The organism is Vibrio sp. Hal054 (genome assembly GCF_037162405.1).
GTDB classification, from domain to species: domain Bacteria; phylum Pseudomonadota; class Gammaproteobacteria; order Enterobacterales; family Vibrionaceae; genus Vibrio; species Vibrio diazotrophicus.
Map to the genome: position 1 here is coordinate 115,343 of NZ_JARLUT010000002.1, position 115,343 is coordinate 230,685.

Sequence of the window (115,343 nt, forward strand, 5' to 3'; positions counted from 1 at the left end):
ACTTATTAAAAAACATAGTAACCTTAGCTTTGTTTAAGCGCCGATCTCTAGTGGGGGAGTTACCTAAATCTTGTCTAGGTAAATAATAGTTATATTTATCATTCAATATTATTATTTTGTCTAAAGCTTGAGTCTGTCAAAGTTAATTTTGGATTTAGTGGTCTTATGTGTTCTTCATTCATAAGCTTTAAATGTCAGGATTATGCTCAAGTTTTAGCTCAAGAAAGGTATGCCGAATTTTGGTACGGATGCAGTTTAACCGAACTAGGAGATAAAGTGATTATTCGCTTGATGCAGGAAGGTGATTTGTCTGAAGCCGCGTTGGTTCACCAATCAGCCTTTACCAGACAACGTCGTTCGTTTGAATGGCTACAGTGTAACTTAAAGGCTTTCCCTCGATATATGATCTATGTTGCCGAGCTCGATGAGCAACCAGAGTCCAAAGTGGTGGGTTATATTATTTGGGTTCAGAAAAGCGGCTTTAGACCGGAAGCTGTATTGGAGTTAGAGCAACTGGCTGTGCTGCCTGAATGCCAGGGACAAGGAGTTGCAAAAGCGTTAATTTTGGAATCTTTGCCGTTGGTTAAGCAGCAATTGGCTGAGCAGGATTCAGTGCTCAAGCATGTGCTCGTTACCACAAGAGCAGATAATTTTGCCCAGCAGTTATACAAAAAGACATTAGGCGCTGAAGTAGAAAGCACCATTTCCAATCTGTATTCAGCAGATGAGGTGTTGATGATAGCCAGAAACGTTGGCGACACTATTCAATAATTGCGCTTCAGATACCTGATATGAAAAGAGACAAAACCGAACTCGCTTTTGTCTCTTGGTTTATCACTGTTTGATAGCTCGGTGACGTTTATCTCAAGCTGTTCTGATGCTCACTGATCAGCAGTGACATTTGTTCTTCTGCCCTTTCTTGCGCGCTCGCAAAGCTCTCGTTTTTAGCGAAACTGCCAACCACCTCGTAGTAGCATTTGAGTTTCGGTTCTGTGCCGGAAGGGCGAACAATAACGCGTGAGCCGCCTTCTAAGTGGTAGATCAGCACATCACTGCTAGGCAGGTTGATTGTCTGCGTTTTTCCATTGCTGTCTGTGCGCACAGAGTGTTTTAAATCCTCGGTAACTAAAATTTTCTTACCAGCAATTTTTTTCGGAGGATCTGCTCGAAGCAGTTCACCCACTGGCGGGTAATCAGGGTCAAGCGCAATACTACGTTGAGCATTAATGTACATACCATGCTCGCGGTAGATCTCTTCAAGTTGATCCCAAATCGTTTTGCCTTGGCTGTAGAGTTCTGCTGCTAGTTGTGCAAAAGCGACCAAAGCGGATAAACCATCTTTGTCCCAAACGGTATTACCGACCGTGTAACCAAGTGCTTCTTCGTAAGCAAACAGGAATTTGTGTTCATCACTTTGCTCTTGCATTGCAATGTTAGTCAGCCATTTAAAGCCAGTCAGTGTTTGGTAGTACTTCGCACCATGCGTTTTTGCCACTTTGCTTAACAGGCTGGAAGAGACAATGGTATTACCCACTAACTGGGATTTTGCATCGGTTTTACTAAGCAAGTAATGACCGAAAAGAGTACCCACCTGGTCACCTGTGAGCATTTGGTAACTTCCATCGGGTTTGCGTACCGCAACAGCAAAACGGTCAGCATCTGGGTCGTTAGCGCAAGCAAGTTCCGCTGAGATCGAATCAGCCAGTTCAATCACCATATCCATCGCGCCCGCTTCTTCTGGGTTAGGGAAGTTAACGGTTGGGAAAGTACCGTCTGGTTCGCGTTGCTCTTTTACACTCATCACTTTCTTAAAGCCTGCATCATGGAGAAGATCTTCCGCCATGTTTGCGCCGACACCATGCATTGCCGTGTAAGCAATAGAAATGCTGCTTGGGTCGGTATGATGAGAAAGCAGAGGATTACTGTTTATCGCTGTACGGTAAGTTTGGTAGTAATCCTCACGTAACCAAACCAGCAGACCTTGGCGCTCAGCTTCGGAATGCGGCATCAAAGGAATCACGCGGGTTGCTGCAATATCAATCTCTTGTGCAATACCAGAATCGTGCGGGGGAATTATTTGAGCGCCGTTTTCCCAGTAGACTTTAAATCCGTTGTACTCAGGCGGATTGTGGCTCGCTGTTACCACAACTGCTGCCGCTGCGTTGAAATGCTTCACACCAAAGGCCGCAATTGGAGTAGCCGCCACTTTATGGGTTAAGTAAACCTTTATGCCTAAAGCACTTAAAACTGCGGCTGTGTCATGCGCAAAGGATTTGGAATCTGTGCGGCCGTCATAGCCGATCACCACGCCACGCTGTTTGGCATTCTCGACGTGTTTCACTAGGTATTCACCAAGACCTAAAGCGGTTTGTTGAATCACTAAACGGTTCATTCGGTTTGGACCACAACCTACTTTTCCTCGCAGACCTGCTGTACCGAATTCGAGTCGGCATTTAAAGCGGTCTTCTAACTCTTCATATTCTTTATGGTCAATCAGATATTGCAGTTCTTCCCGAGTCTTAGGATCAGGATCTGCTGATAACCATTGTGTGACTTTTTCCATCATGATTGCCACCTTGTGTATTAATTTGAGCACGCAGCATAATTGATATTTATTCTCATTTATGAGTGCGCAATCGCTAAAACCTGTATTAAACCTTAGGTCAACAGACGCCAGTCGTTAGATTTAAATATCTTCATGAGTTTTAAAACTATTCTAGGACAGTTTTTGACAACCCACTTTTATCAAACTGTTTTGATATTTTCTTGAACAAATCTAAAACCCTAACTAGCCTTTACTTAATATTTTGAAATAACAAAAAATTAACAAATGTAACAATTGAGTCAAATTTGCTGTTTGTGTCGATTCACGTTCTTTGAGTTGAAGAACAGAGAGGTGTTGAAGTACAGCGAGGCAGAGGAGAGAGCTCTTGAGAAGATTTGTAACCGATCTGTGGCTGCCAATGGTTGGGCTGTTACTCAGCTTTTCCCCACAGGTTTTTTCTGCAGAACGAGCATTAAACATGACACCGGGTGTTACCGAAATTAGTGGTAAGGTGTATGAGCTACACATGCTTATTTTTTATATATGTGTCGCGATAGCTCTCGTGGTCTTTGGTGCCATGTTCTACGCCATTTTTAAGCACCGCAAATCGAAGGGAGCGGTGGCGGCTCATTTTCACGAAAGTACCAAAGTCGAAATTATTTGGACGATTATTCCAATCATTATCTTGGTCGCCATGGCGATTCCCGCAACGAAAACTTTAGTTGCGATGGAAGATACTTCTCAATCTGACCTCACAATCAAGATCACCGGTTCACAATGGAAATGGCATTACAGCTATTTTGAGCAAGACGTGGAATTTTTCAGTCTTTTGGCGACATCGCAAAAACAAATTCAGGGCGAAGAAACCAAAGGAGCACACTACCTTCTAGAAGTGGATCAGCCTTTGGTTTTGCCGACTGAACGTAAGGTGCGCTTCTTACTGACATCTGATGATGTGATCCACTCTTGGTGGGTTCCGGCTTTTGCCGTCAAGAAAGACACCATTCCGGGATATATCAACGAAGCTTGGACGCGCATTGATGAACCGGGCGTATATCGCGGTCAATGTGCTGAGTTGTGTGGTCGAGCTCATGGCTTTATGCCAATTGTGGTTCAGGCAATGGAGCCAGAAAAATACGACCAATGGCTCGCGGATAAAAAAGCCGAAATTGCTGCTGCCAGACAAGAAGCCGAAAAAGCACTGCAAAGTTCAATGTCTTTGGATGAGCTGATGGCTATGGGCGAGAAAGTTTACATGGACCGCTGCTCTGTTTGTCATCAGCCGACAGGTTTAGGTATACCGGGTGCTTTTCCTGCCATCAAAGGCAGTCCTGTGGCAACGGGGGATCTAAGTGCTCATCTTGATGTGGTCGTTAATGGTCGTTCGGGAACAGCAATGCAGGCTTTTGGCAACCAGTTGAGTGATAAAGAACTGGCTGCTGTGATCAGTTATCAACGTAACGCTTGGGGTAACAACACTGGCGATGCGGTTCAAGCATCCGATATTAATGCGTTTAAGTCACAAGGCGCTGGAGCTTCTGGTCAATCGGGTAATGGAGGACAAGGACAATGATTCACAAGGAAAAATCGGCTCCAATGGCGGATGCTGATATCTCGAATCCAGATACCGGTTCCGTTGATCATGGCGAAAGTGAACATGAACATCACGTACCTAAAGGTCTAGGGAGATGGATCTATTCAACCAACCATAAAGATATAGGCACTTTGTATCTCTGGTTCAGCTTCACCATGTTTTTGATTGGTGGCGCAATGGCAATGGTGATTCGTGCTGAGTTGTTCCAGCCGGGTTTACAGTTGGTTGAACCTGACTTTTTCAATCAGATGACCACTGTTCACGGTTTGATTATGGTGTTTGGTGCGGTAATGCCAGCATTTACAGGGCTTGCAAACTGGATGGTGCCTCTAATGATTGGCGCACCGGACATGGCTTTGCCAAGGATGAATAACCTCAGTTTTTGGATTCTGCCATTTGCCTTTTTAATTCTTCTTGCATCACTGTTTACGGAAGGTGGCGGCCCTAACTTTGGTTGGACATTCTATGCGCCGCTATCGACAACCTATGGCCCAGACAGTACCGCATTGTTTGTTTTCTCGGTGCATATTATGGGTATCAGCTCGATTATGGGGGCGATTAACGTCATCGTGACCATAGTCAACATGCGAGCGCCGGGTATGACATGGTTTAAATTGCCGTTGTTCGTTTGGACTTGGTTAATCACAGCGTTTCTCTTAATTGCGGTGATGCCAGTGTTAGCTGGGGCGGTCACTATGGTTTTGACCGATAAGTATTTTGGTACGAGCTTCTTTGATGCGGCTGGTGGTGGCGACCCTGTGATGTTCCAGCATATTTTCTGGTTCTTCGGTCACCCTGAAGTGTACATCATGATTCTGCCATCCTTCGGCATTATCTCTGCCATCGTTCCTGCTTTTAGTGGCAAAAAATTGTTTGGCTATCATTCGATGGTTTACGCAACCAGCAGTATCGCGCTGCTTTCATTTTTGGTTTGGGCTCACCATATGTTTACCACTGGTATGCCGGTGTTTGCCGAGCTGTTCTTTATGTATTGCACCATGCTGATCGCCGTCCCAACCGGAGTAAAAGTATTTAACTGGGTTGCGACCATGTGGCGAGGCTCGCTAACGTTCGAAACGCCAATGCTGTTCGCGATTGCCTTTATTGTGCTGTTTACCATAGGTGGATTCTCTGGGCTGATGCTGGCAATTGTGCCTGCGGATTTCCAGTATCACGATACCTACTTTGTGGTGGCGCACTTCCATTATGTTCTGGTTTCTGGTGCTGTGTTCTCGATTATGGCGGCGGCTTATTACTGGCTGCCGAAATGGACAGGGCATATGTACGATGAGCGCCTCAGTCTGTGGCATTTCTGGTGTTCTGTTATCTCGGTCAATGTGCTGTTTTTCCCAATGCACTTCTTAGGGTTGGCGGGAATGCCAAGACGTATTCCTGATTACGCGATTCAGTTCGCCGACGTAAACCAGATTGTTTCGATTGGTGGCTTTGCCTTTGGTTTATCACAACTGATTTTCTTGTGGGTTGTGATTAAGTGTGTGCGGGGAGGAAAACCTGCACCGGCTAAACCTTGGGAAAGAGCTGAAGGATTGGAATGGACGGTTCCAAGCCCTGCGCCGCACCATACATTCTCTACACCACCCAAAGTGGAATAGTTGGGTGGATTAGGAGCGTGAAAAATGGACAACGAATCACTTAAAAGCAAGAACCGACAACTGATAATAAAACTGACCATTGGTACTGTGCTGATGTTCGGCTTTGGTTTTGCCCTGGTGCCTTTGTACGACGTGATGTGTAAAGCACTAGGCATCAATGGGAAAACCAACGAAGTGGCGGCAGTTCAACCGACAACCATGGTGGTAGACGAATCGCGCACGATTCGCGTTCAGTTTATGGCACATGTCAGTAATGGCATGCCTTGGAATTTTGAACCTAAAGTTTCGCACATGGACGTGCATCCTGGGCAGGTGATACAAACGGCTTTTTTAGCTAACAACTTTTCCAATGACGAACTTGTCGGTCAAGCGGTTCCTTCGGTATCTCCGGGGCAAGGTGCCAGTTACTTCAATAAAATTGAGTGTTTCTGTTTTAATCAGCAGCCACTGTCGGCCAAGGCAGATGCTGAGATGCAGCTGATATTTTATATCGAGCCGGATATTCCCGATTCCATTCATACCCTCACGCTCTCCTATACCTTGTACAACATAACGGAAAAAGCAGAGCCTCAACTGGTCAAAACAAGCCAAAGTGCTCACGTGAACGGCGCACCAACGCAAGGAGCAAATCTATGAGTACTAAACACGATTCTTACTATGTTCCGGCTCAAAGTCGTTGGCCGATTATCGGCGCTGTAGCTCTGTTTTTGGTGGCGGTGGGTGCCGGTTTAACAGTGCAACATGTTGGCACTGATGGTGTGGGAAGTGTCTTTGGCAAAGCCATTTTGATTATCGGTTTTATTGTACTGCTCAGCATGTTGGCGGGCTGGTTTAGTAACGTAATTGGTGAATCACTAGCGGGATTGTATTCCAAACAAATAGCCCGTTCATTTCGTCAGGGAATGAGCTGGTTTATCTTTTCGGAAGTGATGTTCTTTGGTGCATTTTTTGGTGCTCTGTTCTATGCGCGAATGGTGGCTGTCCCTTGGTTAGGCGGTGCCAGCAACAATGCCATGACCAACGAATTGTTATGGCCGGGTTTTGAAGCGATATGGCCACTGATTACAACGCCAGCAGGGGAGACGGTACAAGCCATGCCTTGGCAGGGGATCCCACTCAAAAACACCATTATTCTGCTGATGTCTTCGATTACTTTGCACATGGCACACATCAGTTTAGAGAAAAATCACCGCATGGCACTGATTGTATGGCTGGAAATTACCATCGTTCTTGCTGGATTTTTCTTGTATTTCCAAGGGGTTGAATATGCTCACGCTTATCAGGAAATGGGACTGACTCTGCAATCTGGAGTGTATGGTAACACCTTCTTTATGCTCACGGGTTTTCACGGCTTACACGTTTGCCTCGGCACACTGTTTTTAATTGTGCTGCTTGCGCGTATCGCGAAAGACCACTTCACGCCCAAAGATCATTTCGCGTTCCAAGCGGGCAGTTGGTATTGGCACTTTGTCGATGTGGTGTGGTTGTGTCTGTTTGCCTTTGTCTATGTCTTATAAGCACAGCGTTAACGCTTTAGTGAGGTGTGTGGTTGGGGTGAAGCCAGCCGCTGAGGAGAGCAAAAATAAGCAAGATAACGACGAAAGCTGAAAATATAAGGCGTCGCCCAAGGTAATAGCTCATCGGGCGCTCATCGTCATCATTGGGTTCTCTAACCATCTGAATTAAGGCGCGAGCAAGGTTGAATATGATGAACAGCAGAAACAGAACCAAAATGATTTTTACAACAAGTGGCAGCATGTCTGATCCTCTAAAGAGTCGAGTGTTGTCTATGAAAGTAATCTTAGGTGCTGTTTTAACTGTGGTTGTGTTTCTGTTATTGGTCAAATTGGGTTTCTGGCAATTGTCGCGTGGCGAAGAAAAACAGGCGCTTGAGCAGGAGTTGTTGCTTCGTCAGCAGATGGAACCGATCTCTTTAGGCATGGCTTTAGAAAGGTATCCAGTCTCAGATTTGACGGGCTTGCAGGTGCGGGTTTCTTTCTCGCCAGTCAGCAACATGACATTTCTGCTCGACAACCAAACCTATCAAGGGAAAGTCGGCTATCTGGCTTACCAACTGGCAAAAGAGCGAAACGGGCATTGGATGTTGATCGAAAGGGGCTTTGTTGCAGCAACTAACGATAGACGCGTCTTGCCGGAGGTTAATTGGCTTGTTGAGCCTCAAGAGTTAGTTGGGCGTCTGTACCAAAAATCCAATAATCCACTGAGTTCGGATTTGAATATTGAAAGTCAGACACCGCACCGTATTCAGAACCTAAACATTGAGCAGCTTTCTCAGTGGTTGGGAGAACCCATTTTGCCAGCTCTGTTTCAACCACAGGAAAAGAACTGGCCGTATGCACAGCCATGGGTTCCTTTTCCTCTCAGTGCAGAAAAACATTTTGGCTACGCCGTGCAGTGGTTCACCATGGCAGCCGTATTGCTAATCATTGTTTTGCTTATCTGTGTCAGAGTTTTTAAAGCAAGGAGGCCATGATGAATTCAAAGACCAAAGGGCGTTTGATGTTGCTAGCGATTGTGTTTTTCTTTGCGCTTCCTGCCGTAGTGGCAAAGACGGTCTTAACTAACCATTGGTATCAGTCAGGAGTCACCAACAAGGGGGTGTTGATTGAACCAAGAATCACCTTGAGTTCATTAGGGTTAGGAACTTCGGCACAGGACAAGCTTTGGCGCGTAGGGTATGTGGTTCCCAAGCAGTGTGATGAGCAGTGCCAACAGCACATCTATATGCTGATGCAAAGCCATACTGCATTGGGCAAAGAACAGGGCAGAGTGGAACCTGTATTACTGATTGAACCTGAAAGTGACATCCAAAGTGTTGAGCACATCTCCGTTGAGAAATTGGCGGTCAATCAAGCTTTTATAGCGGCTATTGAGAACTCTGAAATAGTCATCGTCGATCCGCTTGGTCAACTGGTTATGCATTACCCCAAAACAGACCCCTCGCAACTGGTGATGCAAAGCAAAAGTGTGCTGGCGGATTTACGTAAGTTACTCAAACTTTCTCGCGTTGGGTGAGGTGGACGATGACCAATTCCAATACAGGGTTAATTCGATTAGTTAAGTTTGCGCTGTTGTTAACGCTGACCGTAATTGCATTGGGTGCTTATACTCGTTTATCCGATGCTGGATTGGGCTGTCCTGACTGGCCGGGTTGTTACGGTCACTTCACGGTTCCGCAATCTTCCCAAGCGCTGGAAAAAGCAGAGCTGTTATATCCTCATCTCGATGTGGAGCCGCATAAAGCTTGGCCGGAAATGATTCATCGTTATTTTGCCGGCACTCTTGGGTTGGTGGTGTTTTTAATCACTTTTCTCTGTATTAAAACCCGCCCTGTGGCGATAACCCTGCCTCTGATGATTGCAGCAGTTGTGATTTTTCAGGCCTTACTCGGTATGTGGACGGTAACCATGATGCTGCTGCCGATAGTAGTGATGGGGCACTTACTGGGGGGATTCACCTTGCTCGCCAGTTTGTGGTTATTGTTGTGGCAGTTACAACGGACGTCAGCCTCTGAAAACAGCGAATTTAAAAGTACATCAACATTATCTTCCTCTTTGAATCTTAAGCTCGGGGCGGTACTTACTATGGCGGTGGTGGTCGGGCAGATCATGCTTGGTGGCTGGACATCGTCTAACTATGCGGCGTTGATGTGCAGCAGTTTGCCAATATGTGAAGGTAACTGGCTCTCTTATCTGGATTTCAAAACAGCCTTTACTTTGATCCATCACGGACATGACAGCTATGAGTTCGGCGTACTGGAGTACGGTCCAAGACTGACTATCCATGTATCACATCGGTTTGGCGCTATCTTGACCATCTTAGTCGTTTCAGCGTTAGCGTTTCGTTTATGGAAAGTCGGCCTGCTTTCTCTATCGAAAATGTTGTTAGGCGCGCTTTTGGTTCAGGTTGTTCTCGGCGTCAGCAATGTGGTTTTCAATCTGCCTTTAACGATTGCAGTTATGCACAATTTGGGCGCAGTTCTGCTCATGATCGCAGTACTCAAATGCAACTATCAATTGTGGTCTTCTCTGCCTGTGAGCCAAGCAATCATTGACGCTAAAGCCAATTCTAAAGTTACAACAAGGAGTGTTTCCCATGAATAAGTCGGTCACTGTCGCATCTGGTATCGCCGTATCTCCTTCTCGATGGAGAATCTATTGGACTCTGACCAAACCTAAAGTGGTCGCATTAATGCTGCTTACCGCTCTGGTCGGAATGTGTTTAGCCCAGCCAGACGCGCTTCCTTTGCAAGCGGTGGTATTGGGGTTGAGTGGCATTGCCTTGATGGCAGGCTCTGCGGCAGCGTTCAATCATCTGATTGACCGAAGAATCGATGCGATTATGGCGAGAACGTATCGTCGTCCGCTACCTTCTGGAGAGATTCAGGCTTATAAAGTTTTTGCATTTGCTATGGCGATTGGAATCGCGGGATTTGTCGTGCTCTATGCTGGGGTAAATGCATTGACCGCTTGGCTGACATTTGCCAGTTTGTTGGGGTATGCGTTGGTTTATACCGTTTACCTTAAACGAGCAACACCGCAGAATATTGTGATTGCTGGTTTGGCTGGCGCAATGCCGCCACTATTAGGCTGGACAGCAATAACCAATGAACTGCACGGCCATGCTTGGTTATTGGTGATGATCATCTTTATCTGGACGCCACCTCACTTCTGGGCTTTGGCGATTCATCGCAAAGAAGATTATGCCAAAGCGGATATCCCTATGCTGCCGGTGACGCACGGAGTGGAATACACTAAAACGTCGATTCTGCTCTATACAGTATTACTGGCAATCGTCTGTTTGTTGCCAGTCTCGGTGGGAATGAGCGGGGTGCTTTATTTTGTTGCATCCACTATTTTGAGCATAGGGTTCATTTATTCAGCATGGGTACTGAAATATCGCTCAGATGAGCAGTCAGCCATCACCACATTCAAATACTCTATCTATCATTTGATGATGTTGTTTATTGCGCTGCTGCTCGATCACTACTTCGTGTAAGTAGTGAAATGAGACGTTTATGAGGCAGAGTTAAAGCAGTTTTGTACTGATGGCTCTGCTTCCATTTCCACTTCAAGTTGTTCCCACCATCTCACCGATTGAAATGATTCGTTTAACGACATACGTTGACCAATAACAGGCGTGACCAGAGTAACGCCTAAAGATCTTGCGAGATTCGATGCTTTCTCAAGTGGTTCATACCAACGGTGCATCGACAAATCAAAAGTACTGTTGTGAATCGGCATCATCATTTTGCCTTTCAGATCGATATGCGCCTGTAAGCTTTGGCGAGGAAACATATGCACTTCAGACCAAAGTTTGTTGTAAGCGCCAGTCTCAATCATGGTTAAATCGAAAGGGCCGTATTTATTGCCAATCTCTTTAAATCCGCTGAAATAGCCGGAATCTCCACTAAAGAAAATCGACTTTTTGCTGCTGCGAATCACCCAGCTTCCCCATAGGGTCTGATTGCGATCCGTCAAGCCTCGGCCTGAGAAGTGTTGAGTAGGTGTGAAAGCAAATTCAACAGAACCTCGGTTCGCACTTTCCCACCAACTAAATTCCTGAATCTTGCTGGCAGGTACGCCCCATTTCTGCAATAAAGCGCCCACTTTTGAGGGAACGAGAAAGTGGTCAACTTTCTTCGCCAAGCTTTTTACTGCGGCTTTGTCTAAGTGATCGTAATGGTCATGGCTGATTAACACCACATCAATGGTTGGCAGATCCTGAATGGAGATGGGTGGCTGGTGGAAACGTTTTGGTCCTGCCCATTGCACTGGCGAAGCGCGGTCACTGAAGACAGGGTCGGTAAGGATCCACTGACCATCGAGTTTCATCAAAATAGAAGAGTGACCAAGTCGATAGACCACATCATCGTTTTCAACTTCTAGCTGTTCGTTAGTGATACTTTGCACTGGGATCGGCTTTTTTGGCACTGTATCCTCGTGTTTCTCAGTCAGATAAGCCCAAGAGATAGCTAAGAAATCGCGAATGCTGTTTTTGTTATCCACTTCGTGGTTAGCAAATTTGCCATCAAGTGCTGCTGTATCTGAGACTTGATTGTTTTCAACTGTATTCATTGTCTTTCTCCTGTAGCCAAGTGAAAAGTTTCCTTACTTCTGAGCTCTATGATCGAATAGAGATATGAAACGTTTGTGACGTTTCTTAGAACTTTTAAAGTAAACTATACGGTGTAGTTTACGTATTTTTAATGAAAAGTAAACTGAGTAGTGTAATATTGCTGTCAGAATTATTTTTCAAGACATATGCAGAACACAGTGATGAAGAAAACTCGAAGTGAACTAAAACGTGAAGCGATATTGTTGGCAGCAAAGGAAGCTTTCCGAGAGTTCGGGGCACAAAGCACCAGTATGGATAAGATTGCGGCGTTAGCTCAGGTTTCCAAGCGCACAGTGTATAACCACTTTTCGTCAAAAGAAGTGCTGATCATGACCTTGCTGGCAGACTTGTGGAGTGCAACGGCTAACCTTGTCGATTCTGATCAGCTAATGTCACTGCCAATGGAAGAGCAGCTAGAACAACTGCTTTACAGCGAAATAGAAATTCTGTCGTCAAATGAGTATGTCGACCTAGCGCGAGTGGTGCTCGGCTACTATCTTTATCGCCCCGATGAGTTGATTGAACAATCTGAACTGATGGCAAAAAAAGAAGGTCAGATCCTCAGTTGGCTTAAACATCAGATTTCGTTAAAAAACCTTGATATTCAGGATGTTGATCTCGCTAATGGTCAGTTGCACAGCCTAGTTAAAGGTGGCTGCTTCTGGCCGCAAGTTATGGGGATTAAATCCAGTTTGTCAGACCAAGAAAAGCGCTATTTGGCACAACAAACCACGTTATTCTTCATCAGTCATTACGGGTGTAAAAAATAAGTTACACCATTTCTATTTTGTAAATATTTTCTGCATATTGCATTTTATTTAAAATAATGGTTGCACTCATCTGCCTAGGTGGATTAAGTTACGGACTGAGGAAACGAGACTGCCAAGGGATTTGCTATTCACCGTTCAATAGCACCAGCAGCAAAGCAAAATAGGAAGAAGTAAGCGATGTATCAAACCGACGATGTAAATATTAAACGAATTAAAGAATTATTACCCCCAGTTGCCGTATTAGAAAAATTTCCAGCGACTGATGTTGCTTCTTCAACAACGTTTCAAGCGCGCCAAGCAATCCACAATATTTTGAATGACGAAGATGACAGACTACTCGTTATTGTTGGCCCATGTTCTATCCACGATACAGAAGCGGCGATCGAGTACGGTAAGCGTTTGAAGAAACTGCGTGATGAGTTAAGTGGTCAACTTGAAGTTGTGATGCGTGTTTATTTTGAAAAACCGCGTACAACAGTGGGTTGGAAAGGTCTGATCAACGACCCATACCTTAACGATACTTACAAGATTAATGACGGTTTACGCATGGGTCGCAAGCTATTACTTGATCTGACTGACATGGGCATGCCGACTGCGAGTGAATTCTTAGATATGATCACTCCGCAATACGTGGCTGATTTAATTAGCTGGGGCGCTATCGGTGCTCGTACGACTGAATCACAAGTACACCGTGAACTGGCTTCTGGTATTTCATGTCCGGTTGGTTTTAAAAACGGTACTGATGGCAACATCAAAATTGCTTCTGATGCGATTCGCTCAGCTGAGTCATCACACCACTTCCTATCAGTCACTAAATTTGGTCATTCAGCGATTGTTGAAACAGCAGGTAACCCTGATTGCCACATCATTCTTCGCGGTGGTAAAGAGCCGAACTACAGCGCTGAACATGTTAGTGACATCAAGAACCAACTGGAAGCGTCTGGTCTGCGTCAAAAAGTGATGATTGACTTCAGCCACGCTAACAGCTCTAAACAATACCAACGTCAAATGGTTGTAAGCGAAGATGTGAGTGCACAAATCGCTGGTGGCGAACACGCAATTTTCGGCGTGATGATTGAGTCACATCTTGTTGAAGGTCGCCAAGACTTAGTGGATGGTCAAGCGCCGACTTACGGTCAGTCGATTACAGATGCATGTATTGGTTGGAATGATACTGAGACTGTATTGCGTCAACTGGCTGATGCGGTAGAAAAACGTCGTAAAGGCTAATGCATAAATGCTTAGACGAAGAAAAGGCTCTCAATTGAGAGCCTTTTTTGATCAGGAGGTTTGAAGCGTATAGTTCTGTTCTATTTGCTTCAGAGTTCTTTGATATACCCACCAAGCGGTGCTGCCAGCCAATAAGTTACCGATAAAGGCACCGATAAACAGACCTTGTAATCCGCCGAACTCAGAACCTATCCACAAGCAAGGCAGGAAGAAGATAAATAGCCTTAATGCTGAAATCGTTAAAGCGATGTAAGACTTACCCAGAGCGTTAGACACTGACACCATCAGCATACAAATCCCTAACGAACCTAAGCTTAACGGCACAATCATTAAGTGCCAGTTCAAGATAGTTTCGACACTCGCTTCGCTGGTCATCAGCGATGCCAGAGGAGTGGATAGCACGATAGTAATCAGCGCAATAGCAAGTTGGGAAATCAAAATAAAGCGAATGGCGATATTCACCAGCTTTCTGATATCCGCGAGCTTTCCTGCGCCTAACATTCTACCGATCATAGGTGGCATTGACATAGTCAACGCCAACACCGCAACGATAGCAAAAAATTCAAAACGTGAACCCAGCGCCCACGCAGCAACCGCTGTCGCGCCAAAGCTTGCTAACAGTTTAGTTGCAAGCATAGAGGAAAGTGGTGGTAACAGTTGGCTCAGCATTGCTGGCCCCATGATATGCCCAATAGATTTCACGCTGGCGACAATATCCAGATCATGCCATTCGTAGCTCATCCAGTGCTTGTTATAAACTTTTGGTAAAACAACGGCCACACCGATGCCAAACGCCAGAATGGTTGCGATTGCCGCGCCATTAATGCCGAGATCGAACACAAAGATAAACAGTGGGTCCAACACAAGGTTTAATACGCTGGTCACCATCATCATGGTGCCCGGCAGCATAGTATTTCCGTTGGCACGACAGACACTGTAAAGAAAATACAGAACTGCGCCTGTCCACGCGCTGATAGCCCACCAAATCCAATAGACATCAATAATCGAATAGATGGTTTCAGGAGCATCAAGCAATGAAAGGATAGGGTATCGAAGTAAGTAAATGATTAAGCCGAAGATAGCGACGCAGCCGCTACCCATTGCCAACACTAAACCGCCTAGCTGTTTGGCGTATCGTGTCTTTTCAGCCCCTAAAGCCTTGGAGATTACAGCTGTTGTAGCAATGCCTAGGCCGACTTGAACGCCGATAATCACCATTTGCAAAGGCATAGTGAAACCTTGCGTAGCAAGCGGCAAAACACCAAGTTGACCGATAAATGCACTATCGACTAACTGAAAGCTCATTAGTGACAGGACGCCAAAAAGCATCGGCCAAGTCATTTGAAATAGCTGATTAGATAATGATGGAGGATTCATTAGTGAATTATGATCTTCGTTGTTTTAAGAATGTTAATGACGTTCATTATGAGCCAATGTAGCCGCTATTGGTACCTTGGAAAGCCAACTAATAGGTCAGATAAAGAAAAAGCGCCTCAAATGAGACGCTTTGAAAAGAGTTCATGTCTTATAAACGGCGGAACTGTTTAACAAGTACACCTTGTGATGCAAGGTTAGAAACCAGTGCTTTACACTGCTCATGGGTGTCATTTGCTAACAATAAAGTAGCGGCTGAACCGTCGCTGATAGACTGCACACTTACGTTCATGCTTTCTGTTACGCGTGCCATTTCATCTACTGCTGTCGCTATATGTTCGTTTCTTTGAGCAATATCGGCCATCTGCGCCAGCAGAGCTTTAAGTTTGTCACCAGATTCATTTGCACTGTTCACACAACTTTGTGAAAGCGAGTTACCTTGACTGATCGCTTCCACTGCTTCGCGTGTGCTGCTCTGGATCGTTTGAACGATATTTTGTATTTCACTGCTGGATTCTGAACTGCGTTGCGCCAGTTTGCGGACTTCATCAGCAACTACGGCAAAGCCGCGACCTTGCTCTCCTGCTCGTGCTGCTTCAATTGCAGCGTTTAGCGCAAGAAGATTGGTCTGATCCGAAACACTCTGAATGACTTCTATAACCTGTCCGATGGTTGCACTTTGGGCAGAGAGTTTTTCGATAACAGTGGTAGCAGAATCTAGCTGTTTGGCTAACTGAATAATCGAACCCACAGTATCTTCGACAGAATCCATGCCTTCACTCGCAGCTGTCTGGGCGCTGTTTGCGGCTGCTGATGCGGCTTGCGCGTTATTTGCAATTTCGTTGGCTGTCGAGTTCATTTCGGTAATAGCGGTAGCCACTTGTTCAGTTTCGCGCGCTTGACCATCTAGGTTGTCAGCAGTGTGGTTGCAGTTTACGGATGATGCTTTTGCCGCTTCAACCAATTGCAAATTCGAGTCCTGAATTCGACCTACTACCGCGTTTAATTCAGATTGACGCATTTTCAGCGCAAGCTGAATTTCTGAAATGTCATCCACTCGCTTGTTGTAAACAAGTTCCATTAATGGGTTATCAAACACTTTACGCGCCGTTTCCGTTACTCTTTCTAAACGACGAGTTAAGCTGTAGCTGGTCACGATACTCAGTAGCAGCATCATTGGGACACCAGCACCAGTCAAGAAATGATCTACTGCGGCTGCAATGACTGCGGCGCCAAGAAATCCTACTGTCATACGCTGCCATAAGCGCGTTCTAGGTAACTTGAGCTGCCAGGGCGTTTTGTTAGCACGGATTTGCGAGTACACCTTTTCCGCATTCTCAACATGCTCGCGATTAGGTGACAGGCGGACGGATTGGTATTCAACAGTCTTACCATTTTCAATAATTGGAGAAGCAAAAGCATCAACCCAGTAGTGATCACCAGATTTAGTTCGGTTTTTAACCAATCCCATCCAAGATTGGCCGTTTTTTAAATGTGACCACATGTCCTGAAATGCCGCTTCTGGCATATCCGGATGGCGAACCAAGTTATGAGGTTGACCAACCATCTCTTCTAGGCTGTATCCGGCAACTTCACAAAACTCTTCGCTAGCATAAGTGATATGACTATTGGGTTGAGTAATAGAGAGTAGGTTGTAATGAGGAGGGTAAAGAACTTCTTTTTGTGTAACAGGTTGATTAATACGCATTGTGTTGAGCACCCTAAAAATAATTCAAAAATGTACACCTAGCGTTTGACGAGATTTGTAGTTAAAAGACGTCGCGTACTTATTATTGTTGTAGGGCTTATGATTATTATTTGCTCAATTTATACTCATGTCACATTAGGAATGCAATCACCAAATAGGATGTCGTGTTAAAACGGGATGTGCCTCACTAAATTTGTGCTACTGGTCTGACATCGAATGACATCAGACCGTCTGAAATACATTTTTAGTCAAGGTAGGTCCAGCTGTCAGCGCCATCAAAATGTCGAATTTTGATACTGTTTAGCAGAGCTGGCTTAAACATGCGGTAGTTAACAGCGAGCCGATCATTGTCAGATTTGCTCGCTGATGAATAATGAGTAATGCAACCACAGTTTTTGCAATGGTAGAAGAGAATCTCTTTATCTCCCCAACTGTAGCTTTCCACGCCGCTCTCTTTTACCGTGAGAGTGACTTGCGACTGTTTGAAATATCCCCAAATGGAAGCGTAACGTGAGCAAATGGAACAGTTACATTCTGTGGCTGTTTTTGAAGGGTAGGGAATGGTTAATGTGACATTCCCGCAGTGGCAACGGCCAGTAAGCATTTCTTCACTGTCAGAGTGCGTCATGGTTTACCTTTATTCACGCATATCCAGTTCGTTGTGAATAAGCGTAATACATTGGGAAGCAAATAGCATTTTTGGACCTAAGCTGAGTTTCTCAACGCCTAACCGTTTCAGTGAATTACCGGTTTTCTTTGGCATTGGAATATGATCAGTCAGAAGGAAGCAAGGGTTTGGACCAATGTCGATGGTACGAATGGATTCGCCTTTCTTATCCATCATATACATAGAGTGAGTATCAGCCAGCTTAGTGACCAAGGCTTCGAAACTGATTGTCTGCACCGTTAGACCAGGTTGCACTTCGCGAATTTGTTCTTTGGTCATTCCGAGAGATTTATCCAATGCTTTGACCAACAGAGCGATCAATGCCGCTTCGTGGAAACCGCCAACATCGCTGATGGTGTTCGCATCAATAGTGATGGTGCGCGAGTAGTCTTGGGTACTTTCCAGCACGAGGTGAATAACAGCATCTTCACGGTGCGACTGAGCGGTGAAAATCGCGTTCATAATACCGTGTGCAAGAATTTCCGCGTGGGCTTTGCCACCCACTTCAGCTTGCAGTTTTTGGCTATCGGTTGGGGCTGAACGTGCTCTAAGAACAAAAGTACGCATTGGGTTCCTCTAATGTGTAGCGAAATTAGGAGACAACAAAAACACAAAAGGCCGCATATAGCGACCTTTTCACGTCAATCCGAAGATTGTAAGCAAGCTTAGATAACAGTTACGTTAGCAGCTTGTGGGCCTTTTTGGCCGTTTTCAACAGTGAAAGAAACCTTTTGGCCTTCTTTCAGAGTTTTGAAACCTTCTGCAGTGATTGCACGGAAGTGTACGAATACGTCTGCGCCGCCGTTATCTTGAGCGATGAAACCAAAACCTTTAGTTTCGTTAAACCATTTAACGGTACCAGTAGTGTTAGACATGATGTCTCCAAATCTTAAAAAATTAATCTATTTAGCCAAAAGAAGGCGCTTATTACTTAGGTGACGTTTGAACAAAATGCTTCTACATATAACTGGCTAAACGCTAGTACCGGAAGGTTTCCTTCGCACAACCTATCGAGCGTGAATCGATTGGACGCGCGCATAATAACGCAAGTACCCGTAATAAACTAGCGAATATTTCAAATTAAGTGAAAGCACGCACACTCAAACGAAAACAAAGTAAGTTTAGACCATAATTATGTAACTTTTGTGGCTCTGTAAAGTTATTGGGTCACGTTTTAGCCGATTGATTGAAGCTGATGCCAAAAATTTTTGCAGTAAACAATGATTACCGAAAACTTCGATGCACATAAATAGCATATGCTACTTATCATTTACATTGTAAAAGGTTAGGAACGTATTGATATGAAGCATTTCCATAAATCACATGTCATGTGCGCGGTGTGTGGTAAAGAAGAAAACAACTACTACTCATTGGGTGCGGAATTCAAGGTGGAAGAGGACCATACCGTTCAGAGTGATTTTGCGGTGTTACCTCGGCATCAGGGTTACTTTGGTTTATTGCATGGAGGAATAGCGAGTTCGTTGCTTGATGCAGCAATGACGCACTGTTTGCTTAGCCAGCAAATCACCGCGTTAACTGCTCAGTTAGATGTGCGCTATCACAGCCCGATAAAAGTCGGTGATCAAGTCAAGGTTATTGGCGAGCTGTTGACGGTGAAGCGAGGTATCTATTTCTTAAAAGGGTATTTGAAAGTGGGGCAAGATACCCGTGTGTCTGCAAATGGAAAATTTATTGCTTCAAAGCTCGCGGAGCATCATTGAAAGAGAAGCTAACCAAATAAATGGTTAGCTTCTAAATAATTAGCCTCTAATAAAGAGTTAGCTTCGTTTCTATTCGTTAGGTTCTACACATTCGTTTCTATAAAATGGGCCTAGAGACCTCATCAACAAGATATAGAATCGACTGATAGGTGATTCCGCTGTGATGTGATAAGCCAATTTCACAGGTTCGGCTATTGCTGAATCCTCTTGTGCAATCTTCAGGAACTTGCTCTTTGAGTGGATGAACCGCTGCTGCATTGAGTTCGGGGGTGGTAAAACCTTTGTCTCCCGCCCAACCACAGCATTCAATATGTTCCGGTATTACAACGTTGCTTACACAGGCTTTGGCGAGATTCGCCATCTCATTAGTAAGCCCCATTCGTCGCGAACTACAAGTCACATGCAGCATCACGGTTTCTTGCTTAGGCGTGATGCTGAGGTGTTCCAGCAAGTATTGGCTTACAAACCCAGAAGGCTCGTAAATTTTTAGCGGTTTTGTGAATCTCTCAATACTGCGTTTAGCACATGGGCTAGTATCCATTAACACTGGGTAGCAACCAAACTGACTGGCTTTCCATAGTACTTCTTCCAGTTGATGAGCTTTATCATTGGCAATATCGCTCATACCTTTACTGTCGTAAGGCATCCCGCAGCACTGTTGATTAATATCTTCAGGGAGAATTACCTCGTATCCGGCTTTATTGAGAATGGAAAGAGTAACTTCCGTTAATGGGCGCTGATCTTTAGCATCGGTTTGTTGCCCCATGCTACGGCTGGCACATGATGGAAGATAAACCACTTTCTTGTCACGTTGCGGAAGGTCACTGGCCGCTTTCTCAAGCGGATATCGGTTTTCTTGCGGCATTTCTGCAAGCCAAACAGGCGTTTTCCCATGAGTCAGTTTTCGGGTACCTTCGACAATACGCTTGACCGATGTTTCACCAAGGATTCCAGAAGCGAGCTTATTCATTTTTAAAGCAGAGCGTGTTATCGCTGTTGTGGCGGAAAAATGATCTGCTGTCCAACGTGCTATTGGTGTGAACTTTTCGTATTTTGCACTGCGCAGTTTCTTCACAAGATCGCCAGTATTGATTCCAACGGGACATCGGTCGGCGCACAGTCCGGTCGCCGCACAAGTATCTAGACCTTGGTATTCGAACACTTTATTTAATTCTTCAGCTGATGCCTGTTCTCCGTTTTTGCGTCGACGTTGAAGCTCACGATAGAGAACGATACGTTGACGTGGTGACAACGTCAGCGTTCGAGATGGGCAAACAGGTTCGCAGAATCCACATTCAATACAGCGATCTACAAGTTCATCTGCCGCAGGCATCAGTTTCAAATTATCTAAGTGTGCTTTGGGGTTGCTGTTGATGATTACCCCAGGATTCAACAAGCCGTTTGGATCAAATAAGGCTTTGATTTTTTGCATCAATGCATAGCCTTCTTTACCCCACTCTAGTTCAACATACGGAGCCATGTTTCGCCCCGTACCGTGTTCCGCTTTTAACGAACCTTGATATTTCACCGCAACCAAATCTGCGACGTCATCCATAAAGGCTCCGTATCGCTCGATTTCCTGTTGCTGTTCAAATCCCTGAGTAAAGACAAAATGCAGGTTGCCTTCCAGCGCATGGCCGAAAATGATCGCTTCTTGATAATGGTATTTATCAAAAAGCTTTTGCAGGTCGCGAATACCGTTGGCAAGATTTTCAATCGGGAAAGCGACGTCTTCGATAATAACGGTGGTTCCCACTTCTCTTACCGCTCCGACCGCAGGGAACATGCCTTTACGAATTCCCCAAAGAGTTGAAACAGTATTGGCGTCCGAAGTGAAAGGAACCGATTCGATGATATTGAAGTTTTTCAGTGACTCCATCACTTCACCGCATTGGTGCTGCAATGCTTTATGGTGACTTGCGTGAGATTCAATAAGCAAAGCCGCCGCTTCTAAATCGAGAGACTTGATGAAATCGGGCATACCCGCTTTGTCGGCGACAGAACGCATGGCTCTGCCATCCATCATTTCAACCGCAGCAACGGGTGATTGTTTTAACGTGGTTACGGCTTGGCTTGCTTGCTCGATATTTTCAAACACCAGCAATGCTGAGGCTTTATAGCTGTGTTCGACCACAGTGTTATAGGTAATTTCGGCGATAAAGCCGAGCGTCCCTTCAGATCCAATAAACAGGTGTTTCAGGATATCAATCGGATCATCGTAATCGACCAATGCATTGAGGGCGTAGCCAGTTGTGTTTTTTAAGCGATATTTGTGTTTGATTCGAGCGCTCAGTTCTTTGTTCGCTAGCGTCTCTTTTCTTAACGTTTCTAGTCCAGAAACAAGATCGCTTCTTTGTTGTTTAAAGGCTTCTACACTGTTTGAATCACTGGTGTCCAACACCAGACCATCTGCAAACACCACCTTCATATTATCGACAGTTTGATAAGAGTTTTGCGCAGTGCCGCAGCACATACCGCTGGCATTGTTTGCAGCAATACCGCCAATTTTGCAGGTGTTTATAGACGCTGGATCTGGGCCTATTTTGCGTTGGAAAGGAGCGAGATATTTGTTGGCATCGGCGCCAATCACTCCCGGTTGCAAACGGATTTTATCGCCTTGCTCTAAGATCTGATGTTTACGCCAGTCATCGGTTAAGGTAATCAGTACTGAGTCTGACACGGCTTGACCGGACAAGCTCGTACCTGCGGCTCGGAAGGTAAAAGGTAAAGCCAACTTCTCACAGCTCTTAATGGTGAACACCACCTCTTCAAGGCTATTAAGACGCAGCACTACCTGTGGAATAAGCCGATAAAAGCTGGCGTCTGTACCGTAAGCGAGTCTTTGGGCTTCCTGAGTGATAATGCGTTCTTCGTCAATTTCAGTTTTCAGAACATCTATCAGTTGTTGATAGCGAGTCTTGATTTCCATTTTAGTTATCTCGTTGCCATTTACGCGATGACTTACCGTTCATCTATTATTTATCTTTCATCTATTTATCTTTCGTCTATTTATCTTTAACAATGAGGACGATAAGTTCGCTTGGTCCATGTGCGCCATAAGCTAAGGTTTGTTGAATGTCAGCCGTTTTGGAAGGTCCCGATATCAAAAGTGCGTTGGTCGGCATGTTTGCTGACCAGTTTTGTTCAGTCATCACTTCGAGAAAGTGATTGTGTAACGTAGATGCGCGCATCACAGCAATATGGCAGGGCGGTACCAGTGATAATGTTCTTGGTTCATACACACTTGGCCATAAGACCAGAGCGCCAGTGTCAGCAATGCCTGCTAATACATGTGTGACCCCCACATCTACTTCATGGAACAGCGCACTTTTCCAATTTTCGATGCCATTCTGATATTCAATAATATCTAACGCTTTTAAGCCTTGTCTGAAGTCGTTAATCCATTCCCCCTCAGTGCCAATGGCGGCTCGGTGCCATCCTTTTTCTAAGCTGAGCGTCTCTAGAATCGCACCAATTTCTGAACTCTCTAGTTGAATAACCTGAGCATGGCTTGCGGTGAGCGCTTGGCAAAATCGCGCCATTTTTTCCTGCTCAGTTTTACTCTTATCGAATCCCCACGGTTCGAAAGCAATTTCTGTGCTTTGGACTGGTATAGCGTTGGCGTTTTTGAGTCTTTTTAAGATGCTATCGCGTGCCGTACTCATGATTTGTCCTCACTACTTTTGTTACCTGAGTGGTCGTCTGCCATGGTTTGCTTTTCTTTGAGCAACTGATGCAAGGTTTTACTCGCAGGTTTTGGTGCGGTTCGGCATTGTGTCCACGCGCCAAGCTTGTTTGGGATAAGCGCTTGCATCTTGGTGGTAAGCCCTGTTGCAGAGTGGTAAAAAGTAGGATGCGTTGCTGCAAAGGCAAAGCTTGTCATCGCCATGCTTTCTAGATTGCTGTGCGCGGCTTTCTGTCCTTCCATAACCGTGTTACCTGATTTCGCATCATGCTTTGCTTCTCTGCGCAGGCGTTGTAACAGTTCAGGAATTGGAATTCGTACTGGGCAAACTTCACCGCACGCGCCGCATAAGCTTGATGCGGTAACCAAATCTTTTGTCGCGTCTAAACCCAATAAATGAGGTGAAATGATTTTGCCAATCGGCCCCGGATAAACGGTTCCATAAGCGTGCCCGCCAATTTTGGTGTAAACCGGACAGTGGTTCATACAAGCGCCGCAGCGGATGCATTGGAGTGTTTTACGCATTTCCTCGTCTTGATAAGCTTGACTGCGACCATTATCAAGTAAGACCAAATGCACTTCTCGCGGACCGTCTTTCTCGCCTTTTTTGCGCGGCGAAGTGATCATATTGAAATAGGTGGTGATAGCCTGACCCGTTGCTGAGCGAGTTAAAGCACTGTAAAGCGGCGGAACATCGGCAAGGTATTCAACCACCTTTTCTATGCCTGTGATGGCAATATGAACCTTAGGAATCGTGGTCGACATCCGGCCATTTCCTTCGTTTTCAACCAAGCAAAGAGTGCCAGTTTCAGCAACGGCGAAATTAACCCCTGACAGACCAATATCAGCATCGTGAAATTTCTGACGAAGACGGGTGCGCCCCGTTTGAATCAGTTCATCAACATCGAGAGTTGGCGTAAAACCATCAAGATTTTTCTCGAAGGTATCACTCACTTCCTGTTTATTCTTATGAATCGCCGGCATGATGATGTGAGAAGGTTTATCTCCATCAAGCTGGACAATGTATTCCCCCATATCACTTTCTAAACATTCAATACCGAGTTTTGCCATTTCATGGTTCATCTCGATTTCTTCGCTGACCATCGACTTACCTTTGATGATCATTCTCGCCTGATGGCGCTGTGCTATTTCGGCGATAATGCCATTGGCTTGCTCTGGGTTTTCTGCCCAATGGACATAAATACCGTTTTCGGAACATTTCTGTTCAAGTTGTTCCAGTAATGTTGGCAACTTACTCAGGCAGCGTTGTCGGATAGATTCCGCCAAATCGCGAATCGCTTTCTCTTCTTTTGCATCTGAAAATGCCGTTTTACGCTTATCTCTCAGGTAGTCCATGGCCCCACGAAAATTAGCGCGTAGTTGAGGATCTTCTAACGCGATTTTTGCCTGAAGATGAAACTGTTGAGGAGTCTGACTCATGATTGGGCTCCTTTGGTGCGCTCTAATAAGAAACTTGCTAGGTGGCGGCCTTGTAGTGCTTTGCCTTGGTATTGCAAAGCGCCATTGATATTGAGTAAACATCCCCAATCGGCACTGACTAACGTCTCCGCATTGGTTTGAGTAATGTGATGGGTTTTATCTTCAACCATGGCTTGAGAAATATTGGGGTGACGAACTGAAAAGGTGCCGCCGAATCCACAACATTCACTCTCATAGTCCTGCATGCGAAGCTCTACACTTTCAAGCTGATTCAGTAGTTCTGTGGCCGTTACATGGACATTCATTTCCCGACGAGCGGCACAGGAGGTATGCATGACCACGGAAGTGGGTTCGCCAGTATCCGTCAGCTTAACACGGCAGACATTGACTAAGAATTCAGTCAGTTCGAACACTCTGTCACAGAATTCGTTAACCTGATCTTGCTGGGAATCCTCTTTGAATAAGCGTCGGTAATGATGATGCATCATGCCGCCACACGAACCCGATAACACAATCACTGGATAAGGTTTAGGAAACAGCGCGATTTGGCTTAATGCCACTTTCTTGGCTTGGTCGTCATAGCCTGAGGTGTAAGCGGGCTGTCCACAACAGGTTTGTTTTTCAACGAAGATAACTTCAAGCCCTTGCTGTTCAAGAAGGGTCATCGCATCAAGCCCTGCTTGAGGGTCAAACAGATCCACCAGACACGTGGCGTAGAAATACACTTTTTGTGGTTTTGCAGGGTAGATACGCATTGCTTCTCCTAACGGGAGTTATTGTAATTATCGTGTTAAGTAAATGTGAATCTAGCGCTTTCCTTTTTCTTAATATAGGGAAATAATGAAATTCATTATTTCCAAAAGTGACATAATTTGATGCGTGCAGACGATTTAATCTTGTTTTCCCAAGTGGTTGAATTTGGCAGTTTTAGTAAAGTGGCTGAACAAAATAACCTGACAAATTCAGTAGTTAGCAAAAGAATTGCGCGTTTGGAAGAAGAGCTGAGTGTGCAGTTATTATATCGAACAACGCGTAAATTAACTTTGACTGAAGCGGGCAAGGCTTTGATGTCGAGTGCGAAAAATGTGAAGCAAGCCACTCAGGAAGCGATGGATGCCGTTGCAGGATTTGGCGAGAACATCAGTGGACATATTAAGATGTCTGTACCTTCTATTTCTGGCGATCTGATTCTCGCCGATGCTGTGGCGGAATTCTGCAATATGCATCCGGGATTAACAGTGGATATGTCACTCGACAATCGCTTTGTGGACTTGGTGGAAGGGGGCTATGACTTGGTTATCCGTACCGGTTATCTGGACGATTCCAGTTTGATTGCGCGTCATATATTGGATTCGCAATGGGTAGTGTGTGCTTCCCCTTCGTACATCGCACGCAACGGTAAACCACTTAAACCAGAAGATTTGGTCAACCATAATTGCCTGCAATACGCGTATCAAACCACTGGGGCGAGTGACTGGGAGTTTAAGGGCAGCAAAGGTAACTATATCGTTAAAGTCTCAGGCACTTTTTCAACAGATAATGCGACCGCACTGCGCAAAGCTGCGCTTGGAGGCCACGGTATTGCTTATGTGCCGAGATGCTTGGTCTACCATGATTTTCGAAATGGTGAATTGGTGGATATTTTCCCAGAGCAGGTGGGTAAGAAGCTTGGAATTTACGCGGTCTACCCGTTTACACGTCAGCCACCGAACAAAGTCCGTTTGCTGATAGAACATATCCGTACTCGTTACTTAGCTATCTCTCATTACTTCTAATCAACTCAGTTTAGTTAAGTGTCGGTGTTTCTAAACATAGGCCGTAGGAGAGCTTTAGCTGAGTAAAGTACTGGTGAGCTTTTTCAATATCTTGATATTCCAATTGCCAGTTTGCGTCTCTTTGTGCGAGACAAAAAGCACTTAAATGCATCAATAAGTTGGTGCTGTGTTTGTCTAGAACAGAGGCGACTGCCGAAATCAGCTTGCTTCTTTCAATCGACATAAACTGAAGTAATCCATAAGCCTGATTGAGTGCGTCAAAAGCCCGTTTCTGTTGACCCATATTATTTAGAATCTCAGCCTGATGGATAGCTGCATCGTGTAATCCTGAAATCAGACAAAGAAGCTGGCACGGCTTGGCAGCAGGATCTCGTGCTGTGTTCTCAAGATGATTGGGAAGGTTATGCAGGACATCTTCAAGCAAATAGTGGGCTTGAGGCCAATGACCAGCTTTTAAAAGTTCTTCTGCTTTTGCGTAGTGTGCCCAGCACTGTTTTAAGTTCATCACTTGTTCTCATTCGCTCGTTTGTACTTATTTAAATGCAATAAAATCTCAAATGCAAATGATTATCAATGATAAGAATTGGTAATTTTGCTTAATATTTGTCCGCTTGCATGTTAAGACGGGCGAAATCACTAAAAAGTCAAAGCTTTACGGCTAAACTTGATATACAAAAGAAGAATATAAAATTAAAGGAGTGGAGCTATGGCTATTCAACAACTGAACGCAGAACAGCTTTACCACGTAGCAAAGCTAGAACAATTGCCTTGCAAATCCACCAAAGAACTTCCCCCACTTGACGAAATCGTTGGTCAAGAGCGTGCGCAAAAAGCGGTAGAGTTTGCCATGTCGATCAAAGAGAAGGGCTACAACATCTACGCGATTGGCCGAAATGGTTTAGGCAAACGTACTATGATCATGCGTTATCTTAGTCGCCATAAATATGAGACAGATAACCTGTATGACTGGTGTTATGTCGCAAACTTCGATGATATCCGTACTCCACGAGTATTAAAGCTACCACGTGGTGTAGGCAGCGCGTTTCGCCAAGACATTGAAAAGCTAATGACCAAGCTAATGAACGGTATGCCATTAGCTTTTGATAATGAGCTATACATTGGTCGTGCTGAAAAGCTGAAAAATCAGCTCGATCAAAAGCAGCAAAGCGAACTGGAAAACATCACTAAAGATGCCAAAGAAAAAGGCATCAGCTTAACCATTACCAACCAAGGTGAATACCAGTTTGTTGCTTTGAATGGTGAAGAGCTGCACACCGAAGAATCTTTCGATGCGCTAACCAAAAAAGAGCAAGAACATTTCAGCCAGACGATTGATGAACTCGAAGTTGCGTTACGTAATATGGTACGTCACTTAACTGAGTGGGAAGAGTCGTACACGGAAAAAATTAAAAAGCTTAATGATGACGTGACGCTTGATGTCGTTGCTCATTTCATTAAGCAGTTAAAACAAGATTATTCGCAGTATGCGGAGATCAAAAGCTACCTGACAGACCTGCAAAAAGACATTCTGGAAAACGTAGATATCTTTTTGGAAGGCGCAGGAGAGCAGGGTGATATTGCAACGGCAGCGTTAGATAAGAAACTGCCACGTCGCTATAAAGTGAACGTGCTGGTGAGCCGTTGTTCTGACGATTTCCCTATTGTGGTTGAGGAAAACCCGAACTATCACTCTCTGTTTGGTTATGTGGAAACCGCAACTTATAAAGGCACAGTGTTTACCGATTTCTCATTGATTCGAGCAGGTAGTTTGCATAAGGCAAACGGTGGCGTATTGATGATGGATGCGGTGAAGGTATTGGAACAACCCTACGTTTGGGATGGTCTGAAACGTGCACTGCGCTCGCGTCAAATCAGTTTCACTTCGTTGGAAAAAGAAGTGACGCTAACGGGTACCGTCTCTCTGGATCCTGAGCCTATTCCTCTGGATGTCAAAATCATTCTGTTTGGTGATTACCGCACTTATGAATTACTTGCTCACTATGATCCCGAGTTTAGCGAGTTGTTCCGTGTTACGGCTGATTTTGAAGATGAGATGAAGCGTACTGATGATACAGAGCTGCACTATGCGCGTTTCATTTCCAGCATTGTTCACGACAGCAGCTTGTTACATTGTGACCGTAAGGCCATCGCGAGAATTATTGAACACAGTTCGAGAATGGCAGGCGATCAGTCAAAACTTTCTCTTCATTCGGCTCATATTGCTAACTTACTGCGTGAATCAAACTACGTTGCGAAGCAGGCGAACTCGAACATGATTCGCCAAAGTCATGTAGAAGAGGCTCTGAGTAATCAGCAAATGCGCGTCAATCGTTTGCAAGAGAGTGTGATGGAAACTTTCTCCAACGGCACAACGCTTATTCAGACCGAAGGCTCAGCGGTGGGGCAGGTGAATGCTTTATCTGTTCTGGCTACCAAAGATCATATGTTTGGCGCGCCAAACCGTATCACAGCGACAACGTCTTACGGTGAGGGTGACATCATTGATATTGAACGCAGTGTCGATTTAGGGGGAAGTATTCACTCGAAAGGGGTGATGATTCTTTCTGCTTATCTCAATTCGGTGTTTGGACGTACGGCGCGTGTACCGCTAACCACCACCATCACGTTTGAGCAGTCTTACGGCGGTGTTGATGGTGACAGTGCAAGTATGGCGGAGTTCTGTGCGATCGTTTCAGCGTTTTCCAAGCAGCCAAATCGACAAGACATTGCGATTACTGGCTCTATGAACCAGTTTGGTGAATCACAACCTATCGGTGGAGTGAACGAGAAAATTGAGGGCTTCTTTGATGTGTGTTGCATCAAGGGGCGAAGTCATTCTCAAGGGGTGATTATTCCTCAGGCTAACAAGCACAACTTGATGTTAAGACCTGATATTGTCAGAGCCGTAGAAAAAGGCGAATTCAATATCTGGGCGATAAGCCACGTATCTGAAGCGATTGAAATTTTCACGGGTAAAAAAGTCGGTATTGCAACAGAAGATGGTAGCTACCCGGTGGACAGCATATACGGTTTGGCTCAGGCCAAATTGAATGCGTTAAGAAAGTAACTGCGTAAGTAGATGAAACAATACATAAAGGCCTTTTCTATATTTATTCCGAGTCATATTAATTAATGAATTGATGCCATGTTATTCGAGATGCTTTTTAATAGTTCAACCAGTCGCTCTGTGGATTGAGCGCCGGAGACGAGATGTTTCTGATCGATAATAATGGCGGGGACGGCATGGATACCAGCCTGAAGCCATTGTTGCTCAGTATTCGCGACTGCTTTCGCCCATGAATCATCATGTAATACTTCTAGGCATTCTGCTTCATTTAGCCCTGCATCAACGGCGATTTGTATTAACACATTCTCGTCATCAATTTTCTTTTCATGGCGGAAATACGCTTCGAACAATGCAAGCTCAAGCTCATTTTGTTTGTGATGTTGATTAGCCCACATTAATAGCTGATGGGCTTTTCGCGTGTTGTAGATTCGCATCTCTTCATAGAAATTGAAATGGAATCCCACTTCGGCGCCTAATTGAGTCAGAGTATTTCTGGCTTCAATGCTCGCTTCTTTAGTCGTGCCATATTTGCGAGCAAGATGATCGCGAAGGTTTTCTCCACCTTCAGGCATGGTTGGGTTGAGTTCGAACGGATGCCAGTGTATTTCTGCCTGAATCTCATTCGATACCAGTTTCAAAGCCGCTTGCAGGCGCTTATATCCAATAATGCACCAAGGGCAGACTACATCAGAGACGATATCGATTCTTAGGGACCGCATATAATCCTCCATAGTGAGCAAAATGATCACTTATTAATGACATCAAATCCTGATGTCTCGTAAATGAAAACAACGTTGCACAGCCTAGTTAAGTATAGGCGTCTATACTGTGATGAGGTTAAGGATAACCCAACCCAGCTTAAATATGTCAATCTACGCCTTCACTCTCCACCGTTATTTAAAATTAAGAGGTGGATTTCAAATAGGTTGAATATTTTATACTCGGTTATATATCAGGGCTGTTAGCCCTAGCAAGCCGCGCATTCATTTTTAGTTTTCATTCGGCTTGTAGAGTAACAAGGAGTATTTACAATGAGTCTTCATCAGCCAACTGACGTTATATTGCACGCATTTGACTGGCCTTATGCCCTCGTAGCTGAACGAGCTTCAGCAATATTCGAAGCAGGGTATAAAGCCGTATTGATTTCCCCTCCAATGAAATCCGCGAAAAGTGACCACGGTACTGAGTGGTGGCAACGCTACCAACCTCAAGATTACAGAGTCATCGATAATCAACTCGGTGATACCCAAGCATTTAAAGATATGACCAATGCCTTGAAAGCTTTTGGGGTACACGTCTACGCCGATGTGGTATTCAACCACATGGCTAATGAATCGAAAAAACGCCTAGATCTTCAGTACCCGAGTGAAGAGGATATGAAGAATTATCAAAAATCTTCTCGCTATTATCAAAAACAAGTGTTGTTTGGTGATTTGTCTGAACCTTTGTTCAAAGAAGAAGACTTTGTTGAAGCCTTTGGTATCAAAGATTGGAAGGACAAATGGCAAGTGCAAAATGGGCGTATTACTGGCGGTCCACATGATCAAGGGCTACCAACCCTAAGAGATTGTCCGCATGTGATAGAAATGCAGCAAACCTATCTTAAAGCACTGAAAACATTGGGTGTGAAAGGATTTAGAATTGATGCAGCAAAGCACATGTCTATTGAGCATCTGAAAAAAGTCTGGAGTGATGAGATCACCAGAGATGTGCATATTTTCGGTGAAATTATTACCGATGGCGGTGCAACCAAAGAAGAATATAAGTTGTTCTTAGAGCCGTATTTAGCCGAAACCCAACTCGGTGCTTACGATTTCCCTTTATTTCAGACCGTGTTCAACGCACTACAAAAATCGGGCAGTTTGAAAACACTCATAGATCCTTACTGTTTTGGTGAAGCGCTTTCTAAGGAACGAGCCATTACCTTTACTGTGACCCATGACATCCCGAACAATGATGTATTCAAGAACTTAGTAATGGATGAAGCTTTAGAAAGCTTGGCGTATAGCTATATTTTGGGGCGTGATGGCGGTGTGCCGTTGATTTACACCGATCTGGATACCAGCCGCATCAAAAACAAATCGGGTCAGCCTCGTTGGGTCAACGCATGGAACGATCCAAAAATCATCGCTCAAATTGAGTTCCACAACCGGATGCACGGGCTGCCTATGGTGATGATTGAAGCCAGTGATGACTTACTGGTGTTCAGTCGTGGCGAGAAAGGAATTGTTATTATCAATAAATCTGCAAGGCCACAGACAGTAGAGCTTAACTGGAATCACGCACTACGGGATTTGTTAAGCGAACAAGTGTTCTCCAGTACTGGTACGAAAGTTGTAGTCGAAGCGGCTCCTCTATCTAGCTATATGGTTTGCAAGCAGTAATCAAAAACTGACTACCCCTCCCAAAAATAAAGATAAAAAAATGCCGCATTCAGACTGGATGCGGCAAAACTATTTAAGCTAGCAGTAGTTTAATAGGGGGTAACTTACTTAACATGAAAAAGTACCCAGTCATCATGCATCCACTCAGTTAAATGTATGCTTGGTTTCTGCCAGCGTTATGTCAGGATTCATGCGGTTGAAATTTTTCTGACATTCAACATATTTTACTAATTTAGTCTTTCGTTTCTAAACCATAGTTCATAAGAATATATAAGGTAGTGGAAATGAAAGTCTTGCCAATATTGCTCTTAACGGCTCCTGCTCTGATACTCTCAGGTTGCGGAGGCGATGATTCGGGCTCAACACAAACGTCTAATGTTTCGTTTTCAGTTTCAGATGCTCCGGTAGATGAAGCCAGTTCTGTCACCATAGGCTTTACGCAAGTTGAATTGGTGAAAAGTGATGGTCAATCCATTTTCTTGGATGTCGAGCCTTCAACACCAAGTCATGATTATGAACAGATAGATCTGTTGGACTATCAGGGACAAGATTCTGCGTTAGTTATTACTCAAAAGCCGATTCCAGTAGGTACCTATAAGAATCTGATTCTTCATATCAGTAACGAATCGGGCGTTAACTTTGTGGTTGATGCGGATGGTACTCAAGATCTTAAGCAGCCGAGTAACAAATTGAAACTTGGTGGATTTGAGGTTACGGCAGATGAAACTCAAGCTTTTACCATCGAGTTTGATTTACGCCAATCGCTGGTTATGCGTGGCAATACCGGTTCGAACAAAGGCTACATTCTTAAGCCTCACGGCGTAACTATTCTAAATGACAAAGAAGCGGCAAACCTGACGGTTACGGTAAACTCTAGCTTGTACGCAAACATCGAAGGGTGTCCTACGACAGCGGATAATGCATTTGTTTACTTATATCAAGGTACTGAAGGAACCTTGGTTGATTTAGTTGACCCGACAGATGTCGACTACACAGAAGGCACTGCCTTACCTAGTGATGCACTCAAACCGTTTGCGACTGCGAACGTAAGTGATGTTGACGGCACATACAAGTTTGGCTATTTGCCAACAGGCGATTACACCGCCGCGTTTGTTTGCAATGGTAGTGCGGATGACCCGATTCAGTATGATCAACTGACTATTCCGCAGCCTTCTACTTTGGTTACAACGGTTTCTTTGTCTGCTGGAAGCAATTCGCTAGATATGAGCAGTAACTAAACTTTTATTGACTTACGGCGACCAAAAAATATCCCCAGTTGAGCATACTGGGGATTTTTATTTTTTGAGCCTTAATGTTTTTTAATGAAACCTCGTAAGAAGTTTGACGTTGTCAGCATTAAATATTTTCTAGGGGGGAAAATAAAGGAGACATGGATAAACTTAGCTGCACAAAACTTAAACAGCAAAGTTGTGAATGATTTTCTTTTAACCTTTTTAGTGGTTTGTGATGTTAATTCCAACTAGATGTAGTGAATGAAACAGAACATTTATTTATGACACGCCTATTATGGTCAACATCCTTTCCTCCGTACTCCATCAATTTCCCTGTCTGGGCTTATCTTCGCGCCTGTACCGCTTAAGTTACCAAAAACTGATTTACAGCAATTCTTACTTTCAAATAAGACGTACTATGGAATGCAATAAGCTGCGTATCACTTAATGCTGGGATACGCGTTGCAGCATAGAGCTTTCTGTTGCTGCCTAATGAATTCAAAGCGGAACTTGTTATGGAAAATCTTATTCAACGTTTTTTAAGTTATGTTACTTACGATACCCAATCAAAACCCAAGAACCATCACTGCCCAAGTTCTGCGGGGCAGAAAGTGTTTGCCCAAGCACTTTATGAAGAATTGCTTGAGCTAGGTTTAAGTGAGGTCTCCATCGACAACCATAGTTATGTGATGGCAAAGCTTAAATCAAACGTCGATTACCCAGTACCGGCTATTGGTTTTATTGCTCACATGGACACAGCGCCTGATGCATCGGGTAAACATGTGGTTCCACAGATTGTAGAAAACTACCAAGGTGGAGATATTGCTTTGGGCAAAGGCGATGAAGTCCTTTCTCCTATTCAGTATCCAGAACTGCATCAACTGCATGGTAAAAATCTGATCACTACCGATGGCAACACGCTTTTAGGTGCAGATAATAAGGCGGGTATTGCTGAAATTATAACGGCAGTCGAAATGCTGCTTGCTGATCCATCTATTCCCCATGGTGATATCTGTATTGCTTTTACGCCGGATGAAGAAATTGGTCGTGGTGCGAACCATTTTGATGTGGAAAAATTTGGTGCCCAGTGGGCCTATACCATTGATGGTGGTCCTGTCGGTGAGCTGGAATACGAGAACTTTCATGCAGCAACCGCAGAAGTGACATGTCATGGTGTGAGTGTCCACCCTGGGACTGCTAAAGGCAAAATGGTGAATGCCATGCATATTGCCTCACGCTTCGTAGTTATGATGCCAGAACAAGAAACCCCACAGAATACCGAAGGATATGAAGGTTTTTACCATCTGTCTTCGGCATCAATGGGTATCGCCAAATCTCAACTGAACTACATCCTTCGTGACTTTGAACGAGAGGGTTTAGCTGCTCGCAAAGCTTTCATGCAACAAAAAGTGGATGAACTGAACAAACAGCTATTAAAAGGCAGCGTTGAACTAGTGATTCATGACAGTTACGCCAACATGAAAGAGATGGTTGAACCACACCCGCATATTATCGAGTTGGCAAAAATCTCGATGGAACATTGCGGTGTTGAACCTCTGATTAAACCGATTCGCGGTGGTACAGATGGAGCCCGTCTTTCTTTTATGGGATTACCTTGCCCGAACATCTTCACGGGTGGTTATAACTTCCACGGCATCCATGAGTTTATAACTATTGAGGGGATGGAACAGGCGGTTAGTGTGATCGTGACCTTAGCTGAGAAAACTGCACAGCACTATAAACAATAAACTGCTTTATCAACAATTTCGGTCGGTTATACTTAGTTGAGCGTTGGCAATGATGTGTTTGCCAACGCTTTTTTTATATCAATACCGACAGAACTTAGTCGTCATAGGTATTTCAGTAAGTTGATCGGTTGTTTGCAGTAGGAAGAATTATGGAAAAATTTAATGCGGTGGTAGATTTTCTATTCGCGCACAAAATGTTGTTATCCACGCTAATTTTGGTTGTTGTATGGCTGGTGCGCCGAGTAGTTCTTTCATACATCCGTGGTGATGTTGCATTTATTACAGAGAAACAACGTAAATGGATGTCGCGTACAAAAAACGGCGCATTTACCATTATCGTGCTTCTGTTGTTCATGCTTTGGCAATCAGAGATCAGTGAGTTTGCACTCTCTGTAACGGCTATTGCTGTTGCTATCGTTGTCGCATCAAAAGAAATCATCCTGTGTTTTACAGGTTCGATTCAACGCGCGAGTTCTCGCTCATTCCGCATTGGAGATTGGATTGAAGTGGGTTCAATCAGTGGCGAAGTGATTGAACACAATATGATGGCAACGGTTATTCAAGAGATAGCGTTGCAAAAATCCCATTATCATTACACAGGTAAAACGGCGACGTTACCAAACAGTATGTTCTTTCTTTATCCGGTAAAGAACTTGAACTTTATGAAACGCTATGTGTTTCATGACATCACCATTGTGGTGCCAGAGTTCGTCAATCTTTTCCCTTTGATTCCGCAAATACATGAACGTATCGAGGTTCACTTTGCTCACTTTATGGATGTAGCAAGACGCTATAACGCTGTTATCGAGAAACATGCGGGCGTTGACTTGCCTGGTGCTGATCCGCATGTGGAAATCACCAGTACTGCGGCAGGTGAGCAAGTCGTACATATCAAAATTTTCTGCCCGACAGAACGTGCTACCTATTTGGAGCAGTTGATAAGAAAAGACTTTATGGAACTCTATGAGCAGAAATATCCAAGAGTACCTGTGGAAATGATGGCGCAAGCCTAAATCCATAAGCGCTTACTAAAAAGGTCTGTTTATACAGACCTTTTTCTATTTTAGGGCTGAATTACTCAGGAAGGTTTTGTAAAACTTCAAAGGCGATTTCATGACTTCCCATATCGCCTTCAACGAATAGAGATTGCCCTGTAATCATCACGGAAAGATCGACCGTTCTTGCTGGTGATGCAGAGATAAGATTGATGGCTTCTGGATCGAAGCGTACCACTTCAACAGGAAGGTAGCCGAATTTACCTTTGTGTTGATTCCACCAAATGTCAGAACGTACTTGATAAGTGTAAACTTTCACCACATCTGCAACGCGCGTGGCTTTTTTTACTCGGTCCACGTCTGGCTCGCCTAGCTCAATCCACACTTCTGAACGACCTTCTAGATTTTGTTGCCAGATATCAGGTTCAGCGGTTGTTGATATGCCCTTAGTGAACTGCAAATCAGGATGCGCATTTAAACAAAATGCCATGATTCTAGCCATCATGCGTTCATTGGTTTCGGAAGGGTGTAAAGCAACGGTTAAGTTCAGTGAGTCGTAGTAGTCACGATTTAAATCAGTTAAGGCAATTCGAAACTTATAGATAGTTGGTTTAAGGGCCATGAGGAGTTTTTCTCGTAAAAACTAAATAGCCAGCATTACGCTGGCTATTAAACAAGTATGTAGCAATAAAATTAGATAACTTTAATGCTTTCAGCTTGTGGGCCTTTTTGACCTTGAGTTACAACGAACTCAACTTTTTGGCCTTCAGCTAGAGTGCGGAAGCCTTCGCTTTGAATTGCACTGAAGTGAGCGAAAACGTCAGGACCGTTTTCTTGCTTGATGAAACCAAAACCTTTTGTTTCGTTGAACCATTTAACGGTACCAGTAACAGGTGTAGACATATTTCTTTTCCTAAAATTTTTACTTTAAAGCCGATTAGGGCGCTGATAGCGTGGAAAAATAGATTGCTATTGCGTACGACACGACGGGGGAGTTACAAGTAATCCAACGAAACAATGTGTATACAAAGAACTTCTTTCTAGCTAATGACGAGTCTAGGCAATTGAATTGACTTGTCAATCGGATCTTGAGGTCAGTCGAATCAGTGAAACAAGTTTCAACCAATTTTTTGCACTAAACACCATTTCTTAGCGATTTAAGTGAGGTTGAATAACTTTTTGATTGTTATCGATTCGGCGATTTTATTGACACTTTCAATATTGAGTGCAGAATACGCATAACTTTTAAAAGGAGAGTGAGATGAGTAAATCAATCAAAAAATCTCTACCAAACGAAGTTGTTGATACTGAATTTGGTCGAGGTGTTATTAAAGACAACGCATTAAAAGCGGTAGTAACCAGTCATTTATTTAGACAAAGAGTAGAGAAAGCGAAAAAAGGTAAAGGAAGTTTCAATCGCAAAATGAAACATAAGGGTAAAGAGCCCTATTCAAAAGCTGCTTAACTGCTGTTTTCGAATAGGGCTCTTTCATTAGTTACCAGAGTTATCTAAAGAGCGGTTATCTGTCTATTTGCGGTGAATAGATTGAGTAAGCGGTAATTTGCCCTGCAACAATCGCAGAGAACATAAACAGCGCCGACAAACCGATACTCGGGATTGGCAATATAGACTGCTCAAATACCGACTGACTGGCGCTGATCAACACGCGACTTCCCGGTACTAAAATAATGATACCTTGGACAATATATATCGAACCCGTTAGCTCCATTTTCTTTGCAAGCCACGTTCCATATAGCGTAATCAGAACAGTCGTTATCCAAGTGCCGACAACCCAACCAGCGTCAAAGCCCAGATAAAATGGCCCCCACATACCTAATACTGCAACGGGTAAACCAAGCAGGATATCTTTTGGTCTTGCATTGAAAATAACACCGATTGAAACAGAAAGAAGAAACAGGCCAAAGATGTGCAGCAACATCGGCACTTCGTTCTTGTAGGTTGCTGCAACTGCTTGCCCCCAAATGGCTTCACCAATGTTCAGGCCGATCACAATACCCACAAATAGCTTAATCAGAGTTAACGCACTCTGCCCGAGTAAACTGGTGCCGGAAACTAAGTCATTAAAGGCTAAACACTCAAGCGAGTTAGCAATAGACAAACCGGGCACAAATAAGATCACTGCAGCGACACATAACGCCCAGACAGGAATGGGCAAGCCAGTGCTAGCTAAAAACGCAACAAATATGCCTGTAAGCATTGAGGCAAGAAATTCTGCTGCAATCGCTCTTCTTGAATGACAGATCAGTTGGCTTAACCAAACCACAAGCCCTAAAACTACTGATATAGAGACAGCTTCGAGAGTACTACCCACCAGCATTAAATACGCTGGTGGAATGCCCATGTTAGCTAGAGCAATAATCCATTTTGAATAACCAACAGGCTCTGGCAGAGGTTCACTGCTTGGTTGGTTGATTCGAATGATGGTGTTTGCCAACAGGCTTAGGTTAATCGATGCGGGTTTATGACGCTTCATTACCACAGCGTTGTTGTCGTCAGGAAATTGGTAATTGATGGCCGTAGGTGTCGCTTGGATCATTACATCGACACCGTGCTTTTTTGCGTAATATTGGGTGTATTTTTCTACTTTGTACGGTGCACATCCACTACGGTGTAGCGTGTCGCCAATTTCTACAATTTTGTTAATTCTGTGTTGAGACAACATGGTTTTTGAAGGCTGAAATGAAATTGGCGTAAAGGTATCAGAGCGTTGTCTAATTGGCGAGAGGTTAGTGATTGTTACCAACAAAAAGATAGCGTTTTTTAATTTTAGTGCGTCTTTTATTGATTTGGCTTATGAACGATTGACATTTTCTGTCTGAATTAAGTTGTAAATACAAAATCTCTCTATTTAGTTACATTTTGTAATACTTTTTTTGAAAATATTTACGGTTAAACAAATGTTAATAAATAAGCCTTTTATAATCCGTTTTCTCGCAAATTCTGGCTCTTATCTTTGTAAGTAAATGTGACAATTTAACGCATATTTAACATACCAACAGGTTGTTTAATAAGTATAAGTTTTGTTGATTTTTCAACCTTGAAATAAATAAAAGATGAGCGAAAATGACTGAAAAGTTAATTTCCAAAATTGAAAGGATTCATTGCTGTCACTTAAAGAGGTAGGCATGTTATGAAACTATTATTGATATTAATGACGTCGCTTTCTGCTGGTGTCGCTTCTGCAGCCCATATTCATTCTTTCCTTTTAGGTATGTCTGTCGCTGCTCTGGCTGTAGGTAGCTGTTATTGGTTTGCCTTTAGAAGTACTCGTGTACCTGAACTGGCCGTTTTCTTATTGGTTTGTGGTTTGCTAGCTAAGTTAACGGTTACTGTTATTGGTGTCATGTGGGGGCTATCAGCGCAACTTATTACGTCTCCTCTCGTGTTTGCACTGTCGTATTTATTCTTCTCTATTACCGTAACCTACTTGTGGTTTAGCTACCGAGAAAGCATTACAGAGTTACCAAAGAAAGTTCGTAACCGTATGGCGCATTTGTAAAAGTGCACTAGATTCTGCATAACAGATTAGATTTTTCTAAGGGGGCCAGTCGGCCCCTTTTTTGCTGCGTGTTGTACGACTATAGTCCTAAAGTGTCCCGTTGTTTTTCCTTATATACTTATTTGCAAATGATGTATGAAGGAAATTTTATGGATATTGCACTGTTTTGGATTGAAAAAAGTATCTTAGTCGCAGGTATCATCTTTGTTCTCACCAGCATTACGCAATACGGCCGACGCAGCCATGACTGGAAAGGCATCATCACTATGTTCTATAAGCGCGTTCCTATGTCGATTTCCGAATATAAATGGTACCGAATAGGCGTAGCCCTACTGGTATGTTCCGTTTTATTACGTATTATTGCGCTTACTCTTTGGCCGTAATCTCTAAATTAATCAATAACTAGTCATCTATTTTTAGCCTTAATCACATTTTTAGGTATACACTTTAGAGAGTCTTATCAAATTAAAGGGAAGGTGATGATATGTCGTTTCCTGTACTCATCTGTGATGATTCAGCTCTTGCTCGAAAGCAGATGGCGCGTTCCCTACCTGCAGCTCTGAATGCGAATATTACCTTTGCTGAGCATGGGCTAGATGCGTTGCAGATTCTGCAACAGCAAACATTCAACCTGATGTTCCTTGACCTGACAATGCCTGAGCTGGATGGCTTTGGCACGTTAGAGGAAATGAAGAGTAGAGGTATCTCTACTCCTGTCGTGGTGGTGTCGGGCGATATTCAGCCTAAAGCGAAAGAACGTGTAATGGCTTTGGGGGCGAAAGCCTTTATTCAAAAGCCAATAGATATCAATGTTCTTAAAGACGTATTAAAAAACCTCGTTGAGCCAGTCTCGGTTCCTAAAATAGTCACTCCGGTTTCACTTGAATTACCCGTGCTTCGCAGGCGTGATATTTATATGGAAGTAGCTAACGTGGCTATTGGCCGTGCTGCGGATGCACTTGCAAGGCACTTTGACGTGTTTGTTCGTCTACCTTTACCGAATGTGAACATCTTTGAAGTTACTGAACTGCATATGGCACTTCGTGATCTTGCGGATAATGCGCACGTGTCCGGAGTATGCCAAGGATTTAGTGGTGAGGGCATCGCAGGTGAAGCTTTAGTGCTTCTCAGTGATACCAGTGTTTCTGATTTGAAAAAGCTGATGAAAGTGCCTGCAGAGAGTGAAGATCTCGAAGAGTTGGAACTGCTAATGGATGTGTCCAATATCCTAGTGGGTTCATTTCTTAATGGGCTAGGAGAACAGGCGGAAGTGCGCTTTTTCCAAAGCTCGCCAGTTCTGCTTGGTCAGCACATTACGATTGATTCTGTGATCAGCTCAACGGCGGGATCGTTCAGCAAAACAATGACGTTTGAGGTCAGCTATACCATAGAAGACACTTCGATTCGATGTGACCTGCTATTTATGTTTGTCGACGAATCACTGCCTTTGCTCGACAGCAAACTTGCCTACTTGATGGAGGATTTCTAATGTTGTCTCTTCCAGCAGAATTTGAACAGTTTCATTGGATGGTCGACATGGTACAAAACGTCGACATGGGATTAATTGTGATCGATCGTGATTACAATGTTCAGGTGTGGAATGGTTTTATGACACACCATAGTGGCAAAATGGCTCAGGAAGTGATCGGGAAATCTTTGTTCGAGGTATTCCCTGAGATTCCGCAAGAGTGGTTTCGTCTTAAAACTAAACCTGTTTACGATCTAGGTTGCCGAAGCTTCATTACATGGCAGCAACGTCCGTATTTATTTAAATGTCGCAATGTTCGACCTGTGACACAGCAAGCGGATTTTATGTATCAAAACATAACGTTAAACCCAATGCGTACGCCGACGGGTGCGATAAATTCACTGTTTCTTTCTATTCAAGATACAACCGCAGAAGCGCTTGTGGTTTTAAAAGCACACCAGAGTTGAGCGAGTTACCGTTTCACAATTGATAGATTTCAGCATTGGGGGAGCAGAGAGGGATTACTATGCCTATACCCAGCGTTTTTTACACAGCCCAACAAGTAAAACAAGGCGAAGTTCTAGCTGCAAAATCAACGGGACTAGAAATGTTCAGTTTGATGGAAAGAGCAGGACAAGCAGCCTTTACAATCGCCTTCGCTCAATACCCAGGGACGCATCATTGGCTTGTATGTTGTGGCGGTGGAAATAACGGTGGTGACGGTTACATCGTTGCCTGCTTGGCTAAGTCGATGGGCGTTCATGTGACTGTGTGGCAGCATGGCGATCCTGAAAATCTTAAAGGGGATGCGCTTTCTGCTTATTATCATTGGTTGGATCACGGTGGTGAAGTTTATCCTTTTGATGACGTGATTCCCGATGATGTTGATCTCATCATTGACGGATTATTAGGAACGGGTTTATCCGGCACGGTTCGTGAGCGAATCTATGATCTTATTCAATTGATCAACGCAACTAACGTTCCCGTCGTCGCTATAGACGTTCCTTCAGGACTATGTGCGAATACTGGTGCGGTTCTTGGCATCGCAGTAAAAGCTAATCACACCATTAGTTTTATTGGTCTCAAACAAGGCTTAGTGACGGGGCAGGCCCGTAACTATGTGGGTCAGCTACATTTTGCGGGATTAGGTGTCGAAGAAAGTTTTGAGCAGCAAAACACACCTACATTAAGATCAATCTCTCCAAAATCCATCAAATCGATATTGGCTCAAAGAGAAGCGTGTGCTCACAAAGGTTTGTATGGCAAAGCTCTGCTTATTGGTGGTAACGAGGGTATGGGCGGAGCAATGATTTTAGCCGCTCAAGCTTGCGCCCGAGTGGGGTGCGGTTTAACAGCTTCACTGCTTCATTCCTCAAATGTTTCCTCGATTTTGGTATCGGTACCTGAAGTGATGAGTGCTGGATGGGATGATGAACAGCGAATTCAACAACGTATTGAATGGAGCAACGTTGTTGCTATCGGTCCCGGACTCGGAAGAGACTCAAAGTCAGAGCGACTCTTCTGTCAAATACAGGATCTATCAATAAACAAAGTGGTTGATGCTGATGCTCTGTACTTTCTCGCGAAGAATCCCAATTTTGAAGCCAACCGAATCATTACACCTCATCCTGCGGAAGCTGCAAGGTTGCTTGGTGTGGAAATTGCGATTATCGAAGCAGACCGATTCAAAGCCATTAAAGAACTGCAGAAGAAGTTTGGCGGTGTTGTGGTACTAAAAGGTGCGGGAACATTAGTCAGTGATGGCAACGAAATATACGTGTGTTTAGCGGGTAATCCTGGTATGGCAAGTGGCGGCATGGGAGATGTGTTAACGGGCGTGATTACTTCACTTCTCGCTCAAGGTTTAAGCTGCTTCGAAGCGGCAAAACTGGGTGTTATTATTCACAGCAAAGCGGCGGATCTCAACGCCAAAGAAAAAGGCGAACGAGGTATGTTAGCCAGCGATTTACTTAGCCATTTACGTAGCTTAGTGAATTGATTTGCTCAGTCATTCAATAACTTGGCTTACAAACTAAATTTCGCGCCCAGAGTAAACGAAGTCGCTGAATATTCGTTCTGTAAGTCTTGATACTTGAGTTCGACACTCAGTTCCAGTTTCTCAACATACATAGGCTGAATTTTAGCGCCGATGCCTATGTATGGATTAATACCTGAATGATCTTGACTGGTTTCTGGCACAACACTGGTATTCGTTTCTTCTACGTTTGTTTGCCCAACACCACCTCTTGCATACACACTGGTGAAGCTATTGATGGGTTGCTCTATCGTTGCACCCGCAAAAAAACTACGGTACTTAACCTGTTGTGAATCGCCGTTTTTGTCATAAAACGTCGCACCATCAGACATGGTATCGGTATAGCCGAAATCAACCCCAACAAAGGGCGACAAAAAGTAGCTGTAACCAAGGGTTGTCGTCCAAGCACTTTCTGTAGAATTGCTGTTATCGATGTAGTTAAAGCCGCTATCGGCGTAAAACTGATGCCTGCTCTCTGCTGCTAGAGTTGGTAAAGCCAAAAACAAAAAGATTAAACCAACGCAAGTTTGTCCTAAATATTTCATCTTTGTTCTCCACTGCCATCTGAAGATGCACTGGTGTCTTATAGAATTTTGACACTCTGTCTTGTTCGTTTTAATAACTCGGTTTCTTTTAAATATAAGCAAGTTATGAACCGCTAATTGTTTTTATCTCTAGCGTAAGCAAAAAGCTGTGATCAGACGTTGATTGAGTGAAAAATGAACGAAAGTTAAGGTGTGGAATTTTCAAGTTAAGGTGATTTTGTTCACGTTATCCGAATGGAGTGCTGTTGTTAAGCCAATAACTAATCGTTTGCCAAGCGACGTGAATTTGACCGCTCAATGCTAATCTATTGATATTTAAGTTATTGTTGAGTTTTGACTCTAAAAAGAAGGATTATCAGGGCAGGGGATATGAAATCTTCGACAGGGTAACACAAAAAAAATGCAAATATCAGACTTGCCGGAAAGAAATCACAACCTATAATGCTGAAAACCGGAGCGTCTGCCAACGCTCCGGTTTTTTTGTGTCCGAAAAGTGACTACGTCTGCCAACGTGTTCACTACGCACTCTGCAAAAGAGACACAAACTGTCAATTAATCAAGGAATTACACAATGCGTATCGAACAAGAACTTAAGTTAGGTTTCAAAGATGTACTGTTTCGCCCGAAACGTTCAACCCTAAAAAGCCGTTCTCAAGTAAATTTAACCCGCGAGTTTACCTTCAAGCATAGTGGTCGTCAATGGTCTGGAGTACCTGTTATTGCTGCAAACATGGACTCTGTAGGCAGCTTTAAAATGGCGGAAGCACTCGCTAAACACAACGTGATGACAGCTATTCATAAACACTACAGTGTTGAGCAATGGGCTGAGTTTGTTCAAAACGCTGAAGCTCAAACGTTGAGAAACGTGATGGTATCAACGGGCACATCGGATAATGACTTCCAAAAAACGAAAGACATTATGGCGATGAGTGAAGAGATTATTTTCATCTGTATTGACATCGCAAACGGCTACTCAGAACACCTTGTTGATTACGTTCAAAAAGTACGTGAAGCATTTCCAAGCAAAGTGATTGTTGCTGGTAACGTAGTGACTGGCGACATGGTTGAAGAACTGATTCTTGCTGGTGCGGATATCGTAAAAGTAGGGATTGGACCGGGTTCTGTATGTACAACACGTGTGAAAACCGGTGTTGGTTACCCTCAACTGTCTGCAATCATTGAATGTGCTGATGCAGCTCACGGCCTAGGTGGTCGCATCATTGGTGATGGCGGCTGTACATGTCCGGGTGATGTGGCAAAAGCGTTTGGTGGCGGTGCAGACTTCGTCATGCTTGGCGGTATGTTAGCGGGCCACGAAGAAGCTGGCGGCGAGCTCGTTGAGAAGAACGGTGAAACTTACATGAAGTTCTACGGAATGTCTTCTAAGAGCGCGATGGACAAGCACTCTGGTGGTGTTGCTGGCTACCGTGCAGCTGAAGGAAAAACCGTATTAATCCCATTCCGTGGCCCGGTTGAAAACACCATTCAAGATGTCCTTGGTGGCGTACGTTCAACTTGTACATACGTAGGTGCAGCCTCGCTTAAAGAGCTAACTAAGCGTACAACTTTCATCCGCGTACAAGAGCAAGAGAACAACGTTTACGGTAAAGAGTAAACTTCCAACTCTTCGGAAAAATTGAGTTATTGAGAGCCGCTTTTTGCGGCTCTTTTTTTGCCCGAAAAACACAAAGTGGCGATGAAGTGGCGACAGAGGAATTTTTTTGGGAATATTTCGGCTACACACTAGCCGATGTTGAGATATACCACTGAATAGTTTCAGTGAAGAGTATTCATGTTTTTGGATAATTCTATGTCCTAAAGAAAAGAATCCATATTTAGAACGAGCTTTAACTTTCCTTTAAGGAACTGTTGGCAATAACGTCATGTGCATACACTGCTACATCGTAATAGCAGGCCTACATTTTGATAAACGATTCACGCTTTTTAGATTGAACTTCTCCCATTTATGTAAGAGTACTTTATCAATGATCACGAATTTTGGGTTTGATATAGAATTTTTCTATGGAAGTGCTGGTAAATATGCATTTCATCCTCGTGAGTAGATTTCTTATTATGGACGGGAAATGACGGTTGGCTGTTTCACATACAAGTAACAGTGGTCTTAAAACCGAATTTTTTGCATACCGATAATATACGTGAAATGGAATCCAATGATGAAGAAGACAAACTTGAGCATGATTGCGCTAAGCACCTTTGCAGCAATCAGTCCTATTAACTCTTTTGCAGCGATTGAAGAGGGGCAGTTAACAATTTGGATGAGCGGTGACAAAGGCTACAAGGGAATGGCTGAAGTTGCTAAACGCTTTGAGGCAGATACGGGTATTCCGGTTACAGTTGCTCATCCTGGCTCTTTGCAGGATATTTTCCCTCAAACCGCAGCTCTAGGGGATGGCCCTGATATCATGTTGTTTGCCCATGACCGATTTGGTGGATACGCTGAAGCTGGTCTTCTAGTCGAGATAAAACCTTCAAAAGCCACCAAAGACGGTATCGTTGATTTTGCGTGGGACGCGGTAGATTACAAAGGAAAAATTATCGGTTATCCAATCGCGATTGAATCGTTATCTCTTATCTACAACAAAGACTTACTCCCTAATCCCCCAAAAAACTGGGAAGAAATTGAAGCTCTAGATAAGCAACTGCAAAAGGATGGCAAGAAAGCCATTATGTGGAACCTGAAAGAGCCGTATTTCACCTGGCCTTTGATGGCAGCAAATGGTGGTTATGCGTTTAAAAAAACTGCCTTAGGGTATGACATTAAGGATGCCGGTGTAGCGAATACGGGGACAAAAGAGGCGATGTCACTGGTGAAAAGCTTCGTCAGTAAAGGGGTCATTTCCTCAGATATGGACTACTCCGTATCAGATGCTGAATTTAACCAGGGTCGTGTTGCTATGACGATCAACGGTCCTTGGTCTTGGGCAAATATGGACAAGTCAGGGGTAAACTACGGTGTAACGAAGTTACTTAAGTTTAATGGTCAAGATTCCAAACCTTTTGTAGGTGTTCTAGCGGCAGGTATTAGTACTGCTTCTCCCAATCAGGATCTAGCAATTGAATTTTTGGAAAACTACCTACTAACCAACGAAGGTTTGCGTACCGTTAACAACGATTCAGCTTTGGGTGCAGTTGCTCTGAAGTCATTTCAGCAAGAACTTGAAGAAGATCAGCGTATAGCCGCGACCATGGATAATGCAATTAATGGCGAAATTATGCCAAATATCCCAGAGATGAATGGGTTCTGGGGGGCGGTTAAGAATGCCATTGTTAATATTGTTGATGACCGTCAAACTGTAGACGCTGCTCTTGAAGATGCCAAAAAGCAAATGATCAAATAATCAACGTTCTTTCATTTATCCACTAGCTTTAGCCCGCAATTTTCTTTGCGGGCCAATTTTTATTGGTTTAAGGATACCTCGATGAGAACTCTAACCAGCGATAGTTATCGCCCTAAATTTCACTTTACACCGCCTTTCGGTTGGTTGAATGACCCCAATGGCCTAGTTTGTATTAATGATGAATATCATCTCTTTTATCAGTATCACCCTTTTGACACAGTGTGGGGACCCATGCACTGGGGACATGCAGTATCTAAAGATTTTATAAATTGGATTCATATGCCAGTTGCTTTAAAACCGGATAGGTCTGGTGCCTGCTTCTCAGGTAGTGCTGTTGTTGACTGGAAAAATTCAAGCGGCTTCTTTGATGCGCATAATACTCAACCAGGTGTTGTTGCATTTTATACCGCAAATTTTCAGCCCAAAGACGGCTCTCCTTGGATTCAGAGCCAACATGTTGCAGTCAGCCGTGACGGTGGCAAAAGTTGGATCAAGGAGGAAAACAGCCTTGTATTAGAGAATCCCGGGCTACTTGATTTTCGAGATCCTAAAGTGTTTCGCCATGATGAGTCAGATGCTTGGGTCATGGTCGTTTCAGAAGGGCAGGATATTGGCTTTTATCGCTCACCAGACATGAAAAATTGGGAGAAATCCAGTGTGTTTGGTGCCTCATCTGGAGCTCATGACGAGAGCGCTCTTGAATGTCCTGACCTATTTCCGCTTACATTTGAAAACAAAACGTATTGGGTATTGGTTGCCGGAGTGCAGCATTGCGGACCTACTGGCGGAACTGGTACTCAGTATTTTGTAGGTACCTTCGATGGCTATCAATTTGTGAATGTAAACGCCAATGAAGTTGTCCTGTGGTTGGATCATGGTCGTGATTTCTACGCAGCACAAAGTTGGTCTGATGTCGCGGATGGTCGACGTATCGCTATCTCTTGGATGAGCAATAATCTATACGCTGACAGTACTCCTACCTCCCACTGGCGAGGAGCGATGAGTGTTCCGAGAGAACTAGAGTTAACGAACCAAGAAGATGGGCTACGCTTGGTTAGCAAGCTCCCTCATCAGTGGCTAGATGCACAATCTTCGGATATTGAGAGTAATATTTTATTAAGTGAAGGCAATGAGCTACACCTATCAAGTGATTTTCAAGTCGGTATCACTAGATTCTCGTTGTCACTTCATGTCGGTAGTGAGATTGAATATTATCCTTTTGGAAATGACGCTATCTGCTATGCATTTTCCCGAAGTGAGTCCTGTTTAACCGTGACGACCAAACGAAATATTCTAGATATGAACGGAAGCTATAAGTACGAGAGTCATTTCGCTTTTGAGAGTGAACTAAAATTACCGGACCGAGAACTCATTGATTTGGTGCATGTATCCGATGCTTGTTCCAGTGAAATGCAGTTGTTCGATGGCTTGTATTCTTTCACGAACCTAGCGTTTTGCCCAGAGCCGTTATCACCAAAATTGGCGTGCACTAAAGGTTCAGCAACAGTTACTGAAAGTAGTTTTCAGCAGGTAACTTAGAACTAGTTTGCAGCTTTAAGATAACCAAATTTTTCATCAATATAATGATTTATCAGCGCCACGAGCTCGCATATATGATTATCTTCACTGGACTCTCTAAGCAGGTAGATACCGAAGGATGCTTTTGAGTACGTTTCATTCAATGGTAATGGGACTAACCCAAAATCAGAAAAATAGTCCGCCATGACTTCAGGAAAAGGCAGCAGTGCGTTGCTGTCTTTGACTAGGTCCATACTGACACTGAGTGAATTGCTGGCATAGATTATTTTTTCAGTCAGTTGATGTATGGAGCGGTACAGTTTGATCTCTTGAGGATCTTCTATCAGATGTTGATATCGGTCCTCGCTCGGTTTCACTTCCAATGTAGGGAATTCGACGAGATCTTGAAGAGTGCAGCTTTCTTTGTAAGTCAGTGGATGCTCTTTGCGAACAAAAACACTGTTTTCGGTCATACGCAACGGGAGAAATTTCACTTCTGCCTTTCGGCTTAACCCCGTAATTTCATGCCCAATGAATAAATCGATATCACCGCTCAGCAGCAAGTCCATCTGTGGTAAATGGTTTCCTACATCAATAGTAATATTGGCTCCGGGGTGTTTTTGACGGTAATCTTTTACGGCTTCTCGAAGGAAAAGGTGCCACCAAGCATGGCCTGTACCAACTTTCAGCTCTCGTTCTTGACGTTTGTTAATATGGACCAGCTTACTCAGAGTGTTGTCATAAAGGCGCTGCATGATTCGAGTTTGTTCAAGCAGTAACTCACCACTCTCTGTTAACGTGATACCTTTTGATGAACGGTTGAACAGTACAATATCAAGTTCGGCTTCCAGCTTTTTCATATTGTGGGTGAGTGTGGGCTGACTGATGCAGAGTTTTTTTGCAGCATGACTGACATTTTTACACGAGGCCACTTCCATATATTGACGCCAAATTCTGTCCATGATTTTCGCTATGTTCTGATATTTGTTTTTACATAATAGATGCAAAAAATAGCATTTCTGTCGATAGTACGCACCCTCTATTATTACGGCTTTAAAGTTGGCTGTTTAAGGGGGATGTAGTTTGTGGATTCTTGAATACGTGATTTTATGTATACATATCCAAAACACATTTCGATTTGAAGATGCTAGTATGGCTCTCATTGGGCAGTATTGAGAAGGTGTCAGGAAGACGTATGGCTAAAGCAGGTATATCGCTAAAAGGGACGAAAGTAAGCACGTTAAAGAAAAGTCGATCAACGGTAGAACCCGGAGTTCGTAGACGAAAGAAGTTTGACGATAAAAGGCAGTTTATTCTTGAAACGGCGCTGGCTGTGTTTTCACAATATGGCTTTCACGGAACAACGATTGAACAGATCGCCAACAGTGCTGATATCTCTAAAACCAATCTGTTTTACTACTTCAAAAGTAAAGAAGAGCTTTACTTAACCATCTTGGAGAACATCCTTAACGACTGGCTTGCACCGATTGCTGGCTTTGACGAAGTGGATGACCCGAAAACCGCGATAGAAAACTATATCCGCCTTAAGTTGGAACTCTCTAGAGACCAGCCACAAGCTTCGCGTCTGTTCTGCTTGGAGATCATTCAAGGCGCTCCGATTCTTAAAAGCTACTTAAATGGTGATTTGAAGAACATCATTGAAGAGAAATCTAAAGTCATCGAACGTTGGATAAGCCAAGGCAAAATTAAGCCTGTCGATCCAACACAATTGATTTTTACTATTTGGTCGACCACACAGCACTATGCGGATTTTAGTGTTCAGGTTAAGGCGATTACAGGTAAGGATCTGACTAATAAGAAATTTTTTGAAGATACTTGCCAGTCAATCCAAAACATCATCTTTAATGGCATTGCTTAACGCTTGAGTAAGCGCTTTTCATACCAGCAGTTTCAGCTTGGAGAGGTCACCAAAAGGGTGACCTTTTTCTTTCCTTGTTCCTTTCTTTTTATCTGTCATTTCACTCCTCATCTGTACTTATAAATCTACTCGTTTTGCTACAAATTCTCGTTTGCTTTTGTACGCGCGTTGAGTGTTTTTTGTGCACTTGATTAGTGCTTTTGCACCATTCCAGATGTTTCAAAACAGACCAGATGGTCTGGTTTTTGAGTGTAAAGTACGTTAACTAATTGTTAATTAAAGTAAATAAATTGTTGGCACAAACTTTGATTTAGATCAATGCGAGGAAGTAAATGTATGCATGGTTAATTACAAGGAGTTTTATATGCAGATTGGTGTTTTCATTCCTATTGGAAATAACGGCTGGTTGATCTCGGAAAATGCACCTCAATACATGCCGACTTTTGATCTGAACAAAGAGATTGTGTTGAGAGCAGAACATTACGGATTAGATTTTGCTCTATCGATGATCAAACTACGCGGTTTTGGTGGAAAAACAGAGTTCTGGGAACACAACCTAGAGTCATTCAGTTTAATGGCGGGCCTTGCTGCGGTAACGTCTAAAATTCAATTGTTCGCGACATCAGCAACTTTAACCTTGCCGCCGGCGATTGTTGCTCGTATGGCTTCTACCATTGACTCTATTTCTCATGGTCGCTTTGGCGTTAACTTGGTGACAGGTTGGCAAAAGCCGGAATACACGCAAATGGGGCTGTGGCCGGGCGATGAGTTCTTCTCTTCTCGATATGATTACCTTTCTGAATATGCACAAGTTCTACGCGATTTATGGGATACCGGATCTTCGGATTTCAAAGGTGACTATTTCACTATGGAAGACTGTCGCGTAAGCCCTAAACCTCAGGAAAAAATGAAGATCATCTGTGCCGGTTCTAGTGATGCGGGCATGGCATTCTCGGCCAAATATGCCGATCACAACTTCATTTTTGGTAAGGGTGTAAACACGCCTAAAGCGTTCGCTCCGCAAGCAAGTCGTCTGCTTGAAGCAACCGAAAAAACAGGGCGTGAAGTGAGTTCTTTTGTTCTGTTTATGATCATTGCTGACGAAACAGATGAAGCCGCGCGTGCGAAATGGGAACACTACAAAGCAGGGAAAGATGACGCAGCGTTGGAGTGGCTGGGCGTTCAAGCTGCGCAGGATACCAAATCTGGTAGCGATACTAACGTGCGCCAAATGTCGGACCCGACTTCAGCGGTCAATATCAACATGGGGACTTTAGTTGGGTCTTACGAAACTGTTGCCCGTTTGCTGGACGAAGTGGATGAAGTAGAAGGCACGGGCGGCGTATTGCTGACTTTCGATGAGTTTGTTGAAGGGGTAACTGCGTTTGGCGAAAGAATTCAGCCACTGATGAAAACGCGTCAACATATCTCAGTTCAAGGAGAATACGCAGCATGATCAAGCAGTCTATTTCTGGCTACTCTCTGAACACGGGTGAATCTGCGCAGGTAATACTCAACACCGAGCCTGAAAAACTTGCCATCAAACCGAGTGAAACCGCTCTGATTGTGGTGGATATGCAGAACGCATATGCCAGCAAAGAAGGCTATTTGGATTTAGCGGGCTTTGATGTTTCTTGTACGGGTTCTGTTATTGAAAACATTAATAAAGCCATCGATGTCTCGCGCAAAGCGGGAATCCAAATAGTATTTCTACAAAACGGTTGGGACAGCAATTACGTCGAAGCGGGTGGTGAAGGCTCGCCAAACTGGCATAAGTCGAATGCTTTGAAAACCATGCGTAAGCAGCCAGAGCTTTCTGGCCGCTTCCTGTCGAAAGGTGGCTGGGATTACGAACTTGTCGACGATATCAAACCGCAGCAACAGGACTGGATTATTCCAAAAACTCGCTACAGCGGTTTCTTCAATACCAACTTAGACACCATGTTGCGCTCACGCGGCATTCGCAATCTCGTCTTTACCGGCATTGCTACCAACGTCTGCGTTGAATCGACATTACGTGATGGTTTCCATCTCGAATACTTTGGTGTCGTGCTTTCTGATGCCACACATCAGGCGGGACCGCGCTCAGCGCACGATGCAGCGTTACTCAACATCCGAACTTTCTTCGGATGGGTAACAACGCTGGAAGATTATTCAAACGCTTTGGCTAAATAAGGAGATTACTATGCCTAAACAAACCGTACTTCCTGCTGGAACAGGAAAACCGCTTGCCCCTTATGTGCCAGGTTCTATGGCAGATGGAGTGTTGTATGTTTCAGGAACACTGCCTTTTGACAGTGAAAATAACGTGGTTTTTCCGGGAGATGCAGCAGCGCAAGCGCGTCACGTGCTCAGCACCATTCGCAGTGTTGTTGAAGAAGCTGGCGGCACAATGGATGACGTGACTTTCAACATGATCATGATTAAAAACTGGGCGGACTACGCTGCGATTAACGCTGTGTATGCGGATTTCTTTCCGGGTGAAAAACCGGCTCGCTACTGCATTCAATGTGGCTTAGTGAAAGAAGAAGCGTTGATCGAAATTGCGTCTATTGCACACGTTGGTAAAGCCTGAGTTGCTTTGACTCAATGCTTCGAAAGGTAGAGCAGCACATGTATTACGAAATTCATGACGATGGTCAGGGAAACAAAGAGACGGTGATTCTCTCCTCTGGTTTGGGTGGTTCGCACAGCTATTGGCATCATCAGTTGCCACAGTTGAAAAGTCGCTTTCGAGTGATTGTGTATGACCACTTGGGGACAGGGCAAAGCCAAGGCGATATTCCGCAAGGTTACAGTATCGCGGACATGGCTAAGGAAGTCGTCACCTTGCTGGATCAAACAGATAGCGAACGCGTTCATTTTATTGGTCATGCGCTCGGTGGTTTGGTGGGGTTACAACTCGCGGCTGAGTTTCCAAACAGAGTTTCAAGTTTGTTGCTCATTAACGCTTGGGATAAAACCGATGAACACACCAAGCTGTGCTTTGAAATCAGAAAATCGCTGCTGCGAAATTCTGGTGTAGAGATGTTTTTTAAGGCACAGCCACTGTTTTTGTATCCTGCGGAATGGATGAAGAACCATGCTGCTCTGTTGAAGGAAGAAGCGGATAAGGTTCTTTCTTCGCCTTTCAATCAAGACAACTTACTGAGCAGAATCGCGGCGGTGGAAAGTTTCGATATCTCTGAAAATATTGATTCGATACGTTGTGTTACAGGTGTTATCGCAAGCTGTGATGATTTACTGGTGTCGAGTAGACGACACCTGTTACCAAGTGTCGTCCCTCTAAGAACCCAGCGTGCAACTTTCACCGCACTAGGCTCAAGCCTTCACGAAGGCACCGATTGGCACCCAGCAACTTACAAAGCAGCGAGAGCAGGCTCATACCAAGAGTTACGGCATTGCCTCTTTGACTTTCTCTTTGCCAAGTATTCTTGGTATTGAGGGTCAAAAGGCGTTGCGGCACTCCTAATTTTTACATGTCTCTCTATTGGCACCTTGGCGATTTGAAACAGATTGAACTGACAATCCATATTCATGAGCTTCTGCCAACCGTGAAATTGCCATTGACCTTGACGGTTGATGAAGTATTTAAGGGCGATCCAAGTTCTAGACTTAGTCGGATGACGCCTTTTAGCCCAGTGCCATAACGCGTGAAATAGCTTGTGACCTACATATCCGAATATCTGTTTAGCAACACAGTGTCGATAGTAATTCGACCAGCCCCTGAGTTTCGGATTTATCAACTTGATTAAATCGTTAACGGGGATGGTTGCGTGCTTTTTGATTAGTTCACGCAAGTTACTCAAGAGCATCAGAGTGTTGGATTTGCTCGGTTTAATGAGCAGTTTTCCTTTGAACTTCCTATGATTGAAACCTAGGAAGTCAAAACCACGGCTGATGTGGGTAATGTGCGTTTTCTCTTCGGAGAGTGTTAAGCCTCTTTCCGCTAAGAACTCAGCAATCAACGGTTTGATATCGTTCTCCAGCACCTCCTTTGAAGCACAGGTGACGACGAAATCATCGGCGTATCCAATAAAGTTGGCTCTCACCCCCTTTTTGAGGGCGGTAGATTTTATGCGTTGTTCCAGACCAGCAAGAGTCATCAACATCAGAGTTGGAGATATAATTCCGCCCTGCGGTGTGCCCTCGACGGTATGGTAGAACAATCCTTTATCTATATAGCCAGATTTCAGCCATTGTCCCAGCATCCGTTTGTCTGCTGGTATGTTTTCGATTAGCCATTGATGTCCAATTTTATCGAAACAGGCTTTAATATCTCCCTCGAGTATCCATTGCGCGGATTTCTTTTGACTTAAACAGATGAAACACTGTTGAATCGCATCAGCAGTGCTTCGATTAGGTCGGAAGCCATAGCTATTGGGATCGGCAACGGTCTCCGATATTGGCTCTAGTGCAAGAAGATGAAGCGCTTGCTGCGCTCTGTCTATCATACAGGGGATACCAAGTGGTCTGAGCTTGCCGTTTTTCTTGGGGATGTAGATACGCTTGAGCGGTTTGGCTTGATAAGCTTTTCTGCTCAATTGATTGACAGCTTTCATGCGGCGCGTATCTGTATTCCAGATAACGCCGTCAATTCCTGGCGTTTTACTGCCTTTGTTTTGTGATACCCGCTTAACAGCAAGAAGCTTTGCTGAACGCGAGTGAGTCAGTATCCATTGCAATGCTTTAGCTTTGCCTTGTTTACCTTCTCGTGTTGCCTTTGCAATACGCATCTGAAGCTTTAATACATGGGATTCTACGACTTTCCAATTTATGGATTGCCATTGAGCACTGTCAGGAGATGCACTAATCTCTTTTGAAATCATCATTTGCTTATCTCCTTGAATAAAGTTCTTCAAATTCTCTTGCAACGGAAGACCAGTCGGAAGTCAGCTCACTTTCGTGATCAGATAGGAATCTGTATCTGCATCGTTACAATGCAGCTTTCGCTTTTTCCAACATCCTCTACCTGCATCACTATCGGCCACAGAGGCTTTCCCAAAGGGAGCGATACAGGCTTACCGTGTTCCGTATGTCGCGCAATGTCAGGGTAGATGCCTGCTATGGAGCGGAGAGCTTAACGATCACGAAAGAGCATGGGGCAATCTCTTTCCAACTCTCGCGCCTTTTGGCTACAGCGTGTTAACCACTTCCGCTGCTTGCAAGGATAACGCCCCTTACGCAGATTCACATATGTTCATCATACTGACTACCTAGCACTCACCCGATTCGTGGTTATCAGGAGAGCCGTCCCCTCACGGTTTCGACCCCGAACGGGATCACCCCATTCTTCGTTACATTGTCAGAGCCGCTACTTTATTCAGGCTCCTAGGTTCATCTGGTGATACAGATGGTTCACTCGTTAAGCGGTGAACAGCGCTTCATACGACTTCACGTCGCACGCCATATTCCTGCTCAGAAACGTTACATAAAAAACTCAGCCACTCTTCGTTTTATTTATTAGAGAAAGGGGGGCACGCCTGCAATGTCTCCGACCCTGTGACGTTTAATAAAACGATGCTTGATTTTTACAACGAGATTTAAGGAGAAATCTGAATGAACGAGACGATGGATTCGTCAGCGTTAAAGCAACTGTTTACAGAAGCGAGAACGCACAACGGCTGGTTGGATAAGAAAGTCAGCCAAGCGCAAATTGAACAGTTGTATCAACTGACCAGTTTAGGGCCGACGTCGGCAAACTGCTCTCCTGCGCGCTTTGTTTTTATTACCTCTGAAGAAGGAAAGCAGCGTTTAGCTCCGACACTGTCGAGCGGTAATTTAGAAAAGACCATGACCGCACCCGTGACGGTATTAGTGGCTTATGACCGCAAGTTTTACGACGCCTTACCAACACTTTTCCCTCATGGTGATGCGAAAAGCTGGTTTACCTCAAGCGAGGCGCTTGCGTCTGAAACTGCGATGAGAAACAGCTCTATGCAGGCGGCTTATATGATTATGGCTGCGAGGGCGATGGGACTCGATACGGGGCCACTTTCGGGATTTGACGCAGCAGCGGTGGATGAAGCGTTTTTTTCAGGTACAAGCTGGAGCGTCAACTTAATCATCAATATTGGCTATGGAGACGCTTCTAAGTTGTATGGTCGTCTACCTCGCTTAGCGTTAGAAGAGGCGTGTTTGTATGTCTAATTTGGCTATCAATATTCCATTTGCGTTAGCAAACGAAAATGAACTCAGCTTTACCCCGTTTGCTGACACTGGCGACAAAGGTGTAAAGCTTTACCGCGATGGCATGTCTGGGCTTGGTGCTTCAGTGAATGTTATTACCACTATGGTAGATGGCAAACCTGCTGGGTTTACTGCAACCGCAGTCACCAGTGTGACTGATGCTCCGCCAACGTTATTGGTGTGCTTAAATCGCTCTTCATCAGTGTTCTCCTTGTTTGATAAAGCAGAGTATCTGTGCGTAAACACCCTGGCAGCAGGTCAAGAAACGGTATCGGGTGTGTTCGCCAGCAAACTCAATCAAGCAGAACGTTTTGATTCGGTGGAATGGCAGCAGTTTGTCACAGGTTCGCCAGCGTTAAATGCGGCATCAACCGTGTTTGACTGTCGCATTTCTTCACGTACTTCAGTGGGAACTCATGATGTCTTTTTCTGTGAAGTGCTCGGAGTCGGTCAAACGGAACAAGCGTCGAATCTGGTCTATTTCAATCGTGAGTATCATAGCCTTGTTTAACAGGGTTACTTAAATAAACGACTTAGGGTAGGAGCTCAGCAATGACGATTTCTATGGATACGTATTATCTATACGGATTTTGTTTTAACGATATACCCTTCCTACTTGAAGCTGCAGCGGTGTTGGCTACGTTCGTTCGCCCCAATCACATAGTTATCTATGCTCATGGGGGTTCACTCACTTGCCGCCTACCTGCAACTCCAAGTAGTTTGGGTATATGAACAATCAGTAACAGTGATTTTTATCTTCACGTTTCGTGTTTTCCAGAATTAAACGAGTGGTTTAGTGGTTCATTTGATTTATTTGGATAGGTAGCAACATAAAGCCGAAGGGAAATAATCAATCTCAATTAGGAAGAGGGGATTCAAATGAAAACGGAAATGAAGCAAGTGGGGGATTTCTACGAATTAGAAGTCGGTGAAGACCTCATCTCTAGCAAAAATTTCAACAGTGATTTGGCACCAACCCAAATCAAAGAGCGTACGTGGAACAAGTTCAACATCGCGGCTTTGTGGGTCGGTATTTCGATTTGTGTGCCGACGTATACTTTGGGCGGCATATTAACCAACTACTTTGGTTTATCTGTGGTTGAGGCTCTACTCACCATTCTTATCGCGAACATTATTGTATTGGTGCCTCTAACGTTGAACGCCTTCGCTGGGACGAAATATGGCTTGCCGTTCCCTGTCGTACTTCGTTCGTCGTTCGGCATTATGGGCTCCAATGTACCTTGTGTGATTCGCGGTTTTGTCGCTTGCGGCTGGTTTGGTATTCAAACCATGTTTGGTGGTTTAGCTATTCATTTGTTCTTATCTGAAGTGTCATCAGGATGGGCATCTTTAGGTGGCGTAGGTGAAGTGATTGGCTTCTTTATTTTCTGGGCGCTGAACATTGGTGTTGTGCTTAAAGGGGCAAACTCCATCAAGTGGTTGGAAACATTGTCAGCACCGCTATTGTTGATTGTGTCGCTTGGACTGCTATTTTGGGCAAGTGATAAAGTCTCTTACACAGAGTTGCTTTCGACACCTGCCAATCGTCCTGAAGGCGAAGGTTTCGCGAAGTACTTTATGTCTGGTTTAACCGCTATGGTGGGCTTCTGGGCAACATTGTCACTGAACATTCCAGATTTCAGCCGTTACGCAAAATCACAGAAAGATCAGGTGATTGGGCAAATCATGGGGTTGCCACTGACGATGTTCTTGTTTGCGTCACTAGGCGTAGTTATGACAGCAGCATCAGAGACCATGTTTGGTCAAACCATCTCAGACCCAATTACGCTGATTGGCCAAATTGACAGCCCATTTCTAGTGGCAGTAGCAATGGTGATGATTGTGATTGCAACGCTATCAACCAATACCGCTGCAAACATTGTTTCTCCAACTAACGACTTCCAAAACATTTCACCTCAACATATCGACCATACCAGAGGCGTACTGCTTACGGGTGCAATCGGAATTTTGTTGATGGGGTGGGAGCTATTGAAAAAGGTTGGCTGGGTCGAATCCGATCTGAGCGTAGAAGCCTATATTTCTAACTGGTTATTAGGCTACTCAAGCCTGCTTGGCCCAATCGCTGGCATCATGATTGTGGATTATTTCCTAATCAAGAAGCAGAAGTTAGATGTATTGGCGCTGTACAAGGAAGATGCCTATCCGGCGTTCAACTGGGCTGGCTTCATTGCGCTACTCATCCCTGTTAGTTTCACTATGATGGCGATTTTCTTCAATGTGATGACTTGGTTCTATGACTATGGCTGGTTTACAGGTGCTTTCAGTGGTGCCATTTTGTACTACGTTATTTGTAAGTTCACACCTCAGTTGGTGATGAAAACTGAGCTGGAAAAAGCGTAAACCATTGTTCGAAGGGTATGGGGCCATTCCCTATACCCTTAATTCACTCAAGATTTAAGGGATAAAATTGATATGGGTAAAGTGGTATTTATTACTGGAGCAACGTCGGGTTTTGGACGAGCAGCCGCGCGGAAATTTGCTTCTGAGGGCTGGGCGTTAGTCATTACCGGCAGACGTGAAGAGCGTTTGAAAGAACTGGCGGCAGAGTTGTCTGAAATCGTTCCAGTACACTACCAAACACTCGATGTGCGTAGCAAAGAAGAAGTCGACGCTCTGGTTAAGTCGCTACCCGAATCTTTCAAACAAATCACCTGCTTGGTGAACAATGCGGGGCTTGCTTTATCTCCGAATCCTGCTCAGACCGTCGATATTCAAGATTGGCACACCATGATTGATACCAATATCACTGGGCTAGTTAATGTCACTCATGCGCTGCTTCCAACATTGATTGAAGTGGGCAAAGGCGCGTCGATTATTAATGTCGGTTCGATTGCAGGTCAGTGGCCCTATCCGGGCAGTCATGTTTACGGTGCAACAAAAGCGTTTGTGAAACAGTTCAGCTATAACTTGCGTTGTGACCTGTTAGGCACAGGTGTCCGAGTCACGGATCTGGCTCCGGGAATTGCGGAAACGGAATTCACTTTGGTCAGAACCAAAGGCGATCAAGCGGCATCGGATGCGCTTTATGCAGGTACTCAAGCTTTAACAGCGGAAGATATTGCAGACACCATGTTCTACCTAGCGACACTTCCTGCACATATGTGCATCAACCGCCTCGAAGTCATGCCAACGGCTCAGGCGTGGAACCCTTTCGCTATTCACCGAGAACGCTGATTTATCATCGACAGACTCAAATAAGCGAATTTTTAAAAGGAATTAAAAATGGAACTGAGTGCAATTGAAGGGATTATCGAAGACATCCGTTTAGGAAAAATGGTGATCTTAATGGACGATGAAAACAGGGAAAATGAAGGCGATATTATTGTCGCGGCTGACAAAATAACGCCTGAAATCGTTAACTTTATGGTCACTGAAGCTCGTGGTCTGCTCTGTCTGACGATGACTGAACAGATGGCGCAGCAGCTAGAGTTGCCTTTGATGGTCAAAAACAATACCGAGCAGTTTGGCACCAACTTTACGGTTTCAATTGAAGCAGCCAAAGGTGTGACAACGGGAATCTCAGTGCATGATAGAGCCGTCACGATCAAGACCGCAGTCTCTGCAAATGCCACACCCAAAGAAGTGGTTTCACCAGGCCATGTCTTTCCTGTTGTCGCGCGCGAAGGCGGAGTATTAGTTCGTCCCGGTCATACCGAAGCAGGGTGTGATTTAGCGGCTCTCGCGGGGCTAACCCCTTCTTGTGCGATCATTGAAGTCTTGAATACGGACGGAACCATGGCTCGCCGACCAGACTTAGAAGTATTCGCCAAAAAGCACAAGATCAAATTGGGTACTATTGCCGACTTAATCGCTTACCGACTAAAACAAGAAACACAGCAGGAGCTTGTTGCTTAGCTTAACTATTTGGAAGGATTAGGAACCACGGTGTTGTGATTCCTAAATAAAACATTGCTCAACCCAGAGTGGTATCCAATACCATCATCAAAGCAAAACCTAACATTAAACCAATGGTCGCTAAGGTTTGATGACCGTTGCGGTGTGTGTCGGGAATTACTTCGTGTGACACTACAAACAACATTGCACCGCCAGCCAAGCCGAGCCCGATAGGGTAAGCAATCATTAATCCGCCAGCTAAACTCACACCGAGCAAAGCACCAATCGGTTCCAGTAAGCCAGTTAGTGCGGCGACTAAAACCGATAATCTTGCATTGAATCCAGCGGCTCTCAGAGTCACGGCTACGGCTAAACCTTCGGGAATGTCTTGCAATGCAATGGCTGTGGTCAGCGGAATACCAACTGAAAGGTCGCCCTGCGCATAACCGACGCCGATCGCCATCCCTTCAGGGAAGTTGTGCAGCGCTATGGCAAATACAAATAACCAAGCGCGGCTGCATCTATCGTGCCCCGGACCACAAGGCCCTGTTTCCAAATGTTCATGGGGGTGAAAGCATCCAGTCCGAGCATCAGTGCTACACCGATAGCCATGCCGAGGATAACGATCATGCCACCAAGAAATCCGTTATCAAAAAACGCTGTGCCTGCTTCTATACCGGGCAATAAAAGTGAGAAAGCAGAAGCGGCGAGCATCATGCCTGCGGCAAAGCCAAGCATGCAGTCAGAAAGCTTTTGCGGAATATCTCGAATGAATAGGGCAGGTAAGGTACCAGAAGCCGTGGCGAGAAAAGCAATGCCACCACCAACCAGTGCATATTGCGCGTTTAGTTGTCTTTCACCGGTTAAGGCGTGGAAAAGGAAAAAGGCGATTAAAAGCAAAGAGACAATCAATCCACCCGCCATTATTGGGTGTTGGTTTGAGTGTCCTCTTAACACTTCAACCCATGACTGTTCTTGAGTGTGGTTCATAGAGTCAATCCTAGAGATTATTTATAGAAATATACGGTTGTTTCCTGCTCACATGTGCCTTTACCCAATGTCGTAAATCTACCGAGTGGCAAATTTCGACTTTATCCTGCTCTTTTAACTGGGATATAGTGGTAACTCATACGGTTTACGTTGCTTCCATAAATCGAGTAGTTTGGGTTTATCTTCTTATTATTTAACGCTTAATTAGGGCTAATAATGACACAGTTTGTTTATTTGTCTAACGCATTATCAGGGACAATTTCTCGCTATAAACTCCATCAGGGCGAGCTTACATTGCTAGGAGAAACAGAAGTAGGTTACATGGTAATGCCAATGGCGGTAAGCCCTTGTCAGAATTACCTTTTTGCGGCCATTCATAGCGAACCGTTTCACTTAAAACAGTTGAGAATTGATCTGCAGACGGGCGATCTCACTCTTGAAGGTGAAACGCCAGTTAATGAGGGGCTTGTCAGTTTAACTACCGACAAAAACAACCAGTGGTTGTTAGCATCATCGTTCGATCAACATAATGTTGTCGCCAAACCTATGACTGAAACTGGGCACTTTACCGATAAAACGGTAACGATTCAGCACAGCAGTGCTTGTCATACTTGTCTCTTCAGTCCTGATGATAAATGGATAGTAGCGACAGAATTCGGAGTAGACAAAATACTGGTTTACCCGCGACCAAATTCACAGGGAATGGTTGATAAGCCTGTAGCGAGTTATCAGTTTGCCAAGGATGCTGGCCCAAGACACATTGCGTTTTCGCCGTGTGGAGCATTCCTCTATGTAGTGACGGAAATGGACGCGACAGTGGTGACGTTAACGTTTGATTCTGAAACAGGACAATTGGCATTCGTTGCAGAATCACCAGCGATACCAAGAGAAGCGTTAGGGTTGGAACGAGGCCTTCCGCCAGCACAAAAAGTGGTCAATGATGTACCAAGAGTTTGGGCTGCAGATATCCATATCACACGCAATGGTCGGTTCATTTATGTGTCAGAGCGGACACTAAGTGTGATTACATGCCTTGAAGTAGATAAAGACACGCATATTCCTTACTACCGACATCACCATCAGGTTGAGAAGCAACCGCGCAGTTTTATCATCTCACCTGATGATCAATACATTTTAGCCAGTGGCGAATTGGCAGATGAACTGGGCGCTTACTCAATAGATGCAAATACAGGGCAATTATTTAAAGTATCTGCTGCGCCATGTGGTGAAGGTGCTGGCTGGGTTTCGATAACGGATTACCGCTTGTCTTAGCTCACACTTTGAGGCACTCTGCTGTTTCAGTTTGGTTAAAATTTGTTTATGCATATGTACTGAAATCGCCTATGTGAAGTGCCGATAGAATGTATCAAGGATGCGTAGAGTAGCGTTTTAAGGATATTGGATGTCGGTACGTGATAGGTTTTTAGCTCTTGCCATTGTTTTGGTGTGGGGTGTTAACTTTGTGGTTATCAAAGTTGGCTTGCAAGGAATGCCGCCTCTTCTGTTAGCTGGGTTACGTTTTGCGTTTGTCGCTTTGCCTGCCATTTTCTTTATTAAGCGACCTCAAGTGCCTTTGAAATGGCTAGTGGCTTATGGCTTAACCATCAATTTTCTACAGTTCTCGTTACTTTTCTGGGCTTTAAAAGTGGGTATGGCGGCAGGTTTAGCCTCTCTGCTTTTGCAGGCGCAAGCGTTTATTACTCTAGGCTTTGGCGTTTTGCTGTTGAAAGAGAAAGTACGCATTCACAATATGATTGCGGTGTCTGTTGCTGGGGCGGGGATATACCTTCTCGCGGCAGCTCAGGGACATGATTCAACGTCATTAACCTTATTCACCTTGGTTTTAATTATCGGTGCGGCGGCCTTTTGGGCTCTGGGTAATATCGTGAATAAAGTCATCATGCAACGTTATCCGGTTCCGACCATGTCGCTCATCGTATGGAGCGCGCTTGTTCCAATGGTTTCATTCTTCATTTCCTCGTATGTGATTGAAGGGCCTGAGCTTATTGTTGAATCATTGTTCAATATCGAATGGCATAACGTTTTTTCCATTGTTTACTTGTCTCTACTGGCGACAATTCTGGGATACGGCGGCTGGAGCTACTTACTTAGTCGTTATGAAACTTCCATGGTTGCTCCGCTTTCGTTGTTAGTGCCAGTATTTGGTTTGCTAAGCGCATGGATACTGCTTGGCGAAAGTCTAAGCCTTTATCAAATCATCGGCGTGATAGTGATCGCAATGGGCCTAGTAATCAACGTATTTGGCAAGAACTGGTTTGGTGTGAGAAGGGTAGCTAAAGCGCCAGCGCTTGATAAATAAGAGCAGGCAAACAGTTCCAAAAAGCAAGAGCCGTTCAACGGCTCTTTGCATTTAAAAGTAAATGTCAGATCCAATCGGGTCTTCAGGATGTTTACCTTCCACACTGTTGGCGAGCATCTATGCTGCTCGCGGAACCATTTCAATACAATCAATATTCTCTATCGTGAAAATTTCCCTTGGGTACTTGGCTATAACCACGTACTGAAGCTTGTGCGACTTATTTCTTCAATTGCAAATAGAACTATAAATACTAGCAATTATCATTTACATAATGTTACCATCTGACCCTAAAAATTAGACCGGATCTTGCAGCTATGTGGCGTTGAAAGCCACGTTTAGCAAGGTCTGGAGATTAAGCGATATTCTAAATTTGGTGAGTTAAGATGCTATCGGATGTAGTACAGCAGGCCGTAGAGGCGCAGCGAAAAAGCGAAAAGCGTCGCGGAATGATATTAACCAGTTTTGGCGCATTACTCGCCGCTTCTTTTGTTCTCGATATTATGACCGGCCCTTCAATGATTGATGCCAGCTCGGTTATTTATGCGCTGCTTGAGTGGGTAGGATTACCATTTCAAGTGGATGCTTCCACGCAAGTCATTGTTAGTAATCTACGCTTACCAATTGCATTGATGGCCATCTTTGTTGGCGGATCGTTAGGGATGGGCGGTGCGGAAATGCAAACCTTGCTGAACAACTCCATGGCAAGCCCATACACTTTAGGTATGGCTGCGGCTGCGGGTTTTGGCGCGGCATTAATGCTTTACACGGGCTCTCTGGGTATCGATAGCAACTTAGCCGTACCTATCGGTGCATTTGTCTTCTGTATGATTTCGGCGTGTTTCTTGTTTGCATTGGCTTCTGTACGTCATATCGGGTCGGGGCAGTTGATCCTTGCGGGTATCGCGTTACTGTTTCTATTCCAATCCTTACTCTCATTGGTACAGTTCGTCTCTTCACCTGAACTGAGCCAACAGATTCTTTTTGGTTATTCGGAAGTCTTTCAAAAGCCACGTGGACAAACCTAGCCATTACCGCGACGGTAGTCATGGTAAGCCTGTTCTTGTTACTGCAAGATTCATGGAAATTGACCGCATTGAAACTCGGCGAGGAACGTGCGAAAAGCCTTGGTGTGAACATCGTAAAACTGCGTTTAAAAACCTTGTTGATTGTCGCGGTGATGACAGCAACAGTGACCAGTTTCGTTGGTATAATTGGCTTCATCGGCATTGTTTCACCTAATATCGCTAAAATTCTGGTTGGTGAAGATCAGCGTTTCTTCCTTCCACTTTCATTCCTAATTGGTGCGTTTTTGTTGTCGACTGCTTCTGTTTTATCAAAAGTGATCGTACCGGGGGCGTTGTTCCCAATCGGCATCGTAACAGCCATCATTGGTGTGCCTTTCTTCTTCTGGCTCATCATCGCGAAGAGAAGATAATATGTTTGAAGTCAGTCAGTTATCGCAAGCGCACGATTCAGTGCCACAACGTAACCAATTGCAGGTGAATAACCTCAACGTACGATTAGGCGACTTGGTGTTGGCAAGAGACATCAGTTTCCAACTGCAACCGGGGCAAGTGAACGTTATTCTTGGACCAAATGGTACGGGTAAAAGTACTCTGTTGAAGACTCTGTTCGGTGATATCAAAACCGTAAGCGGAGAAATTCAGTATGGAAATAATGTTTTATCTGGCAAATCGCTGATTGAGTGGCGAACTAAGTTTGGTTACATGCCGCAAGACATTCACCTTGATGTCAATATGACGGTAATCGAAGTGGTGTTGTTAGGCAGACTTGATGCACTCAGTATGCGAATTGAAACTAAAATGCTCCAAGAAGCGTTGAGTATTCTTAAGAGCATTGGTTTGGAACATCTTGCCAGCCGTGATGTAAGAACTCTCAGTGGTGGTCAGTGTCAGATGATTCTGTTTGCACAAGCACTGATGCGTTGTCCTGAAATTCTGATGCTGGATGAGCCAGTAAGTGCGTTAGATTTGCATTACCAACATGTATTGCTAAATCACTTGGTTACTCAGACGAAAAAGCAAAATTACACCACCTTAATGGTGCTGCACGACCTCAATTTAGCGGCACAATACGCTGATAACCTTTTGATATTAAAACAAGGTGAATTGAGAGCCTTTGGTAGTCCGAAGGAACTGTTAACCAGCGAACTGATTCACGAACTGTATCATGTGGAAGCGGATGTTCTTACCGATGAAAATGGTACACCTTTCGTCCGCACCCGCAGACCTAGCGCGGCGTAACCCAGAAAATTACTCATGCTGTTGTGATATGAACAAGATATAAAAAGGCCAGAACATCAGTTCTGGCCTTTTTGCATGGATAACACCGGCTCTCAGAGCCGGTGACTAAAACTGCTTACAGTTGAGTAACGAACGTACCTTTAGGTACCACTGGTAGGTAGTTCTTGTAGAAGTCCAAATACGCTTGGTTTGGATCTAAATCGGCGAACAATTCTGGATACATCGCTTTTGCGTAGAACTGAATCAGCGCGCCATCAAGAATGGTACGACATGCGCCGTGGTAAGCTGCGTACATACGGTTGTTTTTCACTGCTGAAATTGAAGACCAGCCCGTACGCTTTTTGAATCCTTCTAAACGTTCTTTCGCTACCGACTCTTCTACACCTTGACCCATTAACATTGCATCGCTGCCGCCATTTTCATAGCCAGTCATAACGATCACATCTGGGTTTGCTGCAATGATTTGCTCAGGGTTTAGTTTGCCCCACCATTCAACATAAGGTGCTGAAATGTTGTCGCCACCGGCTACAGTAGAGATTGCGCCCCACATGTTTTTACCAAAGGTGTAGCCGATTTCGTTTACGCCTGAAGCACCGAATTCAGTGTAAACTTTTGGCTTTGGAAGGTTCGCTTTCTCTAAACGGGCAGTGATCATTTCGATGTTCTGCTTGTACTCGCTAGCGATTTTCGCTGCACGTTCTTCTTGACCTGTGATCACACCGATTAGCTCAGTACTTTTGATGTGACGTTCTAAAGTTTGAGCGTTGTAATCCACAACTACAATTGGAATACCAGCACCTTCAAGGCGTTGGATATCACTACCCAAGGCTTTATATTGCCAGTCAGCCAGCATGATGAGATCCGGATTAAGGCTGATGACTTTCTCTACAGAGAAAGTGTTGGTATCAACACGGCCAATAGCGGCAATCTCGTCTAGAGAAGGACGGTGCTTAACGTTCATTTCCCAGTTTGCTGAGCGCGCTTGCCAAATGTATTTCGACATACCCACAACGTTGTCATACGCAGCTTCCGTACCAATTGCCATGTAATCTTCTGGATAGAAGCCGACGATAACGCGTTTTGCCGGCGCATCGAAAGTAACTTCACGATCAAGCACATCCGTAATGGTTGTCGTTTGTGCAAAGCTGTAAGAAGCAAACAGCAAAGTAGAAAGGCTAATCAGTTTCTGAATCATTTATTGGAACCTACTTTTGTCCTTGTTGAAAAGATAGTGATGAAACGAATTCGCATTGACTGCGAAGGGCATGATTATATTGCCAAAGAAAATGCATATGCAAACTATTATCATTTATTTTTAGAAAAAGAGTGTAGCGATAATTGACGCATTGCGTATGTGAGTTTAAAAATCAGTTGATTACGTTCAATGTTGTGCTTCTCATACGCATACCTGAATGTTTAGTTTTTCAACAAGAAAAGGCCATATAGCTATGTTCATCTTCGCATCTGGTGTTAGAACAGCTATGTTTTAGAAGTGATGCTTTTAAAAATGACTTGGCGGCAAAAAGGAAGACTAGGGACGTGGTTATGAAGAAAAGGATAACGCTGCTGTTGATGTCGGTACTACTCATAGCAGGGTGCAGTACCAAGTTTGTTTACCATAATATGGACTGGTTTATTCTTGAGTACCTAGATGATTATGTGACTTTGACTGACCAGCAGGAAAGTTTGGTGAAAACGCAAATTGATGCGCTCAGTCAATGGCATCAAACTGAGGAGCTAAACAACTATGTTATGCAGTTTGATCAACTGCTTGAGCTCAATCCTAAAACTCTCACACTGGAACAGCTTCAACAGCATAGAGAGTGGATTTATGAGCATTACCAGAGTTTAGTGACTCAAATCTTTCCGAGTATTTTTCCAATAGCCACCGCTTTGTCAGACAAACAGGTGGATGAATTTATGCAGGGGTTAGCAAAGCGGCATCAAAAATACGCCGATAAGTATGCGGATTTGAATGAAAGTGAAACCAGAGCCAAGTATGAAGAACGAATTATTGATCGTATGGAACAGTGGTTAGGTTCTCTAACTGCTGACCAAGAACAATTAGCAGGACAATGGGCGAAAGCTCTACAAATAACGACCTATGATTGGATAGCGTTTCAAAAGACGCAACGAAACGAAATTCAATCACTGTTGAATCAACGCCATAACCAAACTGATTTCAATCAGAGATTACAGAAACTTCTCTTTTCCCAAGAAGAGTCCTACAGCCCTGTGCTCAAAGCAAAGCTCAACTACAACGAACAGGCATCAAACGAATACATACTCAGTATTGTCCACCTCTCTACTCCCAAACAGATCGAGCATTTTAAAGAGACTGTCTTTGAATGGCGAAGTTTAGCCAGCGATCTCCATGCCGCCAAACGCTGAGTTTTTATTACAAGTGTGTTGTTGGGTGGCTTCAAAATGATGATATTCATTAGGCTAATGTGTTGAGAACATTATTAATTAATATTCTCAATTGGTGTTACAATCATCGGGCAAATGTAACAATAAGTAAATCTGGTCTAGCGCATATAAATCCTAATCCATTGATTATTCAAAACAATGCTAGTCATTTTGTAGTAGGGATACTGATATACATGAAAAACTTTTCTTTTAAGAACAAAATTATAGCGTTGATTGCTAGCATTATTACTGTGACCATTTTTGTGTCATATATGAGTGTGAACCACTTTATCAGTGGTTATATCTATGAGTCAGACACGGCAAGAATCAAACACAATATTGATTTGGTCACCGCTCAGCTAGAACGAGCATTGCAAGAAAAGTTAACACTGACGAAAAGTCTCAATTTCAGCATGATGGATATTGCAGACACCAAAGAGTCGACAGGCTTTGCGAGCATTGTGTTGGTAACGAATGGTTATGCTTTCGATGATACTGCTAACTCGCTTGATGATGAGCAAACGGAAACTTACTTGAAGTTGGCTGAACAGTTAACGGAAGAGCCAACGATGAGTGATGTTGAAATGGTGGATGGAAAGCCAACGGTTCTTATTTCACTTAGAAAATATGATGGTTCGGCAAACTTCTTTACTCTCGACATTAGCAACCTGAAAAACGTTATAGAAGCTTATTCATTGCCGGGCAGCTATATGGAACTGATATCGGCAAACCAAATCACCATATTCTCTGATAAATCGAGTGACAACGTCATTCCAGTTTCAAAACAGTTCTCGATTGATGGCCAGAATTGGTCGTTGAATGGCTACATCGATTTAGACAATATCCAAAAAAACACAGACAGTCTCAACTGGGAAATCACTCTGGCGTTGTTGATCTCTGCGGCAATCATTATCTGTCTGAGTGTGCCAATGTTGAATTTTGCATTCAAACCTCTAATGCGCCTCAAAGAACTGGTGGCTGATCTGTCTCAAGGGAATGGAGATTTAACTCAGCGTTTAAGTGTCACTTCGAACGACGAAATCGGCGAAATTTCGACTTCTATTAACCGCTTCATTGAACAGCTTCAGGGTATGTTTATTGAAGTGTCCAGCTCATCATCCAAAATTGATACTGCGGTGAGTCATCTCAGCAGTCAGTCTCAATCAAATATGCAGATGTTAAATGCGCATACCATTGAGACCGAGCAGGTGATCACAGCGATAGACGAAATGAGCGCAACAGCAGGATCAATCGCACAGAGTGCCGCAGACGCCGCCAAGCTTACGGAGTTAACTAACGCTTATGCAGATGAGTCTAAACAAACCGTAAACCAAGCGGTGCAAAGCGTGACCGCATTGGAAGCCGATGTGGCTGAGATGGCGAACACCATCAGTGCCATGAATCAAGATACCAAGCAAATTGGTTCGGTACTTCAGGTGATTGGTGATATCGCTGAACAAACTAACTTGTTGGCATTGAATGCTGCGATTGAAGCGGCGCGTGCAGGTGAACAAGGTCGCGGTTTTGCCGTAGTTGCTGACGAAGTTCGAGCACTGGCGGCTCGTACGCAGCAAAGCACAGGGCAGATTAACGACATGCTGTCTAAGCTCAACAACACATCCGAAAATGTCGTGAGTAAGATGGAAACCACGCGTAGGAGCTGTGAAGCAACTTCGCAAAGCACTCATAAGGTGATGGAGTCATTGAATACAGTGACCACATCTGTGGTTGAAATTAACGACTTGAACACGCTAATGGCAACATCTGCTGAGCAGCAAAGCCATGTGACTGAAGAAGTCAGTCGTAATATGGCAACGATTCAAGAGTTAATCGGCCAGCTTAATAATAGCGCTTCACAAACAAACACCATTAGTCAGGAACTGAGAGGCACTTCGACGGATCTGTCTGACGTCGTTACTCAGTTCAAAGTTCACTGAAAATAGTCGTTCCCAAGATGACTGAAAAAGAGCGCCACATGGTGCTCTTTTTTTGTAGAAACGGTAAGGTTGAAAAATATATCTATAAAAAATGAAACTATGTATTAAATAAAATGCGATTTAACTCTAAAAAAATATGACCGGAGTCTCATTTACCGAACGATGTTGTCTCAATTTTGAACTAATACTCATTGTTTCATATTAAGTTTGGATACAATGTGCCGAATAATAAACGTGGCTTAGTAAAGTTGTAGGAATAATCCCACTTCGAACTGTTGTGTCAAAGAGTAGAAAATCAGCTTGGTAGTCGATACCAAGTGCTAGCCAACAAGCAGTTAACTGAGAACCCGCATAATAATTAATACTCTATTCACCATTCGCTCACTGATTTTATCGGGGTCAGTAAGCTAAAAACTTTGTGAAGGACGCGAAGAATAATGAAGAGTTTTTCCTTTAAAAACAAAATTATATCGCTAATAGTTGCCATAATTTCAATCACCATTTTTGTTTCGTTTCTCAGTGTAAACCACTTTATCAGTTCCTATATTTATCAGTCAGATATAGAGAAAATTGAACATAACATTGAGTTAGTGAACCGAACACTGGAAGGTGAGTTACGCGACAAGCTTAGTCTGGCGAAAAGCCTTAAATTCAACATGATGGATATCGGCACCACCAAAGAGTCGGCTGGTTTCTCTCATATTGTGCGTCTTGCAAGCAGCTATGCGTTCGATGATACGGGCAGAGTACTAGAACAAGATGAAACTCAAAAGTACATAACACTTGCAGAAGGCTTGACCGCTGAACCAACGGTGAGCGAAGTGACGATCATTGAAGGGCGTCCAAGTTTAAATATCTCAATTAAGCATATGGACGGCTCTGCTAACTTTTTCACGCTTGATTTGAGTGGATTAAAACCAATTTTAGAAGCCTATTCGCTGTCAGGCAGCTACATGGAACTGATTTCTTCAAATGAGGTCACCATTTTCACTGATAAAACCGGTGAAAACTTGATTCCTGTTGAGCGCAACTTTGATTTGGCTGGCCAGACATGGAGGTTGAACGGTTATATCGATCTTGATGACATTCAAGCCAATACTGACAGTTTGAACTGGAAGATCACAATGGCACTACTTATTTGTGCAGTGATCATTATCGGTTTAAGTGTTGCAATGCTGCACTTTGCATTCAAACCTTTACTGCGTCTAAAAGAACTCGTAGCTGACCTTTCACAAGGTAACGGTGATTTAACTCAACGTTTGAGCGTTACATCGAATGATGAAATCGGTCAGATTTCGACTTCTATTAACCGTTTTATCGAACAGCTTCAGGGAATGTTTATTGAAGTCTCTAGCTCATCATCGAAAATTGATTCTGCGGTTAATCACCTTAGCAGCCAGTCTGAATCAAACATGCAGATGTTAAATGCGCATACCATTGAGACAGAACAGGTGATCACAGCGATTGATGAAATGAGCGCAACAGCAGGGTCTATTGCTCAAAGTGCATCAGACGCAGCTAAGCTCACAGAACTGACAAACTCATATGCGAACGATTCTAAGAAAACGGTTAATCAAGCGGTACAAAGCGTAACTGCATTGGAGTCGGATGTAGCAGAAATGTCGAACACCATCAGTGCGATGAATCAAGATACCAAACAGATTGGTACTGTACTTCAGGTGATTGGTGATATTGCTGAGCAAACTAACCTGTTGGCATTAAACGCTGCGATAGAGGCCGCGCGTGCAGGTGAGCAAGGTCGTGGTTTTGCCGTGGTAGCTGACGAAGTTCGCGCACTGGCAGCTCGTACGCAGCAGAGTACAGGGCAGATTAATGAGATGCTGTCTAAGCTCAACAACACATCCGAAAATGTCGTGAGCAAGATGGAAACCACACGTAAGAGCTGTGAAGCGACTTCGCAAAGCACTCACAAAGTGATGGAGTCCTTGAATACAGTGACGACATCCGTGGTAGAAATTAACGACTTGAACACATTAATGGCAACCTCTGCTGAGCAGCAAAGCCATGTGACTGAAGAAGTCAGCCGTAATATGGCTGCCATTCAGGCTCTAATTGGTCAGTTGAATGATAGCGCAGCGCAGACCAACAATATCAGCCGTGAACTCGGTGGAACTTCAAGCGATCTGTCACAAGTGGTGGGGCAGTTTAAAGTTCATTAATGATTTGTTTCAAATGTCATAAGGAGCACCAATAGGTGCTCTTTTTTTGTCCGCTCTTCAATGCCATGTTCAAGGTAGGTTAGATGATTGTCAGTGTTGCCGACTTCGTATTGAGTGAGTTGTTAACACACGTTTAAATTGGTGACGAATCAGCTCAAAAGGAACCAATATGAAACGATATGGGATAATTGCACCGCTTGTACTGCTAGGTACATTAATGACAACTCACGCTCAGGCGTCGGATTCACAGGTAGACATAGAATTAGGCTGTGTCTCTGTTGCAAATAAAGACGTCTCAATAAAAACAGGAGATTGTCGCAACAGAAAAGTGGAAACAGTGAAAGTGGTTAAGGTCGTCAAAGTGGTTGAAGAAGGGCATTATCGCAGCCACCCTGTACACGGAAAACATCCGGGCAAAGGCCACCACAAGAAAAAGTATGTTGAAGAGTCTTCATTCCATAAACATAAGCACTAAATCAACATCAGAAAAACAAAAGGGATGCCTCAAGCATCCCTTTTCTGTTTGGTCACTTATAACGATTAAACGTCGTAAGTAGTAGACGCAGTGTTGCCGCCTGTACCAGTCCAGTTAGTGTGGAAGAATTCACCACGTGCACGGTCTGTACGCTCGTAAGTGTGAGCACCGAAGTAGTCACGTTGAGCTTGTAGCAGGTTCGCTGGTAGACGAGCCGTTGTGTAACCGTCTAGGAACGTTAGAGCTGAAGTCATACATGGCATTGGGATACCTGCTTCTAGAGACTTAGAAGCTACTTTACGCCATGCCACTAGGCTGCTTTGTAGAATGTTTTTGAAGTACTCGTCAGAGCCTAGGAATGCTAGTTCTGGGTTCTTCTCGAATGCATCACGGATGTTACCTAGGAATGCAGAGCGGATGATACAACCACCACGCCACATTAGCGCTACGTTACCGTAGTTTAGAATCCCAGCCATTCTCGTTTGATGCTTCGCGCATTAGCATGAAGCCTTGAGCGTAAGAGATGATCTTAGAAGCAAGCAGAGCTTGACGTAGTGCGTCAACCCACTCTTGTTTGTCGCCTTCAACTGGAGTGATAGTTTTACCAAACAGTTTTTCAGCTTCAACACGTTGGTCTTTCAGTGCAGATAGACAACGAGAGAATACAGACTCAGAGATTAGAGTTAGAGGAATGCCTAGGTCTAGCGCGTTGATACCTGTCCATTTACCTGTACCTTTTTGGCCAGCAGTGTCTAGGATTTTCTCTACAAGTGGCTCACCGTCTTCATCTTTGTAGCCAAGGATGTCAGCTGTGATTTCAACTAGGTAGCTGTTTAGCTCAGTTTTGTCCCAATCAGCAAATACAGCTTGCATCTCGTCTGCAGACATACCAAGACCGTCTTTCATGAACTGGTAAGCTTCAGTGATCAGCTGCATGTCGCCGTATTCGATACCGTTGTGAACCATTTTAACGAAGTGACCAGCACCGTCGTTACCAACCCAGTCACAACATGGCTCGCCAGCGTCAGTTTTTGCAGAGATACCTTGGAAGATTGGCTTAACCGCTTCCCAAGCTTCAGGAGCACCACCAGGCATGATTGAAGGTCCGAAACGTGCACCTTCTTCACCACCAGAAACACCAGTACCAATGAAGTGGATACCTTTTTCACGTAGCGCAGCAACGCGACGGTTTGTATCTGGGTAGTTAGTGTTACCGCCATCAATAATGATGTCGCCTTTGTCTAGAAGTGGTACTAGTTGATCGATGAATGCGTCAACTACTGAACCCGCACGAACCATAAGCATCACTTTGCGAGGAGTTTCTAGTTTCTCTACTAGCTCTTCTAGAGAGTAAGCACCAATGATGTTAGTGCCTTTCGCTGGACCTTCTAGGAACTCGTCAACTTTTGACGCAGTACGGTTGTGAGCAACCACTTTGAAGCCGTGGTCGTTCATGTTTAGGATCAGGTTTTGACCCATAACCGCCAGGCCGATTACACCGATATCACCTTTCATTTGTTTCTCTCCTTCACGCAATCTTTGCTGCTGCGTCTAAATCTAAATACCACTCGGTTTCGCCAGTCTTTGACTGAACTTTAGCTGCTGGATAAGGCAGGTCAGCGGCTGGAGTAGTGTGAATTTCATTGACGATCTCGGTTTTACCTGCACCAAGAACGAGGTAACTAATACGTTTTGCTGCTTCCAGAACCTTCGCTGTTTTTGAAATGCGAAGTTGACCAGACTCAGGATGAGTCGCAACCAAAGAAAGGTTTGGATCATCGTAGTTGGTTACATTTGGGAATAGCGACGCTGTGTGGCCGTCAGCGCCAACACCAAGCAGAATCCAATCGAAAACAGGAGTGCCGTTTTCAGTTGGAACAACATCAGCCATCTCTTTTGCAAAACGTTCTGCTTCTGCTTGTGGATCATCTTCACCGCGAATACGGTGGATGTTCTCTGCAGGCAGGTTTACTTGGCTAAATAGCAGCGCATTCGCTTCACCGTAGTTGCTCTCAGCATCATCCGGTGCCACACAACGCTCATCACCCCACCAGAAGTGAAGGTTTTGCCATTGAATAGCTTCAGCATAAGGTGCACTTGCCAATAGCTTAAACAGCATTTTAGGTGTGCTGCCGCCAGACAGTGAAATGTGCACTGGTGTGCCTTGTTCACTGTAGCGTTGCATTTCATTGGCTAACGATTCAACAACCTGCTCAGCTGTCTGAAAAATCTTTGAATTGATCATAGTTCGCAGTAATCCGTGTCAGTAAGGTTTTTGCATGGGAAACGCCATGCTCTTCCATCATTATTTAAAAGGTCATCAGACTCTTTCGGTCCCCAAGTACCACATGCGTATCCGTATAGGGATTGTGGGTCTTGCTTGAAATCCAGAATTGGCTGAACGAACTTCCAACAAGCTTCTACTGCGTCTGTACGAGCAAATAGCGTTGCGTCACCGTTCAGTGCGTCTAGCAATAAGCGTTCGTAGGCAGTCAGCATCTTCGTTTCTTCTAAAGATGCGTAATGGAAGTTCATTGAAACTTCTTTCGCTTTGAAGCCTGCGCCCGGCTCTTTCAGGCCGAAGCTCATCAGGATGCCTTCGTCTGGCTGAATGCGGATGATCAGTTTGTTCTCAGGCGCATTTTTACCAAATACTGGGTGAGGAGTGCGTTTAAAGTGAATCACCACTTCAGTCACACGTGTCGGCAGACGTTTACCACTACGCACATAGAACGGGATGCCATTCCAGCGCCAGTTGTTGATAAACATTTTTAGTGCAACATACGTTTCTGTACGCGAATCTTCTGCAACACCCGGTTCGTTACGGTAACCCGGTAGGAACTTACCGCGCACTTCTGATTCCGTGTACTGACCAAGCACTAGGTTGTTACGCAAGTCATCTTCAGATAGTGGCTGAAGGCTTTGCAGAACCTTGTTCACTTCGTTACGGATAGAGTCAGCATTGATTGCCGCTGGTGGCTCCATACCGATCATTGCTAATACTTGTAGCAAGTGGTTTTGGAACATATCACGCACCGCGCCAGAGCCGTCGTAGTAACCGCCGCGTTCTTCTACACCTAGGAATTCAGCACCTGTGATTTCAACGTAATCAATAAAATTACGGTTCCAAAGTGGCTCAAACATACCGTTTGCAAAGCGGAACACAAGTAGGTTTTGAACAGTTTCTTTACCTAGGTAGTGGTCGATACGGTAGATTTGGTGCTCTTTGAAATGGTGGTGAATCTCAATATCCAGTTCTTGTGCTGATTTTAAATCGTAGCCAAATGGTTTTTCGATGATCAGACGTTTCCAACCATCTTTTTCATCGTTTAAGCCGTGAGCAGCAAGGCAAGAAGGGATCACGCCGTAAAGGCTAGGAGGAGTAGCAAGGTAGAACAGGGTATTGCGTTGTTCAAATGCGTAATGGTCTGAAAGTGAGTCTAAACGATCTTTCAGTTTTACATAATCTTCGACATCCGATGTATTGATGGCTTGATAGTGAATGTATTCACAAAAAGCATCAAGAATCTCAGGTTCGGTTTTCTCTAATTCTTGAAGCGAGCGTTTCAATTTTTCTCGGTAAGAGTCGTCACTGTATTCAGTACGACTTACGCCTAAGATTGCAAAGGATTTTGGCAGTTGGTTGCTTGCGTATAGGTGGTATAAAGCAGGAATCAACTTGCGGTAGGTTAAATCGCCCGAAGCACCAAATATCACGATGCTGCTGTTTTCAGGTATTAACATCTTCTTTCCCTTAGAAACTAGGTGTGCCCAAAAACCAATGGAGTTGTTTGGGTATATTTAGCAATGGCTTACCCTAGCAGCGCAATGCACAAATAAGTAATTGGTTTTGTCTATTTCTGTAATTAGAAAAACCGAAACGCCCTTTGTACTCAATGTCATTATTTTACATTGGACATCGGGACATGGCTGATTTGGGGTCAAAATGTGACTTCAAACCAACGCGAGGTCGGTATTGTCTACGACAATTTGACGTACATCAACTATTGATCGCGCAATCGATTAACTTTTGTTCGATTTGTAACCATAAATTCATTTTTTTCGGTAATAGAGCCAGAATATGTGACTCTATTAACCGGTTTAGAATTGCTGTTTCATATACGCTTTCACTGTTTTGATGTGTTCTTCTTTGTCGATGTCACTGTGCTGGAATTTTTCCAAGAACATGTCGGCGTATTTCTGGTACACATCCTGTTCTAGGAAGAGCAGATAAAGTTTCGGGTCGATATGTCCTGAGGTCGCCATTCTGGTCATGATCGAGATTGACTCATCAATGGTTTTGGCCTGTTTGTAAGGCCTGTCATTGGAGGTTAACGCTTCAAATACGTCTGCGATAGCCATGACTCTTGCCTGAACCGAAAGTTCTTCCTCGTGTAAGCCTCTTGGATACCCTTTACCATCCATACGTTCATGGTGACCACCTGCAATGTCAGGAACATTTTTGAGATGTTCAGGGTAGGGTAAACGCTGCAACATGGTAATGGTTTGTACTATGTGGTCATTAATCATAAAGCGTTCTTCGTTATTTAATGTGCCACCGCGAATCGAGAGGTTGTATAACTCACCACGGTTGTATTGGTATTCTCCCGGTTGAAGAACAAAAGGTTCCTGCCATGTGTTTTTCGGGTTGTTGTTGGCTTCCCATTTTACTTGGTGAACTTGTTTGTCTGCGATGAGGTTTTCCATCACGGGTAATGGTTGTTTTTCTCCTGCTCGTTGTGCCTCAATCCAAGAGATACCCAGCTGATCATCGAGGGTTCGTTTCCACTGTCTCTGCGCTATGGTTTCTAATCGGGCGACGTCATCATCAGACATGTATTCACCGCCGATGTTGCATTTAGCAACGAAAGCAAAGTCGTCATCCAGTGAGTGATGAGTCTGCGCTAAGGTCGCTTTAAGTTGGCTTTCATCTCCACCCAGAGCAACACCTTGCCAGTAATCCGCTTCGGCCTGTGTTTTCAATAATTCAAAACGCATACGAACTTCGTGTATTCGGTCATAAATGGTTTCGAGTTTTGTTGCTTTGTCCACAACGTATTCAGGCGTGGTCACTTTACCGCAGTCGTGTAGCCAAGCTGCTAGATTGAGTTCTTCCCACTGCTGTTTAGTCATTGAGAAATTGCGGTAATAGTGAGTATCTTTGTCTGCTATTTCTGCCAGCATCTTGGTCAACGCAGGGACACGTTGGCAGTGACCACCCGTATACGGAGATTTGGTATCGATGGCGGATGCTATTAGAGTAACGAATGCATTCAACATGTCTTTTTGTTGTTGAATCTTGTCGATATTGTCTTTAGCAATTTCGGCAAAGCTTAAAAGTTCGCGCAAGAAGGCGTGCTTGTCATATTGCTCTGAGGTAATCGCACGCTCGTAACCCAAATTCAATACTCCGACTAACTGTTTTTGACGGTTGAGCAGCGGGAAGAAATAGATATCTGAGTTGTACAGATAATCCTGATGCTTTTTCAAAATATTGTCGTTTCGAGTTAAGTGAACCGTTTCACCTTTATTAAGCTCAGCCATTAGCCACGGTGTGCCAGTGATCAGTGAATTGAGGTCGATCTTAAATGGAATGATGGCATGGTCTGCGACGTTGGTGAATGTCGCTTCCTCAGGAGAATAGGTGTAAAGCTGAATCGTCTCGGCGCGAGTGACAAGATAGCTCTGATGGGTGATGGTTTTTGCTAACACGCTAAATTCCTGATTCGACGCAGTATCGCGAAGAAGCCGCAGTAAATCGTGTAACGTGTGTTCCATCAATTCTATCGACTTGGTGAGGTTTGCTACCTCCTTAATAATACTTTTAGGGTAACGAGTCTTCTTAAACTCGAAACGAGTAATATTGTCAGTCAGCTCCATTAAATTCACGAGAGGTTTAGCAAGGCGAGCAGAGATAATCCAGACCGCTGTAAAGCATATCACCATCAAGCCAAAAGCAGCTTGCAGTTGTTTATTTCGCATTGAAAGCAAGCTGGCAATCAAATCATCCTGTGGAGTAGCATCGGCTAGAAGCAAATGAATACTTGGACTTAAAGCGACAGGTGTCAGAGTAACAGACCACGATTTACCATCTCGTTCTACCGTTTCATATAACGTTGAGCTACTGATTCGATTCGCAACAGGAGTGAAAATGCTGCTGTTTAATTTTTGCTGAGTCGTTTGTTCATCATCAGTCAGGCTTAGTGACGTATTGTGTTGGGCTAATACTCGGAACTGATGATCAAAAAGCGCTAACTTAGCGTTTTGTGAGAAGCCGATATGCGAAAGCTCTTGTGAAAGCGAATCCAGCGTAAAATCAGCACCGACTACCTTGTTGCCATCCGCAGAGCGACGTGACAGTGTGACACCTGGCGTTTGAAACAGATAGAACACATAAGGTTCTGTTAAGCGAATAACATCGTCTTCTTCCGCAGAGGTGTACCAAGGGCGTGTTCGTGGATCGAACTGGTTGCCTTGGTGATCAACATGACCCACTTGCGCTAGGTTTTGGTCGAAGAAAATAAACTTGTTGGTACCATCCATCTTGGTGTAGTTAATAAATAGGCGGGCGGTGTCTGGTGCGTTGACGCGCTCTCTGGATTGGTTGTCAAACAAGGGGCGAACTATGGTGAAATCGCCATCTTCATTACCAAAATATAGGGCGACTAAACTGGGTTGTCGTTCGAACAATAAGCGCATCGAGGAAAGCCAACGTGCTTGTTCGGAAGGTGGTTTGTTTTCATCGATAAAACTGCTGTAAGCCATGAAATCCAATGTGGAAAAGATAGGCGCGATGCTTCTTTGAAAGATGGACTCCAGTTTGCGGCTGTTTTCCTGACTCAACTCTTGAGCGCTGCCACTAAGTAACTGCTTTGCATGTTGAGAGCTGATGCTAATCAGTACCGCTCCTACAATAGCCGTTAATATGAAAAAAAGAGAACTAATGTGAATACTGAGTGAGTAGCGGCGCTTCATGCAGAATCCCTTCAACAATTGGTTGTATAAGTATTGTCGAACTTAGAAAAGTTGCAAAAAAATATCCGCAAAAATTGGTGTTGAAAATTTCACAAAATCATTAACTTATTAGTCTTTTTGTCGGTAATCTCTAGCCATAAGTACAAGGTAAATGACCATCAATCTGGCTTGGAATCAGGTGTGGGCTGATATTCATCTAGTTTTACTTATGCTGTACGGTTGTAGTTCATAGTGGGACTGATACACTGCGTATATCGTGATGTAAGGAAAGAAAAATGAAACTCGAAGTAGATACCCATACCCACACTTACGCTAGCGGTCACGCATACAGTACCCTAATTGAAAATGCCAAACTGGCAAAGCAGAACAATCTCGCCATGTTTTGTATGACTGACCACGCTGAAACTATGCCCGGTGCGCCTCATTATTGGTTCTTTGCCAACCAACGTGTTGTTCCGCGTTTTCTAGAAGGGGTGGCAATTATTCGCGGTATTGAATCCAACATTATGAACGTTGAAGGCGAAGTGGATATTCATCCTACGTTAGATGAAAAGTTGGATTGGGTAATTGCCAGTTTTCATGAAGCGGTTTTTAGACCTTCTAGCAAAGAAGATCATACTCAAGCACTGCTCAATGTTATCAAAGGTGGACGCGTTGACGCTTTAGGTCACTTGGGTAATCCAAACTACGATTTTGATTTTGAAGCCGTGATTGCTTGTGCGGTCGAGCACAACGTGGCAATTGAAATCAATAACAGCACCCTGAAAGGTCACAGCCGAGTAGGTAGCGTCGATCGCTGTTATCAAATTGCGGAAGTTGCAAAACGACTAGGCGCTTGGATAACAACCGGTAGTGATGCTCATTTTTGCCAAGATGTCGGTGTACTGACGAAAGCGGAACAACTTCTTAACAATGTTGGTGTTGATTCCAAGCAAGTAATTACTCATAGTGCACAGCAGTTCCTAAACTTTTTGGTACTTCGAGGAAGAGAGCCAATAGAAGAGTTTGCGGACTGGTATAAATAACAATAATGATTCTGGCTTACTGTAAAAAGTAAGGCGAACACGGAAGAGAAAGTAAATGAAAAAACTATTAACCATTGGCCTAGGGTTGTTGCTGTCAACTCAACTGTTTGCTGCTGATTTTGACCTTAAAGCGACAATGAAGCAGATGAAACAAACATTCAAACAAGCTGCGCAGGCTCAGACGATTGAAGAGATGCAGCAACCAATCATCGACTTAAATCAACTAGTAGAGCAAGCGAAGCAGGGGGATTATCCACCTGAGAAAAAAGACATCTATCTTGAAGGTTTCAACAAGCTAACGGTTACTCTAGAGAAGATTGAAACTGAACTGCAAGCAGGTCAGTTTGAGGCGGCAAAAGAGTCATTGAAACAAATCGATGGTCTTCGTGAGGAGTACCATGACAAACGTAATCCAAGTATTTGGCAGCGTTTGTTCGGTTAAAAGCCCCAAATTATTATGCTCAACAGCATCAAATGAGAATATCAAAGGTAGCCATACGGCTACCTTTTTTGTGTTCAAGAAGTCGTGTGAAAGAAGCGTATTGAAGACGCTATACAAGAAGCTGTTTTGTAAATGATATGTATTATCGATGTTATTTCTGACTGTGGCTGGTATAGTACGCGCCCATAAAAGAATCATTCTAATAATCATTAAAAAGTCACTCTTCAGGCACTCTATCTGGGTGCGTTACACAAAAAGGAAAGCTCATGTTGAGAAACTCAACACCTCCTCAGCCCAAATCGGTTTCGCGGGCAAAATCACTCTATTTTATGACTTGGCGCTGGCATTTTTACGCTAGTCTTTTTGTTATCCCATTTATTCTGATTTTGTCTCTGACAGGCTTAGTGATGTTGTTCGATGACGAAGTTGAACAAGCCCGCTATCACGATTTATTAGTCGTAACCCCACAACATCATGAATTGGCGGTATCGGCACAAGTTGCAGCGGTGCAGCAGCGTTACCCAGATTATGTTGTTACTCAGTTTATTCCCTCGCAGGCTGATGATCTGGCGAATAAGGTTTCAGTCCGCACGCCGGATGGAATCAATCTTTTCGCAATGGTAGATCCATATTCTGGACAAGTTCTTGGCACTATTGATAGAAGCGAAAGCTGGTATTCGTTGGCCAATGAAATTCATGCCACCTTATTGATGGGTGACTTAGGGGACTATTTAATTGAAGTTGCAGCCAGCTTGGGCTTGCTTCTGCTAGTGACAGGCTTGTACTTGTGGTGGCCACGTGACAACGCCTCTAAAGCCGGATTTCTCAAGCTGAGAATGACTCATGGCACGAGAGTGTTTATCCGTGACTTGCACGCAAACCTTGGCGGAGTGCTCTCTATTGTGCTGCTGTTCTTCCTCATATCGGGACTTTCATGGACGGGTATCTGGGGTAAAACCTTAGTTCAGGCGTGGAACACCTTCCCGACTTACTACACGTGGGGAGAAAAACCACAGTCGACATTGACTCACGCCAGCCTTAATCATGGCGCTGAAGAAGAGATGCCTTGGAACCTTGAGCAAGCACCAATGCCAGAGTCTACGGCCGCCCATGATCACTCTGCAATGAACATGGAGATGCCTGAAATGGCTCACGGCTCTATCAGTGTGGATAAGATTGTCGCGAAAGCAGAACAGCTCGGCTTTACTCAATACCGTGTTTATTTTCCCAATGGAGAGAAAGGGGTGTACACGGTTGCCGCTAATACTATGGCTGGCGATATCACAGACCCGCGAAACGATCGCACTTCTCACTTTGACCAATACACAGGCAACTTGCTGGTGGATGTCACTTGGGCTGATTACACTCTTTACGCCAAAGCGATGGCCGCTGGCGTGTCATTGCACCAAGGCGATTTAAGTCGCTTAAACAAAGGATTAAACGTGTTCTTTTGTCTGGCGTTTATCGCTATTGCCCTGACAGGTATTGTGATGTGGTGGATTCGCAGGCCGTCAGGTGGCTCAGCTTTAGGCGTGCCGCCTCGGTTTGCTACTTCAGGTATTTGGAAGACAGGTTTGGTTACGCTGATATTACTGGCCGTCCTTTTCCCTTTGGGTGGCATCACTATCGTTATCACATTGATGTTGGACTGGCTGTTGTTCAGCAGGGTAGAAAAGCTGCGTTTAGCTTTGCGTTAAAGTGAACTAGCTTTGCTCCTAAGTTAAAATACTCAGCGGAAAATGGGTGAATAAAAAAAGGTCAGAGTGTTCTGACCTTTTTTGCATTTGTGCAGTGATGAAATTACAGCATCACAAGGCTTGCGGTGCCTAAGAAAGCAAAGAAGCCAACCACGTCAGTGACTGTGGTTAATATCACTGAGCCTGCCAGTGCAGGGTCTAGTTCAAACTTGTCGAGGATAATTGGAATAATTACGCCGAAAAAAGCCGCCGTGACTATGTTCACCACAATCGCCAGAGCAATTGTGCCGCCAATCAGAGGTGACTGGAACCATAACGCTGCAATTGCACCGATTATTAGCGCCCAGAGTAAGCCGTTGATTGAGCCGATTCCTACTTCATTTTTGAGTAAGGCGAGACGGTTACCAACGGTGATCTGATTGAGCGCCATAGCGCGAACCATAAGTGTCAGTGTCTGGCTTCCAGCAATACCACCCATAGACGCGACAATCGGCATCAGTACGGCCAGTGCAACCACTTCAGAGATAACATCTTCAAACATACCAATAGTGATTGAAGCTAATATCGCAGTTATTAAGTTAATGCCTAACCAAACGCCGCGTCGTTTCGAGCTTCGCAGAATAGGGGCGAAAAGGTCGTCGCCTTCGTCCATACCCGTACCCGCCATCAAACGGGCTTCGTAAATCTCACGCTGAGTGCCAAGTGCAAACTGCCAGTCGATTATCCCCACTAAAGTGCCGTCATCATTAACCACTGGCACAAGAGATTGTGTTGCGTGCTCTAGAGCTTCTACACCTTCGGCAAGCGTTAAGTGTGCATTGATCACTGAGGTATCTTCCAGCACGAGAGTCTTTATTCTTTCTGCGCTGTCAGCAAGTAGAATGTCGGTATAGGTGACGATACCAATGAACTTCTTCTTTTTGTTGATCAGAAAAATATACTGTGGCGACTCATAGTGGTATTTATCTAACAGCATTTTTGCACGGGCAACGGTAATGCTAAAGGGCAGGGTGTAGACTTTTCTGTCCGCCCAGTGACCGATCTCATCATCACCAAACTCGTTTGCTTGGTCATAGAGTTCAAGTTCGTCGCGACTGATTAAACGCAGAGCTTCGGTAACAATATCGTCAGGAAGTGAGTCTTCCCATTCGATAAGAGATAAGTTATCCAGCTTTGCTAGTGTTAGTTTTAGCTCTGTCTCAGAAAGGCTTTTAATAACGGAAACACGTACATCTGCACGCATTTCTGTCAGTACATCAATGTGCATTTCCAGTGGCAGACTACGCCACATTCGAACACGCTGCTCAACGGGGAATGCTTCGAGAATAAGCGCGATGGAGCCTGAATCCAGAACGTTTTCGACCAGTTCATTTAGAAGGCTAATTTGCTGCTGGTCATCATCTGCTTTCGCCAGCATTTCAATGTGTTGTGCTAAGTCTTGATATTCGCTCAACGTGTAACTCCGATTAGCCAAGGTTGTAAATATATTATTGATGCCGAGGTAAAGTTGGCAACGTATTGTTAGGGTGGGCTTTTGTATTTATAGATATGTATGAATATAGCGCCATGCTCCTAGCGTGGTTAACTTACCATAATTCTTTTTAAATGCATGGCTATTTTCGAGGGGCGTTCGGTATATATTTTTCTGTAAGTGCTTAAAAAATGGGCTTAAAGGTGAATATGTTACAAAAAGCGAGCAAGCAGTTCCTATTTCCGCAGTGTTAAGAAAAATGGATACCCTCAGGATCAATGGCAAGTATCAAATCTTCGGGTGAAATATCCGGAGTGTTCATCATGCGAGAAACCCGTTGGAGAGACGATAGAATCTGCGTTTGCTCCCATTGATCTAATGCTTGAAATTGCTCAATGAAATTATCTTGTAGTAACTGTGGCGCTTGTTCTAAAACTTGTTCACCTTCGGCTGTGATAACCGCATGTACTTTACGTTTGTCTTTTGTGTCGCGCTCTCTCTTGATAAAGCCTCGTTTTTCCAGTCGATCAAGGATACTGGTCGCTGTTGCTTGGCTCATGTTGCTGTTATTCGAGAGCTGACGGAGCGTCATTTTCGGCGATGTTTGAATAGTCCGCATCAACAGTAATTGAGGACTGGTTAAGCCAAAATTCTTATTCAATTGCTTTGAATGCAGATCTATTGCGCGAACAATTTGCCTTATCGATATCAACACTTCATCGTGGGTACTCAAGTAAACCTCCTAAGCCGTGTTTTAGAAAAGGGGGTTACTGAATGACAGCAACCCCACAGACGAATAGAATCAGTTAACTCTATTTTTATAGCGCTTCATTACATCGCGGCTTTTTTAGCTGTCTCAATCCATGAATCGAACGTTTTTTGGTTCGCTTTGATCCAACCATTCGCATGTGCTTCGATGTCTTTCGCTGAGTTATGACCTTGACTCATCATCATGTTTTCAGCACTGACGTCGTTGATGTTCAGCTTCATGATTTCAAACAATTTCGCTGCTGCTGGGTTCTCTTCAGCAAATTTCTTGTTTGCAACGATCTTCATTGAGTTCATTTCGAAGCCATAGTTTTTACCATTTGGTAAGGCGGTATCAACGTTTGCACGATTACCAGGAAGTGAAGAGTAAGGTACTTCTAGCCATACTACATCTTTACCCGGAACCAATACGCCACTTACCCAGTATGGCGTCCATGTGTAATACAAAATGGAATCACCTTTTTTATAGCGCGAGATGGTATCAGCAATGATTGCGGCGTAGTTACCTTGGTTATGCGTGATGGTGTCTCTTAGGCCAAAAGCATCAAGTTGGTGTTCAATAACACTTTCACAGCCCCAGCCTGGGTTACAGCCTGTTAGGTCTGCTTTTCCATCATCATTGGCATCAAACAGCTTGGCAATTTTTGGATCTTTCAGTTGTTCAATATTGGTGATGTTGTATTTTTCAGCGGTTTTCTTATCAATCAGATAACCTTGAGCAGCACCTGAGATATATTCACCTTTACGATAGAACTTGTCGTAACCGCCGGAAGCTTTAAATTTGTCATCATGTAGCGGTGCCCAGTTAACGGCTAAGTAAGTCGCATCACCTTCCGCAATAGAGGTGTAACCAACGTTGTAGTCCACTTCTTTGGTCGGCTTAACTTCGTATCCGAGCGCTTCCATGGCTTTGTTAACGATTAAGGTTTGGAACGTTTCTTCCGCTACTGTCGACTGTACTGGTTGGACTGAAATACCTTCACCAGGTAATGACGCCGCGTATGCGGATGCGCTCATAATTGAACTCATTGCAATACTGCTGGTTAACAAAGTCTTCCATGTTAATTTCATTTCTGTTCTCCTAGTTTTTTGTTTCCTTCGGTATGTGTGAGTTTCTGCTTAATGCGGTATACAAAAGACGCAGGGCCTTTTTGATACCAACGAGTTTTTGTATCATGGCTCTCGTTACCCACTTTTTGCGTGATTCGATCGAGCAGAATGGCGAGTATCACAATGCCTAAGCCACCTACCGCAGCCAGTCCCATATCTAAGCGACCGATACCGCGTAGTACCATTTGTCCCAGCCCGCCGACAGCGATCATCGAAGCAATCACCACCATAGAAAGCGACAACATCAGTGTCTGGTTGATACCCGCCATAATGGTTGGCATTGCTAATGGTAACTGGATGCGATAAAGCATCTGCTTGGGGCTTGCACCAAAAGCGTGTCCTGCTTCAATTAATTCTTCAGGCACTTGTTGGATACCCAATATGGTTAAACGAACAATAGGGGGCAGGGCGAAGATAATTGTCACGACGACGCCCGGTACGTTACCGATACCAAATAGCATCACAATCGGTACTAGATAGACGAATGCGGGTGTGGTTTGCATCGCGTCTAAAATTGGCCGTACGACTTTGGCGGCTGTATTACTTCTGGCAAGCCAAATACCCATTGGCAACCCAATCAGCAGACAGAAAAAGACGGACGTCATTACCAAGGCCAGCGTGACCATAGCTTCATCCCACGCACCAATAAAGCCGATGACGAGCAGTGATAAAAATGAGCTAATACCTAAGCGAGGACCTGCAAACTGCCATGCCAATAAAAATAGAATGAGCAGCATGATCGGCGCTGGAGTAGTAACCAGCGCACCTTCGAATGAACTCAAAATAAAATCTATGGGTACTCTGACTGCTTGAAATAACGGGCGTCCATGTGTAACAAGCCAATTAAGTGCAGTTTCAACCCAGTGATCAAATGGGATAATGGCGTCTTTAAATGGATGCATCCAGTCAAATGACTCAGGTTGCACCTGCGCGGAATTAAGCCAATCACTGCCTGAAGTGGATGCATTTGTAGCCGTTGACCAAGGATCATTGTTCGCTGCATCGGTTGCTGACTGTGTAGCGGCTCCCCACGGGTCGGCTGTTTCCGGTGCGCTAGAAACATTTTCTGTAGCCATGTTTATTCCCTGTCTAAAGTTTGAAGTAAGCGAGATTTGGTAATAACACCAAAATACTGTCCTTGGTCGTCGACGACGGGTACCGCATAGGGTACTTCTGCCACTTGACTGATGAGATCGCCAACGGAAACGTCAGGATGAATAGTGATGGTGTCAGAAAGCAGGGCACTGCTTAGCGAACGTTTTTCTTTCTTCGCTTCATTCAAACTGTGAATGGAAACAATGCCGCTGAATTTGTTGGTTCGGTCAACGACGATGCCAAAGTCACGGTCGTGATCCATGAGCAGTTGCAGTGCGGCTGCGGGACCATCGTTGTCGTGTTTTTTAAACACAGCAGCAGGTTTTTTGCGTGCGATGTCTTTCGCACTGAATACCGATGCCACATTTACGCCACGGAAAAACGAACTGACATAATCATTGGCAGGGTTATGTAGAATCTCGTCGGGCGTCCCTACCTGAACCACCACACCGTCTTGCATGATGGCAATACGGTCGCCGATACGCATTGCTTCGTCTAAATCATGGGAGATAAAAACAATGGTTCGCTTGTCGTCGTTTTGTAGACGAATCAACTCATCCTGCATTTCAGCTCGAATCAGTGGGTCAAGTGCTGAAAAGGCTTCATCCATCAAGAGTATGTCAGGGTCATTCGTCAGTGCACGTGCAAGACCAACGCGTTGCTTCATACCACCTGATAATTCATCTGGAAAAGATTCGCAATAGGCATCTAGCCCAACACGTTCTAACGCTTCTCTTGCACTCTTATGTCTGGTTGCTTCATCAATACCAGCAAGCTCAAGCCCAAATGATGCGTTTTCCAACACAGTCATATGAGGCATCAATGCGAAGTTTTGGAAAACCATAGAGATGTTTTGACGACGAACTAATCTCAGTTCCTGCTCTGAGATATGGGCAATGTCCTTACCTTTTATCAGAACGTTGCCCTTTGTTGGCTCGATCAAGCGGTTAAGCAATCGAACTAATGTTGATTTTCCTGAACCTGACAAACCCATTATGACGAAGATTTCGCCTTCGTTAACCGTGAGAGAGACATCTTTGACACCTACGGTGAGTCCCGTTTGTTCAAAAATCTCATCTTTACTTAACCCTTTCTCTATCAGGGGGAAAGCTTCACTCGGAGTTTCGCCAAATACTTTATAGAGGTTTTTGACCTCCAGCATGGTAGACATGTTTTTCATCCTTGTTGCTGTACGGTTTTGACGTGAAATATCAAAATAATTATTAGTACACTAATTAATATTTTATAATATTACAAGGCGTTACTGGTGTGCTACAGGAGAAAATAATCACTATAATATTGAAATATAAAGAATATTTTCAATCATAAAAATTTTAAATTAATTTGAGTAGGAATGTTTTGTGTGGAAATTAAATTTTGAAATTTCAGCAGATGAGAACAACAAAGAATGGAAATTTTATGAACCGTTTAAACGAATTTTTTCGGATGGAGTGATAGAAATGAACGTTTTTTTGAAACAACATTTTTGCGTTTTTTTTACTACCCTTTATCAGGTGTGCCGAAACAATAAAAGTTTGTCTTAACGACAAATTATTATGATTAGACACACCCCCTGTTTTGTCCGATAAAGCGCGTGACATTTAGGGTGTCAGGTGTGGCTCTTGAAGCCACTTCATTCTCTCTTAGTGTGTGAGATTAAATGTGGAACAATCATCTAAATTAGATCGCGTACGTGCTGATTATAACGTTCATTATTGGAGCCAAGGTTTCTTCGGAATAGATAACCATGGTGAAGTCTATGTGTCACCAAGGAAAGATGGCCAATATCAAACGCAATTGAGTTCAATTGTGAGTCAGCTAGAAACACGCGGTTTGAATTTACCGGTGCTTGTTCGTTTTCCTCAAATCCTGCATCAACGTGTTCACAACATTTGTGACGCATTTAATCAGGCGATTGATGAATACGATTACCCGAACAAATACCTGCTGGTTTACCCAATCAAGGTTAACCAACAGCGTGAAGTTGTTGATGAAATCCTAGCGAGCCAAGCTCAGCTAGAAACAAAGCAACTGGGTTTAGAAGCGGGCAGTAAGCCAGAATTATTAGCAGTACTTGCAATGGCGCAACAAGCAAGTTCTGTCATCGTGTGTAATGGTTATAAAGACCGTGAGTACATGCGTCTTGCGCTGATCGGCGAGAAGCTCGGTCACAAAGTATTTATCGTACTAGAGAAGCTTTCTGAGCTTGATTTAGTGCTGAAAGAAGCAAAAAGCTTAGGCGTTAAACCTCGCTTAGGTATTCGTATTCGTCTTGCATCACAAGGTGCGGGTAAATGGCAATCAAGCGGTGGTGAAAAATCGAAGTTCGGTTTGGCTGCGGCTCAAGTGTTGTCTGTTATTGACCGTTTGAAAGCAGAAGATCAGCTTGATGCGCTACAACTTGTGCATTTCCACTTAGGTTCGCAAATGGCGAACATTCGCGACGTGCGTAACGGTGTAAACGAGTCAGCTCGTTTCTACTGTGAACTTCGTGAGCTGGGTGCAGACATTCAGTACTTTGACGTAGGTGGCGGTTTGGCTGTCGACTACGATGGCACGCGTAGCCAGTCGTCAAACTCAATGAACTACGGTCTGGTTGAATATGCTCGTAACATAGTTAGCACTGTTGGCGACGTATGTAACTTATACAATCAACCGAAGCCGACCATTATTTCGGAATCTGGTCGTTCGGTGACGGCGCATCACGCAGTGCTGATCACTAACGTAATTGGTACAGAAGGTTACACTCCTGAAGCGATTGTTGAGCCAGAAGCGGATGCACCGACCTTGTTACAAAACATGTGGCGTAGTTGGCAAACGTTGAACGATGATACCGATGCTCGTGCATTGATCGAAATTTTTAACGATACGCAAAGTGATTTGAATGAAGCACACATGTTGTTCTCAACTGGCGTAATCAACCTGCAACATCGTGCATGGGTAGAGCAGTTATCGCTACGTATTTATCATGAACTACGCATGAAAATGAGTGCGAAAAACCGCTTTCACCGTCCGATTTTAGATCAGTTGCAAGAGCGTTTGGCGGACAAGTTCTTCGTCAACTTCTCATTGTTCCAATCGTTACCAGATGCATGGGGTATCGATCAGGTGTTCCCAGTTCTGCCTCTGTCTAACTTGCAGAATGTGGAAGATCGCCGCGCAGTGATGTTGGATATTACTTGTGACTCAGACGGTGCGGTTGAGCAATACGTTGAAGGTCAGGGTATTGAAACAACGTTACCGGTTCCTGCTTGGTCAAAAGATACCTCTTACTTGATGGGCTTTTTCTTAGTGGGTGCATACCAAGAGATCCTTGGTGATATGCATAACCTGTTTGGTGATACACACAGCGCAGTTGTGAACATCACAGACGAAGGCGAATCTGAAATCACTTTCATCAATGAAGGTGACACGGTTGAAGATATGATGCGTTACGTGCATATCGACGTAGACGCAATTAGAGCTAACTACCGTCAGTTGGTTTCTCAGCGTGTGGCTGAAAACGAACAGCAAGACGTGTTAGCAGAATTAGAGCATGGTTTAAATGGTTATACCTACTTGGAGGATTTTTAAATGAATGATTTGTTTACTAAAACGGATTATTCATTGTATTCAAATGCAATGACGTTCCTTCGCCAGCCGTACCAGAGAGATCCGCTAGAGTCGGATGCTGATGTTGTGGTGTTAGGGGTGCCTTTGGATATGGCGACTTCAGGTCGACCAGGTGCTCGTATGGGACCAGACGCGATTCGTCGTGCCTCAGTTAACCTAGCTTGGGAAGGCAAAAAATTCCCATGGGATTTCAACCTGTTCAAACGCATCAAGTTAGTAGATGCGGGTGATTTGGTGTTTGATTGTGGTGACGCAGAAGATTTCACTTACCGCCTAGAAGCGGCAACCAGTGAGATTCTAAAGAGTGGTAAGACAGTATTGGCATTGGGCGGTGACCACTTCATCACTCTGCCAATCCTTCGTGCTTACGCGAAACACTACGGTGAAATGGCGCTGATTCATTTTGACGCGCACACTGATACTTATGCAAACGGCAGCGCGTATGACCACGGCACTATGTTCTATCATGCGCCGAAAGAGGGTTTGATCTCTCCTCGTCATTCTGTGCAAGTGGGTATTCGTACTGAGTACAAACAGGAAGGTCACGGCTTCAACGTAATCAACGCGATGCAAGCGAACGATATGTCTGCGGACGAAATCGTTGAGCAAATTCGTGAAATCGTTGGCGACAAGCCAGTGTACCTAACGTTTGATATTGACTGTTTAGATCCAGCATTTGCACCGGGTACAGGTACACCAGTATGTGGCGGTTTAACTTCAGATAAGATTCTGAAAATTATTCGTGCACTGAAAGGTATTAACCTAATTGGTATGGACGTGGTAGAGGTTTCTCCGCCGTACGACCAAAGTGATTTAACGTCACTTGCCGGTGCGACAATTGCTCTAGAACTGCTTTACGTTTGGGCTTCAAACCCTGAGCGTGAATAAGTCGTTTACTGCAGGTTAAATCACCAAATTGAAAGCCGAGAGGAGAAATCTTCTCGGCTTTTTTATGCGCGTAACTCACGGGATAATTATTCAACAGGCAGATACAGGCTTTGCTTTGGAGTATCTAGTACCACGTTAGTCATTACACGGCGAATTTGCGGGAACTGTTCCATGATGTGTTCAATAAATCCATCGTAGCCTTTGGCATTTTCAGCCGTCATCACCACCATCAAATCGACATTACCAGTAACGTAAAATACCTGTTGTATCGAAGGTTGAGTCTCTGCCCAGCGTTTGAACTTATTGAGAACGGTGTAGTTGTCTCTGTCGATTTCTATTCCGGCAATAAAGGTCATTGGGTGAGTGGAAAATTCGGGTTTGATGACCGCTACTTCGGCTCTAATCGCCCCTTCATCCCTCAAACGTTTTATGCGTCTTTGCACGGCAGAAGCGGACAGACCCACTTGTTCGGCAATGATTTCACTCGCCATACGGCAGTTGCTTTGCATCAGTTCCAGTATTTTCTTATCGAAATTATCCAGAGTGGTTTCACTCATGGTTTTCCTCTTGCGGTTATTCCGCATTATTGGCGTCTAAATGCGGTAAATCTTCCATGTGGTGCCAAGAATAGCGGATTTTACTTACCAATTGGAATCCACAATTACTCCATTCGTACGGTTTAGAAAGAAAAACGGCTATCAACCTCAAATGGTTTTTAGCTCGTAACTTTGGCTAGTTTAATGATTATGGCTGGCCTAATGGCTATGACTGGATTAAAAAATGCTTAATGATGATTTTGATACAGGGTTAAACCCTGAAACCTTCGCTCCTGAAACACTTGCGGTGCATGCGGCTATTCGACCAGACCCTCATACCAATGCCATTGCTCCGAACATTGTGATGTCGGTCAATCACAGCTTTCTGCCGAATGAAGGCGCATTTTCAGCACAAGGCATGGAAGATATCTCCGACTCTCCGTTTCTCTATGCCGGTTGGACAAACCCAACGGTGCGCTTACTCGAACAGCGCTTGGCTATTTTAGAACAGGCTGAAGATGGACTCGCGACAGCAAGCGGAATGGCCGCAATCACTGCGGTATTTATGTCTTTACTCAAAGTAGGGGATCACCTAGTAATCAGCGATGTCTGCTATGCCGCTGTGTATGAGTTTGCAACCCAAGTATTGCCCCAGTATGGAATAGAAGTCACGGCAGTGGATACTTCGTGCATCAAAAGCGTGCAAAATGCACTACGACCTAGCACTAAGTTGGTGCATATAGAGACGCCATGCAACCCGTTATTAAGACTAACCAATATTCAAGAGGTCTCTTTGCTGCTTAAAAACAGTGGCATTTTGCTCAGTGCTGATTCTACCTTTTCAACCCCGGTTATTACCCGACCACTTGCACTTGGGGCAGATTTGGTGATTCACTCTTTAACCAAGTTTATTAACGGGCATGGAGATGTGCTTGGCGGATGCGTGCTGGGCTCAAAAGCCTTGATTAGCAAGCTTAGAAGCGTTGCTGGCGTCTATTTTGGTGCATCTTTAAGTGCGCAGAGCGCATGGCTAATTATGCGGGGTATGGAGACGATTTATCCACGTATGAAAACCCTTTGTGAATCGGCTCAAACCATTGCTGAGTGGTTAGAAAACCACCCCAAGGTGCTAAGGGTTTTATATCCCGGCTTGGCGTCTCATCAACAATTTTCGCTGGCTAAGCAGCAAATGACATTTTTTGGCGGCATTATTGCATTCCAAGTAGAGGATATCGAACTGATTGAGCAACGGTTTGCACATGAGTCGAGGATGTTTTATTACGCTTATTCCATAGGACATCAACGCAGTTTAGCAGTGGTGTTAAAAACCGATGATTTGGACAAGTCGACTTATCGATTTAGTCCGGAACAAAAAGCGAAGTTTTCTAGGGAAGCTGGCAAAGGCGTGGTCAGGCTCTCAGTTGGTCTTGAGTCACCAACTGATTTGATTCGGGACTTAAGTCATCTTCTTAGATGAAAGCTGAATTTTTATAGCATTTTATTGGTTTTAAATTCGGATAGTTATTGAAATGTTATTAGATTGTGTTGCATTATCTGGTGGTTTTTGATGTCAGTACGCGTTTGCGTGATATTCAATACAACATCGTATTTGTCATTGGACGAACAGAAAAATAACAAAATTTTTTATAAGGGATATTATGAAAAAATTTATTAAATCTTCAGCTGCTGGACTTGTTTTTGCCTGCTCTCTGCTTGGTGCTAATCAAGCAATGGCGGAGTCTGACCTAGAAGGTGTTCTTAGCTCAGGTGAATTAAAAGTTTGTTTCGACGCGGGCTACATGCCTTTCGAAATGAAAACCAAAGATGGCCGTTTCATTGGTTTTGATATCGATTTAGGTAAGCACATGGCTCGCTCTATGGGTGTTAAGTTCACACCTGTAAACACCGCATGGGATGGTATTATCCCTGCACTTCAAACCAACAAGTGTGACATCATCATGGGTGGTATGACTATCACTCCTGAGCGTAACTTGAAAGTTAACTTTGCTGACCCGTACATTGTTATCGGTCAATCTATAATCTTCTCTCCAGCGCTTGAAGGTAAAATTAAAAGCTACACTGATTTGAATGATCCTAAATACACAGTCTCAACAAAGCTTGGCACTACTGGTGTTGAAGCTGCGAAGAAACACCTTTTCAATGCAAAAGTTGACCTTTACGACACTGAAGTAGACGCCGTTCTGCAGGTTGTTAACGGTAAAGCAGACGCTTTCGTTTATGACTTCCCATACAACGCGATCTACGCTGCTCAAAACAAAGGCAAAGTTGCGCATTTAGCAGAACCGTTCACTTACGAACCTCTAGGTTGGGCGATTCGTCAAGATGACCCGAACTTCCTAAATTTCTTGAATAACTACTTACGTCAAATCAAAGGCGACGGTACTTATGATCGTATGTACGACAAGTGGTTTAAATCTGACGACTGGTTGAAAGACGTTCAATAATTAACGTCTTAAGCTGTAGTCAACTGGGCAGCGTAACGTTGCCCAGTTCATTAAAAAGAATAAAGAGAATCTGAGTGATGCAGTCAAAATCCTCAAAGTGGATAGGACACGGAATTTACGTCCTAATTATGGCCATGCTTATTGGCGCGGTCTATTTCTCTGGGAAGAGTATTAACTATAACTGGCATTGGGATCGTCTCTGGCCGTACGTTGTTAACACCGAGATGCAACAACTTCGTGCAAACGGAGATGGTACAGCGGTGGTTAAAGCGGGTCAGTTAGCGATTGAATTCGACGATGCTAGCCAACCACAGATCATTGATCATTACACAACACTTTTGGTTGGAAACGGTGATTTGGTTTTCCAAGGCGATGCCGTTGCACAACTGAATGAATGGAAGTTTGGCCCGATTGCTCATGGTTTATGGGTGACGGTTGAAATTTCCTTTATCTCCCTCATTTTTGCGGTTTTGCTTGGCCTTGTGTTTGGCCTAATGAGGGTGTCCAAAAATCAGGCGGCGAGAAACTTATCTCTAACCTATGTTGAACTGATACGTGGTACGCCACTTCTGGTTCAAATCTTCATCGTTTATTTCTTTATCGGAACCGTACTCGATTTCGATCGTTTTACTGCCGGTGTTGTCGCGCTATCAGTATTTACAGGTGCTTATGTTGCCGAAATCGTACGCGCAGGTATTCAGGCTATTCCGACAGGGCAAATGGAAGCAGCGCGTTCATTGGGTATGACTTATCCAAAAGCGATGCGCTACATCATTCTTCCACAAGCCTTAAAACGCACGTTACCACCTCTGGCTGGTCAGTTTATTAACCTAATCAAAGACTCATCGCTGGTTTCTGTTATCTCAATTACGGACTTAACTAAAGCAGGTCGTGAAGTGGTCAGTGGCAGCTTTGCACCTTTTGAAGTGTGGTTTACCGTCGCAGCACTTTACTTACTAGTAACCGGGACTCTGTCTTGGGCAATTCAACGTTTAGAGAAGAGGTTATCAGCCAGTGACTAGTGAATACAACGGCGAAGATATGGTTTACGCCAGCAATGTCGACAAGTTCTATCCTAACGGTTGCCACGCTTTAAAATCGGTATCAACCACGGTAAAACGTGGTGAAGTCGTGGTTATCATTGGCCCTTCAGGTTCAGGTAAATCGACGTTTTTACGTACTCTGAACCAGTTAGAAGAGATCAGCTCAGGAACTATCATCGTTGATGGTTTCGATATGTACGCAAAAAGTACGGACATTAACGTATTGCGTCAGAACGTGGGAATGGTGTTCCAAAGCTTCAACTTATTCCCGCATATGACTGCGTTGGAAAACGTAATGATTGCACCCATGAAAGTGGCGAAGCGCCCTAAACATGAGGTGGAAGGTGCCGCGAAAGTGTTGATAAAACGTGTCGGCCTTGAAGATCGCATGAACAACTACCCAACGCACTTATCCGGTGGCCAGCAGCAACGTGTAGCGATTGCCCGCGCTTTAGCAATGAACCCAGACTTGATGTTGTTTGATGAACCAACATCAGCCCTTGACCCTGAGATGGTTGGGGAAGTACTAGACGTTATTAAAGGTCTGGCAAAAGAAGGGATGACCATGGTTATCGTGACTCACGAAATGGGCTTTGCCCGTGAAGTCGCAGACCGCGTGTTGTTTATGGAAGATGGTAAATTGTTGGTTGATGACAGCCCGCAAGCCGTGTTTGATAATCCAAGCCATCCTCGTTTGCAGCAGTTCTTGGCGAAAGTTCTGTAATAATAGCGATGCGATTAAATCAAAACCGAGCTTTAAAGCTCGGTTTTTTTCTTATTTGCGGGTTACATTGCCCAAAGTATCAGCGCGAGTATCTGTGGTGACAGTATCCGTAGACACATCACCAGCGGATACACAGTGGCATAAGCTAATGCTGATGCACCACTTGATTCATGTAGGGCATTGGCAAATGCGAGCGCTGGTGGATCAGTCATTGAACCAGCCAACATGCCGCAAATGGTGAGATAGTTGATATGACCAAGCACTCTTGCCAATATGCCAACCGTAATCAGCGGAATTGCTGTTATAGCGACACCATATCTCATCCAGCTAAGTCCATCGCCTTGCACCAGCGTTTCAATAAAGTTACCACCAGATTTAAGACCTACCACAGCCAAGAACAGTACGATACCAATTTCCCGTAGCGCTAAGTTGGCACTGGGTGGCATAAACCAGTACATTTTGCCGATACTGCCTATTCTGGCAAGAATGAGTGCAACGATCAGTGGGCCGCCAGCCAGTCCGAGTTTGATTGCAGCGGGGAAACCCGGTAGGTAAAAAGGAATTGAACCGAGCAACACTCCGAGACCAATACCGACAAACACAGGCAGCATTTGTACCTGTTGCAACTTTTGGTGAGCATTGCCGACCATGCCGCTAACCGCTTCAATGGCTTCCTGACGTCCGACTAAGTTCAAAATGTCACCAAACTGAAGGGTAGAGTTGCTGGTGGGGATCAACTCAACACCTGCACGGTTAAGGCGTGAGACAACAACGTCATATTTCTCTTTTAGATCTAAGTCTCTGAGCTTTTTACCCAGAACCACTTCATTGGTAACAACCAAACGTTGCACTCGCAGTTCTGTTCCTCTGGTAGAGAGCGATACATCAACCTCTTCGCCAATCACGAGACGCGCTTTTTCCAAAGCGTTCTTGTCGCCGACAAGGTGGAGCAGGTCATTGACTTCAACACGAGAATCCGGTTTTGGTACCAATAACTGTTCATTGCGTTTTAGGCGTGAGCACACAATGTTACCGTCACTAAGTGCTGGAATATCTTTCAAAAACAATCCGTTTAAGTTGGGGTTTTTAACAGAGATATTCATGGTGTGTAAACTTGATTTCTTGTGACCATTTTTGATTTCAAACTCATCGGCTTCTTGGTTCACATTGACGCGGAAGATAAGTCTAATCAACCACATAGTGAGCAATATCCCGCAGATACCAAACGGGTAGGCAATGGCATAGCCCATACCCGTCATATCAAGTAGGTTTTCCTGACCCCCGAGTTCCGTCAGGATCTGTTGACCCGCACCAAGAGAAGGGGTGTTAGTCACCGCACCAGAAAAGACACCAAGAATAACAGGAAGAGGGACATCAAACAGGTAGTAGAGAGCGACAGTAACCAGACACCCTAACAACACAATCAATGCGGCAAAGCCGTTGAGTTTTAAGCCTGAACTTCTCAGTGACGAGAAGAAGCCGGGTCCAACCTGAATACCAATCGTATAAACGAATAAGATTAATCCAAACTCTTGGATAAAGTGTAAGGTGTGGTAGTTGAGCTCAACGCCCCATGCTCCAGTAAAGTGACCAACGAAAATGCCGCCAAACAGCACTCCGCCGATCCCTAAACCAACGCCATAGAGTCGCCAGTTCCCTATCCACAGACCTAACACCGCTACCAGAGCAAGGATACTGATAGAGAGTGCGATATCACTCATAGTAAGTCTCCTGAACAATTACAAAAACGGTTGACGGGCAATCGTTGTTGAACATCAGGCAGGGGTAGGCGTAAGAACTAAAACGTGGTTATGTCTACGGCTGGAGGGTTCAGATATAGGCGTTGAATGTGCGAGGTATCTTGAGCAGTTCAACGTCACTTTATTGCCCTAACTATGCTATTAGTAATACTGCAATAGATTTAGATTGTTAACTCTAGTTATACAAAAGTGTGCTGTTTAGCAGGAAATAGATTTAGCCAATAAACATATGTTAAATAAGGGTAAAAAGCGTTTCCTAAATGCAAGTAAAGTAAACGCTGAGAGCCTGAATGTAACATAATATTTCACTGCATATTCCAATTAGATGAGTTTGGGATATGCAGAAAAAGCAGTTTTAGGCTTCGATCATTTGATCACTGGCATGCTGTAACAGATGGCAAATTAATTCTGTGGTAGTTGCTGGGTCACCAGCTTGCCGACAGTAGTCTATTACCGGGCCGCAGATCTCTTGGATCTCCATTGGGCGTCCTTTTTCTCGGTCGACCAACATGGATGTTTTGATAGCATCAAACTCACAGATAAGACTAAACATCTCTGCTACATCATCTTCAGTCATATTCACATTCGCACACTTTGCCGCTCTTGCTGTTTCTTGCATGATCTTATAAACGGCTTGTTTCAATACTGGGTCTTTTGTGACGGTTTGAGTATCTTTCATTGTTAAAGCGGTAATTGGGTTTATCGCGTTGTTTATGAGCAGTTTACGCCACAACGCATAACTTACATCTTCATAAAGCTGATTTGGAATATCTGCAGAGTCGAAAACTGAGCCAAGTTCGCAAAGGAAATCTTTCAGGTGTGGGTTTGCAGATTCTGATGGCCACGCGCCGAAATCGATTTGTGCCTTGCCTGTCGCTTCTATCTTTCCGGGTTCCAGAGCATGGGCTCCGATTCGTATTGCCAGTCCGCCAATGGTGCGTTTTAATCCAACCGTATTGGCGATAATGCCTTCATTCATCACGCCGTTTTGAATGGACAAAACAGGAGTATCGCACGCATCAAGCCATGGCTTCATTTGATCCATCATTGAGCTGGTTGTGCTGCCTTTTGATGCAAGAATTAGCAAATCAAAATCATTGCCGTTGTAATCATCACAAAGCCCTTGAATATCGGTAGCCGAAACGGGGGCCGAAAAGAAAAAATCTGGATGTGTTATCTCAAGACCTTGTTGCTGTAACGCTTTTAAATGTTTACCTCTGGCAACAAAAACAACATCGTGTCCTGCATTAACTAGCTTTGCCGCATAGTAGCAACCAATACCACCTGCACCGATCATTGCTAATTTCAAGAGAGCTCTCCTTACGTACACATTTATAAGCAAAAACAGATTAAACGCTTAAGAAAGTAATCACCAGAGTTAAGTGAACAGGGATATTCAGTGAGAGCTACAAAAATAAAAAAAGCCACATCAACCTTGATGTGGCTTTCGCAAAATGCGGAATTAATAAGAAAAGTCAGTAGATAAAGTTCTCGTAATTAGAACGAGTATTTAGCTACAAATTTAACTGCGCTGCCGTCTTCTTTAACGCCATCTTTTTCGATCTCGCCGTTTTGAACAACGAAGTCAGTTTTGAACTCTTTAGTTACGTCGTAACCTAGACCTAGGTATGCTGTTTGTGCTTCAAATGCTTTACCTTGGTAATCGCCTTCAGCGTACTGCACTGAACCGTAGATGCGGATAGTATCGATAGTGTATGTCGCCGCGAACGCGTAAGTGTCACCCTCGTTAGGAACGTCTAGTTTTAGTTCAACGCTGTCATTTGCTTTCAATGTTGTTGCATTTTCAAACGTGATGTAAGTTGCACCTAGTTTTAGATCACCAAATTTAACGTCCGCTGCTAGGCCTAGTGAATCAGCATCTTCACCGTCAGAACCAAACGCAACAGCCGCAGAGAAGTTGTCTGCTTTGTAGTTAGCAGAAAGAGCGTAGTTAGATTCGTTGCTAGAATCGCTGTCGGTTTCGTAGTTTGCAGAAAGCTCTAGTTTTTCGATAACCGTTTTCTTATAACGGATACCTTGACCATTAACGCCACCTTGACTAACGAATGCAAGGTTAGAACCTTCGCCAGATTTTGCTTTTTCTACCACACCGAATGAGTTACCAGTGTCACCTAGAGATAGGTTACCGAATGTTACATGGTCAAACTCAAGTTTGATGTCACCAAATGAAGCTTTTTTGTCTTTTACGCTAGTATCGTCAGTGTTTAGAGCAAACGAGCCAATTACTTTTGCATCTTCGTTAAGGAAGTGTGTGCCTTTAATGCTTAGGCTTGCATCTGTAAAGACGTGCTCTTGTTTTTCAGCTGAGTCAGCATCAACATATAGACCAACTGCTTTAGCCCAACCTGAAAGTTCAACAGTATTTGTGTCAGTAGCGTAGATTTCGCCTGCCGCTACAGAACCTGCTGCTAAAAGAGATACCACTGCTGCTAATGGTTTGATGTTCATATTTTACTCCATATTTTTATATTGATTACTCAAGAACGTAATCGAGTGTATTAATTTGCTTAACAACCTAATTTATTTGCTAGTGAGCAATATATTTTTATTAATCAAATCGACAGGGGAATCTTATACAAAACAACTTTTAAATATATTGAAAATTTATTTTTGAAATATTTTTTACGATCTACTTCATAATCATTGCGATATTACTGTTTGTTGTTAAGTAACAAGTTTCAATGCAATTAATAAATTTATTTATTCGATATTATTTAACGTATTCATTAATTTAATTTACATGGCTATTTATTTTGAGATGTGCCTCGCGATAGCTCTTGGGTGCTTGTTTACATTTGAGAAGATTGGTTTATATGGCAGCTAAGTACTGATATTCCTTACGTTGTTTTGTAATTGAGAAGGACGGTCACATAGGTTTTGTACGGAGGGTGAAGTTCTTTACGTCTGAGGTTGGCCAAATAAGTAGATAGGGTTTTATATTTTTCTTGAGTTAAATTTTATCTGGATCGCAAATTGTAATACTTGTGTGTTATTATTTGAAACGCAATTTCAAATTGAATTGAACAAGGTGGTTTGTTGACTATAATAGCTTTTATTAAATAAGTGATTTTGTTTGTTTTCTATTCTGGTTTTGACTGTTTTTGTGTGGTGATTCGCATTTTTAAAATAGTTGAATTCTAAATGTAAGAGATATTATGAGCGGTCGGTTTCTAACAGTTTTAGTTCGTTGTTTCCCTTTTATTGCTTGGTTGCCGCAAGTAAAAATGGACGTTGTAAAAGCGGATTTATTAGCGGGACTAACGGGCGCTGTGATCGTTATGCCTCAAGGTGTAGCGTATGCAATGATTGCCGGCCTTCCTCCTGAATATGGTTTATATACTGCAATCATTCCCGCCATTCTGGCGGCTCTATTTGGTTCTTCAAACCATTTGATTTCTGGGCCAACCGCCGCTTTGTCCGTCATTGTCTTCAGTACTATCAGCCAGTTTGCTGATACAGGGACGCCATTCTATATTCAGCTATGCCTTACTCTGACCTTCTGCGCTGGCATAGTACAGCTTTTGATGGGCGTGATGAGAATAGGAGCCGTAGTCAATTTTGTTTCTCATTCGGTTGTGATCGGATTTACAGCCGGAGCCGCGGTTGTGATTACCGTTAGCCAATTGAGACATGTACTCGGTTTAGACTACTCTTCGGCAAATACTGCGATTGAAAACCTGTGGTTGGTAATACTGCACCTTAACCAAGTTCAGGTTTTCTCATTACTTATCGCTCTGATCACCATCGCAAGCTGTATTGTAGCGAAGCGATTATTGCCTGCCATTCCAAATATGTTAGTCGCGATGTTGGCGTCTGTGCTTTTGGCTCTTTTGCTTACTCAAATTGGTATTCACATCGATTACGTAGACCAAATTCAAAGCTCAACGCTCCAGCTGTCAGCACCAGAACTCGATTCAGCAATTATCGGAGAACTGTCCGGTGGGATTCTAGCGGTTGCATTATTAGGTCTGGTTGAAGCCATCTCAATTGGTCGTGCAGTGGCGTTGAAATCAAAACAACGTATAGACAGCAATCAAGAGTTCATCGGGCAGGGTATTTCAAACCTAGTGGGGGCATTCTTCTCTTGCTATATGTCTTCAGGTTCTTTTACCCGTAGCGGCGTGAATTTTAGTAGCGGAGCCAGAACTCCCTTAGCAGCAGTCTTTGCGGGGTTAATTCTGTTATTGCTGATACCAGTGATGGCTGAGTATGTCAGCTATATTCCGCTCGCTGGTATGGGAGGCATCTTATTAGTTGTTGCCTATAACCTCGTTGATATTCCCTACATACGTTCGATCATTCAACAAGATAAGAAAGAGTCCGCAGTTCTAATGACTACTTTTTTTGCTGCAATCGTCTTGCACCTAGAGCTGTCTATTTACGTGGGCATCATGATGTCGATGTTTTTTTATCTGAGAAGAACCTCTCGGCCATTGGTCGACAAGGTAACCCCAACTGAGCTGGATATTGATGAAGTAAGTTTTTCGGACACGCAGATCGTCAGAATCAATGGTTCTATTTACTTCGGTTGTGTTGAACACCTGCATAGAGAGCTGGATTCGATCAAGGCGCAGCGACTCATCATTTTAGGAAAAGGGATCAACTTTATTGACCACCTTGGTGTGCAAATGCTGGCTGAACTCTCCACACAAGGAAATCGAGAAATCTATTTCTGCCACTTTAAAGCGAACGCTAAACAAGCATTGCTCCATGGTTCTTCCGTTTTCAAAGAAACCCATTTCTCTGAACGCCTAACGCCGCTTTTGGCGGGGTGGCGTATAGATGTGCATTGATAGTCTGCATTCGAGAAGTGGAAAGTTGCGAATTTTACATTGGATAGAAGGATATTGAGTCACTATGAAAGCAACCCAGTTTGATGAAATTGAACATCCCCATCGCCGTTACAACCCTTTGTTGGGGGAATGGGTGTTGGTTTCTCCACATCGAGCGAAGCGACCTTGGAGTGGGCAACAAGAAATGCCGGCAACAGAGGTTTCAACCCGTTATGACAAGTCATGCTTTTTATGTGCAGGTAATGAGCGAATTAGTGGAGATGTGAATCCAAACTATACGGGTACGTTTGTATTTAAAAACGATTTTGCTGCGTTAACAGGTGACACGCCGGAAAAGGATTCGACGGATGATCCGTTATTTAAGCTTCAAAGTGCAAAAGGAGAAAGCCGGGTTATCTGTTTTTCTCCAGATCACAGTCGCACATTGGCCGAGCTTTCACACACTGAAATCGAGCAAGTAATTGCAACCTGGATTAAAGAAACGAACAGCTTAAGTAAGCGTTATCCGTGGGTTCAGATTTTTGAGAACAAAGGTGAAACCATGGGATGTTCCCAGCCTCATCCGCATGGACAGATTTGGGCAAACAGTTTCATTCCTACCATGGTGAGTAAAAAAGACCATCACCAAAGGGACTATTTTGACAAACATGGTTCGCCGTTACTGCATGACTATGTTCAGCGCGAACTGATGCATAAAGAACGAGTTGTCGTAGAGACAGAACATTGGGCGGTGGTGGTGCCTTATTGGGCAGGCTGGCCTTTTGAAACACTTGTTCTGCCAAAAACAAAAGTAAGTCGCATCACTGATCTCTCTGAAGAGCAGCAAGCCGATTTGTCTATAGCTCTTAAAGAGATCACTACCCGTTATGACAATTTGTTCCAGTGTTCTTTCCCTTACTGCATGGGTTGGCATGGTGCGCCTTTCTCCTTGGGAGACAACAGCGACCATTGGCAAGTGCATGCTTCATTTTTACCTCCTCTTTTACGTAGCGCGACGGTAAGAAAATTCATGGTGGGTTATGAGATGTTTGCTGAGTCTCAGAGAGATTTAACGCCAGAGCAAGCAGCAGAAAAACTCCGCGCTGTAAGTAATGTTCATTACCGAGAAAAATAAATTTAAGTTATTAATTTTAATCTATAAAGAGTATTCACTATGACCGAGAAAGTATTTCTACGTCCATTGCCATCAGCGTTGGACGAGCAAAGTGTCGTTAATCATTTACCAACTGTTGTGGAATCGATTCGTCGCAATATCGCTAAAATTGGTGAGCGCAACCCTAAGATAGGTACGGCAACTCATCAGTGGGACTACTGCGATCAATTCGATTGGGTTTCGTCATTCTGGACTGGCGAATTATGGCTGAGTTACCAAATGACAGGGCAAGATATATTCAAGAACAGTGCAAAACTGCGTAAGAACTACTTTGCCAATATGCTTCTAGATCCGTTCTGGCTCGATCATGACTTAGGCTTTCAATACAGTCTTAGCTGTGTTGCAGATTACAAACTTACTGAAGATGAAGAATCGAAAATGATGGCGTTGAGGGCCGCTGATCATTTGATTCACCGCTTCAGAAAAATTGGTGGCTATATCGTGGCATGGAATGATACCCATCCACTCGGCCCTGAAGTGACGCTGGGCAAGTCAATTATCGACTCTTTACAAAATACAGCATTGCTATTCTGGGCTTCTGAAATTACAGGATCACCTGTTTATGCAAATGCGGCAAAGCGTCACAGCGAGACGCTAGCGAAAAATATTGTCCGAGATGATTTCTCTACCTATCACTCTTTCAACTTCGATCCCATTACTCAGCAACCTTTGAAAGGTGAAACGTTCCAAGGCTATGCGGATGACTCTTGCTGGGCGCGTGGTCAGTCTTGGGCTATTCATGGTTTTGCTCAGACATACTTGTATACAAAAGATGAGCAGTTTTTAACGCTGGCAAAGAAACTGGCTAAGTACGCAACTGATCATATTACCGATGATGGTGTACCCGTGTGGGATTACCTGCTTCCAAATCATGAAATTCAATACAAAGACAGCTCTGCTGGAGCCATTACTGCAGCCGGTTTACTGCTTATCGCTCAATGTATTGAAGACGAACAAGAAGCAAAAATGTATCGAGACTGGGGATTGTACCTGCTTCAAGGACTGATGAAGCAGTGTGACCTAACTCATGATGAAAGTGCGCTTGGTCTGCTGGCTCATGGGGCATCTTTTGTCAAAGTGGGTCTATGCGACAACATGCTTCCTTATGGTGACTACTACTACTTAGAAGCGTTAATGCGTGCGAACGGATATCAGAACTTCTTCTGGTAAGCCCTCTGATTGTCTTTACCTTTATTTTTTGATTTACGCGGGCAAGTCTGCCCGCTGATTTAACGTTTTGGAGTTTGAACATGAAACAGGTTTCTTCAACTAAAGGGCACATGACATTGCCTGTTGAGGTTGGACAAGAAGAAGTGGTATTGGATTTATACCAACGTTGGCAAGCGGACGCATTGCGAGACAGCGATGGTACTACTATGCCGGAATCATTAACAAAGCAAGACAGCGATATTTATTCTGTCGTGTGTTTGGTGCGCGCTGACCAACAGTTTGCCAATCAACACCCTGAGTATTTACATCGTAAATATCTGATGTCATTTCCTGTCACAGCTATGGCTGAGACGCTTGTTATCCAGCCTCTTGATGGCTATAGCAAAGACAAGTATGAGCTTGATGACGACAGCGATCCAAAATGCTGGTGGGAAGTACGCAACCGCACGACCAATACCGTGATCGATGTGTCGCTGTGGGAATTTGACGCTGCTACTCAACAAGTTTTGATTAAGCAGACACAGCCATACCATGAATACACCGTGACTTTTATGGCTCGTCAGGTGTGGGACAGCGTATCTATGTACAATGCGCTAACCAATGATTGGAAAGGTCCGCGTATCAAGAGCTTAGATCCTTATCATCCAGAATGTCGCGCACATTTAATCAAGCACTTTGCTCAGTGGCTGGATGAGCATCCGAACACCACTGTCGTACGATTTACGACTTTCGCATTCTTGTTCGTAATTGACACTGGTGAGCAAAATCAGGATATCTATCGTGACTGGACTGGCTACGGAGAAACCGTCAGCCCACGAGCGTTAGAGGACTTTGAAAAGCGTTTTGGTTATGCTTTAACGCCAGAAGATTTCGTGGATGCGGGTTATTACAACGGCACTTATAAAGCACCATCAAAGCGTTATCAAGATTGGATGACTTTCGTTCAGGAGTTTGTGGTTGATTTCGCCGCTGAGTTAGTCGCAATGGCGCACAAAGCTGGAAAGAAAACCGCCATGTTCCAGGGTGATCACTGGATTGGTACCGAGCCATTTTTGGAAAGCTACCAAAACATTGGTCTTGATATCAACATTGGCGCGGTGGAAGACGGGGTCGCACTTCGTCGTTTAACGGACTCCATGGGAGAACAAACCCGTGAAGCGCGTTTTTATCCTTATTTCTTCCCAGATGTTTTCCGTGAAGGTAATGATCCTGTCCTTGAGTCGATGTCTAACTGGGTGAAAATTCGTCGAGCGATGTTGCAGAAGCCTCTGGACCGAATTGGTTACGGTGGCTACTTGTCCTTAGCTAATAAATTCCCGCATTTTATTGACCATGTGACTGAGATATCACGAGAGTTTGGTGCTTATCTGCAGCATACACAAGGTACAGAATCTCAAAAGTTAACGGGCAAAATTGCTGTATTAAGTGCTTGGGGTAAGGCTCGCAGTTGGCTGCAAAACCAAGCGAGAGATCAACGTTTCTATGTTCCGCCACGCCCAGATGTGATGGAATTTGTCGGTAATAACTTGCTGGAGTGTTTGGCGGGTCTGCCGTTTGAAGTAGAGTTCATCAGTTTCGACGACATTATCCAAAACGGTATTAGTGAAGATATCAAAGTGATCATTAATACGGGGGATGCCAACTCTGCATGGAGCGGTGGCGAATGCTGGGACAACAGTGAAGTGCTGGTGGCATTGCGCAAGTTTGTCGGCCAAGGTGGTGGTTTGCTTGGCGTCTGTGATCCTTCAGCGTTTCAGAAAAATGGACGCTATTTCCAACTCGGTGATGTATTTGGTTTAGAGAAAGAGACAGCGCTGACTATGGGTCGCGTGGCGATGCCGCTGTCTATCGCGAAAGAACATTACCTAAGTCAATTCGTCACTGAAGGACTAGACTTTGGCAACCCTAGCTACGTATATCCGCAGGCGACAGATATTGCAGTGTTGGCCGCACAAGGTCAGCACCTTGCTTTAACGGCACGTAATTATGGTCAAGGGCGCTCGGTATACATGGGTAATCTGCCATTCAATATGAAAAATGCTCGTTTGCTACAGCAAGTATTGATATGGCTAAGCCACAATGAGACACAGCAGCATGCTTGGTTGTCGGACTATCCAAATGTTGATGTCGCTTATTATCCACAAACTGGCATGGTCGCTGCCGTTAACTACGTAAGTGAGCCTCAGCAAGTGACGATATCTAACGCTAAAGGCGAGTTCGTGAACATCAGTTTAGAAGGCTATGAATGGAAGTGGATCTCCATCTAACCTTTCGCTAAACAGGGATAAAACAAAAGGTGCATGGGATTGCACCTTTTTTACGTTTAAGAGTGTCGATAGGTAGGTTAATCGCTGACCGTGATTAACCTAGCACTTTAACGAGTCTTTTCGTTCTTGATTGACTCATCCAGAAGCTTCTGCATTTGCTCCACCTTTTCCGGCATTGTATCCGCAAGGTTGTTTAACTGGCCGATGTCGTCAAACAGATCATACAACTGAGCCGATGACATATTACCTTTTTCATTACCAGTATATTGACAGATGAAGTCGTCATCATGAGGTGGAATGTAGGCGTAACGTTGATCACGGAACACTTTTTTATATTGCATTCCTTCCAGCACCATACTTTCACGTCCATATGGATCACGACCGATTAACGCTTCGAGCTGTTGTTCACTATCTGGTGCTTCGTCTTCCGTCAGCTCGTAACCAATAACTTTTGCCAGGCTGTGGTAAAGATCGACTTGGTTGATTAATGCATGACTGTGCTTTTCGCTGATAGTTTCAGGCCAGCGAACGATGAATGGCACGCGAGTACCGCCTTCGAACAAACTGTATTTTCCACCACGTAAAGGCCCAGCTATTTTATGCTGACCATTGAGCTCTAATGCTTGGTCTTTATAGCCATCATTGAGCACTGGCCCATTATCACTGGAGAAAATGACGATGGTATTTTGCTTGAGCCCCAGTTGGTCAATTTTGTTAAGAACCTGACCAATGCACCAGTCCATTTCTACGATGACATCGCCACGCACGCCGTGTGGGGTAGCGCCTCTGAACTTGGGATTTGGAATACGCGGTACGTGAGGTTGATGCATCGCGTAGTATAGGAAAAACGGCGTGTTTTGGTTTTGTTCTATGAATTCAATCGCTTTCTCGGCGAAACGCTCGCCCATGGTTTCGTCATTCCAAATCGCAGATTCTCCACCGAGCATATGACCAATACGGCTCACGCCATTAATGATGGTGCCGTCATGCCCATGGTCATACATCACGTCGAGCAACTCTGGATGGCTACGCCCATTTGGCACATCAGAAAATGCTTTGTCCCAGTCGTAGGTCACTTCAATCGGGTCGTTTGGGTCTAGGTTTTCTACATTGCGATTGTCGATATACACACAAGGTACACGGTCATTGGTGGCGGCCATAATAAAGGATTGGTCAAAACCGACATCATTCGGTGTGCCTGAGATTGACTTATTGAAGTCTAGCTTGCCATCTCCCAAACCTAAATGCCATTTGCCCACAATACCTGTGTTGTAACCTTGTTTCTTGAACATTTTAGGTAGCGTTGGCTGATCTTTGCTGATGATTTGAGCGGCATCACCGGGTAACACTGCTGCGTTAGGATTTCGCCAAGGATAGCTGCCCGTCAGCAAGCTATAGCGAGAAGGAGTACAGGTTGCTGCAGTGGCATAACCCTGATGAAATTTAATGCCTTCGTCTGCCAGCTTATCGAGATTTGGCGTAGGAATATCATTGGCGCCATAGCAACTCAAGTCGCCAAAACCTAAGTCGTCGGCATAGAGAATGATGACATTAGGAGGAGTATTGTTCATTAACAGTCCTTAGAATGAGGATAAGGTAATATATCGTTTAGAATTTTCAGCTCTGCCCAAGGGTCTTGGATACGAGCCAGTTCTGCAGCAAGTTGTGAAAGTAGTTCTTGAGTGAGAGAAGCGGATGCTTGCCATGCGATGTTGGCTAACTGGTAAGGGTCTCTCTTATTATCGAATAGTAAAATGCTATCGAGCTTAAGCTTGCGGTCGATTTCCAAGGCAAAGGTATAACGGTCAGTCCTAATTCCTCTGCTTTGTGGGAAGTAGCTAACTACTTTGCCATTCTCGTCCTTTTCGCCATCTAAATTGCGAATGTAAAGGGCACAGTTCGAATGAACGTTGTTTTTGTTGTCGGTAATAGACGACGCTTTACTTTGGCCTGTGATATTGGTTGGTAAGTTCTCTTTTAGACCTAGCATATCCAAAATCGTTGGCATGATGTCTGCGCTGTTTAGAAAGGTTTCAGACACTTTAGGCAGATTTTGATTAACGCTTTTGACTAAGAATGGAACGAGGAACGCTTCTTCAAAAATTACGTTTTTCGCATCTGTTAGGCCTTGGCTGCACAAGGTTTCACCATGATCGCTGGTGAACACCACAATAGTGTTATCCCATTCGCCAATCTCTTTTAGAGTTTCAACAATTCGTCCAAACTGCTGGTCAACGCCGCTGACATTGGCAAAGTAATATCTCGCGCTTGCGGCTTTCTCTAAATCCAGTTTGGCGTTGTCACGCACCAGAAGTTGTTCATCGATGAATGCTTCATAAAGCTGTAAGTCTTGCTCACGACAGTCTTCTAAACTTTGATAAGGGCTATGAGGTGGGTTCATAGAAACAAAAAGAGCAAATGGACTGCTTGGGTCTCTTTCCGCATTCTCATTTTTTAAATAAGAGATAGCTTTGTCTGCTTCGTGTTCAGCAGACCAAGTGCGAGGTTCGTGTCTCACGCCATCAGTATCGTAGTAGTGGGGGTTACGATGCTCGTCAAAGGTACCGTAACCATACCAGTAATGAATACCATGCCTGCGCTGTGGCTCTGTATAAGAATCCCAGGCAGGTACTGAGGAATCGACATACTCTCCGGGCTTATCAGGCGCATTAGGGGTTGGTAAATCAAGGTGCCATTTACCAATATAACCAACGTGGTAACCAGATTGAGCCAGAATGTCGGTAAAGCAAGTTGCACTAGCGGGGAGGTCAGATATTACTCGATCAGAATTACAGTTAAGAGGAACACCACTTTTATTTGGATACTGGCCGGTAAATAAACTTCCGCGATGAGGGCTGCATACCGGGCAATTACTTACAGCGTTCGGTAATAAATAAGCTTGTTGAGCGAAATTATCGAGGTTAGGCGTATATACTGGGTCAGCTTTCCCAGAACAATGTTCTTTAAATAGTAATTCATTCCACAAACTCATCGACATTTGTCTGAATTGATCTGGGAATATATAGAGTAAATTTGGTTTATTCATATAGACAACTTATGTATGAAAAATAACGGGATTTTATAACTATTTAGTTGAGTGTTTTTATGGCATTTTTTTAACTTACTCGCAAACGATAAATTAATAATTTGTTCGATATATTCTTATCTACCTCATGAGTTTAATGCTTTAGTATTTTCTTTATCGAAACTCAATAAAGCAACTCATATGCACATATTTACATCGAAACCAACCGCTTTAAATCCATTTCATGTACTTATTAAGCCCATTGGCCCCTTGTGTAACTTAGATTGTGACTACTGCTTCTATCTCGATAAGACAGAATATTTTCCAAATCAAAATCGTTTTGATATGAGTGACGCACTTTTAGAAGATCATATTAAGGGATACATCGAAAGTCAGCCCCGCGGCACAGTAGAGGTGACCTTTGGTTGGCAAGGGGAGAACCGACTCTACGCGGTATCGACTTTTACAAGCGAGCCATCGCCTATCAGCAAAAGCACAAACGAGAGGGCATGAATGTGTTGAACACATTTCAGACCAACGGTGTGCTTATCAATGATGAATGGGCCCAGTTTTTGAAACTGAATCGTTTTCTGGTGGGTATTAGTCTTGATGGCGACGAAGAGTTACATGATCGCTACCGCAAACATCGAAACGGCAAAGGATCTTATCAGCAGGTAGTAAGAGGGCTACGTTGTCTTCAAAAGTATGATGTGGAATACAACATGTTAACCGTGATTCAAGCAAATAACGGCAATCACGGTAGAAGGGTTTATCAACATCTCACATCACTTGGCGTTCAATTTATTCAATTTATTCCGGTCGTTGAAGCTGAGAAAGGCAAAGGTGTCACAGATCGAACTGTCGGAGCAAAACAATTTGGCCGCTTTATGATTGAGGTATTTAACACTTGGCGTGAAAACGATATTGGTCGTGTGTTTGTAAGCCACTTCGACAATGCATTGGGCATGAGTTTGGGTATGCCGTCATCGAGCTGTGTTCATTCGTCAAGTTGTGGCAATAACTTAGTCATTGAGCACAACGGTGATGTGTACAGTTGTGACCACTTTGTTTATCCGCAATTTAAGCTGGGCAACATTAAACGCAGTGACTATCCAGATCTGATTGAAACACCAATCCAGCAGAACTTTTCTCTCGGAAAACCATCGTCAAGCGCGCTGCACTGTGGTCAGTGTTCACAACGTTATTTGTGTCATGGGGCTTGTCCTGCTCAGAGGATCAATCAAAACGGAGAGATCTCGTTCACTGAGAAGCACCATCTGTGTGAAGGATACTTTATGTTCTTCTCTTTTATTGAACCGTATTTAAAAGCGATGGGTGAATGTTTAAGACAACAATTGCCGGTGATTTATTACTCACATTTCGTCAAAGGGGAAGAATAAATAATATTGAAGTGAGTAAATATCTTCTTCTATAAGTGCGATGCGCTTAATGATTTTTTGGGTTCCATTTTTCTTGATTTATGTTCTGTTAATTTGTTTTTAATAATTTTTGTAAAAGTGTGAATTAATCTTTCGTCAAAAAATGCGATGCAATCGAAAAATAATTGAGGTGAATGGATGGAGTTATGACTCAGATATCGAAAATATAAAAAGTCGTTTTAATAATAATAACTCGTGATATTAAATTATTTCCAACGAAGCAGCTTATTTAACTGAGTGATTATTTATAATGTCTGTGTGCTGGAAAGATTTAACCGAGAAAGACAATTTATTTGCGACTCGTCAGAGCGTTGCAGAATTAGCCAAGAATGTGTTGCATCAACACGTAATGATTATTTCAGACCAAGTTAAATTAGATGTTCAAGCAAATAGTGCCGCCCATTACACGCGTCAAACTGCAGATATTGAATATGTATGCCGTTTATTATGGTTAGCGGTTCCGGCAAAGCATGTTCATCCTGAAATCAATCATTTGTTGAGTCAGAGAATCATTGATGGAACTACGCCTGATTCTAGTGAGTTTTGGCAACCTGCAAAGGACTATGACCAACGAGTTGTAGAAATGTCGGCCATCGCGATGGCGCTTGTGGAAGCGCCTGAAATCTACTGGCAACCATTAACTGAAGAGCAACAAGCGAATTTGTCTGAATGGTTGCTATCGTCTACGTACATCGCACTGCCACCCAACAACTGGTATTGGTTCCGCGTGCTTGTTTTGGAATCTCTGTCTTCGCTTGGTATTGCTGTTGATGCGTTGAACTTAGAGTTCGATCTACAAGCCATCGATGATATGCAGCTTGAGCAAGGTTGGTATGAAGATGGCGCCACTGGTGTTATGGATTACTACAATCCTATGGCATTTCAGCTTTACGCCTTGATGTATTGTCGCTGGAATCCAGAATCACCACGTAAAGAATTACTGCTTAGTAACGCGTTAGAGTTCGCGAAAACTTACAGTGACTGGTTTGACGTTGAAGGACGTCAACTCGCCTACGGCCGTTCATTAAATTACCGTTTCGCAGCATTAGCTTTTTGGGCCGAACTTGCCAGAGTTAACCCAGAGCATCCTGATATTGGCTTATGGCGAACGCTTTGGACACAAGGGATGAACTGGTGGGCGAATCAGCCTATTTCTGACAACAACGGCTTACTTCTACCGGGATTCGCTTACCCTAACTTGCTCATGAGTGAATTCTATACCAGCTCGGTGTCACCACTATTAGCTTTTAAAGCGTTTAATGCCTTAGCGATGGAAGATACTCATCCTTTCTGGCAGGCAGAGTTAGCATCACTGACGCCTACCACAAAACCACAGTGGGTAAACGACAGACATCTTCAGTGGCGTAATGGTGGCAGTTACTTATTAACCAATGCTTCTGGCAGCAACGAGCTACGTGAATGTGTCGATAAATACTATAAATTTGCTTACAGCTCTGCCCATGGGTTCTGCATCGACAGTGTCCGTTGGATAAACCAAGGCTGGGCGGGCGATAACATTCTTGCTTTCCAGCATCCTGAAACGCTGCAGTGGTACAGCAGACCGAGACATATTGAAGCCTACCGAGAGGGAGAGGCGTTGGTCTCTGTCTGGTCTCCATTCAATGGTTGCAACGTTACCACCTACCAAAGTCTTCAAACAGATCGAGAAGTTCGTATTCATCGAATAACGAGTGACCGAGATTTGTCGTTCCTTATGACCGGATATTGTGTGGACGAGTGGCGAGGCTGGTTTAGTCACGCTGCCGCAGCGCCTTCGCGAATTGAATCCAAAAAATTATTTAGTGAATTGCGGTTGGTCAGAGGTCAGGGGCAAGCCTGTTGCTACCCGTGCGCTCCGAACACCAACGTTGTGTATCCGCATTCCAGTGTTCCCGCTATTTCGGGTGTCATCAATGTTGGTGACACGGACATAGAAGTCCATGTTCTGGCCGGAAATATATGAGCATTGCTTATGTAATGCCTTGAATTCCTTAAAACAAAAACCTTGAAACAATAGATCATCTTATGGAGTTAAATATGAAGAAACACAATAAGATACCTCATTTGGGCAAAGCGGCTTTAGCAGTTGCTGCAGCTCTGTCTTTCTCAAGTTGGGCAGGTACTTATAATGAAGCGCCTCAGCTGAATGAGTTGGTGAAGTCCGGTAAGTTACCTAAAGTTGAGGAACGTTTACCGGAAAATCCATTGGTTGTTGAGCCGAATGAGTCTATCGGTCAATACGGTGGAACCTTGAACCTAGTTGGTAAAGCAATGGATAACGGTCACCGCATCCGCACCATCGCTTATGACAACTTGTTTAATTTTGATACTACATACTCGAAAGTCATTCCAAACTTAGCGGTTGGTTTTACTTCAAACACCGAAAATACTGAGTTCACTATTCAACTACGTAAGGGTGTGAAATGGTCTGACGGTACTGCGTTCACTGCGGACGATATTGCATTTTATATCAATGAAATTATTGGTGACCCAGAACATTCTGGTAACCGTCCTTTAGCACTGCCTGCTCATGATTCAGCAAAAGCAGAAGTGATTGACGCGCATACTGTGAAAATCACTTTAGCCAAACCAAACGGCATGTTTATTCGCACATTAGCGACTGTAGATAGTGAAAGTTTCACCGCTTTCCCTAAACACTACTGTTCTCAATTTATGCCTAAGTTCAATGACAAAGCGGTAGAAAACGCGAAAGCAAAAGGATTTGATTCATGGCGTCAATATGCTTCAACACGTTGTGAAGCGCATTATTTCCTTGAGCACCATGCAAACGTAGACCGCCCAGTACTTACTGCATGGAAAGTGACCACACCACCGGGACCAAACGCGACGTATGCAGTTTATGAGCGTAACCCTTATTACTGGCAGGTCGATACTGAAGGCAACCAGCTACCATATTTGGATTCAGTTCGTTGGCGTTACAGTGAAGATCAGGAAGAAATGGTGCTTCGTGCCGCGAATGGCGAAACGGATTTTCAACACCGCGATATCGGTCAGACATCGTACCGTTCTTTGCTGATTGAAAATGAAGAGAAAGGCAATTACACCTACAAGTTCCGTCCTAGCACACTAAGCACTGAGCTTGCACTGCCTTTGAACCAAACATCTAAAGATCCTCTAAAACGTGAGCTATTCGCGAATAAGGATTTCCGTATTGCTCTATCACATGCGATTGATCGTTCGGAAATCAGCGAAACAGTATATTCAGGTGTTGTA

General features: G+C 44.0%; 97 protein-coding genes and 3 pseudogenes (2 of these 100 running past the window's edge). 61 read left to right on the forward strand and 39 right to left on the reverse strand.

Going from position 1 to position 115,343, the window contains the following annotated elements:
* On the reverse strand, nucleotides 1–16 hold the 5' portion of the coding sequence (locus P4S58_RS16510) for a methyl-accepting chemotaxis protein (protein ID WP_042481229.1). It extends 1,298 nt beyond the left edge of the window; the window shows 16 of its 1,314 coding nt (coding positions 1–16); the start codon lies at nucleotides 14–16; the stop codon falls past the left edge of the window.
* A 275-nt stretch (nucleotides 17–291) separates the two neighbouring features.
* Here P4S58_RS16510 and P4S58_RS16515 point away from each other — a divergent pair, with 275 nt between their 5' ends.
* Nucleotides 292–771, forward strand: a complete 480-nt coding sequence (locus P4S58_RS16515; RefSeq protein WP_042481589.1) for a GNAT family N-acetyltransferase — start codon at nucleotides 292–294, stop codon at nucleotides 769–771.
* Nucleotides 772–859: 88 nt separating this feature from the next.
* Here P4S58_RS16515 and P4S58_RS16520 read toward each other — a convergent pair whose 3' ends face one another.
* On the reverse strand, nucleotides 860–2,566 hold the full coding sequence (locus P4S58_RS16520; RefSeq protein ID WP_337164757.1) for a phospho-sugar mutase: 1,707 nt from the start codon (nucleotides 2,564–2,566) through the stop codon (nucleotides 860–862).
* A 364-nt stretch (nucleotides 2,567–2,930) separates the two neighbouring features.
* On the opposite strand from P4S58_RS16520, the gene coxB reads away from it, so the two are divergent.
* From coxB to P4S58_RS16540, 4 genes are read left to right on the forward strand one after another with little or no spacing between them, the layout of a single operon-like run.
* A complete protein-coding gene (gene coxB / locus P4S58_RS16525; RefSeq protein WP_102965801.1) occupies nucleotides 2,931–4,118 on the forward strand; it encodes a cytochrome c oxidase subunit II in 1,188 nt (395 codons plus the stop codon).
* 23 nt (nucleotides 4,119–4,141) lie between these two features.
* Nucleotides 4,142–5,752 (forward strand): cytochrome c oxidase subunit I, encoded by a 1,611-nt coding sequence (gene ctaD, locus P4S58_RS16530; RefSeq protein ID WP_237292147.1) that lies wholly within the window; start codon nucleotides 4,142–4,144, stop codon nucleotides 5,750–5,752.
* A 24-nt stretch (nucleotides 5,753–5,776) separates the two neighbouring features.
* Nucleotides 5,777–6,388 (forward strand): cytochrome c oxidase assembly protein, encoded by a 612-nt coding sequence (locus P4S58_RS16535; RefSeq protein ID WP_337164758.1) that lies wholly within the window; start codon nucleotides 5,777–5,779, stop codon nucleotides 6,386–6,388.
* Nucleotides 6,385–7,269, forward strand: coding sequence for a cytochrome c oxidase subunit 3 (locus P4S58_RS16540; RefSeq protein ID WP_337164759.1), 885 nt, complete (start codon nucleotides 6,385–6,387; stop codon nucleotides 7,267–7,269). The genes P4S58_RS16535 and P4S58_RS16540 overlap by 4 nt, the downstream gene beginning before the upstream one ends.
* Before the next feature lie 16 nt (nucleotides 7,270–7,285).
* Here P4S58_RS16540 and P4S58_RS16545 read toward each other — a convergent pair whose 3' ends face one another.
* Nucleotides 7,286–7,510 carry a DUF2909 domain-containing protein gene (locus P4S58_RS16545; protein WP_337164760.1) on the reverse strand — a complete coding sequence of 75 codons (225 nt, stop codon included), beginning with the start codon at nucleotides 7,508–7,510 and terminating at the stop codon, nucleotides 7,286–7,288.
* Between P4S58_RS16545 and P4S58_RS16550 the strand changes: the two genes are divergently transcribed.
* From P4S58_RS16550 to cyoE, 4 genes are read left to right on the forward strand one after another with little or no spacing between them, the layout of a single operon-like run.
* Nucleotides 7,509–8,246, forward strand: a complete 738-nt coding sequence (locus P4S58_RS16550) for an SURF1 family protein (protein ID WP_337164762.1) — start codon at nucleotides 7,509–7,511, stop codon at nucleotides 8,244–8,246. The two genes, P4S58_RS16545 and P4S58_RS16550, sit on opposite strands and share 2 nt — an antisense overlap.
* Entirely contained in the window at nucleotides 8,243–8,788 is a 546-nt protein-coding gene (locus P4S58_RS16555; RefSeq protein WP_337164764.1) for a hypothetical protein, read from the forward strand. Before P4S58_RS16550 ends, P4S58_RS16555 begins: the two co-directional genes overlap by 4 nt.
* Before the next feature lie 8 nt (nucleotides 8,789–8,796).
* Nucleotides 8,797–9,876, forward strand: coding sequence for a COX15/CtaA family protein (locus P4S58_RS16560; protein ID WP_337164765.1), 1,080 nt, complete (start codon nucleotides 8,797–8,799; stop codon nucleotides 9,874–9,876).
* Nucleotides 9,869–10,771, forward strand: a complete 903-nt coding sequence (gene cyoE / locus P4S58_RS16565) for a heme o synthase (RefSeq protein ID WP_337164766.1) — start codon at nucleotides 9,869–9,871, stop codon at nucleotides 10,769–10,771. Before P4S58_RS16560 ends, cyoE begins: the two co-directional genes overlap by 8 nt.
* A gap of 17 nt (nucleotides 10,772–10,788) precedes the next feature.
* Here the strand turns inward: cyoE and P4S58_RS16570 are convergent, their stop codons facing one another.
* Complete coding sequence (locus P4S58_RS16570) at nucleotides 10,789–11,850, reverse strand: MBL fold metallo-hydrolase (protein ID WP_337164767.1); 1,062 nt, start codon at nucleotides 11,848–11,850, stop codon at nucleotides 10,789–10,791.
* Nucleotides 11,851–12,051: 201 nt separating this feature from the next.
* On the opposite strand from P4S58_RS16570, the gene P4S58_RS16575 reads away from it, so the two are divergent.
* Complete coding sequence (locus P4S58_RS16575) at nucleotides 12,052–12,660, forward strand: TetR/AcrR family transcriptional regulator (protein WP_337165810.1); 609 nt, start codon at nucleotides 12,052–12,054, stop codon at nucleotides 12,658–12,660.
* A gap of 177 nt (nucleotides 12,661–12,837) precedes the next feature.
* Complete coding sequence (gene aroG, locus P4S58_RS16580; RefSeq protein WP_042481189.1) at nucleotides 12,838–13,890, forward strand: 3-deoxy-7-phosphoheptulonate synthase AroG; 1,053 nt, start codon at nucleotides 12,838–12,840, stop codon at nucleotides 13,888–13,890.
* Nucleotides 13,891–13,941: 51 nt separating this feature from the next.
* On the opposite strand, the gene P4S58_RS16585 is transcribed toward aroG, so the two are convergent.
* The 5 genes from P4S58_RS16585 to cspE all read right to left on the reverse strand — a co-directional run bounded on the left by P4S58_RS16585 (nucleotide 13,942) and on the right by cspE (nucleotide 18,514).
* Nucleotides 13,942–15,267, reverse strand: a complete 1,326-nt coding sequence (locus P4S58_RS16585) for an MATE family efflux transporter (RefSeq protein WP_337164770.1) — start codon at nucleotides 15,265–15,267, stop codon at nucleotides 13,942–13,944.
* 148 nt (nucleotides 15,268–15,415) lie between these two features.
* Entirely contained in the window at nucleotides 15,416–16,972 is a 1,557-nt protein-coding gene (locus P4S58_RS16590) for a methyl-accepting chemotaxis protein (RefSeq protein WP_042481182.1), read from the reverse strand.
* Nucleotides 16,973–17,216: 244 nt separating this feature from the next.
* Nucleotides 17,217–17,600, reverse strand: coding sequence for a GFA family protein (locus P4S58_RS16595; RefSeq protein ID WP_042481179.1), 384 nt, complete (start codon nucleotides 17,598–17,600; stop codon nucleotides 17,217–17,219).
* A gap of 9 nt (nucleotides 17,601–17,609) precedes the next feature.
* Nucleotides 17,610–18,206 carry a tRNA (pseudouridine(54)-N(1))-methyltransferase TrmY gene (gene trmY, locus P4S58_RS16600; protein WP_102941893.1) on the reverse strand — a complete coding sequence of 199 codons (597 nt, stop codon included), beginning with the start codon at nucleotides 18,204–18,206 and terminating at the stop codon, nucleotides 17,610–17,612.
* A gap of 98 nt (nucleotides 18,207–18,304) precedes the next feature.
* A complete protein-coding gene (cspE, locus tag P4S58_RS16605) occupies nucleotides 18,305–18,514 on the reverse strand; it encodes a transcription antiterminator/RNA stability regulator CspE (RefSeq protein ID WP_042481174.1) in 210 nt (69 codons plus the stop codon).
* A gap of 426 nt (nucleotides 18,515–18,940) precedes the next feature.
* Here cspE and P4S58_RS16610 point away from each other — a divergent pair, with 426 nt between their 5' ends.
* Entirely contained in the window at nucleotides 18,941–19,360 is a 420-nt protein-coding gene (locus P4S58_RS16610; RefSeq protein WP_102953584.1) for a PaaI family thioesterase, read from the forward strand.
* A 97-nt stretch (nucleotides 19,361–19,457) separates the two neighbouring features.
* Here the strand turns inward: P4S58_RS16610 and P4S58_RS16615 are convergent, their stop codons facing one another.
* From P4S58_RS16615 to P4S58_RS16630, 4 genes are all read right to left on the reverse strand, one after another.
* The gene (locus P4S58_RS16615) at nucleotides 19,458–22,289 is read right to left on the reverse strand and encodes an FAD-binding and (Fe-S)-binding domain-containing protein (RefSeq protein ID WP_337164774.1); all 2,832 of its coding nucleotides are present in this window, start codon (nucleotides 22,287–22,289) and stop codon (nucleotides 19,458–19,460) included.
* Nucleotides 22,290–22,365: 76 nt separating this feature from the next.
* Nucleotides 22,366–23,025: a LutC/YkgG family protein gene (locus P4S58_RS16620; protein WP_337164776.1), complete on the reverse strand. Its 660-nt coding sequence runs from the start codon at nucleotides 23,023–23,025 to the stop codon at nucleotides 22,366–22,368.
* Nucleotides 23,022–24,485, reverse strand: a complete 1,464-nt coding sequence (locus tag P4S58_RS16625) for a LutB/LldF family L-lactate oxidation iron-sulfur protein (protein ID WP_337164778.1) — start codon at nucleotides 24,483–24,485, stop codon at nucleotides 23,022–23,024. Before P4S58_RS16625 ends, P4S58_RS16620 begins: the two co-directional genes overlap by 4 nt.
* The gene (locus P4S58_RS16630) at nucleotides 24,482–25,240 is read right to left on the reverse strand and encodes a (Fe-S)-binding protein (RefSeq protein ID WP_337164779.1); all 759 of its coding nucleotides are present in this window, start codon (nucleotides 25,238–25,240) and stop codon (nucleotides 24,482–24,484) included. Before P4S58_RS16630 ends, P4S58_RS16625 begins: the two co-directional genes overlap by 4 nt.
* Nucleotides 25,241–25,360: 120 nt before the next feature.
* Between P4S58_RS16630 and P4S58_RS16635 the strand changes: the two genes are divergently transcribed.
* Entirely contained in the window at nucleotides 25,361–26,260 is a 900-nt protein-coding gene (locus P4S58_RS16635; RefSeq protein ID WP_042481155.1) for a LysR family transcriptional regulator, read from the forward strand.
* Between the two features lie 10 nt (nucleotides 26,261–26,270).
* On the opposite strand, the gene P4S58_RS16640 is transcribed toward P4S58_RS16635, so the two are convergent.
* Entirely contained in the window at nucleotides 26,271–26,765 is a 495-nt protein-coding gene (locus tag P4S58_RS16640) for a hypothetical protein (RefSeq protein WP_337165812.1), read from the reverse strand.
* 201 nt (nucleotides 26,766–26,966) lie between these two features.
* On the opposite strand from P4S58_RS16640, the gene P4S58_RS16645 reads away from it, so the two are divergent.
* On the forward strand, nucleotides 26,967–29,327 hold the full coding sequence (locus P4S58_RS16645) for a Lon protease family protein (RefSeq protein ID WP_042481149.1): 2,361 nt from the start codon (nucleotides 26,967–26,969) through the stop codon (nucleotides 29,325–29,327).
* 62 nt (nucleotides 29,328–29,389) lie between these two features.
* On the opposite strand, the gene P4S58_RS16650 is transcribed toward P4S58_RS16645, so the two are convergent.
* Nucleotides 29,390–30,046, reverse strand: a complete 657-nt coding sequence (locus P4S58_RS16650) for a DsbA family oxidoreductase (protein WP_042481146.1) — start codon at nucleotides 30,044–30,046, stop codon at nucleotides 29,390–29,392.
* Between the two features lie 312 nt (nucleotides 30,047–30,358).
* On the opposite strand from P4S58_RS16650, the gene P4S58_RS16655 reads away from it, so the two are divergent.
* The 4 genes from P4S58_RS16655 to P4S58_RS16670 all read left to right on the forward strand — a co-directional run bounded on the left by P4S58_RS16655 (nucleotide 30,359) and on the right by P4S58_RS16670 (nucleotide 35,704).
* Nucleotides 30,359–31,711: an alpha-amylase family protein gene (locus tag P4S58_RS16655; protein WP_337164783.1), complete on the forward strand. Its 1,353-nt coding sequence runs from the start codon at nucleotides 30,359–30,361 to the stop codon at nucleotides 31,709–31,711.
* Nucleotides 31,712–31,995: 284 nt separating this feature from the next.
* Nucleotides 31,996–32,949, forward strand: coding sequence for a DUF4382 domain-containing protein (locus tag P4S58_RS16660; protein ID WP_112403492.1), 954 nt, complete (start codon nucleotides 31,996–31,998; stop codon nucleotides 32,947–32,949).
* A gap of 509 nt (nucleotides 32,950–33,458) precedes the next feature.
* Complete coding sequence (gene pepT / locus P4S58_RS16665) at nucleotides 33,459–34,691, forward strand: peptidase T (RefSeq protein WP_337164784.1); 1,233 nt, start codon at nucleotides 33,459–33,461, stop codon at nucleotides 34,689–34,691.
* A gap of 149 nt (nucleotides 34,692–34,840) precedes the next feature.
* Nucleotides 34,841–35,704, forward strand: coding sequence for a mechanosensitive ion channel family protein (locus P4S58_RS16670; protein ID WP_042481135.1), 864 nt, complete (start codon nucleotides 34,841–34,843; stop codon nucleotides 35,702–35,704).
* Between the two features lie 61 nt (nucleotides 35,705–35,765).
* Here the strand turns inward: P4S58_RS16670 and P4S58_RS16675 are convergent, their stop codons facing one another.
* Both P4S58_RS16675 and P4S58_RS16680 read right to left on the reverse strand, forming a co-directional pair.
* The gene (locus P4S58_RS16675; protein ID WP_102965820.1) at nucleotides 35,766–36,308 is read right to left on the reverse strand and encodes a YaeQ family protein; all 543 of its coding nucleotides are present in this window, start codon (nucleotides 36,306–36,308) and stop codon (nucleotides 35,766–35,768) included.
* A gap of 71 nt (nucleotides 36,309–36,379) precedes the next feature.
* Nucleotides 36,380–36,589 (reverse strand): cold-shock protein, encoded by a 210-nt coding sequence (locus P4S58_RS16680; protein WP_042481129.1) that lies wholly within the window; start codon nucleotides 36,587–36,589, stop codon nucleotides 36,380–36,382.
* A gap of 358 nt (nucleotides 36,590–36,947) precedes the next feature.
* On the opposite strand from P4S58_RS16680, the gene P4S58_RS16685 reads away from it, so the two are divergent.
* The gene (locus P4S58_RS16685; RefSeq protein WP_102986475.1) at nucleotides 36,948–37,151 is read left to right on the forward strand and encodes an alternative ribosome-rescue factor A; all 204 of its coding nucleotides are present in this window, start codon (nucleotides 36,948–36,950) and stop codon (nucleotides 37,149–37,151) included.
* A gap of 55 nt (nucleotides 37,152–37,206) precedes the next feature.
* Here P4S58_RS16685 and P4S58_RS16690 read toward each other — a convergent pair whose 3' ends face one another.
* Entirely contained in the window at nucleotides 37,207–38,370 is a 1,164-nt protein-coding gene (locus P4S58_RS16690) for a threonine/serine exporter family protein (RefSeq protein WP_042481583.1), read from the reverse strand.
* 468 nt (nucleotides 38,371–38,838) lie between these two features.
* On the opposite strand from P4S58_RS16690, the gene P4S58_RS16695 reads away from it, so the two are divergent.
* The 5 genes from P4S58_RS16695 to P4S58_RS16715 all read left to right on the forward strand — a co-directional run bounded on the left by P4S58_RS16695 (nucleotide 38,839) and on the right by P4S58_RS16715 (nucleotide 42,674).
* Nucleotides 38,839–39,207 (forward strand): hypothetical protein, encoded by a 369-nt coding sequence (locus P4S58_RS16695; RefSeq protein ID WP_042481125.1) that lies wholly within the window; start codon nucleotides 38,839–38,841, stop codon nucleotides 39,205–39,207.
* A gap of 149 nt (nucleotides 39,208–39,356) precedes the next feature.
* On the forward strand, nucleotides 39,357–39,590 hold the full coding sequence (locus tag P4S58_RS16700; RefSeq protein ID WP_042481122.1) for a hypothetical protein: 234 nt from the start codon (nucleotides 39,357–39,359) through the stop codon (nucleotides 39,588–39,590).
* A 101-nt stretch (nucleotides 39,591–39,691) separates the two neighbouring features.
* Complete coding sequence (locus tag P4S58_RS16705) at nucleotides 39,692–40,696, forward strand: response regulator (protein ID WP_042481119.1); 1,005 nt, start codon at nucleotides 39,692–39,694, stop codon at nucleotides 40,694–40,696.
* Entirely contained in the window at nucleotides 40,696–41,142 is a 447-nt protein-coding gene (locus tag P4S58_RS16710) for a PAS domain-containing protein (protein ID WP_042481116.1), read from the forward strand. The genes P4S58_RS16705 and P4S58_RS16710 overlap by 1 nt, the downstream gene beginning before the upstream one ends.
* A 59-nt stretch (nucleotides 41,143–41,201) precedes the next feature.
* Entirely contained in the window at nucleotides 41,202–42,674 is a 1,473-nt protein-coding gene (locus P4S58_RS16715) for an NAD(P)H-hydrate dehydratase (RefSeq protein ID WP_337164787.1), read from the forward strand.
* Nucleotides 42,675–42,700: 26 nt separating this feature from the next.
* Here P4S58_RS16715 and P4S58_RS16720 read toward each other — a convergent pair whose 3' ends face one another.
* Nucleotides 42,701–43,255 carry an outer membrane beta-barrel protein gene (locus P4S58_RS16720; RefSeq protein ID WP_042481111.1) on the reverse strand — a complete coding sequence of 185 codons (555 nt, stop codon included), beginning with the start codon at nucleotides 43,253–43,255 and terminating at the stop codon, nucleotides 42,701–42,703.
* 571 nt (nucleotides 43,256–43,826) lie between these two features.
* On the opposite strand from P4S58_RS16720, the gene P4S58_RS16725 reads away from it, so the two are divergent.
* From P4S58_RS16725 to P4S58_RS16735, 3 genes are all read left to right on the forward strand, one after another.
* The gene (locus P4S58_RS16725; protein WP_102965822.1) at nucleotides 43,827–44,870 is read left to right on the forward strand and encodes a GMP reductase; all 1,044 of its coding nucleotides are present in this window, start codon (nucleotides 43,827–43,829) and stop codon (nucleotides 44,868–44,870) included.
* 556 nt (nucleotides 44,871–45,426) lie between these two features.
* On the forward strand, nucleotides 45,427–46,614 hold the full coding sequence (gene malE, locus P4S58_RS16730; protein WP_373279430.1) for a maltose/maltodextrin ABC transporter substrate-binding protein MalE: 1,188 nt from the start codon (nucleotides 45,427–45,429) through the stop codon (nucleotides 46,612–46,614).
* 81 nt (nucleotides 46,615–46,695) lie between these two features.
* Nucleotides 46,696–48,153 carry a glycoside hydrolase family 32 protein gene (locus P4S58_RS16735; protein ID WP_337164790.1) on the forward strand — a complete coding sequence of 486 codons (1,458 nt, stop codon included), beginning with the start codon at nucleotides 46,696–46,698 and terminating at the stop codon, nucleotides 48,151–48,153.
* Nucleotides 48,154–48,155: 2 nt separating this feature from the next.
* On the opposite strand, the gene P4S58_RS16740 is transcribed toward P4S58_RS16735, so the two are convergent.
* Nucleotides 48,156–49,094, reverse strand: coding sequence for a LysR family transcriptional regulator (locus tag P4S58_RS16740; RefSeq protein ID WP_337164791.1), 939 nt, complete (start codon nucleotides 49,092–49,094; stop codon nucleotides 48,156–48,158).
* 182 nt (nucleotides 49,095–49,276) lie between these two features.
* Between P4S58_RS16740 and rutR the strand changes: the two genes are divergently transcribed.
* The 5 genes from rutR (at nucleotide 49,277) to rutD (ending at nucleotide 53,455) form a co-directional block, all read left to right on the forward strand.
* Nucleotides 49,277–50,011, forward strand: coding sequence for an HTH-type transcriptional regulator RutR (gene rutR, locus P4S58_RS16745; RefSeq protein ID WP_337164792.1), 735 nt, complete (start codon nucleotides 49,277–49,279; stop codon nucleotides 50,009–50,011).
* Nucleotides 50,012–50,375: 364 nt separating this feature from the next.
* On the forward strand, nucleotides 50,376–51,467 hold the full coding sequence (gene rutA / locus P4S58_RS16750) for a pyrimidine utilization protein A (RefSeq protein ID WP_042481038.1): 1,092 nt from the start codon (nucleotides 50,376–50,378) through the stop codon (nucleotides 51,465–51,467).
* Entirely contained in the window at nucleotides 51,464–52,186 is a 723-nt protein-coding gene (gene rutB, locus P4S58_RS16755; protein WP_337164793.1) for a pyrimidine utilization protein B, read from the forward strand. Before rutA ends, rutB begins: the two co-directional genes overlap by 4 nt.
* Nucleotides 52,187–52,196: 10 nt before the next feature.
* The gene (gene rutC, locus P4S58_RS16760; protein ID WP_042481033.1) at nucleotides 52,197–52,586 is read left to right on the forward strand and encodes a pyrimidine utilization protein C; all 390 of its coding nucleotides are present in this window, start codon (nucleotides 52,197–52,199) and stop codon (nucleotides 52,584–52,586) included.
* 38 nt (nucleotides 52,587–52,624) lie between these two features.
* Nucleotides 52,625–53,455 carry a pyrimidine utilization protein D gene (rutD, locus tag P4S58_RS16765; protein ID WP_337164796.1) on the forward strand — a complete coding sequence of 277 codons (831 nt, stop codon included), beginning with the start codon at nucleotides 52,625–52,627 and terminating at the stop codon, nucleotides 53,453–53,455.
* Here the strand turns inward: rutD and ltrA are convergent.
* Nucleotides 53,371–54,843: a group II intron reverse transcriptase/maturase gene (gene ltrA / locus P4S58_RS16770; protein WP_337163954.1), complete on the reverse strand. Its 1,473-nt coding sequence runs from the start codon at nucleotides 54,841–54,843 to the stop codon at nucleotides 53,371–53,373. The genes rutD and ltrA overlap by 85 nt on opposite strands.
* Before the next feature lie 727 nt (nucleotides 54,844–55,570).
* Between ltrA and P4S58_RS16775 the strand changes: the two genes are divergently transcribed.
* From P4S58_RS16775 to ribB, 5 genes and pseudogenes are all read left to right on the forward strand, one after another.
* Complete coding sequence (locus P4S58_RS16775; RefSeq protein ID WP_102953569.1) at nucleotides 55,571–56,161, forward strand: malonic semialdehyde reductase; 591 nt, start codon at nucleotides 55,571–55,573, stop codon at nucleotides 56,159–56,161.
* Entirely contained in the window at nucleotides 56,154–56,711 is a 558-nt protein-coding gene (locus tag P4S58_RS16780; RefSeq protein ID WP_337164797.1) for a flavin reductase, read from the forward strand. The genes P4S58_RS16775 and P4S58_RS16780 overlap by 8 nt, the downstream gene beginning before the upstream one ends.
* A gap of 368 nt (nucleotides 56,712–57,079) precedes the next feature.
* The gene (locus P4S58_RS16785) at nucleotides 57,080–58,561 is read left to right on the forward strand and encodes an NCS1 family nucleobase:cation symporter-1 (RefSeq protein ID WP_337164798.1); all 1,482 of its coding nucleotides are present in this window, start codon (nucleotides 57,080–57,082) and stop codon (nucleotides 58,559–58,561) included.
* Between the two features lie 72 nt (nucleotides 58,562–58,633).
* Entirely contained in the window at nucleotides 58,634–59,395 is a 762-nt protein-coding gene (locus P4S58_RS16790; RefSeq protein ID WP_337164799.1) for an SDR family NAD(P)-dependent oxidoreductase, read from the forward strand.
* Nucleotides 59,396–59,443: 48 nt separating this feature from the next.
* Nucleotides 59,444–60,073 (forward strand): annotated as a pseudogene (gene ribB, locus P4S58_RS16795) (3,4-dihydroxy-2-butanone-4-phosphate synthase); the annotation flags it as partial.
* 61 nt (nucleotides 60,074–60,134) lie between these two features.
* Here ribB and P4S58_RS16800 read toward each other — a convergent pair.
* Complete coding sequence (locus P4S58_RS16800; protein WP_337164801.1) at nucleotides 60,135–60,611, reverse strand: ZIP family metal transporter; 477 nt, start codon at nucleotides 60,609–60,611, stop codon at nucleotides 60,135–60,137.
* Complete coding sequence (locus tag P4S58_RS16805) at nucleotides 60,542–61,045, reverse strand: ZIP family metal transporter (RefSeq protein WP_337164803.1); 504 nt, start codon at nucleotides 61,043–61,045, stop codon at nucleotides 60,542–60,544. Before P4S58_RS16805 ends, P4S58_RS16800 begins: the two co-directional genes overlap by 70 nt.
* 216 nt (nucleotides 61,046–61,261) lie before the next feature.
* Between P4S58_RS16805 and P4S58_RS16810 the strand changes: the two genes are divergently transcribed.
* The 4 genes and pseudogenes from P4S58_RS16810 (at nucleotide 61,262) to P4S58_RS16825 (ending at nucleotide 65,629) form a co-directional block, all read left to right on the forward strand.
* Nucleotides 61,262–62,317 carry a lactonase family protein gene (locus tag P4S58_RS16810; protein WP_337164805.1) on the forward strand — a complete coding sequence of 352 codons (1,056 nt, stop codon included), beginning with the start codon at nucleotides 61,262–61,264 and terminating at the stop codon, nucleotides 62,315–62,317.
* A 130-nt stretch (nucleotides 62,318–62,447) separates the two neighbouring features.
* Complete coding sequence (locus tag P4S58_RS16815) at nucleotides 62,448–63,365, forward strand: EamA family transporter (protein WP_102953562.1); 918 nt, start codon at nucleotides 62,448–62,450, stop codon at nucleotides 63,363–63,365.
* 515 nt (nucleotides 63,366–63,880) lie between these two features.
* A pseudogene (locus P4S58_RS16820) lies at nucleotides 63,881–64,800 on the forward strand (FecCD family ABC transporter permease).
* Nucleotide 64,801: 1 nt separating this feature from the next.
* A complete protein-coding gene (locus P4S58_RS16825; RefSeq protein WP_102953560.1) occupies nucleotides 64,802–65,629 on the forward strand; it encodes an ABC transporter ATP-binding protein in 828 nt (275 codons plus the stop codon).
* 115 nt (nucleotides 65,630–65,744) lie between these two features.
* On the opposite strand, the gene P4S58_RS16830 is transcribed toward P4S58_RS16825, so the two are convergent.
* Nucleotides 65,745–66,824, reverse strand: a complete 1,080-nt coding sequence (locus P4S58_RS16830) for an ABC transporter substrate-binding protein (RefSeq protein WP_337164810.1) — start codon at nucleotides 66,822–66,824, stop codon at nucleotides 65,745–65,747.
* Between the two features lie 350 nt (nucleotides 66,825–67,174).
* Here P4S58_RS16830 and P4S58_RS16835 point away from each other — a divergent pair, with 350 nt between their 5' ends.
* The 4 genes from P4S58_RS16835 to P4S58_RS16850 all read left to right on the forward strand — a co-directional run bounded on the left by P4S58_RS16835 (nucleotide 67,175) and on the right by P4S58_RS16850 (nucleotide 72,630).
* Nucleotides 67,175–68,020 (forward strand): DUF6279 family lipoprotein, encoded by an 846-nt coding sequence (locus P4S58_RS16835; RefSeq protein WP_102986498.1) that lies wholly within the window; start codon nucleotides 67,175–67,177, stop codon nucleotides 68,018–68,020.
* 212 nt (nucleotides 68,021–68,232) lie between these two features.
* Nucleotides 68,233–69,975 carry a methyl-accepting chemotaxis protein gene (locus tag P4S58_RS16840; RefSeq protein WP_337164813.1) on the forward strand — a complete coding sequence of 581 codons (1,743 nt, stop codon included), beginning with the start codon at nucleotides 68,233–68,235 and terminating at the stop codon, nucleotides 69,973–69,975.
* Nucleotides 69,976–70,412: 437 nt separating this feature from the next.
* A complete protein-coding gene (locus P4S58_RS16845) occupies nucleotides 70,413–72,155 on the forward strand; it encodes a methyl-accepting chemotaxis protein (protein WP_042480988.1) in 1,743 nt (580 codons plus the stop codon).
* A 169-nt stretch (nucleotides 72,156–72,324) separates the two neighbouring features.
* Nucleotides 72,325–72,630 (forward strand): hypothetical protein, encoded by a 306-nt coding sequence (locus P4S58_RS16850; RefSeq protein WP_102964552.1) that lies wholly within the window; start codon nucleotides 72,325–72,327, stop codon nucleotides 72,628–72,630.
* Between the two features lie 65 nt (nucleotides 72,631–72,695).
* On the opposite strand, the pseudogene gnd reads toward P4S58_RS16850, so the two are convergent.
* The 4 genes and pseudogenes from gnd to P4S58_RS16870 form a co-directional block, all read right to left on the reverse strand.
* A pseudogene (gene gnd, locus P4S58_RS16855) lies at nucleotides 72,696–74,145 on the reverse strand (decarboxylating NADP(+)-dependent phosphogluconate dehydrogenase).
* Between the two features lie 13 nt (nucleotides 74,146–74,158).
* Nucleotides 74,159–74,875: a 6-phosphogluconolactonase gene (pgl, locus tag P4S58_RS16860; protein ID WP_337164816.1), complete on the reverse strand. Its 717-nt coding sequence runs from the start codon at nucleotides 74,873–74,875 to the stop codon at nucleotides 74,159–74,161.
* The gene (gene zwf, locus P4S58_RS16865) at nucleotides 74,872–76,374 is read right to left on the reverse strand and encodes a glucose-6-phosphate dehydrogenase (protein ID WP_042480976.1); all 1,503 of its coding nucleotides are present in this window, start codon (nucleotides 76,372–76,374) and stop codon (nucleotides 74,872–74,874) included. Before zwf ends, pgl begins: the two co-directional genes overlap by 4 nt.
* Before the next feature lie 357 nt (nucleotides 76,375–76,731).
* Complete coding sequence (locus tag P4S58_RS16870) at nucleotides 76,732–79,605, reverse strand: HD domain-containing phosphohydrolase (protein WP_337164820.1); 2,874 nt, start codon at nucleotides 79,603–79,605, stop codon at nucleotides 76,732–76,734.
* A gap of 275 nt (nucleotides 79,606–79,880) precedes the next feature.
* Here P4S58_RS16870 and P4S58_RS16875 point away from each other — a divergent pair, with 275 nt between their 5' ends.
* The 3 genes from P4S58_RS16875 to P4S58_RS16885 all read left to right on the forward strand — a co-directional run bounded on the left by P4S58_RS16875 (nucleotide 79,881) and on the right by P4S58_RS16885 (nucleotide 82,769).
* On the forward strand, nucleotides 79,881–80,630 hold the full coding sequence (locus tag P4S58_RS16875; protein WP_102953553.1) for a phosphatase: 750 nt from the start codon (nucleotides 79,881–79,883) through the stop codon (nucleotides 80,628–80,630).
* Between the two features lie 55 nt (nucleotides 80,631–80,685).
* Nucleotides 80,686–81,072 carry a cytochrome b562 gene (locus tag P4S58_RS16880; RefSeq protein WP_102953552.1) on the forward strand — a complete coding sequence of 129 codons (387 nt, stop codon included), beginning with the start codon at nucleotides 80,686–80,688 and terminating at the stop codon, nucleotides 81,070–81,072.
* Nucleotides 81,073–81,338: 266 nt separating this feature from the next.
* Nucleotides 81,339–82,769 (forward strand): PepSY-associated TM helix domain-containing protein, encoded by a 1,431-nt coding sequence (locus P4S58_RS16885; protein WP_337164823.1) that lies wholly within the window; start codon nucleotides 81,339–81,341, stop codon nucleotides 82,767–82,769.
* Nucleotides 82,770–82,872: 103 nt separating this feature from the next.
* Here the strand turns inward: P4S58_RS16885 and P4S58_RS16890 are convergent, their stop codons facing one another.
* The 5 genes from P4S58_RS16890 to proV form a co-directional block, all read right to left on the reverse strand.
* On the reverse strand, nucleotides 82,873–84,222 hold the full coding sequence (locus P4S58_RS16890; protein WP_102965843.1) for a magnesium transporter: 1,350 nt from the start codon (nucleotides 84,220–84,222) through the stop codon (nucleotides 82,873–82,875).
* A 268-nt stretch (nucleotides 84,223–84,490) separates the two neighbouring features.
* Nucleotides 84,491–84,973 (reverse strand): MarR family winged helix-turn-helix transcriptional regulator, encoded by a 483-nt coding sequence (locus P4S58_RS16895; protein ID WP_337164826.1) that lies wholly within the window; start codon nucleotides 84,971–84,973, stop codon nucleotides 84,491–84,493.
* A gap of 98 nt (nucleotides 84,974–85,071) precedes the next feature.
* A complete protein-coding gene (gene proX, locus P4S58_RS16900) occupies nucleotides 85,072–86,079 on the reverse strand; it encodes a glycine betaine/L-proline ABC transporter substrate-binding protein ProX (RefSeq protein WP_042480957.1) in 1,008 nt (335 codons plus the stop codon).
* Nucleotides 86,076–87,194, reverse strand: a complete 1,119-nt coding sequence (gene proW, locus P4S58_RS16905; protein WP_042480954.1) for a glycine betaine/L-proline ABC transporter permease ProW — start codon at nucleotides 87,192–87,194, stop codon at nucleotides 86,076–86,078. Before proW ends, proX begins: the two co-directional genes overlap by 4 nt.
* 2 nt (nucleotides 87,195–87,196) lie before the next feature.
* Nucleotides 87,197–88,384: a glycine betaine/L-proline ABC transporter ATP-binding protein ProV gene (gene proV / locus P4S58_RS16910; RefSeq protein ID WP_337164830.1), complete on the reverse strand. Its 1,188-nt coding sequence runs from the start codon at nucleotides 88,382–88,384 to the stop codon at nucleotides 87,197–87,199.
* A gap of 491 nt (nucleotides 88,385–88,875) precedes the next feature.
* On the opposite strand from proV, the gene speA reads away from it, so the two are divergent.
* Both speA and speB read left to right on the forward strand, forming a co-directional pair.
* On the forward strand, nucleotides 88,876–90,786 hold the full coding sequence (gene speA, locus P4S58_RS16915; RefSeq protein WP_102964543.1) for an arginine decarboxylase: 1,911 nt from the start codon (nucleotides 88,876–88,878) through the stop codon (nucleotides 90,784–90,786).
* Entirely contained in the window at nucleotides 90,787–91,713 is a 927-nt protein-coding gene (gene speB, locus P4S58_RS16920) for an agmatinase (protein WP_102953546.1), read from the forward strand.
* Between the two features lie 86 nt (nucleotides 91,714–91,799).
* Here the strand turns inward: speB and P4S58_RS16925 are convergent, their stop codons facing one another.
* Nucleotides 91,800–92,270 (reverse strand): Lrp/AsnC family transcriptional regulator, encoded by a 471-nt coding sequence (locus tag P4S58_RS16925; protein WP_337164833.1) that lies wholly within the window; start codon nucleotides 92,268–92,270, stop codon nucleotides 91,800–91,802.
* Between the two features lie 223 nt (nucleotides 92,271–92,493).
* Here P4S58_RS16925 and P4S58_RS16930 point away from each other — a divergent pair, with 223 nt between their 5' ends.
* The 4 genes from P4S58_RS16930 to P4S58_RS16945 all read left to right on the forward strand — a co-directional run bounded on the left by P4S58_RS16930 (nucleotide 92,494) and on the right by P4S58_RS16945 (nucleotide 96,481).
* Nucleotides 92,494–93,726: a trans-sulfuration enzyme family protein gene (locus P4S58_RS16930; protein WP_337164835.1), complete on the forward strand. Its 1,233-nt coding sequence runs from the start codon at nucleotides 92,494–92,496 to the stop codon at nucleotides 93,724–93,726.
* A gap of 181 nt (nucleotides 93,727–93,907) precedes the next feature.
* The gene (locus P4S58_RS16935) at nucleotides 93,908–94,714 is read left to right on the forward strand and encodes a transporter substrate-binding domain-containing protein (RefSeq protein WP_102953545.1); all 807 of its coding nucleotides are present in this window, start codon (nucleotides 93,908–93,910) and stop codon (nucleotides 94,712–94,714) included.
* Nucleotides 94,715–94,791: 77 nt separating this feature from the next.
* A complete protein-coding gene (locus P4S58_RS16940) occupies nucleotides 94,792–95,736 on the forward strand; it encodes an amino acid ABC transporter permease (protein WP_337165815.1) in 945 nt (314 codons plus the stop codon).
* Nucleotides 95,729–96,481, forward strand: coding sequence for an amino acid ABC transporter ATP-binding protein (locus P4S58_RS16945; protein ID WP_269350155.1), 753 nt, complete (start codon nucleotides 95,729–95,731; stop codon nucleotides 96,479–96,481). Before P4S58_RS16940 ends, P4S58_RS16945 begins: the two co-directional genes overlap by 8 nt.
* Before the next feature lie 62 nt (nucleotides 96,482–96,543).
* On the opposite strand, the gene P4S58_RS16950 is transcribed toward P4S58_RS16945, so the two are convergent.
* The 3 genes from P4S58_RS16950 to P4S58_RS16960 form a co-directional block, all read right to left on the reverse strand.
* A complete protein-coding gene (locus P4S58_RS16950) occupies nucleotides 96,544–98,202 on the reverse strand; it encodes a putative transporter (RefSeq protein WP_337164837.1) in 1,659 nt (552 codons plus the stop codon).
* A gap of 394 nt (nucleotides 98,203–98,596) precedes the next feature.
* On the reverse strand, nucleotides 98,597–99,550 hold the full coding sequence (locus P4S58_RS16955) for a ketopantoate reductase family protein (RefSeq protein WP_337164838.1): 954 nt from the start codon (nucleotides 99,548–99,550) through the stop codon (nucleotides 98,597–98,599).
* 188 nt (nucleotides 99,551–99,738) lie between these two features.
* Complete coding sequence (locus tag P4S58_RS16960; RefSeq protein ID WP_337164839.1) at nucleotides 99,739–100,710, reverse strand: porin; 972 nt, start codon at nucleotides 100,708–100,710, stop codon at nucleotides 99,739–99,741.
* 707 nt (nucleotides 100,711–101,417) lie between these two features.
* Here P4S58_RS16960 and P4S58_RS16965 point away from each other — a divergent pair.
* The 4 genes from P4S58_RS16965 (at nucleotide 101,418) to gnpA (ending at nucleotide 107,645) form a co-directional block, all read left to right on the forward strand.
* The gene (locus tag P4S58_RS16965) at nucleotides 101,418–103,055 is read left to right on the forward strand and encodes a SulP family inorganic anion transporter (protein WP_337164841.1); all 1,638 of its coding nucleotides are present in this window, start codon (nucleotides 101,418–101,420) and stop codon (nucleotides 103,053–103,055) included.
* Nucleotides 103,056–103,119: 64 nt separating this feature from the next.
* Nucleotides 103,120–104,169, forward strand: coding sequence for a galactose-1-phosphate uridylyltransferase (gene galT / locus P4S58_RS16970; protein WP_337164843.1), 1,050 nt, complete (start codon nucleotides 103,120–103,122; stop codon nucleotides 104,167–104,169).
* A gap of 39 nt (nucleotides 104,170–104,208) precedes the next feature.
* Complete coding sequence (locus P4S58_RS16975) at nucleotides 104,209–105,378, forward strand: glycoside hydrolase family 88 protein (RefSeq protein ID WP_337164845.1); 1,170 nt, start codon at nucleotides 104,209–104,211, stop codon at nucleotides 105,376–105,378.
* Nucleotides 105,379–105,458: 80 nt separating this feature from the next.
* Nucleotides 105,459–107,645 carry a 1,3-beta-galactosyl-N-acetylhexosamine phosphorylase gene (gene gnpA / locus P4S58_RS16980; RefSeq protein WP_337164846.1) on the forward strand — a complete coding sequence of 729 codons (2,187 nt, stop codon included), beginning with the start codon at nucleotides 105,459–105,461 and terminating at the stop codon, nucleotides 107,643–107,645.
* Between the two features lie 107 nt (nucleotides 107,646–107,752).
* Here the strand turns inward: gnpA and P4S58_RS16985 are convergent, their stop codons facing one another.
* On the reverse strand, nucleotides 107,753–109,216 hold the full coding sequence (locus tag P4S58_RS16985; protein WP_337164848.1) for a sulfatase family protein: 1,464 nt from the start codon (nucleotides 109,214–109,216) through the stop codon (nucleotides 107,753–107,755).
* Nucleotides 109,216–110,691 (reverse strand): sulfatase family protein, encoded by a 1,476-nt coding sequence (locus tag P4S58_RS16990; protein ID WP_337164849.1) that lies wholly within the window; start codon nucleotides 110,689–110,691, stop codon nucleotides 109,216–109,218. The genes P4S58_RS16985 and P4S58_RS16990 overlap by 1 nt, the downstream gene beginning before the upstream one ends.
* A gap of 404 nt (nucleotides 110,692–111,095) precedes the next feature.
* Between P4S58_RS16990 and P4S58_RS16995 the strand changes: the two genes are divergently transcribed.
* The 3 genes from P4S58_RS16995 to P4S58_RS17005 all read left to right on the forward strand — a co-directional run.
* Entirely contained in the window at nucleotides 111,096–112,070 is a 975-nt protein-coding gene (locus tag P4S58_RS16995; RefSeq protein ID WP_337164851.1) for an anaerobic sulfatase maturase, read from the forward strand.
* 289 nt (nucleotides 112,071–112,359) lie between these two features.
* Nucleotides 112,360–114,072, forward strand: coding sequence for a DUF2264 domain-containing protein (locus P4S58_RS17000; RefSeq protein WP_337164852.1), 1,713 nt, complete (start codon nucleotides 112,360–112,362; stop codon nucleotides 114,070–114,072).
* Between the two features lie 74 nt (nucleotides 114,073–114,146).
* Nucleotides 114,147–115,343 carry the 5' portion of an ABC transporter substrate-binding protein gene (locus P4S58_RS17005; protein ID WP_337164854.1) on the forward strand. It continues 723 nt past the right edge of the window, so 1,197 of the gene's 1,920 nt are visible here — the first part of the coding sequence; it begins with the start codon at nucleotides 114,147–114,149; the stop codon falls past the right edge of the window.

Bases quoted from the DNA above. Each gene is read 5' to 3' on its own strand.
- P4S58_RS16825 (WP_102953560.1), top strand. From the start codon at position 64,802: ATGTTTGAAGTCAGTCAGTTATCGCAAGCGCACGATTCAGTGCCACAA.
- P4S58_RS16940 (WP_337165815.1), top strand. From the start codon at position 94,792: ATGCAGTCAAAATCCTCAAAGTGGATAGGACACGGAATTTACGTCCTA.
- P4S58_RS16780 (WP_337164797.1), top strand. From the start codon at position 56,154: ATGTCTAATTTGGCTATCAATATTCCATTTGCGTTAGCAAACGAAAAT.
- galT (WP_337164843.1), top strand. From the start codon at position 103,120: ATGAAAGCAACCCAGTTTGATGAAATTGAACATCCCCATCGCCGTTAC.
- P4S58_RS16810 (WP_337164805.1), top strand. From the start codon at position 61,262: ATGACACAGTTTGTTTATTTGTCTAACGCATTATCAGGGACAATTTCT.
- P4S58_RS16610 (WP_102953584.1), top strand. From the start codon at position 18,941: ATGAAGCATTTCCATAAATCACATGTCATGTGCGCGGTGTGTGGTAAA.
- pgl (WP_337164816.1), bottom strand. From the start codon at position 74,875: ATGATCAATTCAAAGATTTTTCAGACAGCTGAGCAGGTTGTTGAATCG.
- P4S58_RS16785 (WP_337164798.1), top strand. From the start codon at position 57,080: ATGAAAACGGAAATGAAGCAAGTGGGGGATTTCTACGAATTAGAAGTC.
- P4S58_RS16790 (WP_337164799.1), top strand. From the start codon at position 58,634: ATGGGTAAAGTGGTATTTATTACTGGAGCAACGTCGGGTTTTGGACGA.
- trmY (WP_102941893.1), bottom strand. From the start codon at position 18,206: ATGCGTACTTTTGTTCTTAGAGCACGTTCAGCCCCAACCGATAGCCAA.
- proV (WP_337164830.1), bottom strand. From the start codon at position 88,384: ATGTCTACCATGCTGGAGGTCAAAAACCTCTATAAAGTATTTGGCGAA.
- P4S58_RS16700 (WP_042481122.1), top strand. From the start codon at position 39,357: ATGGATATTGCACTGTTTTGGATTGAAAAAAGTATCTTAGTCGCAGGT.
- speB (WP_102953546.1), top strand. From the start codon at position 90,787: ATGAATGATTTGTTTACTAAAACGGATTATTCATTGTATTCAAATGCA.
- P4S58_RS17000 (WP_337164852.1), top strand. From the start codon at position 112,360: ATGTCTGTGTGCTGGAAAGATTTAACCGAGAAAGACAATTTATTTGCG.
- P4S58_RS16830 (WP_337164810.1), bottom strand. From the start codon at position 66,824: ATGATTCAGAAACTGATTAGCCTTTCTACTTTGCTGTTTGCTTCTTAC.
- P4S58_RS16560 (WP_337164765.1), top strand. From the start codon at position 8,797: ATGACCAATTCCAATACAGGGTTAATTCGATTAGTTAAGTTTGCGCTG.
- rutC (WP_042481033.1), top strand. From the start codon at position 52,197: ATGCCTAAACAAACCGTACTTCCTGCTGGAACAGGAAAACCGCTTGCC.
- P4S58_RS16985 (WP_337164848.1), bottom strand. From the start codon at position 109,216: ATGAACAATACTCCTCCTAATGTCATCATTCTCTATGCCGACGACTTA.
- proX (WP_042480957.1), bottom strand. From the start codon at position 86,079: ATGAAATTAACATGGAAGACTTTGTTAACCAGCAGTATTGCAATGAGT.
- P4S58_RS16645 (WP_042481149.1), top strand. From the start codon at position 26,967: ATGGCTATTCAACAACTGAACGCAGAACAGCTTTACCACGTAGCAAAG.
- P4S58_RS16720 (WP_042481111.1), bottom strand. From the start codon at position 43,255: ATGAAATATTTAGGACAAACTTGCGTTGGTTTAATCTTTTTGTTTTTG.
- P4S58_RS16520 (WP_337164757.1), bottom strand. From the start codon at position 2,566: ATGATGGAAAAAGTCACACAATGGTTATCAGCAGATCCTGATCCTAAG.
- gnpA (WP_337164846.1), top strand. From the start codon at position 105,459: ATGAAACAGGTTTCTTCAACTAAAGGGCACATGACATTGCCTGTTGAG.
- P4S58_RS16585 (WP_337164770.1), bottom strand. From the start codon at position 15,267: ATGAATCCTCCATCATTATCTAATCAGCTATTTCAAATGACTTGGCCG.
- P4S58_RS16620 (WP_337164776.1), bottom strand. From the start codon at position 23,025: ATGAGTACGGCACGCGATAGCATCTTAAAAAGACTCAAAAACGCCAAC.
- P4S58_RS16950 (WP_337164837.1), bottom strand. From the start codon at position 98,202: ATGAGTGATATCGCACTCTCTATCAGTATCCTTGCTCTGGTAGCGGTG.
- P4S58_RS16535 (WP_337164758.1), top strand. From the start codon at position 5,777: ATGGACAACGAATCACTTAAAAGCAAGAACCGACAACTGATAATAAAA.
- P4S58_RS16930 (WP_337164835.1), top strand. From the start codon at position 92,494: ATGCTTAATGATGATTTTGATACAGGGTTAAACCCTGAAACCTTCGCT.
- rutA (WP_042481038.1), top strand. From the start codon at position 50,376: ATGCAGATTGGTGTTTTCATTCCTATTGGAAATAACGGCTGGTTGATC.
- P4S58_RS16635 (WP_042481155.1), top strand. From the start codon at position 25,361: ATGCGTGCAGACGATTTAATCTTGTTTTCCCAAGTGGTTGAATTTGGC.
- P4S58_RS16775 (WP_102953569.1), top strand. From the start codon at position 55,571: ATGAACGAGACGATGGATTCGTCAGCGTTAAAGCAACTGTTTACAGAA.
- P4S58_RS16960 (WP_337164839.1), bottom strand. From the start codon at position 100,710: ATGAACATCAAACCATTAGCAGCAGTGGTATCTCTTTTAGCAGCAGGT.
- P4S58_RS16540 (WP_337164759.1), top strand. From the start codon at position 6,385: ATGAGTACTAAACACGATTCTTACTATGTTCCGGCTCAAAGTCGTTGG.
- pepT (WP_337164784.1), top strand. From the start codon at position 33,459: ATGGAAAATCTTATTCAACGTTTTTTAAGTTATGTTACTTACGATACC.
- P4S58_RS16725 (WP_102965822.1), top strand. From the start codon at position 43,827: ATGCGTATCGAACAAGAACTTAAGTTAGGTTTCAAAGATGTACTGTTT.
- P4S58_RS16595 (WP_042481179.1), bottom strand. From the start codon at position 17,600: ATGACGCACTCTGACAGTGAAGAAATGCTTACTGGCCGTTGCCACTGC.
- P4S58_RS16545 (WP_337164760.1), bottom strand. From the start codon at position 7,510: ATGCTGCCACTTGTTGTAAAAATCATTTTGGTTCTGTTTCTGCTGTTC.
- P4S58_RS16735 (WP_337164790.1), top strand. From the start codon at position 46,696: ATGAGAACTCTAACCAGCGATAGTTATCGCCCTAAATTTCACTTTACA.
- P4S58_RS16990 (WP_337164849.1), bottom strand. From the start codon at position 110,691: ATGAATAAACCAAATTTACTCTATATATTCCCAGATCAATTCAGACAA.
- P4S58_RS16575 (WP_337165810.1), top strand. From the start codon at position 12,052: ATGAAGAAAACTCGAAGTGAACTAAAACGTGAAGCGATATTGTTGGCA.
- P4S58_RS16685 (WP_102986475.1), top strand. From the start codon at position 36,948: ATGAGTAAATCAATCAAAAAATCTCTACCAAACGAAGTTGTTGATACT.
- P4S58_RS16550 (WP_337164762.1), top strand. From the start codon at position 7,509: ATGTCTGATCCTCTAAAGAGTCGAGTGTTGTCTATGAAAGTAATCTTA.
- cspE (WP_042481174.1), bottom strand. From the start codon at position 18,514: ATGTCTAACACTACTGGTACCGTTAAATGGTTTAACGAAACTAAAGGT.
- P4S58_RS16885 (WP_337164823.1), top strand. From the start codon at position 81,339: ATGTTGAGAAACTCAACACCTCCTCAGCCCAAATCGGTTTCGCGGGCA.
- cyoE (WP_337164766.1), top strand. From the start codon at position 9,869: ATGAATAAGTCGGTCACTGTCGCATCTGGTATCGCCGTATCTCCTTCT.
- zwf (WP_042480976.1), bottom strand. From the start codon at position 76,374: ATGTTAATACCTGAAAACAGCAGCATCGTGATATTTGGTGCTTCGGGC.
- P4S58_RS16875 (WP_102953553.1), top strand. From the start codon at position 79,881: ATGAAACTCGAAGTAGATACCCATACCCACACTTACGCTAGCGGTCAC.
- rutB (WP_337164793.1), top strand. From the start codon at position 51,464: ATGATCAAGCAGTCTATTTCTGGCTACTCTCTGAACACGGGTGAATCT.
- P4S58_RS16705 (WP_042481119.1), top strand. From the start codon at position 39,692: ATGTCGTTTCCTGTACTCATCTGTGATGATTCAGCTCTTGCTCGAAAG.
- P4S58_RS16845 (WP_042480988.1), top strand. From the start codon at position 70,413: ATGAAGAGTTTTTCCTTTAAAAACAAAATTATATCGCTAATAGTTGCC.
- P4S58_RS16835 (WP_102986498.1), top strand. From the start codon at position 67,175: ATGAAGAAAAGGATAACGCTGCTGTTGATGTCGGTACTACTCATAGCA.
- ltrA (WP_337163954.1), bottom strand. From the start codon at position 54,843: ATGATGATTTCAAAAGAGATTAGTGCATCTCCTGACAGTGCTCAATGG.
- P4S58_RS16660 (WP_112403492.1), top strand. From the start codon at position 31,996: ATGAAAGTCTTGCCAATATTGCTCTTAACGGCTCCTGCTCTGATACTC.
- P4S58_RS16570 (WP_337164767.1), bottom strand. From the start codon at position 11,850: ATGAATACAGTTGAAAACAATCAAGTCTCAGATACAGCAGCACTTGAT.
- P4S58_RS16710 (WP_042481116.1), top strand. From the start codon at position 40,696: ATGTTGTCTCTTCCAGCAGAATTTGAACAGTTTCATTGGATGGTCGAC.
- P4S58_RS16805 (WP_337164803.1), bottom strand. From the start codon at position 61,045: ATGAACCACACTCAAGAACAGTCATGGGTTGAAGTGTTAAGAGGACAC.
- P4S58_RS16680 (WP_042481129.1), bottom strand. From the start codon at position 36,589: ATGTCTACACCTGTTACTGGTACCGTTAAATGGTTCAACGAAACAAAA.
- P4S58_RS16515 (WP_042481589.1), top strand. From the start codon at position 292: ATGCAGGAAGGTGATTTGTCTGAAGCCGCGTTGGTTCACCAATCAGCC.
- P4S58_RS16655 (WP_337164783.1), top strand. From the start codon at position 30,359: ATGAGTCTTCATCAGCCAACTGACGTTATATTGCACGCATTTGACTGG.
- rutD (WP_337164796.1), top strand. From the start codon at position 52,625: ATGTATTACGAAATTCATGACGATGGTCAGGGAAACAAAGAGACGGTG.
- P4S58_RS16630 (WP_337164779.1), bottom strand. From the start codon at position 25,240: ATGCGTATCTACCCTGCAAAACCACAAAAAGTGTATTTCTACGCCACG.
- P4S58_RS16815 (WP_102953562.1), top strand. From the start codon at position 62,448: ATGTCGGTACGTGATAGGTTTTTAGCTCTTGCCATTGTTTTGGTGTGG.
- P4S58_RS16640 (WP_337165812.1), bottom strand. From the start codon at position 26,765: ATGAACTTAAAACAGTGCTGGGCACACTACGCAAAAGCAGAAGAACTT.
- P4S58_RS16880 (WP_102953552.1), top strand. From the start codon at position 80,686: ATGAAAAAACTATTAACCATTGGCCTAGGGTTGTTGCTGTCAACTCAA.
- P4S58_RS16925 (WP_337164833.1), bottom strand. From the start codon at position 92,270: ATGAGTGAAACCACTCTGGATAATTTCGATAAGAAAATACTGGAACTG.
- proW (WP_042480954.1), bottom strand. From the start codon at position 87,194: ATGGCTACAGAAAATGTTTCTAGCGCACCGGAAACAGCCGACCCGTGG.
- P4S58_RS16850 (WP_102964552.1), top strand. From the start codon at position 72,325: ATGAAACGATATGGGATAATTGCACCGCTTGTACTGCTAGGTACATTA.
- P4S58_RS16840 (WP_337164813.1), top strand. From the start codon at position 68,233: ATGAAAAACTTTTCTTTTAAGAACAAAATTATAGCGTTGATTGCTAGC.
- P4S58_RS16590 (WP_042481182.1), bottom strand. From the start codon at position 16,972: ATGCGTATTAATCAACCTGTTACACAAAAAGAAGTTCTTTACCCTCCT.
- P4S58_RS16975 (WP_337164845.1), top strand. From the start codon at position 104,209: ATGACCGAGAAAGTATTTCTACGTCCATTGCCATCAGCGTTGGACGAG.
- P4S58_RS16935 (WP_102953545.1), top strand. From the start codon at position 93,908: ATGAAAAAATTTATTAAATCTTCAGCTGCTGGACTTGTTTTTGCCTGC.
- P4S58_RS16670 (WP_042481135.1), top strand. From the start codon at position 34,841: ATGGAAAAATTTAATGCGGTGGTAGATTTTCTATTCGCGCACAAAATG.
- malE (WP_373279430.1), top strand. From the start codon at position 45,427: ATGATGAAGAAGACAAACTTGAGCATGATTGCGCTAAGCACCTTTGCA.
- P4S58_RS16870 (WP_337164820.1), bottom strand. From the start codon at position 79,605: ATGAAGCGCCGCTACTCACTCAGTATTCACATTAGTTCTCTTTTTTTC.
- P4S58_RS16715 (WP_337164787.1), top strand. From the start codon at position 41,202: ATGCCTATACCCAGCGTTTTTTACACAGCCCAACAAGTAAAACAAGGC.
- P4S58_RS16675 (WP_102965820.1), bottom strand. From the start codon at position 36,308: ATGGCCCTTAAACCAACTATCTATAAGTTTCGAATTGCCTTAACTGAT.
- P4S58_RS16740 (WP_337164791.1), bottom strand. From the start codon at position 49,094: ATGGACAGAATTTGGCGTCAATATATGGAAGTGGCCTCGTGTAAAAAT.
- ctaD (WP_237292147.1), top strand. From the start codon at position 4,142: ATGGCGGATGCTGATATCTCGAATCCAGATACCGGTTCCGTTGATCAT.
- P4S58_RS16695 (WP_042481125.1), top strand. From the start codon at position 38,839: ATGAAACTATTATTGATATTAATGACGTCGCTTTCTGCTGGTGTCGCT.
- P4S58_RS16625 (WP_337164778.1), bottom strand. From the start codon at position 24,485: ATGAGTCAGACTCCTCAACAGTTTCATCTTCAGGCAAAAATCGCGTTA.
- aroG (WP_042481189.1), top strand. From the start codon at position 12,838: ATGTATCAAACCGACGATGTAAATATTAAACGAATTAAAGAATTATTA.
- P4S58_RS16615 (WP_337164774.1), bottom strand. From the start codon at position 22,289: ATGGAAATCAAGACTCGCTATCAACAACTGATAGATGTTCTGAAAACT.
- rutR (WP_337164792.1), top strand. From the start codon at position 49,277: ATGCTAGTATGGCTCTCATTGGGCAGTATTGAGAAGGTGTCAGGAAGA.
- P4S58_RS16690 (WP_042481583.1), bottom strand. From the start codon at position 38,370: ATGTTGTCTCAACACAGAATTAACAAAATTGTAGAAATTGGCGACACG.
- P4S58_RS16650 (WP_042481146.1), bottom strand. From the start codon at position 30,046: ATGCGGTCCCTAAGAATCGATATCGTCTCTGATGTAGTCTGCCCTTGG.
- P4S58_RS16555 (WP_337164764.1), top strand. From the start codon at position 8,243: ATGATGAATTCAAAGACCAAAGGGCGTTTGATGTTGCTAGCGATTGTG.
- P4S58_RS16965 (WP_337164841.1), top strand. From the start codon at position 101,418: ATGAGCGGTCGGTTTCTAACAGTTTTAGTTCGTTGTTTCCCTTTTATT.